We start from the raw sequence: 115343 nt of genomic DNA on the forward strand, positions 1-115343 counted from the left end.
CAATTCGGTTAAGGCTGACAAACCTTTACACCACGATTGTCCTGCGTCGGGTGTTTTCCATGTCATTGAAGCCGGTCCGTTATCAAAGGGATGGTGCTCAGAGTCCCCTGATCCCGTTTGGTTCGATTCCGGCCAAGTGCGCGGCAATCTACCGGTAACCTTCACGGGTTTGCAGCGAAGGTTATCGACAGGATGTTGCACAAATGTGGACACAATACACCGGATGGTGTCGAAACAGTGGTGATCTCTTTTGATCTCGCCTATCAGCGAGAACGATGGCTTCAGGGGCTCGCTGAGCCGATAACTACATTATTATCGTCACTCTCAATGTCTTCGTGGATCGCGCCCATGACCGATTTGTCTGCATTCCCCATCACCCGCAAATGGCCTGCCCAGTACCCGGAGTGGATTCAGCTGTACTCCTTGCCGACCCCCAACGGCGTCAAGGTCTCGATCATGCTTGAAGAGATCGGCCTGCCGTATGAGCCTCACCGGGTAGGCTTCGACACCAACGACCAGATGTCCCCGGAATTTCTTTCCCTCAATCCCAACAACAAGATCCCGGCGATCCTCGACCCCCATGGTCCGGACGACCAGCCGCTGGCGCTGTTCGAATCGGGAGCGATTCTGATCTACCTGGCCGACAAGAGCGGGCAACTGCTGGCCCAGGAGTCGGCAGCGCGCTACGAAACGATCCAGTGGCTGATGTTCCAGATGGGCGGCATTGGTCCGATGTTCGGCCAGCTCGGGTTTTTCAACAAATTCGCCGGCAAGGACTATGAAGACAAGCGTCCCCGTGACCGCTACGTCGAGGAAAGCAGGCGCCTGCTCAAGGTGCTGGACGGCCGTCTGCAAGGGCGCGACTGGATCATGGGCGAGCGCTACACCATCGCCGACATCGCCACTTTCCCGTGGGTGCGCAACCTGATCGGCTTCTATGAAGCTGGTGATCTGGTGGGCATCCAGAACTTCCCTAACGTAACGCGGGTGCTGGAACGTTTCCTGGCGCGGCCGGCGGTGGTGCGCGGGTTGCAGATTCCGAGCCCGGTCGCTGGTTGAAATCATTCCCCTGCAGGAGCTGGCAAGCCAGCTCCTGCATCTCGTCCTCTGAAATCCAGGAATACCCATGTCCAGTCAGTTCCCCGAAGCACGCCCCCGCCGTCTGCGCCGCAATGCGAGCCTGCGCAGCCTGTTCCAGGAGACCGAGTTCAGCCTGAACGATCTGGTGCTGCCGATTTTCGTCGAGGAAGAAATCGACGACTTCGTGCCGATCAAAAGCATGCCGGGGGTGATGCGCATTCCCGAGTCGAAGCTGGCCGGCGAGATCGAGCGCTACGCCCGTGCCGGGATCAAGTCGGTGATGACCTTTGGCGTGTCCCACCACCTGGACAGCAGCGGCAGCGACACCTGGCGCGAGGACGGCCTGGTCTCACGCATGTCGCGCATCGCCAAGGACGCAGTGCCGGAAATGATCGTGATGTCCGACACCTGCTTTTGCGAGTACACCGACCACGGCCATTGCGGGGTGCTGCACAACCATGAGGTCGACAACGACCAGACCCTGATCAACCTCGGCAGGCAAGCCGTCGCGGCAGCCCGTGCCGGTGCCGACGTGATCGCCCCCTCGGCGGCCATGGACGGGCAAGTCCAGGCGATTCGCCGGGCGCTCGATGACGCCGGGTTTACCCAGACGGCGATCATGGCCTATTCGACCAAGTTCGCCTCGGCGCTCTATGGCCCGTTCCGCGAGGCGGGCGGCAGTGCGCTCAAGGGCGACCGTAAAAGCTACCAGATGAACCCGATGAACCGCCGCGAAGCGATACGCGAGTCGTTGCTCGACGAGCAGGAAGGCGCCGATGCGCTGATGGTCAAGCCGGCCGGTGCGTATCTGGACATCATCCGTGACATCCGCGAAGCCTCGCGCCTGCCGCTGTCGGCGTATCAGGTGAGCGGTGAGTACGCGATGATCAAATTTGCCGCCCAGGCCGGGGCCATCGATGAAGACCGCGTGGTGCGCGAAAGCCTGGGGGCGATCAAGCGCGCCGGGGCAGACTTGATCTTTACGTACTTTGCGATGGATCTGGCCTTGGCCGGGATATAAGGACCACCGCTCCCACATTTTCATCTGTGTCGCATCAGGTCCCGCCAAAAAACGGCCGGATCCCGTGATCGCGGAAGTACCGTTCGATCACTTTCGGGTCCGAGCAGGTTTCGGCAATCGCCACATAGGTATCGGGCCGCAACAGATAAAAGCCGTTGCGCCCCAGGCCCGCCGCTTCGAACGCCGGTCGCCAGTCGAACACATGCAGCGGCAGGTGGTGCTCGTGGCACCAGGCGATCATCTCGTCGCTGGTATCGCCATAGATATGCACCTGCCAGGTCAGGCACTTGAGCGACTCGAAATTATCTCCCTCACCGTCATGGGCCCAGGGCAGGCGATCACCGCCATGCACACGCCCGGCAACGCCCGTGCTCAGCGGCATTCCACGATAATTCAGGGTTATCTGCGACACCGTGCGAAACAGGAACTGACGGGAGGCTTCGAACGAGGTCATTTTCGGTAACAAGAACGGAGCCAGGCGCGTACGCAGCAAATCGGCAATCGGTCCGTCGGCGGTGACGAACGTGAAGACCCGGTCGGTGGTCGCCACCAGTTTGCGCGCAAACGCAATGCGCTCGGTTTCATAGGTGTCGAGCAGCCTGGCCTCGGCAGCGCCGCTCAACACGGCCGCCAGTTTCCAGGCCAGGTTGATCGCATCGCCAATCCCGGTGTTCATGCCCTGGCCGCCCGCCGGGCTGTGCACATGGGCGGCATCACCGAGCAAAAACGCCCGGTCCTTACGGAAATGATCCGCCACCCGATGATGCACGCGGTAGGTCGAGAACCAATTCAGTTGCTCGATCTTCACCTTCATGTGCTCGATGGCCCGGCTGCTGACGTCCTCGAAGCGCAGGGTTTCGGCGTGTTCGGCGCGCTCGTCGCGTACCGTGCCGATCAGACGAGCACGACCACTGTCTCCCAGCGGGAACACGGCGAGGAAGTCCGCCTCGTCGAGATCCACATGCAGTTCGCCGTTGAATGTCGGGCCGCTGGCCTGCACGTCGGCGACGTAGAAAATCTGCTGGTAGGTCCCGCCGGGAAACCCGGTATCCAGGGTCTTGCGCACAATCGACCGGGCACCGTCGCACCCGGCCAGGTAACAGGCCTGGCAGGTTTCCTGCTGGCCGTCGGGCAGGTGCAGCGTGGCCGTGATGCCGTCTGCGGTTTGCTCGAAGCCTGCCAGTTCGGTGTTGCGCTCCACTGTAATGCCGAAGGCTTGCAGGCGCTCGATCAGCAGCCGTTCGTGTTCGTCCTGGGGGAAAATTTCGAGAAACGAGTAGGGGGTCAGGCCTTCACCGATCTGGGACAGGGGCAGGCGCGCCACGGGTTCACCCTTGACCCAGAAGTTGCCGGCCTTTACTTGATGGCCGCGTTGCACCACAGCCTCGTCCAGTCCGAGCTGGCGATACAGCTCCAGTGTCCGAGCCTGGACGGCCAGCGCCCGGGACGTGGTGCCGGGGGCCGAGGTTTTGTCGACGATTCGCACGCGCACGCCCAGTTTGCTCAGCCACAACGCCAGGACCAACCCGGTCGGGCCGGCGCCGATGATCAACACGTCGCTGCGGTGCATGACCTGTCCTCCTCGCTGTGTGAATCAAGTATGGTCCAGTCGGGGAGGGCGGCAACCGTCGGACTGCCACGGACGTAGCCGCTGACCTGCCATTGGTCGTATGGTTGGCCCGGACCAACGGAGTTAGATGGAACGACATGCAAATCAGATTGATCACAAGCGTCGCCGTGTTGCTGGTATTGGCCGGTTGCGGCAGCCAACGGACCCAGGAACCAACGGCGCGCAGCCCGGCCGAAGTGAAGGCCGAGATTGTGCGTTTGCTGCCCGCCAAGGCTGCCGATCCCCAGGGTTGGGCCACGGATATCCAGGTGGCGTTTACCGCGCAGGACATCTCGCCGACCACGCAAAACCTGTGCTCGGTGCTGGCGGTGACTGAACAGGAGTCGACCTTTCAGGTCGATCCGAGCGTACCGGGCCTGGGCAAGATCGCCCGCGACGAGATCGACCGCCGTGCCGCCAAGGCACATATTCCCGGCCTGTTGGTGAGCGGTGCGTTAATGCTCGATTCGCCCAACGGCAAAAGCTACAGCAACCGCCTGAATGCCGCGCGCAGTGAAAAGGAACTGAGCGCTATTTTCGACGACTTCATCGGCATGGTGCCGATGGGCAAGAAGCTGTTCGGCGGCTTCAACCCGGTGCATACCGGCGGGCCGATGCAGGTCAGCATTGATTTTGCCGAGCAGCAGGCCAAAGGCTATCCATACCCGGTGAAGGGATCGATTCGCCATGAAGTGTTCACCCGGCGCGGTGGCATGTATTTCGGCATCGCGCATTTGCTCGGGTATCCGGTGAGCTATCCACAGCCGTTGTATCGCTTTGCGGACTTCAACGCGGGTTGGTACGCCAGCCGTAACGCCGCGTTCCAGAACGCGGTGAGCCGGGCTTCCGGTATCCCGTTGGCGCTGGATGGCGACCTGGTGAACTACGGTTCGATCATGCCCGGCACCACGGAACTGGCCGTGCGCAGCCTCGGCAAGCAACTGGACATGCGCAATCCGACGATCCGCGAACAACTGGAAGAGGGCAAAACCCTGGCGTTCGAAGACAGCAAACTCTATCGGCGGGTTTTCGAACTGGCCGAACGGGCCGAGGGACGGCCGTTGCCCCGTGAAGTGTTACCGGGGATCGTGCTGCAAAGCCCGAAAATCACCCGTAAACTCACCACCGCCTGGTTCGCCAAGCGAGTCGATGAGCGCTACCAGCGCTGCATGGCGCGGGCAGGGCAGTAATCGCGGCGCAAAAAAAGCATAAAAAACCCGGCGGGTGAGGCCGGGTTTTCATTGAGTCCTGCGGTAAAACACTGCATTCAGACAGCGCGGCTTTCGATCAGACGGTCCGAACCGCCTTCAGCGACGCGGTTTTGCAGGAGTTTGTCGGAACCGCCTTCGGCAACACGGTTCTGCAGGAGCTTGTCGGAACCGCCTTCGGCAACACGTTTTTCCAGCAGGCGATCCGAACCACCTTCAGCCACACGGCTTTCAATCAGACGATCCGAGCCGCCTTCAGCGACCACAGTTTGAGCAGGGTTTGCGGCGAAAGCGTTAACTGCGAAAACCGAGAAAGCGATGCTGAGGAGAGTCTGGCGTTTCATGATGGTGTGCTCCGGGGTGCTTATGGGTTGGTATGGAGCAGATGTTACGCCGGGGATTTTTTAAGAGAACTTCATTGAAGTGATGGTAAACATCGACGGCAATGATAGGACTTGCGCCACACCCCTTGTGAGCGTGATGGTGCGATCGTCGGATGGCCACGGTGTGGTGGGCGGCGCCTTCTACACTGGATAGCTGGCGCGTTCCTCTGCCGCGACGGTCGATGTGGCCCGGCGGAGGGCGAGGTATGCAAGGAGATATTTATGCACCAGCTCTACGGCCATCTGAACTCCGGAGCGGCGGTTATCGAAGCAGCCCTTGAACTCTGTGATGTTCCTTATCGCTTCATCGATGTCGAGACGTCCGCGGAGGCGGCCCAGGCGCTGGAGAAACTCAACCCGCTCAAACAGATTCCGACCTTGCAGCTACCCGATGGCAGTGTCTTGACCGAGAGCGCGGCGATCCTGATCCACCTCGGGCTGACCTTTCCCGCATCGGGATTGTTGCCGCAGGATCCGGCCGAGCGGGACCAGGCCGTTCGCGGCATGGCATACATCGTCAGCAATTGCTACGCGGCCATCGGCATCATTGATTACCCCGAACGCTGGCTGGCCGAGGCGGATGAGTCGTCCAGGCAGAACCTCATGGAGGGCGCCCGCCGGCGCCTGCACTGGAGCTGGGAGGTGTTTGCCGATCAGTTCTCGGGCGAGTTGTACCTGGGCAGCGAGAAACCAGGGGCCCTGGATGTGCTGGCGGCGGTGATCTCGCGATGGGCGGGCAGCCGGGAATATTTGCGCAACGCCCGGCCGGGGTTTTTCGCCTGGCTGGAACGCATCGACCGCCACCCGGCGCTGGCACCGGTGTTCGCCCGGCATTGGCCGGCCTGAACACCCAAAACCCAATGTGGGAGCGGCGTGTCGACTTACTCCCCGCGAATGTACTGTTCCAGTTGCTTGATCAGTTCCGCCTGTTCGGCAATGGCTTCCTTGACCAGGTCACCGATCGACAGCAGGCCGATCAATTTGCCGTTTTCGACCACCGGCAAGTGACGCAGACGCCTATCGGACATGATGCCCAGGCAGGTATCCACGGTTTGATGGGTGTCGACGGTAATCACCGGTGACACCATGATGTCGCGCACCGGCGTGCCCACCGAAGAGCGGCCGTGCAGCACCAGTTTGCGCGCATAGTCCCGTTCGCTGATGATGCCCAGCACTTCATCATTGTCCACCACCAGCAAGGCGCCGACGTTTTTCTCGGCCATCTTCATCAGCGCTTCGAGCACCATGTGGTCGGGTTTGATCTGATGCACTTCCTGATTCTTCTGATCTTTGAGCTTGAGCAGTTGGGCGACGGTTTTCATGGTGGTTACTCGGGTGTTGTCGTTGTTCTTGAAGAATCGTAGACGCGAGCGTTTCGGGCAAGGGCGAAAGCGGCAGTTAACACGTAAAAAACGTCATTCGGCAGTTTTTCTTTGGCAAACCTCACATTTCAGGCCAATAGATTACCTGTGGGCCAGAGATACCGGGGCCATACGCGCTATCCCGACTGATGCCGGGTAGAATCACCCTCTGAATCAGTTTTGAGGTTTGCAGTGGTGGATCTACAGCAGGGCTTCGTCCTGACCCGGCATTGGCGCGACACCCCGGCCGGTACGGAAGTCGAATTCTGGCTGGCGACCGACAGCGGTCCCCGGCGTATCCGCCTGCCTCATCAGCCGTCGGTGGCGTTCATCCCCGCTGCGCACCGTCAGCCCGCCGAAAGCGTTTTGCATGACGAGAAGAATGTCGAGCTCAGGCCCCTGGCCCTGCAGGACTTCGAACATCGCCCGGTCCTCGGGCTTTACTGCCAGCAACATGGCCAGTTGATGCGCCTGGAAACCGCGCTGCGCCGGGCCGGTGTCGAGGTGTTCGAAGCCGACGTGCGCCCGCCGGAACGCTACATGATGGAACGTTTCATCACCGCGCCGGTGCGTTTCAGTGGCACGCCGAATGCCGAGGGCCTGCTGCTGGACGCGCAGATGAAACCCGATCCCGATTACCGGCCGAGCCTGAAACTGGTGTCCCTGGACATCGAGACCACCGCCCAGGGCGAGTTGTACTCCATCGCCCTGGAAGGCTGCGGCGAGCGTCAGGTGTACATGCTCGGTCCGCCCAATGGCGATGCCAACCAGGTGGATTTCCAGCTCGAATACTGCGATTCGCGAACCCTGTTGCTGAAAAAGCTCAACGACTGGTTTGCCCGGTTCGACCCCGACGCGATCATCGGCTGGAATGTCGTGCAGTTCGACTTGCGGGTGCTCCACGAACACGCCCGGCGCCTGGCGGTGCCGTTGAAACTGGGGCGTGGCGGCGAGGAAATGCAGTGGCGCGAACACGGCAGCGGCAACCATTACTTCGCTTCAGCCGCTGGCCGCTTGATCATCGACGGTATCGAGGCCCTGCGTTCGGCGACCTGGAGTCTCCCCTCGTTCAGCCTGGAAAACGTCGCGCAAACCCTGCTCGGCGAGGGCAAGTCCATCGACAACCCGTACCAGCGCATGGACGAAATCAATCGTATGTTCGCCGAGGACAAGCCGGCGCTGGCTACATACAACCTCAAGGACTGCGAACTGGTCACGCGGATTTTCGCCAGGACCGAGTTGCTCACCTTCCTGCTGGAACGGGCCAGCGTCACCGGTTTGCCGGCCGATCGCATGGGCGGTTCGGTGGCGGCGTTCACGCACCTGTACATGCCGCTGATGCACCGTCAGGGTTTCGTTGCGCCAAACCTCGGCGGCAAGCCGCCGCAAGCCAGCCCCGGCGGTTTTGTCATGGATTCGCAACCGGGGCTGTACGAATCGGTGCTGGTGCTCGACTACAAAAGCCTTTATCCGTCGATCATCCGCACCTTCCTGATTGACCCCGTGGGGCTGATTGAAGGGCTCGAGCACCCGGACGACAGCCAGTCGGTGCCGGGATTTCGTGGCGCGCGCTTTTCCCGCACCCGACATTGCCTGCCGTCCATCGTCGCCCGGGTGGCCGAAGGCCGGGAAACCGCCAAGCGCGAACACAACGCACCACTGTCCCAGGCGCTGAAAATCATCATGAACGCCTTCTACGGTGTGCTCGGTTCCAGCGGTTGTCGCTTCTTCGATACGCGTCTGGCGTCGTCCATCACCTTGCGCGGGCACGAAATCATGCTGCGCACCCGCCAGTTGATCGAAGCCCAGGGGCATGCGGTGATTTACGGCGACACCGACTCGACCTTCGTCTGGCTGCGTCGCGCCCATGGCCAGCAGGAGGCGGCGCAGATCGGCCACGCGCTGGTGGCGCACGTCAATCAGTGGTGGCGCGAGCACGTGCAGCAGGAATACGGCTTGCAAAGCGTTCTCGAATTGCAGTTCGAAACCCACTACAAACGTTTTTTGATGCCGACCATTCGCGGCGCCGAAGAAGGCAGCAAGAAACGCTACGCCGGGCTGGTTACCCGAGACGATGGCCGCGACGAAATGGTCTACAAAGGCCTGGAAACCGTGCGCACCGACTGGTCGCTGCTGGCCCGGCAATTCCAGCAGGAGCTGTATTCACGGATCTTCCTGCGCAAGCCTTATCAGGATTATGTGCGTGACTACGTGCGCCAGACCCTGGCGGGTGAATTCGATGACCGGCTGATCTACCGCAAACGCCTGCGTCGCACCCTTGATGACTATCAGCGCAACGTACCGCCCCATGTGCGCGCGGCGCGCCTGGCCGACGAGTACAACGACCGGCAGGGGCGCTCGCGCCAGTACCAGAACGGCGGCTGGATCAGCTACGTGATCACCGTCGCCGGCCCCGAACCGCTGGAAGTGCGCAACGCGCCCATCGATTACGACCACTACATCACTAAACAGCTGCAACCGGTGGCGGACGCGATACTGCCGTTTGTCGACGACGACTTCTCAACCCTGATTGGTGGGCAACTGGGCCTGTTTTGAGTCCATCAGCGACAGGGTCCAGTCATCCAGGATGCCATGGAAGTACTGGTTCAAGGCTTGCTGGAAAAGGCTGTCGGCGTCGGCGACCTGGGCAAACAGAGTCATCGAGGAATGAAACTTCAGGTCGTCGGGATGGCCGAAAATTCCCGCTACCGAGCGCTCCCGGATGTTCAGCACTTCCTGGGTGCAGGTGCGTAGCCGGGCGCCCAGCAACGGATGCTCAAGGTAGGCCAGGGCTTCCTCCCGCGAGCGGATGGCAAAGCGGCGCGACATCTCGCTGCCGCCGAGCCCGGCAAACTGGGGGAAAATGAACCACATCCAGTGACTGCGCTTGTGTCCGTTGTTCAGCTCGTTTTGCACCCGGTCGAATACCGGGTCCTGAGCCTGGAGAAAGCGTTGCAGATTGAACGGGTCCAGGTGGTCGGTGCTTCTCATGGCGAAGCTCTCTGACTGCGGTGGTTCAGACCATGGCCAGCCGCTGTTTGCGTTGTGGCGCGTGAAACGCTTGGTCCAGCGCCTCCAGATCCCCGGGCTCAAGCTGCAACGTGGCGGCTTGGGCGTTGAGGCGTACATGTTCGAGTCGGACCGCCTTGGGGATGGCGATCACTCCTTCCTGACGCAGTATCCAGGCCAGTGCGACCTGTGCCGTTGTGGCGCCGTGCTGGGCTGCCACCTGCTTGAGCGTGGTCTCGAAGAGCATTTTACCGCCCTGGCCGATCGGGCAGTAAGCCATGACCGGCAACTGCCGTTGCTGGCTCCAGGGCAGTAAATCAAATTCTATGCCCCGTTGTTCCAGGTTGTAGAGCACCTGATTGGTGGCGCAGGCCGGGGTGTCCAGTTCCAGCAGGTCGTCGAGGTCGAAGTTGGACACACCCCAACGGCCGATCTTGCCGGCTTCGCGCAGGCGCTCGAAGGCGTCGACGGTTTCCTCCAAGGGGTACTGGCCGCGCCAATGCAGCAGATACAGATCGATGTAATCGGTGCCAAGCCTGCGCAGGCTTCGCTCGCAAGCCAGTGGAATGCCCTGGCGACCGGCATTGTGCGGGTACACCTTGCTGACCAGAAAGACGCTGTCGCGCTGGCCGGCAATGGCATCGCGCACCACTTCCTCGGCGCCGCCTTCGGCGTACATTTCCGCCGTGTCGATCAGGGTCATGCCCAGTTCGATGCCCAGGCGCAGTGCCGCGACTTCTTCCGTGTGCCGTGAACGGTCTTCGCCCATCTGCCAGGTCCCCTGGCCGATGACCGGGACCCTGGTGCCAGCCAGTTCAAGCGTGCGCATGCAAATCCTCCTGTGTGTATTCGGTGAATAGTGTAGGAGCGTGTACCGTCCTCACGATTTTCTGATCCGTTTTTTCTTTGAATATTCCCCTGCCGGTGATCGATTGGTACCGCCCGATACTGCACTTTTTTGAAATGTCCGGCTCTATCCATGGCAGCCAGCGGCGATCCCCACCGTCGGCCCATGCCCAAGTCCAAGAACCCATGGCTCGAGTTTCACCCGCGTTCACCACGAAAATCTGCCGTCTTTGCCTGCTGCTGGCAGGTCTGTCGATGTTCTTCGTCACCGGTTGCAGCCAGCAGCAGGGCGGCGACATCATCGACCAGATGCGCGAAGGCAAACCCCAGGAGTTCCTGCAGACCAGCGTCGACCGCATGGCCACCCTGACCATGCGCGACAACCTCGACAGCCTTTACCTGCTGATGAGCAAGCTCTATCTGCGTAACCCCGATGAGCTGAAAAAGTCCGGCTTCCTTGATGCCCGCACCGCCGGCAAGCAAGTGCGCATGGCCATTGAGTTGCAGCAGCCATTACCGACCCTGGGTGGCAAAAAGGACCTCGCGGCCCTGCGTTTTGCCATGAGCCCGGAGTTTCTCGGCGACCGGGTCGGGGCGTTCATCTATGCCATCGGCAGCATGCTGGTGACCGCCCATGGCAATCGCCTCGAGTTCTACATGACCGATACGATCAATCCGGTATTCGTCAGCAATGCCGCGCGCAATATCGAGATCGCCACCTGGATCCTCAGCCAGAGACAGAACAAAGAGGGCCAGCCCTTGCTGTTCTCCAACGAAATCTCGGAGGAGGGCAGCAACCTGAGCTTTGCCGTCGAGTTCGGCAAGATCGTCGCCCGGCTGGACCTGCTGACCCGGATGCTCGACGAACGCTACCGGCGCATCGGCCTGAACTATGCCCAGAGCCTGCTGTTCCTGAATTTCCTTCCCGTGCAGTGAGTCCGACACGGAACCCTGTGGGAGCAAGCTCTCTCCCACAGGGTGACATGATGCATCTGGCATAAAGATAGATCGCATCGATATAGCTGGTTATAAGAAATGCCGCTATGCTGCGGGCCGGATTTCCCCTGCGATCGTTGTGGACGTATTCATGGATTTACTGAACATCGGGTTGGTCGTTGCCGGGCTGGTCGTCGGCTTCATCGTCGGCATGACTGGCGTAGGTGGCGGGTCGCTCATGACCCCGATCCTGCTAGGGTTCGGCATCAATCCGGCGACGGCGGTCGGTACCGATCTGCTGTACGCTGCCATCACCAAATCCAGCGGTGTACTGGTTCACCGCAAGAACAACAACATCGACTGGGCGATCACCGGCTGGCTGACCTTGGGCAGCGTGCCAGCGGTGGCGTTGACGCTGTGGTTCCTCAGTACCCTGCACAGCGCCCCCGAGGCGATGAACGCGATCATCAAGCAGGCCCTCGGGTTTGTGTTGTTCGCCACGGCACTGGCGATCCTGTTCAAGAAGCGCCTGCTCGACTTCGCCCACAAACGTGCGGGCGGCAACTACAACCCCAGCGGATTGCGCTTGAACGTGATGACGGTCATCACCGGGCTGGTCCTTGGCTCCGTGGTCGCGCTGACGTCCATCGGTGCCGGTGCACTGGGCACCGTGGCACTGTTCATTCTCTATCCGATGCTGCCGACCCGCCGCCTGGTGGGCACTGAAATCGCCCACGCCGTGCCGCTGACCCTGGTCGCAGGCCTTGGCCATGCCAGCATGGGCAACATGGACTGGCATGTCCTGGGTTACTTGCTGGTGGGCTCTTTGCCGGGGATTTACCTGGGTAGCCACCTGACGGGGCGTATCTCCGACGAAGTACTGCGCCCTTGCCTGGCGACCATGCTGTTGATGATCGGCTACAAACTGGCGTTCTGATCCAAGCCGCCACGCCAGCCTCATTCGCGGGTGAATATTTCCAGCAGATGCCCGTCCGGGTCATCGAAATACACCCGCCGTCCTCCCGCGTAATCATTGATCTCCCTAAGTCGCTGCTTGCCCGGGTCGGCCCACCATGGCTGACCGTTGGCTTGCAGGCGTGCGAAGGCCGCATCGAAATCCTCGTCGTCCATCAAGAATGCGTAGTGCTGAGACGCAATCGGCGGGTCGTTGTCGTAGAAGTCCAGTGACACGCCGTTATCCAGCTTGACGATCAGCATGGGCCCGAAGGGCTGCGGGGCAGGCAGGCCAAGGAGGCGGGCCAGGAAATTCGCCGAAACCTGCTTGTCCCGGCACCAGACGATGGTGTGGTTCAACTGAGTGCTCATGGGCCAGTCCTCACGGCGGATCAGGCGGGTTGTCATGAGTCTTCAGATTAGCCCAGCCTGTTGCGCAATGACCGCCCTGACCTAAGCTTGGGACAAGGCGAAAAATATTTGCGGCACGTCACCCGGAACGATCGCCGCGATGCGCAATCATTAGAGCGTGGATATCAAAAGGAGATGCGCATGCTCATCAGGTCACTGACCCTGGCTACTTTACTGGCGATTGCCGGCACCTCGTTCGCCGCCGATGGCGACTCACCACTGGACATGGACAAGGGCAGGGCGCGGCCACTGATTGTCATCGCTCCAAGCACCGTTGATCCGAACTGGGTCAGCCTGAAAAAGTCGCTGGATGAGCCGGCCAATCGCAAGGGGTTCACCGACCGCAACATGGTGCTCTACACCGTACTCAACCTGATGGGCCAGCGCGACGGCAAGGACTTGGGGCCACAGGACACGGCGGCGCTGATCCGCTCGCTCAAGCTGGGTGCAGGCGCCAAGACCAAGGTGATTCTGGTCGGCAAGGACGGCGAAAAGAAACTTGAGCAATCGGATGCCTTCAAGCTGGACGAGATTTTCAGCACTGTCGATCAGTTGCCGGCGGCCGAGAAAGAATTTACCGCGACCGTGGCCGCTCCCGTCGCTGAAGCGGAACCAGCGGTCAAAGGCGCCAAGCCCGGGAAAAACAGCAAGCCGGCCAAGCCCTCCAAGCCGCCTGAAATGCCGGATGATTGAGCCTCAATCTTGTGGCGATGGAAGGTTTCTCTGTGGGAGCGAGCTCACTCCCACAGATGGATCAGTCGCTATTGGGAAAGGCCACTCAGAATCCGATGAGCAATCCTGACCCGCTCCGCATTGGGATAATTTTTGTTGGCCAGCATCACGATGCCGATGTCCTTTGATGGCACGTACGCCACGTAAGCACCAAAACCACCGGTTGAACCTGTCTTATTGATCAGCACGTTCTCTGGCTGCGCTTGTGGCGGATTCAGCCACTGGACTTCATGGGCCTGCATGGCCATCGGCGTGGAGTTGCCGTCCAGCAGGCGATCCAGTGTGATCGGGTATCGATACATTTCCCAACCGAGGCCCTGGGTCATATCGCCAACGGTGTAGTAACCGCTATGGGTCAAGGCGATGGCTTGCTGCAATGGCTTTTCCAGGGACGCCGGTTTTATGTTTGCGCCGACGTAGGCCAGCAAGTCCGCAGCGCTGGTTTTCACCCCGTACGCCTCGGAATCCAGCGCACCCGGAGTGACCCGCACCGGTTTGCCTTCCTTGTTGTAGCCCTGGGCATACAGCGCCATCTGATTCTGCGGCACATGCACATAGGTGTGCTTGAGGCCCAGTTTCGGCAGCAGGGTTTTCTCCATCAGGTCATCGAACGGCTGGCCCATGCTTTGCGCGGCGAGGTAGCCGAACAGTCCGAGGCTGGGGTTCGAATATAGTCGGTGGCTGCCGGGGGCGTAGAGTGGTTTCCATTGTTTGTAGTAGCCGAGCATCTTGTCGGCCGAATCATATTCGGCAGGAAATTGCAGCGGCAGGCCGCCAGCGCTGTAGGTGCCCAGTTGCAGCACGCTGATGTGGTCGAACGCACTGCCGCGCAAGGCCGGCAGGACCTGGCTGGCCTTGTCCGATAGCGACAGCTTGCCCGTGGCCTGGGCGTAGGCGGCGAGGGTGGCGGTGAAGGTTTTGCTGACGGAGCCGATTTCGAACAGGGTGTCTTGAGTGACGGGAGTGCCGGTTTCTTTCGACGCAACACCATAGTTGAAGTAATGCGCCTGGCCGTTGACGGTGACCGCCACGGCCATGCCGTTGATACCCTCGGCTTGCATCACCGGTTGTACAGCGGCGTTCACCACTGTCTCGATTTGATCCTGTGCCACGCACTGGCCCGCGGCGAATATCGCCATGCAAGCGGCGATGGTTTTCAGCCTGTCCATGTTGGTTTCATCCGTCGTTGATTCAGTTGCGCGTCATTTTAGGGGCTTAAGCGCCATGCTCCGAGCGCTTTTTAAAATCGGCCGCCAACAGGCGGCCACGCGCAACCTTCGACTCAACGCACTTGGCGATTCAACGCACCAGGCACGGCCGCTTGTTATCGAACTTCCAGTCGGGAATCAGGAACTGCATCGCCACGCTGTCATCTCGGGCCCCCAGGCCCATGCCTTTGTAAAGTTCATGAGCTTTGGCGACCTGATCCATGTCCAGTTCCACCCCCAGCCCCGGTTTCTGCGGTACCTGCACGCAGCCGTCGACGATTTGCAGCGGGGCCTTGGTCAGGCGCTGGCCGTCCTGCCAGATCCAGTGGGTGTCGATGGCGGTGATCTGGCCCGGCGCGGCTGCCGCGACATGGGTGAACATCGCCAGGGAGATGTCGAAGTGGTTGTTGGAGTGCGAGCCCCAGGTCAGGCCCCATTCATGGCACATCTGCGCCACGCGCACCGAGCCTTGCATGGTCCAGAAGTGTGGGTCGGCCAAGGGAATGTCGACTGACTGCAACTGGATCGCGTGGCCCATCTCCCGCCAGTCGGTGGCGATCATGTTGGTCGCGGTCTTCAGGCCCGTGGCCCGGCGGAATTCAGCCATGACTTCGCGCCCTGAGTAACCGTTTTCCGCCCCGCACGGGTCTTCGGCGTAGGCCAGCACGTGGTGCTGATCGCGGCACAGGCGGATGGCTTCTTTCAGTGACCAGGCGCCATTCGGGTCGAGGGTGATGCGCGCATCGGGGAAGCGTTCGGCCAGGGCCGTGACCGCTTCGATTTCCGCGTCGCCGCTGAGCACGCCGCCCTTGAGCTTGAAGTCCTTGAAGCCATATTTGGCGTGTGCCGCCTCGGCCAGGCGCACCACCGCATCGGCGGTCATGGCTTTCTCGTGACGCACGCGGAACCAGTCGTTGTCGGCGTCCGGTTCGCTGCGGTAGGCGAGGTCGGTTTCGTTGCGATCACCGACATAAAACAGATAGCCGAGCATCTTCACTTCATCGCGCTGCTGGCCTTCGCCGAGCAGGGCGGCCACCGGCACGTCCAGGTGCTGGCCGAGCAAATCGAGCAATGCGGCTTCCAGGCCGGTGACGGCGTGAATGGTGATGCGCAGGTCGAAGGTCTGCAAGCCGCGGCCACCGGCATCGCGGTCGGCGAAGGTCTGGCGCACCTGATTGAGAATCTTCTGGTAGGTGCCAATCGGGCTGCCGACCACCAGGCTTCGCGCGTCTTCGAGGGTCTGGCGAATGCGCTCGCCCCCCGGTACTTCGCCAACGCCGGTGTGGCCGGCGTTGTCCTTGAGGATCACGATGTTGCGGGTGAAAAACGGGCCGTGGGCGCCGCTCAGATTGAGCAGCATGCCATCGTGGCCGGCCACCGGAACAATCTGCATGCTGGTGATGATCGGGGCCTTGGCGATTTCTTGTGCAGTCATTTTTTTATCCTTTCAGGCGTGACGTGGCGCAGCTTTGGCCGATTCGACGGCAGGCGCGGGTTTCGGTGTGTTGCGGGCGGCAAACACGATGATGGCGGCGATGATCGAGGTCGCGGCCAGGCCGTACAGCCCGCCCTGAATCGAACCGGTGCGTTCTTCGAGCAGGCCGAAAGTGGTCGGCGCAACGAAGCCGCCGAGGTTGCCCACCGAGTTGATCAGCGCGATGACGCCGGCCGCGATGCGTGCATCCAGATAGGCCTGGGGAATCGGCCAGAACAGCGACGAGGCCGATTTGAAGCCCAGTGCAGCAAAGCAGATCGCAACGAAGGCGAAGACCGGCCCACCGGTGGTGGACATGAACATTCCGGCCGCGGCGATCAGCAGGGCGGTGGCGACCCAGGCTTGCTGGTGTTTCCATTTGCCCGACAAAGAAGCGAAGGCGTACATGCCGACAATCGACAGCAACCACGGAATCGAGTTGAACAGCCCGACCTGGACATCGCTCAGGTCGCCCATCTTCTTGATGATGCTCGGCAGCCAGAAGGTCGCGGCGTAGATGGTCAACTGGATAAAGAAGTAGATCAGGCAGAACAGGATGATCTGGCGATCCTTGAGCAATTTGCCCAGCGACGGCTTGATGGGCGAGGCGGCTTCCCGGGCCAGTTGTTCGTCGTCGATGGCCTTCACCAGCGCGTCCTGCTCTTCGCGGGTCAGCCATTTGGCGTCGTGGGGCCTGGAGTCCAGCCAGAACCAGACGAACACGCACAACCCGACCGAGAACATGCCTTCGATGAAGTACATCCATTGCCAGCCGTGCATGCCCAGGCCGCTGATTTGCAGGAGTAGCCCGGACAGCGGGCCGGAGATCAGCGAGGCAATCGCCGAGCCGCTGAGGAAAATCGCAATCGCCTTGCCGCGCTCCACACCCGGTAACCAGCGGGTGAAGTAGTAGATCACCCCGGGAAAGAACCCTGCTTCGGCCACGCCCAGCAGAAAACGCAGGATGTAGAAGTGGGTTTCGTTCTGGATGAACGCCATGCTTGCGGCGACCAGGCCCCAGGTCAGCATGATGCGGGTCAGCCAGATGCGTGCGCCGACTTTATGCAGAAGGATGTTGGAGGGCACCTCGAACAGTGCATAACCGATGAAGAACAGACCGGCACCCAGGCCATAGGCGGCCGCGCCAATGCCCAGGTCGTGTTCCATGTGGGCACGGACGAAACCGATGTTCACGCGATCAATGTAATTGACGATGAACATGATGACGAACAGCGGCAAGACGTGACGTTTGACTTTGGCGATGGCGGACTTCAGCGCTGAATTGGCGTCGTCGTGCATCCCGGAGATGGATGTATTCACTGCGTTTTCTCCCACTCGTTATTTTTATGCGGGGTGAAGCTGGGTGTTGCGTTGTTGATAGACATCATACAACTAGATTTTTTGATCTTGCAACTACGTTTATTCAATGAAATGGCGCGTTGTCAGAGGGTTTTTATTCTTTTGGTGGTGTCGGATGGCCCTTGAAACGAATCAATATGGGCTTGTTGTTGAGTGTTGTCATACAAGTTAAGCGAGAATTTTCAAGATTCCCGCCCAGCGCGATGCTACGATTCGATAGCCCTGATTTCCGGACACCCCGATGCAAGAAGACCTCGAAGTACCCGCCCGCAAGCGCAGCCACAATCTGGCCCATGACCTGGTGGAGAAACTGACCCAGCGCATCCTGCTCGGCCAGATGTTGCCCGGCGACAAGCTGCCGTCGGAGAACACCATCGTTCAGGAACACGGGGTCAGTCGCACGGTGGTGCGTGAGGCGATCTCGAAGCTGCAGGCCTCGGGGCTGGTGGAGACCCGGCACGGCATTGGCACGTTCGTGATCGAGCGTGCGCCGGAGCAGGGGCTGCGGCTGAATGTCGATACCGCGTTGGGGGTGCGCAGCATCCTGGAGTTGCGCATGGGCCTGGAAACCCAGGCGGCGGCGCTGGCGGCAACTCGCCGCACCGATCTGCTACTGGTGCAGATGCGTGAAGCGCTGGATGACTATCAAAGCCTGCTGGCCAACAACGACAGCTGTGTCGAAGCGGACCGGCGTTTTCACCTGCTGATCGCCGAAGCCACCGGCAACCTGTGCTTCACCGAAATCATGCAGCACCTGGGCAATGCGATGATCCCGCGCACCCGGGTCAATGCCGCCGAGCGTGGCGCGGTGGATTTGAGCAAGCTCGGCCAGTTGGCCAACCTGGAGCACGAGGCGATCCTCAATGCCATCAAACGCCAGGACCCGGACGCGGCGCGGGCGGCGATGTGGCTGCACCTGACCAACAGCCGCGACCGGTTTTCGGCTAGTTGAGGTTGGCTGTTTTTCAGTGGCACCGAGTGATCGTTCTTCGCGAGCAAGCCCGCTCCCACACCAATTGTGTGAGCACTGCAATTCCCCTGTAGGAGCGAGCCTGCTCGCGATAGCGCCAGACCTGACAGCGAAAAGCCTGAATCAGACCCTGACAGCCTGAACAACCACAGCCCGCCGCTCCAGATTCAACGCCAGCACACTCACCAACACCACCAGCCCGCCGACCACGATCATCAATGTCGGTCGTTCGCCGAGCGCATAGGACGCAATGACCATCGCCGTCGGCGGCGTCAGATACAGCGTCATCGTTGCCCGGCTCAAATCGACATGCGCCAGCACATAAGCCCAGACCAGGTACGCCAGGGCACTGGGGAATATCCCCAGGGCAATCACCGCAAACTGCACACGCATTGGCGCCAGGGCGACTTGATCCGCCAGGCCGGGCAAGAAAACCAGCAACAGCGCCGTCCCGGACCACACCGTGTAACACACCAGCGTCAGCCCGTCGTAACGCCCGGTGTGATGCTTTTGCAGGGCAAAGTAGAGACTCCAGGACACCGCCGCCAGCAGGATCAGCAAGCCGTGGGCGTCAATGCTGCCCAGGCCATGATCGCCCGCCACCACAATCACCACGCCCAACAACCCGAGCAGCACACAACCCCAGCGCCACAGGCTCACCTGATCCTTGAACACGAAGCGCGCGATCAGCGTGCTGAACAGCGGCGTGGTCTGGGCCAGGACGCTCGAAGCACCAGCGCTGACACCTTGCTGCCCGAAGTTGATCGCCACGTGGTGCAGGCTCACGGCAAAGAAACCCAGGCCGAACATCAGTGGCAAGTCGCGAAGGCTCGGCAGGCGAATGCCCTTGATTATCGCGACCACGGCCATGAACACAGAGGCCAGCAGAAAGCGCAGGAGCGCCAGGTGCACCGGGTCGTAGGCCTGCAAACCGATGTGGATGCCGGTCGGGGAATAGCCCCAGCACGCCACGACAAACGCCATGGCCAGGATGATTTTCCAGGGTGAAACGGGGGAGGGTATGAGCGGCGTCATGGTCGTGCACCTATGGGCGGATGCACCGAGTATCAGAAAGCGGATCGTTCGCCACAACTGACTTATAATGCTGAAACCGTTCACTGTGGGTGATGTATGGAGCTGGCACAGATTCGCATGTTCAAGACCGTGGCCGATGTCGGCAGCATCGCCCGCGCGGCCGAGCTGTTGCACTGCGTGCCGTCGAACATCACAGTCCGGATCAAGGCCCTGGAGGCCGAACTGGGTGTTGCGCTGTTTCTGCGCGAGGGGCGAGGGCTGCGCATCAGTCCGTCGGGGCAAACCTTCCTGGCCTACGCCTCGAAAATTCTTGCTCTCACCGCCGAGGCCAAGCGCGCGGTCGATCCTTCGGCCGAACCCTCGGGGCCGCTGCGCATCGGCGCCATCGAGTCGTCGGCCACCGGGCGATTGCCGCGCCTGCTGGCGAAATTCCACAAGCGTTTCCCGCAGGTGGCGCTGGAGCTGACCACCGGCACCTGGGCCCAGTTGCTCGACGACACGCTCAATCACAAGCTCGACGGTGCAATCGTCGCGGTCGACGTCGAGCGTGCGCACCTCAAGCGCACGCCGATGTACCGCGAAGAGTTGCTGTTGATCGCCTCAACCTCCCTCGGGCCGCTGCGCGACGTGGCGGACCTGCACGACAAGACGATGTTCCTTTGGCCTCAGGGCTGTCCTTACCGGGCGGCGATGGAGCATTGGTTATTGCGCAATGGGTTGGCGCTGCCGATTGTCAGCCTGGCCAGCTATGGCGCGATTGTCGGTTGCGTCAGCGCCGGGGCCGGCGTGGCGCTGGTGACTAAAGGGGTTTTCGATCAATACGCCAAGGGCGCCGGGTGCGTGGCGTTCGAGTTTCCCGAACTGACGGCAATCGAGAGCCTGTTCTACTGGCACGAAAACGCCGGGGTGCACCCGGCGCGTGAGGCGTTTGTGGCGATGCTGCGCGAGGAGTTTGCCTAGGTTCAGGATCAGCCAATGTAGGAGCTGCCGAAGGCTGCGATCTTTTGATCTTGAAAGGCAACGTCAAAAGATCGCAGCCTTCGGCAGCTCCTACAGGGGGGTTACGGCGTGCCGATATCCCGCATTAGCAGGCCAAAACCTAAATCCACCGCATCCGGTATCGGCAAATACACCGTATGCCCATCCCCCGGTGCAACCTCGATCGCTTCACCCTTGGCGTTTTGCAACTGATGCAGATCAAAGTGGAAGTTGCCCTTGGGCGTCATCAGCTCCATGTGATCACCCAGACCGAAGCGGTTCTTCACCTTGACCTCGGCCAGGCGGTCCCGCCGCTGTCCGGTCAACTCTCCGACAAACTGCTGGCGCTCCGAGACCGAGCTGCCGTTCTGGTAGTTCTGGTATTCGTCATGCACATGCCGGCGCAGAAAGCCTTCGGTGTAGCCGCGCTGGGCGAGGGATTCCAGGTCGGTCATCAGGCCGCGGTCGAAGGCTCGGCCCGCCACTGCGTCGTCGATGGCCCGGCGATACACCTGGGTGGTGCGCGCGCAATAAAAGTGCGATTTGGTCCGGCCTTCGATTTTCAGGGAGTGCACGCCCATGTGGGTCAGGCGTTCGACATGCTGCACGGCGCGCAGGTCCTTGGCGTTCATGATGTAGGTGCCGTGTTCGTCTTCGAAGGCCGGCATCTGTTCCCCGGGACGATTGGCTTCCTGCAACAGGAACACCTGCCCGGTGGGCGCGCCGATGCCCAGTGCGGGTTCCGGCTGATACTGCTGCACGATCTCGCCGAGCTGGTTTTCCGTGGCTGGTTGCGCCGAATATTTCCAGCGACAGGCGTTGGTGCAGCTGCCCTGATTGGCATCACGCTTGTTCATGTAGCCCGACAGCAGGCAGCGTCCGGAATAGGCCATGCACAACGCGCCGTGCACGAACACCTCCAGCTCCATGGCCGGCACTTGCTCGCGGATCTCGGCGATTTCTTCCAGGGACAGCTCCCGGGACAGGATGATCCGGCTCAAGCCTTGCTGCTGCCAGAACTCGACGCTCGCCCAGTTCACCGTATTGGCCTGCACCGAAAGGTGGATCGGCATCTGCGGGTAGTGTCGGCGCACCAGCATGATCAGGCCGGGGTCGGACATGATCAGCGCATCCGGGGCCATGGCGATCACCGGTTCAAGGTCCTTGAGGAAGGTCTTGAGCTTGGCGTTGTGCGGCGCGATGTTCACCACCACGTAGAAGCGCTTGCCCTGAGCCTGTGCCTCGCGAATGCCGAGGGCCAGGTTGGCGTGGTCGAATTCGTTGTTGCGCACCCGCAGGCTGTAGCGCGGCTGGCCGGCGTACACGGCATCGGCGCCGTAGGCGAAGGCGTAACGCATGTTTTTCAGGGTGCCGGCGGGGGCGAGCAGTTCTGGCGCGGTGAGGTTCATGGCGGTGTCGGTCGCAAAAGCCGCACAGGGTAAATGCCCTGTGCCAAGGGTTTATTGACCTGGATCTATGCTTGATCAACAAACCGATGGCACTCGCGCGAGCCGTGGTTGACTAAACATCAAGGCGAACGTTTTTCGTCCTGACTGGCTGGCACGGATCCGACATGAACGAAACGACCCTGCAAGACAAATCACTGACGGTTTTGCTGGTGCTGGTGAGTGCTGCCTTCATCTGGATCCTGCTGCCGTTTTATGGCGCGGTGTTCTGGGCGGTGATCCTCGGCATCGTCTTTGCGCCACTGCAGCGCCGGCTGCAAGAGAAGTTCGGCTGGCAACGTAACCTCACGTCGCTGTGCACATTGAGCATTTGCCTGGTGATCGCGATTCTTCCGGTGATCATCGTCAGCGCCTTGCTGGTTCAAGAGGGGGCGTCGCTCTACAAAAGCGTCGAGAGCGGCGAACTCGATATTGCCGGGTACGTGTCGCAGTTCAAGCACAGCCTGCCGCCGTATTTCCAGCATCTGCTGGATCGCTTCGGCATGGGCGAGTTGAGCGGGCTGCGAGAGAAAATCATCAAGAGCGCAATGACCGGAGGCCAGGTGCTGGCCTCTCAGGCGTTCAGTTTCGGCCAGGGCACGTTCGAGTTCATCGTCAGTTTCTTCATCATGCTGTACCTGCTGTTCTTCTTCCTGCGCGACGGGGCGGAACTGGCGCGCAAGGTGCGTGCGGCGGTGCCGTTGCAGGAACAGCAGAAACGCCGTTTGCAGCTCAAGTTCAATCGTGTGGTGCGGGCTACGGTGAAAGGCAACCTGTTGGTGGCCATCACCCAAGGCGCGCTGGGCGGTGTGATCTTCTGGATTCTGGACATTCCCAGCGTATTGCTCTGGGCGGTGTTGATGGCGTTTCTGTCGCTGTTGCCGGCGGTGGGGGCGGGAATCGTCTGGGTGCCGGTGGCGGCGTTTTTCCTGCTCACCGGGGCGATCTGGCAGGGCGTGGTGCTGGGATTGTTCGGGGTCTTGGTGATCGGGCTGGTGGACAACCTGCTCAGGCCGTTACTGGTGGGCAAGGACACCAGAATGCCGGACTACATGATCCTGATCTCGACCCTCGGCGGCCTGGCGATTTTCGGGCTGAACGGCTTTGTCATCGGCCCGTTGATCGCGGCCCTGTTCATGTCGAGCTGGGCCATTTTCATTGAAACCAAACCGCGGGTGCAGCTGCCTTAGGCGCTGAGCCTGCCGGACTGGCCAGTGCCGATGCGTTGCGACAGTTCTTGGGCTGCGGGCAATGAAGTGAGCGGGCCGCTGATCTGCACGCCGTCCTGCACAAGATACCAGCAGGCGAGCATGCCCAGCTCCCTGAGCTGTGCGGGGACGGCGCTGCCGATAACGGACATGATCTGAACCTTGGACATGACAAGTACCTCCATCAATCTGTGGAGTTACTTTAAGGTCCGGGTGTCTTGAGGAGTAATCAACGCTTTCGATAGTGGTCATTGATGCCAGAGGGGGTAAACGACCGTTGGCAGGTCAGCTGACCACCTGATCGAGCAAATGAACCACTTCCTGCTCGTTGAGCAGGCCCTTGCGCACCAGGCTTTGCGTCAGCAGCGAGAGAAACTTGGCGCTGCGATGACCTTCCAGGTGCTTGAGTTCGGTCAGTGCGTTGTACACCTTGCTGGAGGTGCACAGACCGACGATGCGGTGCGGGTTTTGCGTTGGCATGTGGTCGTCCTTGTTGTTTTCAACTGTTATTGACGGACAGCACCGAGCTTGCGGAACTGTCATGACAAAAATATGACCGTTTTTTGCCGCACGGCAGAAAACGGGTCGAGTCCATCTTGCCAATTTCCGCCACGCGCACTGTCCCGATAGCGACCTTGGCGAGATTTATCCAGACCTGCACCGACAAACGGGCATAAAAAATCTATGGTCGCCCCCATTTTTGCAATACTGATTAACGGGTGGTGTGGTTGGCCTGCTTAAATCTATCCGGCGTCTGTTTGGGGCATGCCCCAGCGCCACGATGAGAATCGCGCCTGACGATCCTAAAAAGCCCATCGGCTTCTAAAGCCGATTTTTATGCCAGGATCTTCGCCAGGCCGGTAGGCCGTTCACGTCATCTGTTGTTCAGCTATCGCAAAACCTGAAGGGTGAGTCGTGGTACTGCAACAACCTCAGGGTCAGGCGTTCAAGGCGTCTGGCCCTGCTTCATATTGCGTATGGTGAGTTGCGATCGCCCAGGCGATACGCGCCAGTTTGTTAGCGAGGGCACAGGCCACGACATTCGAATGTCGTCGACTGAGCAAGGCTCGTACCCAGTCAGCCAAGGCCCCTTTCTGGTGCTCCAGCCTCTGCATATAGACCCTGGAGCATTGCACCAACAGTTGTCGCAGGTGCTTGTCACCCCGCTTGCTGATCCCCAGCAAATTTGCCTTACCGCCTGTGCTGTACTGCCTGGGCACCAGTCCCACTGAGGCGGCAAAATCGCGACTGCGCCGGTACTGCTTGGCATCGCCCATTTCCACAGCCAGCAGGCTGGCGGTGATCGGGCCGACACATGGCATGCTCAGTAAGCGACTACCCAGATCATCGTCGGCCAGTTGGCTCGCCAGCTCTTTATCCAGCGCCCTGATTTGCTCATCCAGGTAAACGAAGTGATCGTGCAGACGTTGCAGCAACACCGTCAAACGAATGGGCAATTCGTGCTCGGCCAAGACATTTGTCAAACGCTTCATGATTGCCAGGCCTCTGGGCAGGCTGACGCCAAATTCCAGTAGAAAACCGTGCATCTGATTAGCCGTTTTTGTGCGGTCATGCACCAACGATTCGCGCATCCGATGCAGAACAGACAGGGTTTGCTGGGACTCGGTTTTAGGCGTCACAAAGCGCATAGATGGACGGGAAGCCGCTTCACAGATCGCTTCAGCATCAACGAAATCATTTTTGTTGCCCTTGACGAAGGGCTTAACGAACTGCGGGGAAATCAGCTTGGCCGTGTGTCCCATTGCCGCTAGCTGACGAGCAACAAAATGCGCCCCCGCACAGGCTTCCATCACCACGATACAACTCGGCACGTTGCCGAAAAGCTGCATCATCTGCGTCCGAGAGAGCTTCTTGCGAAACACCTCGTGGCCTGATTTATCCTGGCCGTGAAGGTGGAAATTATGTTTACCGAGATCGATACCGATCAGTGCTGACTGGATCATGATGATGGCCTCCGAAAACAAAACACCCTGCGAAAGCGTAGCCCTCGCAGGGTGTGGGGGTGACCATCTCATTAGCCCCGCTTTATCAGCGGGGCTGGATGAATTCGTTACCAGCGGCCGTGATGGCCGTAGTAGCCGCGTGGCGGGCCGTAGTAACCACCGGGTGGTCCGTAGTACACCGGGGCCGGGCGGTAGTAGATCGGTTGTTGCACGTAGACCGGGGCCGGCTGGTAGTAAACAGGAGGCGGTGGTGCGTAATAAGCCGGCGCGGGCTGGTAGTAGACCGGTTGCGGTGCGACATAGACCGGGCGGTTGGCGTTGATCAGAGCCGAGCCGACAATGGCAGTACCGACGATCGCGCCAAACACCGCTGGGCCCTGCCAGTAATTACCACCACCACCATGGGCTTGCGCCTGTCCTGCGATAGCGAGGGCGCCGATCAGTAAGGCAACTGTGGAGACTTTACGGATCATGATAGTTCCTCGGTTCTTCAGCCCGGCGCTTGTGTCTGCAATAGACCCAAGGATTGTCGCGGGGATACTTCTAAGACAGCGTTTTTCTGAAAAACAGCACGGCCGCGAGGTAAATTTTGTGTAAGGTCTGTACCGACTTTCTTACCGACCCGTGTAAGCCCGTGCGAACACACTTATATGATCGATCAGAACCCGATGGAGGGCTAATCCCGTCCATCCGAAAAGTGCATTTGAAGGAGCTTCCCCATGCAGATGAACCCCAACAAAGACACCCAGCTGTGCATGTCCCTTTCAGGACGCCCCGGGAACTTTGGTCTGCGTTTTCACAATCATCTGTATGAACAGCTGGGCCTGAATTTCTACTACAAAGCTTTTGCCAGCCAGGACCTGACGGGTGCCGTCGCCGGCATTCGCGCACTGCGGATTCGCGGCTGTGGCGTGTCGATGCCGTTCAAGGAAGCCTGCATTGCCCTGGTGGATGAACTCGACGCATCGGCCGCCGCCATTCAATCGATCAACACCATCGTCAACACCGACGGTCATCTCAAGGCCTACAACACCGACTACATCGCCGTGGCCCAATTGCTGGAAAAACACCAGGTGCCCAAGGACTCGACCTTTGCCTTGCGCGGCAGCGGCGGCATGGCCAAGGCTGTGGCGAGCGCCTTGCGCGATGGTGGCTATGAAAACGGCCTGATCGTGGCCCGCAACGAGCGCGCCGGGCAGGCGCTGGCGCAGTCGTTGGGGTATGAGTGGCAGGCAGAGTTGGGGAGTCGTTGCCCGCAAATGCTGGTCAACGTCACCCCGATCGGCATGACGGGAGGACCGGAGGCCGATCAACTGGCCTTTGAGCCTGATGTGATCGAAAAAGCGGACACTGTCTTCGATGTGGTGGCGATTCCCTCGGAAACGCCGTTGATCGTGCATGCTCGTGCCGAAGGCAAGCGGGTCATCACCGGGCTGGAAGTGATCGCGATCCAGGCGTTGGAGCAGTTTGTGCTCTATACCGGCGTGCGGCCAACGGATGAGCAATTCCAGAAGGCCGTGGCGTTTGCCCGCACCTAGGAGGTGTCCATGCATCCCCCCATTCTCAATCTGGATTCAGTCGAACTTGAACCACTGCCCGAAGCGTTTGCGCCGAGCGGTGAAACCGCCGGTCGCTATCAACAGCGCCTGGCCCGCGTCGGTCAGCAACTGGGGGCGCAAAAGCTGGGTTATCGCCTGTATGTGCTGGAGCCAGGCATGCGCGGCAGCCCGTTTCACAGTCATCGGGTCAATGAGGAAATGTTCTACGTTGTGGCCGGGGAAGGGCAAGTCCGCCTGGGAACCGAACGATTTCCAATCCGTGCCGGTGATGTGATCGCGTGTCCGCCGGGTGGGCCTGAAAAAGCGCATCAGATCATCAATACCAGCCACGGCGAGTTGCGGTACCTGGCTATCAGCACCCAGCAATCGCCGGAAATCTGTGAATACCCGGATTCCGGCAAATACGCCGTGATGGATGACTTCAAGGTCGATGCCGAGGGTAATGCTTCGGGTTTTGTTGCAGTGGCCCGGCAAGCCGATGGGGTGGATTACTGGGACGGCGAGTAAGCGCAGCCCCCAAAACCACTGTAGGGACGAGCCTGCTCGCGATAGTGTCGGCCCATCCGGCATTGATGTGACTGACAGTCCGCCATCGCGAGCAGGCTCGCTCCTACAGGTTTTGTGTCGGGCAATCATCCAGGCTATTCGAGCCGAGACAGCCTTTCTTCCAGCGCCGCAATCCGCGCTTCCAGTTCTTCGATCCGTTCAACCGAAACCCCGCTGCTGCCACGCTCGGCCGGGTTGTTTCGTGCCGCCATGATCGCTTCGATATCCGCCGGATCGCCCAGTGCGTGGGTGTAACGGTCTTCTCGCTGGCCGGCCTGACGTGGAATCAGCACGGCCAGACCCCGGGCAATCAGGCGTTCGAGTTGATGCACCACCTGTTCGGCATCTTCGAATTCATGCATGCGGCCGCTGCGGGTCAGCAGTTCATTGACGGTCTGCGGGCCGCGCAGAAACATCAGCCCGGTCAGGATGACCTGCGCCGGCACCAGTTCCAGGGCCTTGTCGACCTTGTGTTCCCAGCGGTCGGCGCGACTGCCCATCACCAACCTGGTGAAACCGCGTCCTTCGAGGACGCGCAGGCTATGGCCGACCTGGCCTGGTGTGAGGTTCATCACCGGCTCGCGGCTGGTTTTCTGGTTGCAGGCAATCACCAGGGCATTGAGGGTCAGGGGATAGGTTTCCGGGCTGGTGGCCTGTTTCTCGATCAACGAGCCCAGAATGCGGATTTCCGTACTGTCGAGCCGCTGCTCGTCTAAAGTCGTCTCTTGCTCAGTGCTCATGGTTCTGCATCCTTACCCGATTCATGTTTTTCACTTGCGTGAGTGCACTTTAGATGGGCAAGCGCCAATGGCAACCGAATTCGTTGCGTCATCAAGTGAATGATGACAAAAAGTGTATGAAATATTAACGCCGTTTTTACAATTGGCCGGGCACCGTATGCGGGGTCGCGCGCGAGTGCGTCCACAGGGTGGGGTAGTGTTGGGTCATCGCCCAAAATAGCTGAACCCTGCATCGAGTCGGCCGGTGTACGACACCTTCATTCGCCTCTGATAAAAGAAATCCAATAAAGGCGAGAGTGACTCTATGAGCCAAGACATTTTTGTATCCGTACTGATCCCCGCCAAGAACGAAGCGAACAACCTCAAGCCATTGCTTGAGGAAATCCGCGTGGCACTGGCCGACGAGGCTTACGAAATCATCGTGGTCGACGATGGCAGCACCGATGCGACCCTGCAGGAACTGCGGCAGATCCGCCAAAACGGTTTGAACACCTTGCGCATCCTGCATCACGAGCGTTCGCTGGGGCAGAGCACCTCGCTGTACCACGCGGCCCGCGAGGCCCGCGGGCAGTGGCTGGCGACCCTCGATGGCGACGGCCAGAACGACCCGGCGGACATCCCTGGCATGCTCGCGCTGGTGCGCGGCGAACCGGGCAAGGTCGATGTGCAACTGGTGGCCGGGCACCGGGTCAATCGCCGTGACACCGCGAGCAAACGCTACGCCTCGCGGTTCGCCAACAACCTGCGTCGGCGCCTGCTCAAGGACGCCACCCCGGACACCGGGTGCGGCCTGAAGCTGATCGAGCGCGCGGCGTTCTTGCGCCTGCCGTACTTCGACCACATGCATCGCTACATTCCGGCGCTGATCCAGCGTCATAACGGGCGCATGATCGTGCACCCGGTCAACCACCGGCCGCGCACGGCCGGGGTGTCGAAATACGGCAACATCGACCGCGCACTGGTCGGCATTCTCGATTTGTTCGGTGTCTGGTGGCTGATCAAGCGCACGCGGTTGAACACCATTGCCCAGGAGATTGAAGGATGAATCTCACCCGCGAAGCCTTGTGGCTGATCGTCGGTTTTGCCGGCCAGATCGCCTTTACCGGGCGGTTTGTCCTGCAGTGGCTGTACAGCGAGTACAAGAAACGCAGCGTGATCCCCGTGAGCTTCTGGTACCTGAGTATCGTCGGCAGCACCTTGCTGCTCGCCTACGCCATTTACCGCCAGGACCCGGTGTTCATCGCCGGGCAGGCGTTTGGCTCCATCGTCTACTTTCGCAACCTGCAATTGATCAAAAAAAGCAAACACCTAAAGGAGTAGGTCATGCGCGGATCGTTATCGACCCGAAATATTACGTTGCTCGTGGCCATCGCGGTGGCGTTGCTGTTTTTCTGGGGGCTGGGCAGCGTGCCGTTCCTCAGTGTCAACGAGGCCCGCCGCGCCGTAACCGTGCGCGAAATGCGTGAAGCGGGAAGTTGGTTGCTGCCTTATATGAACGGCGACTTGTATCTCTCCAAGCCGCCGTTTTTCTATTGGGCCGGTCTGGTTTCAACGGCGGTGCTGGGCAGCTTGTCCGAGTGGAGCGTGCGCCTGCCTTCGGCGCTGGCTGCCGCCTTGTGCTGTTTTGGCACTTATCTGTACGGCGTTCGGCAGGCGGGGCGGCAGGTTGGTCTGTTCGCCGTGGTGTTCCTGGCCGCGAACGGTGCCTTCAGCCTGTTCGCACGACGCTCGGAAATCGAGATGCTGCTGACCCTGCTGTGCTTCGGCGCACTGCTGGCGGCCTGGCAGTTCATCTTCCTGCAAGGTCGGGCCTTGTGGAGTCGACTCAGCTACGTGCTGCTGGGTTGCGCGCTGCTGACCAAGGGGCCGGTTTGCCTGTTGTGGGTGACGGCACCGATCCTGGCTTACGCCTTGATCTACCGCGATGCCCGGGCCAAGGCTTATCTGAGCGACGGTTGGGGCTGGCTGATTGCTCTGGTGCTGGGCAGTTCCTGGTACATGGCGGTGTCTGTGAGTCAGGGCTGGGGCATCTGGGCCTCGATCATCAGCGAAGACATCGTGAAGAAGATCGACGGGCAGGGCGCCGAGGCCTGGTACGCGTATCTGTTGTACCTGGCCGGGGATTTCTTCCCGTTCTGGCTGATCGTGTTCGTGCAGCCGCGCAAGTTCTGGGCAATGATCCGCGCGCGCCGCGAGGCGGGCATGTTGCTGATTTGCAGCCTGTTGCCGCTGCTGGTGTTTTCCCTGTTCACCGAAAAACATGGCAAGTACCTGTTGCCGGTCTATCCGTCCATGGCGTTGCTGCTGGCGATGCACTGGTCGGCGTTGCTCGATGACCTGAAGGGGCGCTGGCGCACGGTCCTGGCCGTTGTGCCCTACGTGATGCTGGCCGGGTTCGTGGTGTTCTACATGTTCGTCGAAGCGCGGGTGCTGTCGCACCGGTTCGGTGGTCTTGAGCAGGTTGCCACGCTGGCTAATGGGCAACCGGGTCAGAAGGCTTATACCCTCGGTGAGCCGGATATCCGTCTGGTCTACTACATGGGCCGGCCAGTGGCGCCGCTGACGGTGGCGCAGTTGCAGTCCGAGTCGCGTCCGGCGGGGTTGCTGTTTGTGCAAGAACCCCTCGCACCGGAACTGCAGAACCTGGCGTCGTGCCAGGTCGGTGAAGTCAACCCGTACCTCAAACCGCACCGTGCGGCGCTGCTGGTACGCATGGGTGGCGATTGCCGCTGAGTCACCGCAGCACATCACCCGTTCGGACTAGGCAAGGCTAACGATTCTGCCGCGTCCGGGCGGCGCCAAACTTCATGCTCAAAGGGGTGTTGCGCCACGCGCGCCCCGCCAAACGAGCAGAAGGCGCCGCGATGGAGTTTGCATTCAGCGACGAACAGGAAATGATCCGCGCATCGGCCGAGGGTTTCCTCGCCGATGTCTCGGATTCTGCCGCCGTGCGCGCGGCAATGGTCAGTGAACGGGGTTTCGACGAAGCCCTCTGGCAGCGTCTGTGCCAGGAAATGTACTGGCCAGCCATTCATATCCCCGAAACCTATGGCGGCCTGGGCCTCGGCTTTGTCGAGCTGACGATCCTGCTGGAACAAATGGGCCGGCGTTTACTGTGCTCGCCGTTTTTCGCCACCGCCTGCATGGCCACGCCTGCGCTGTTGCTGGCGGCCAATGAAGAACAGAAGCAGCGTTGGTTGCCGTCGATTGCCGACGGCAGCGTGACTGCGACCCTGGCGTTCAGCAGTGCCAATGGCTGGTCGGCCGACGATGTCCAGGCAACGGTGGCGGCCGAAGGCGACGGGTTCGTCCTCGACGGCACCCTCAAGCATGTGCTCGATGGCCATGGCGCCGACCTGTTGATCATTGCCGCACGACAACCCGGAACCACTGGGAAAAAGGGCATCAGCCTGTTTGCCGTGAGCGCCGTACGCGCAGGCATCGAACGACAAATGCTGCCGACCATGGACCAGACCCGGCGCCAGGCGCGGATCCAGCTCAAGGGCCTGTACCTTGAAGCCGACTGCCTGCTGGGTGAGTTCGGCAACGGCTGGCCGCACCTTGAGCGCGTCCTGCAACTGGCCTGCATCGGCCTGGCTGCCGAGCAGACCGGCGGCGCGCAGCAGGTGCTCGACCTCAGCGTGGCCTACATGCAGGAGCGCCAGCAGTTCGGTCGCCCGATCGCCAGTTTTCAGGCCCTCAAACACCGCGCCGCCGACATGATGCTGCAAGTCGAATGCGCGCGGTCGGCCAGTTATTACGCCGCGTGCGTGGCCCAGGAAGTCCTCGATCCCCAGGGTGATCCGCAGGTCGCGGCCGAACTGCCGCTGGCGGCGGCGCTGGCCAAGGCGCAGTGCTCTGAAACCTATTTCCATTGCGCGTCCGAATCGATCCAGTTGCATGGTGGCGTCGGTTTCACCTGGGAATATGACCCGCACCTCTACTTCAAGCGCGCCCGCGCCAGTGAGAGTTTCCTCGGGCTACCGGCCTGGCATCGCGAGCGCATTGCTTCGGTGATTCTGGGAGAGCAGCCATGAAAATCAGTTTCAGCGAGCAGGACGAATGCTTCCGCCGGGAAGTGGCCGACTGGATGAGCGCCAACCTCTGCGGCGAATTCGAAGCCCTGCGTTTTCGCGGCGGCCCGGGCGACGAGCACATGTTTCCCGAAGAGCGCAAAGCCTGGGAGCGCAAACTCGCCGAAGGCGGCTGGACCTGCGTCGGCTGGGCACTGGAGCATGGCGGACGCGGCCTGTCGATCACCCAGCAGGTGATCTTCAACGAAGAGTACGCCCGCGCTGGCGGCCCAGGTCGCATGGGCCACATCGGCGAGGGCCTGGCCGGGCCGACCATTGCCGCGTTCGGCACGGTAGAGCAGCAACAACGGTTTTTGCCGGGAATCGTCAGCGGTACGTCGTTCTGGTGCCAGGGCTATTCAGAGCCGGGCGCCGGTTCCGACCTGGCCAACGTCAAGACCCGCGCAACGCTGGATGAAGCCACCGGCAGTTGGATCATCAATGGCCAGAAAGTCTGGACCTCCCTGGCCCACGAGTCGGACTGGTGCTTTGTCATCGCCCGCACCGAACCGGGCAGTGTCGGCCATCGCGGTCTGTCGTTCCTGCTGGTACCGATGGCCCAGACAGAAATCACCGTACGACCCATCGAGCAACTCACCGGCACCTCGGAATTCAACGAAGTGTTCTTCGACGATGCCCGCACCGACGCCACCAACATCATCGGTGCACCGGGCGAAGGCTGGAAGATCGCCATGGCGCTGCTCGGCTTCGAGCGTGGTGTGTCGACGCTCGGCCAGCAGATGCAGTTTCAGAACGAACTCAACGAAATCATCGCCATCGCCAAGGCCAATGGCGCCGACCGCGACCCGATCCTGCGTCAACGCTTGGCCGAAGCCTGGAGCGGGTTGCGGATCATGCGCTACAACTCGTTGCGCATGCTCTCGGGTAGCCAGGACGGTTCGCTGCGCAAGGAGGCGACCATCTACAAGCTGTTCTGGTCGACCTGGCACGCCAGCCTCGGCAAGTTGGCGATGGACGTCCTCGGCGCCGAGGCGGAATTGCTCGAAGCCGCGCCTTACCAACTGACCCGTTTGCAGTCGCTGTACCTGTTCAGCCGCGCCGACACCCTCTACGGCGGCAGCAACGAAATCCAGCGCAACATCATCGCCGAGCGTGCCTTGGGCATGCCCAAAGAGCCGCGTCCGCGCGCCTGAAAGGAGAGAGTTCATGTCTGTACCTCAATATGTTGAAGGTCGCGGTTTGCTGCGCGGCAAGTCGGTGCTGATCACCGCCGCCGCAGGCGCCGGGATCGGATTTTCCGCCGCCGTGCGTGCCGCCGAAGAAGGCTGCCGCGCGCTGATGATCAGCGATATCCATGAAGGCCGGTTGGCCGAAGCCGTGCTGAAAATCCGTGAAACCACCGGGCTGCAACACGTGTTCGGCCAGGTCTGCAACGTTGCCGACGAAGCCCAGGTGCAGCAGCTGATCGCCTGCGCCGAGCGTGACCTGCAAGGCGTCGATGTGTTGATCAACAACGCCGGGCTTGGCGGCTCGCGGTTGCTGGTGGACATGGCCGACGAAGAGTGGAATCGGGTCATCGATGTGACGCTCACCGGCACCATGCGCATGACCCGCGCCATGTTGCCGAAAATGATGGAGCGGCGTGCCGGGGTGATCGTCAACAACGCCTCGGTGCTGGGCTGGCGCGCGCAGAAAGAACAGGCGCACTACGCCGCCGCCAAGGCTGGCGTGATGGCGCTGACCCGATGCGCAGCGGTCGAAGCCGCTGACTACGGCATCCGCATCAACGCGGTCAGCCCGAGCATTGCGCTGCACGATTTCCTGCGCAAATCCGCACCCCAGGCGGTGCTTGATCAACTGGCCGCCAACGAAGCCTTCGGTCGTGCCGCCGAAGTCTGGGAAGTGGCCAACGTGATGATGTTCCTGGCCAGCGACTACAGCTCCTACATGACCGGCGAAGTGTTGTCGGTGTCCAGCCAGAGGGCGTGACCATGCCACGTATTTTCGACACGCCGATGGCCTTGTTCGACGCGGTAGGCGAATCACTCGGCGCCAGCGACTGGCTGTTGCTGGAGCAGGACCGCATCGACCGCTTCGCCGACGCCACGGGCGATCACCAGTGGATTCACGTCGATCCGGTCAAGGCCGCCAGCGGCCCGTTTGGCACCTGCATTGCCCACGGCTACCTGAGCCTGTCGCTGGTCAATCTGTTCTTGCCGCAGATCGTCGAGGTCCGTGGCCTGTCTATGGGCGTCAATTACGGCTGTGAGCGGGTGCGTTTCCCTTCGGTGGTGCGCGTCGGCTCGCGGGTGCGCGGCAGTGCGCAATTGATCGCGGTCGAGGAAGTGAAAGGCGGCGTGCAGGCGACCATCCGCGTCAGCGTCGAAATCGACGGTGAGGAACGTCCCGGCTGCGTGGTCGACACCATCAGTCGTTATTACCCGGCCTGACCTTCAACAGCATTTTCGAGGAATCCAGCATGAAAGAAGCCGTCATCGTTTCCACCGCCCGCACTCCGATCGGCAAGGCCTTTCGCGGTGCGTTCAATGACACAGAAGCGCCGCAACTGGGTGGCCACGTGGTGCGCGAAGCCGTGCGTCGTGCCGGCATCGAGCCGGGTGAAGTGGACGACGTGATCATCGGCGCCGCCGCGCAGCAGGGCACGCAGTCCTATAACCTGGGCCGCCTGTGCGCGATTGCCGGCGGCCTGCCGACTTCCGTCGCCGGGATGGCCGTCGAGCGCCAGTGCTCGTCGGGCCTGATGAGCATCGCCATGGCCGCCAAAGGCATCATGTGCGACGAAATCGACATCGCCGTGGCCGGTGGCCTGGAGTCGATTTCCCTGGTGCAGAACAAGCACAAGAACCTGTATCGCAACCAGTCGGGCTCGGTGATCGAACTGGACCCGCACGCCTATATCCCGATGATCGAAACCGCCGAGATCGTCTCCGCGCGCTATGGTATCTCCCGCGACGAGCAGGACGAATACAGCTACCAGAGCCAGCTGCGTACCGCACAGGCCCAGAGCGCCGGGCGCTTCGACCGCGAGCTCGCGCCGCTGGCCAGCCGTAAGGCACTGTTCGACAAGGCCACCGGCGAAACCAGTTATGAAACCGTCACCTTGCTGCGCGACGAGTGCAACCGCATCGACACCACCCTCCAGAGCCTGAAGGCGCTGGAGCCGGTGTGGCCGGGTGGTCAGTGGAGCGAAAAGGGTCGTTTCATCACCGCCGGCAATGCCTCGCAGTTGTCCGATGGTGCGTCGGCCTCGGTGCTGATGAGCGCGAAAATGGCCGAGAAACGTGGCCTGGAACCGCTGGGGATCTATCGCGGCATGGCTGTCGCCGGTTGCAATTCCGACGAGATGGGCATCGGCCCGGTGTACGCCATACCCAAGCTGCTCAAGCGCCACGGCCTGACCATGGACCACATCGGCCTCTGGGAGTTGAACGAAGCGTTCGCCTGTCAGGTGCTGTACTGCCGCGACACCTTGGGCATTCCGGCCGAGCGCCTGAACGTCAACGGCGGGGCGATCTCCATCGGCCATCCGTTCGGTATGTCCGGTGCGCGGATGGTCGGCCACGCGTTGGTCGAAGGCCAGCGTCGCGGTTTGCGTTACGTGGTGGTGAGCATGTGCATCGGTGGCGGCATGGGCGCTGCTGCTCTGTTCGAGGTGGTCTGAATGATCAGCGCACAACATATCCAGGCGACCATGGCCCGCTACGTGGAGTTGGTGGATGCCAGCGACATCGACGGCATCCTCGCGCTCTACGCCAAGGACGCCACCGTTGAAGACCCGGTCGGCCACGCGCCTTTGCAAGGCATCGACGCCATCGCGCGCTTTTACCGTGAGGGGCTGGGGGCGATGAAAGTCTCCGCAACCCGGACCGGTCCTGTGCGCGCGACGCTCAACGGTTGCGGCGCGATGCCGTTCCGGGTCGACATGGAGTGGGGCGGGCAGCCGTGCTCGCTGCATGTGATCGACGTGATGGAGTTCGACGCTGACGGCAAGATCCGCTCGATGAAAGCCTACTGGAGTGAAGTTAACGTAACCGCGCGAGGTGAAGCATGAATCTGGAACAGCGGATCGCCCGACTGGAAGCGCTGGAGGACATCCGCCAGCTCAAGCATCGCTACCTCAATGCCTGCGACCTCAAGCAGGTCGAGGTGATTGCCGACTGCTTTGCCGAAGGTGAAGTGCTGATCGATTACGGTCCGTTGGGGATCTTTCGCGAGCGCGACAGTTTTGTCGCGCTGTACCGCGAACTGGCCTGCCATGAACGGGTGATCGACCTGCATCACGGCGCCAACCCGGAAATCGAGGTGCTGAATGAGGATCAGGCCCAGGGCCGTTGGGCCCTGTGGTACTTCAACCTGGATGGCGAGAGCGGGGCGACGCGGCAGTTGGGTGGGTTCTATGAGGACCGTTACCAGCGTATCGCCGGCCAATGGAAGATCGTCGCCACCCGTTTTACCGCTCACTCGGAAGTGGCGCGTTCCTGAAGGCGGGTTTCGATCCGGTCGGGGTTCTGTGTCCGACCGGTTTCGTAGAAGGCCTTGAGGTTCTCGGCAATCTGCTGCACGACCTTGTTGAAAGCCTTGGCCAGCAAACCTTCAAACAGCCTGCCGCCGCGCAGGCTGTATCTCATTTGCAGGGTGATGCGGGTCGCGTTGCCTTCGGCTTGCAAGGCATAACTGAAACTCGCTTCGCGAAACGGAAAGGGCGAGTCATTGCCGCCCTTGTGCAACCGCAGCACGAACCCCGTGCCTTCCTGCCATTGCACCACGCTTTCATCCAGATACTGACCGCCCTTGCGCAACACCCGGCGACTGGCGCCGAGGCCTTCCTTAGCGCCTGGATGAAACTGGCAACCGGTCAGGCCCGGTACGTAATACGGAGCGAGGCTCAGGTCGCGCAGTTTGGCCCAGGCGGCTTGTGGTGGGAGATCGAGCAAAACACTGTGGCTGGCGATTGCGGGCATGTCGGAATTCCTCTTGTTATTTGAATGCTTGAAAGATCGCAGCCTCGTTTTCAGGATTGGGCCGCGTCGAGAAACGCCGGGCGTTCGCCCGCGCCATGCACCGCGATGTCCGCGCCGCTGACGTAATGGGCCAGCTTCGAGGCCAGGTACAGGCAGGTGTCGCCAATGTCTTCCGGGGTCGCCAGGCGTTGCAGCGGGATGGTCGCCGCCACCCGGGCAATGCCCGCGTCGTCACCATAATGCATGGCCGCCTGCTCGGTGAGAATCAGCCCGGCGGTGACGGCGTTGACCCGCACCTTCGGCGCCCATTCCACCGCCAGCGAAGTGGTCAGGTTCAGCAGACCGGCCTTGGCCGCGCCATAAGCGGCGGTGCCGGGGGAAGGGCGGGTGGCGCTGACGCTGCAGATGTTGATGATCGCGCCGCCGTCGACCTGGGCCTGCATCACCTGGTTGGCCTGCTGGCACAGGTTCAGTGGCGCAATCAGGTTCAAACGGATGATTGCCTCGCTGAAACGCGGCGAGGCGGTGGCCGCGTCGGCATTCGGCGAACCGCCGGCGTTGTTGACCAACACGTCCAGACGACCGAATCGCTCGACGATTTGCGCGATCAAGCGCCCGGATTGCTCGACATCCCGCAGGTCACAGGGCAGGAACAGCGCCTCGCGCCCGGCGCTGGCCGGCAGGGTTGGCGGGGCTTCGCGACCGCAGATCACCACTTCGGCGCCACAGTCGAGGAAGCGCTGGCTGATGCCGCGCCCGACACCTTTGCCACCGCCGGTGACCAGTACCACTTTGCCGCGAAAGTCCATCGGATCAAGCATGGGAATTCTCTTTTTGTCGCTCGGGAATGCCGTCGATGCTAGGTCCGCAGCCTTGCGCCGGCCAACGTCCAAAGGGACTAGGTAGTCTTGTCGGACGATGTTGCGCACCCGGCCCCTCGGAATAATCCGACTACAACAACAGGCCGGGAGGACACCTTATGGGCGCTTCAGCGCAAGGGCACTTCGTTACGCTGCCGGATGGTTTGCAGCTGCACTACAAAGACATCGGCGGGCAAGACACCGGTAACGGCGAACCGGTGATTTTCATCCATGGCAGCGGGCCGGGCGCCAGCGGTCACAGCAACTTCAAGCAGAACTACCCTGTGTTCGCCGAGGCCGGTTATCGGGTGATCGTCCCGGATTTGCCGGGCTACGGCGCTTCGGACAAACCCGACACCCTCTACACCCTGGACTTCTTTGTCGCAGCGCTGAGCGGTTTGCTCGACGCCCTCGACATCCAGCGCTGCGTGCTGGTCGGCAACTCCCTGGGCGGCGCGATCGCGATCAAACTCGCCCTCGACCAACCGCAGCGTGTCAGCCGTCTGGTGCTGATGGCCCCCGGTGGCCTGATGGAAAAGGAACAGTATTACCTGCAGATGGAAGGCATCCAGAAAATGGGCGCGGCTTTCGCCAAGGGCGAGCTGAATGACGCGGCGGGCATGCGTCGTTTGCTGGCGTTGCAACTGTTCGATGAAAGCCTGATCAGCGATGAAACGGTCAACGAGCGCGTGGCGGTGGTGCAACAGCAACCGGTGTGTGTGCTGTCGACCATGCAGGTACCGAACATGACGTCGCGCCTAGGCGAATTGCAGTGTCCGATCCTCGGTTTTTGGGGCATGAACGACAAGTTCTGCCCGTCCTCCGGTGCCCAGACCATGCTTGAAAACTGCTCCGGCATCCGTTTTGTGATGCTCAGCGAGTGCGGGCATTGGGTCCAGGTCGAGCACCGTGACTTTTTCAACCGCCAGTGCCTGGCGTTTCTTCAGGAGGCCCGCGGATGAGCGTGCAATTGCGCCGTGAGTTCGGCGAAGAGCTTTATCAGGCGCTGCTCAACGGCTCCACCCTGGCGCCGCTGACCGAGCGCTGGCCGTCGATCAGTATCGAAGATGCTTACCACATTTCCCTGTACGCCATTGAGCGGCGGGTGGCGGCCGGTGACCAGATCGTCGGCAAGAAAATCGGTGTGACCTCGGCGGCGGTGCAGCAGATGCTCAACGTGCATCAGCCGGATTTCGGCTTCATCACGCGGCAGATGTCGTTCGATGACGATGCGCAAATTTCCCTGTCCGCCAACAAACTGATCCAGCCCCGTGCCGAAGGCGAGATCGCCTTCAAGCTCAAGCATGACCTGGTCGGCCCCGGCATCACCGAGGCCGACGTGCTGGCCGCCACCGAATACGTGATGCCGTGCTTCGAGATCGTCGACTCACGGATTCACGACTGGCGCATCCGCATCCAGGACACCGTGGCCGACAACGCCTCTTGCGGCGTGTTCGTGCTGGGCGACAGCCAGGTCGACCCGCGCGAGCTGGACCTGCCGAACTTGCGCATGCGTGTGTTCAAGAACGGTGAACCCCTGAGCGAAGGCCTGGGTTCGGCGGTGCAGGGCAACCCGCTGACCGCCGTGGCCTGGCTGGCCAACACCCTGGGCGCCTTCGGCATTCCCTTCAAAGCCGGGGAAATCATCCTGTCCGGCTCGCTGGTGCCGCTGGAACCGGCCCGTGCCGGCGACCGTTTTGAATTGACCATTGATGGCCTGGGCAGTGCCCGGGTGTCTTTCTGCGCCTGACTTTTGGAGTTTGACCCAATGAGCAAAAAACTCAGAGCGGCCATTATCGGCCCGGGCAACATCGGCACCGATCTGCTGATGAAAATGTGCCGATCGGAATGGATCGAGCCGGTGTGGATGGTGGGCGTCGACCCTGAATCCGAGGGCCTGAAACGTGCTCGGGAAATGGGCATCAAAACCACCGCCGGTGGTGTCGACGGCTTGCTGCCTCACGTCCTCGACGATGACATTCGCATTGCCTTCGATGCCACCTCGGCCTACGTGCATGCGGAAAACAGCCGCAAGCTCAACGAGCTGGGTGTGATCATGATCGACCTCACGCCGGCGGCCATCGGCCCGTTCTGCGTGCCGCCGGTCAACCTCAAGGAGCACGCGTCGAGCCTGGCGATGAACGTCAACATGGTCACCTGCGGTGGCCAGGCGACCATCCCGATGGTGGCGGCAGTGTCGCGGGTGCAGCCGGTGAGCTACGGTGAAATCGTGGCCACGGTGTCCTCCGGTTCGGTAGGCCCCGGTACGCGGCAGAACATCGACGAATTCACCCGCACCACCGCCGGGGCGGTGGAGAAGATCGGCGGTGCCCGACGCGGCAAGGCGATCATCGTGATCAACCCGGCCGAGCCGCCGTTGATGATGCGCGACACCATCCACTGCCTGACCGATGACGAGCCGAACCAGGACGCGATCCGCACTTCGGTGCTGGAGATGGTCCGCGAAGTGCAGCGCTATGTGCCCGGCTACAAGCTGATCAACGGGCCGGTGTTCGACGGGCGCAAGGTGTCGATTTTCATCGAGGTCGAAGGCCTCGGCGATTTCCTGCCAAAGTCCGCCGGCAACCTCGACATCATGACCGCCGCCGGATTGCGCACGGCCGAGATGTTCGCCGAAGAAGCCCACAAGGGCACCCTGCAACTGCCTGCCCGTTGAGTGGAGAATCTCTATGAATTTGCAAGGTAAGAGCATCCGTCTGCATGACATGAGCCTGCGCGACGGCATGCACGCCAAACAGCACCAGATCAGTATCGAACAAATGGTCTCGGTGGCCACCGGCCTCGATGCGGCCGGTGTGCCGCTGATCGAAATCACCCACGGCGATGGCCTGGGCGGCGCGTCGCTGAACTACGGCTTTCCGGCCCACAGTGACGAGGAATACTTCGCTGCGGTGATTCCGCAGATGAAACAGGCCAAGGTTTCGGCCCTGTTGTTGCCGGGGATCGGTACCCTCGATCACCTGAAAATGGCCCATGAACACGGTGTGTCGACGATTCGCGTTGCCACTCACTGCACCGAAGCGGACGTGTCCGGCCAGCACATCGGCATGTCGGCGAAGATGGGCCTGGACACCGTCGGCTTCCTGATGATGGCGCATATGGTCAGCCCGGAGAAGCTGCTGGAGCAGGCGCGCCTGATGGAAAGCTACGGCGCCAATTGCATCTACTGCACCGACTCGGCCGGCTACATGCTGCCCGATGAAGTGACGCAAAAGATCGGGGCCCTGCGTGCCGGGCTGAACGCCGGGACCGAGGTCGGTTTCCACGGCCACCACAACATGGGCATGGCCATCGCCAACTCCCTGGCCGCCATCGAGGCCGGCGCTGCACGGATCGACGGCTCGGTTGCGGGCCTTGGCGCGGGGGCGGGCAATACGCCGCTGGAAGTGTTCGTCGCGGTGCTGGAGCGCATGGGCGTCAACAGTGGCGTGGATCTGTACAAGATCATGGACGTGGCCGAAGACCTGGTGGTGCCGATGATGGACCAGCCGATCCGCCTCGACCGCGATGCGCTGACACTCGGTTACGCCGGGGTCTACAGTTCGTTCCTGTTGTTCGCCAAGCGCGCCGAGCAGAAGTACGGCATCGCTGCTCGCGAGTTGCTGGTGGAGCTGGGCCGACGCGGAACCGTGGGTGGTCAGGAAGACATGATCGAAGACCTGGCGCTGACCCTGTCGCGGGCCAGGGGTGTACTGCCTACCTGATTATTGCGGCCACGAAAAAACCACCGGAACCGGTGGTTTTTTTATGGCCGGTGGAAACCGTGCTCAAGGCAGCAGGTTGCGTACCACGGGCGGATAGCAATTGATCGCCGTGCTCGAACAGCTGAAGTAGGCGGTGGTCGGTCGGTAGGCTTCGTTCTTGAACAGCTGGCACAGACTGGTGGAAGCACCCGCACAGAGGATGATGAACAGAGCACAAGTAGATTTGCGCATGATGAGTCTCGACACGGTTTTATTGTTGTAGAGACAGGTTATGGCGGCGGTTCGCCAGTGGCTTCGTCCGAATGGACTAGATGATCGATTTGAAGCAGTCCCGTCGCCTGTGGGAGCGAGCTTGCTCGCGATGGCGGTGTGTCAGGCGAAGCAGATGCTGGATGTGCCGGCCTCATCGCGAGCAGGCTCGCTCCTACAGGTTTTGTGTGGTGTCAGGTGCGTCGGGCGAGGGCGCCCATGGCCATGAACAAGGCCGCAATCGCCCGGGCTTCATGCAGTTCGCCACGGGCCACCAGTTCGGGGATCTGCGCCAGAGGTACGCGCAGGCATTCCAGGGGTTCGGGTTCGTCGCCTTCAAGTTGGCAGGGGCTCAGTTGTTCGGCCAGCACCACCCGGTAGCGATGGCACAGGTGCCCTGGTGCCAGTGTCAGCTCGCCCAGTTCGGTGAGGCGGGCGGCGCGCATGCCGACTTCTTCGCTCAGCTCGCGCTGCGCCGCCTGCAAATAGTCTTCATCGGGCTCGGCGCCGCCTTTGGGCAGGCCGAGAATGGTTTTTTCCACACCGACCGCGTATTCGCGCACCAGCAGTACATGCTCTGGATCGGGCATCGCCACCAGCATCACCGAGCGATAACCGGTGCCGCGCAGGCGTTCGTAGACCCGCTGCTGGCCGTTGCTGAATTGCAGGTGCAGGGCTTCGATCTGAAAGTGGCCGCTTTGTGCCAGCAGTTCAGTCTTGAGGATGGTTGGGCAGTTGCGCATGGGGCAGTCCCCTGTTTGGGATAAAGACACTGTGCGCTGTACAACGGGGGCCGCCATCGTCCGAGCGGACGAGGGCGGCAATGACGGTTAACCGAGGGTCGCCACGCTGCGCAGGATCAGGCGCACCAGCATGGTCTGGCGGGTCACGCCGGTCTTGGAGAAGGTCGAGCGCAGGTGTGCCCGCGAGGTGTTGCGGCTGATGCCCAGCTCTTCCGACGCTTCGTCGAGGGTCAAGCCGTTGGCCAGCAGCATCGCCAGCTGGGTTTCCGCCGGGGTGAAGTCGAACAGCGCGCGAACGATTTCCTGCGGTGCGGTGGACTGTTGTTCCGGGTCGCTGATGAAAATCACCACGGTCGGGCACTGCTTGCCTTCGCTCCAGTCGGTCAAAGGCACCGAGCGTACGATGATCCCCAGGTCCGCTTTCCCGGACGGCCTCTGCACGCGCAGGGCTTCGACCACCGACGGGTTGCTGCTCTTTTGCGACAGCAGCGACTGCTTGACCAGGCGGCGGAACTCCTGGGTGTCCCTGGCCGTACCGACCTGCAGGCCATCGTTGACCAGTTTGATGCCGTCCTTTTCCTGGATCAGCCGGTCGGCGACCTGGTTGGTCTGCAGCACCTTGCCGGACTCGTCGAGGATGATCGTGCCGACCGCCATCTGGTTCACCGCGCCGGCGTACAGGTTGCGCTCGGCTTCGATGCGGTTGAGTTGCATGTGGATCTTGATCGAACGTTCCAGGTGCGCAATGAAATGCGTGAGCATGGCCTTTTCTTCATTGCCGAAAGGCTTGTCGTCACGCCCACGGCTGATGCGAATGCGGCACTGGGCGCCGTCGACGGTGTTGATGTCGGCACCGAGGATGTGGAACACGTCCACCGGTTCAAGGAAGTTCTTGTAGAACTCGGAATTCTGCCAGTCGTCGTTGGAGACAAACTCGGCGAGGGTCACGACCTGGCGGTTGGGCAGATCGACAAATGGATCCAGGCTGAAAAAGTGTTTGTTGTACGACGCGGTCGCCTCGGTCGAGGTGCCGGTGGTGTTGACCATCAGGCCGTCCACGTGGGCGCTGGGCGGACGCAGGATGAAGGTCACGTACTTGCTGTTCAGATGCACATTGAGCTGATTGAGAAAAGTCGCCCAGGGAATGGTTTCCAGCGGCCCCTGATAGAGGTTGCCGATCAAATCACTGAACGTATCGAGGCTGAGGCTCTGCTGCATAGGGAAAAACCGTTTTTATTATTAGCGTTGGCGGTGGCCGAGAATAAGCGCCGGTATCGACTCCTTGCAACGCTTGGGCTCAGGGCCTGACAGGCGGCTGCCGGTCAGGCCCGGGGCGGGCGAAAAGCCGCTGGCGTCAGACCCGTTCGCTGGCGCGCACGACAAACTTCTTGTGTTCGGCAACGTCCGCCGACAGCGCCTCGACGTCGGTGTAGAACTGCTCGTACCAGCGGCGCAACTGGTAGACCGGACCGTCGCCGTCACACAGCAGCGGGTTGTCGACGCGGGTCTTGCTGTGCCAGATGGCCACGTCTTCGTAGAAGGCTGCCTGGGCCTGCGCGACGTAGGCCTTGGCCATCGCCTGGTTCTGCTCTTCGCTGAGCCCCGGGATCTTCTTCACCAGCACGCCATAGCGCAGGGTGAAACTGTCCAGATCGATCGGCACATGGCAGTTGAGCAGGATCGAGTGGATCGGCTGGCCGTTCATGGCGCCGTTCATTTCGGTGATCTGATAGGCCGGGCCGAAGTAGGTGGCTTCGGTGGTCAGCACGCTGTCACCGGACAGGCGCTCACTGCGGGCACACATGATCTGGGTGGCCAGATGGCCCTGGAAAATGTTGATGAACTCTTCGACCGGCGCGCCGTGAACGGTGCCGAAGTGCGCCATATCGGCGATGTTGTCGATCAATTCGCGGCAGTTGGTGCCAATCTGCAGCTCGGCGACTTCCCACGCCGCCCATTCGTCGTTGTAGCAGGCGTCGATGCGTGGAATGCGTTGTTCCGGCAGCGGCGGGTTGCCTTCGGGGTCGTTCCAGACGAACAGCAGCTGGTTTTCTTCCATGATCGGCCAGCTCTTGATCCTGGCCCGTGGCGGGATGCGCTTGGCATAAGGGATGTCATCGCACACGCCATCGGCGCCCCAGCGCCAGGCGTGGAACGGGCAGCGGATCGAGTTGCCTTCGACGCAACCGGTGCTCAGGTCGGCGCCCATGTGCGGGCAGTAGCCATCAAGAATATGCAGATCGCCGTCTTCACCCTGGAACGCCACCAGACGGGTGCCGAACACCTCCAGGCGGTGGGCCTTGCCGTCGCGGTATTGGGCGGCCAGGCCCAGGCAATGCCAGCCACGGGCGTAGCGGTCTTCCAGCAGTTTGGCTTCGATGCGGTGCAGGGTACTCATCTTATTATTCTCCCAAGGGATCACGGGTTTGGCGCATGTAAGGGATTCTGCCGCCCCTGTAAAAGCGGGCATCGTCTGAATGGACGATGGCTGCTTCAAGTAGGCCCGCTCTACTGGCGCCATTGGACCCATGGCAGGAGTTGGCGATGAGTAATGAACAAGGGCCGGTAGCGGTGATTACCGGGGCCGCCAGTGGTATAGGCCGTGGCCTGGCCGAACACGCGGCGACACTGGGCATGCGCCTGGTGCTGGCGGATCGGGATGCAGCGGGCCTGCAAGCCCTGTGCGACGAATTGAACGCCCACGGTGCGCAAGCGATTGCCTGCGTCACCGATGTCGGTGATGTAACGCAGGTCGAGCGCTTGCGTGACCGGGCTGTCGAGCACTTTGGCGGGGTCGACCTGCTGTTCAACAACGCCGGCGTGATGCAAACCGGCTTCAGCTGGGAAATCACCGAGGCGCAATGGCAGCGCATGCTGGACGTCAACCTCAACGGGGTGATCAACGGCATTCGCAGTTTCGTGCCGCTATTGCTCAGCCAGGGCCGGGCCGCCCATGTGATCAACACGGCGTCCCTTGCCGGATTGGTCAGCAGTCCGCTGATGGCACCGTACAACGTGACCAAGCAGGCCGTGGTCGCGCTCTCGGAAACCCTGCATTACGAACTCGCCATGATCGGTGCGCCGGTATCGGTTTCGGTGCTGTGCCCGGGGCCGGTGGCCAGTGAAATCATGGCGTCGAACCAGGTGGTGGACACCGCCGGATCGGATTTCAGCCAACTGCTCGACAGCACCATTCGCCAGGGCATGACCCCGGCGGAGCTGGCCGCGCAAGTGTTCGCCGCCATCGCGCAAAAACGCTTCTGGATCCTGCCTCACAAGGGCTTCAAACCGGCCCTTGAGCGCCGGGTACAAAGCATCCTGGGCGAGACCAATCCGCAGTTTCAAATGGCCGACGTAGAGGACGATGCCCATGCCGCTCGATAAGCAGATCGCTGGGGTTCTCCAGCAGTTTCGCGACATCCCGGAGCCCGATTTCAGCCAGGTCGATGCCGCTCAGTACCGGCAGTTCTCCGACAACCTGCTGCCGGCCATCCCCGGCGAACCGATGAGCGAGGTGCGTGACCTGCGGGTGGCCGGCGCGGCAGGTGAACTGGACGCACGGCTGTACCGGCCATCGGAAGAACCCGACCTGCCGTTGCTGGTGTTTTTCCATGGCGGCGGATTTGTCATGGGCAATCTCGATACCCACGACAATCTCTGCCGCTCGCTGGCCCGTCAGACCGAGGCGGTGGTAGTGTCGGTCGCCTACCGACTGGCCCCGGAACACCCGTTCCCGGCGGCACCCCTCGATTGTTACGCGGCCACCTGCTGGCTGGTCGAGCACGCGACTGAGCTGCGCGTCGATGGCAGCCGGCTGGCCGTGGCCGGGGACAGCGCCGGGGGCAATCTGGCGCTGGCGGTCAGTCAGTTGGCGGCACGACACCAGGGGCCGAAGATCAGTTATCAGTGCCTGTTTTACCCGGTCACCGATGCAGGTTGCGACTCTCAGTCCTTCGAAGACTTCGCCGAGAGCTATCTGCTTTCCGCCGGGATGATGCGCTGGTTCTGGCAGCAGTACCTGCAAGACGTCGGACAGGCGAAGGATCCATTGGCCTCGCCCCTGCGCGCCGAGAGCCTGGCGGGATTGCCGCCAACGACCCTGATTACCGCCGAATATGACCCGTTACGTGATGAGGGTGAGGCAATGGCCGAGTGCTTGCGCGAGGCCGGTGTGCCTGTGCGCGCACAGCGTTGTGACGGCATGATCCACGGCTTTATCAGCATGGCGGCATTTGTCGAAGGGGCGGCACAGGCCTTGTCCGATGCGGCGGCCGACCTGCGCGGGGCACTCAAATGAACGGCCTGGTTTTCAACACGGTGCCGCAACTGATCGAGGCCATCGGCGCCGGTCGGATGGTGGTGATCACCGACGACGAACACAACGGCGAAGGCTCGCTGCTGATGGCCGCCGAACAGGCCGGGGCCGAGGCCGTCACCTTCATGGCGGTGCAGGCGCGCGGGCTGATTTGCCTGGCCCTGACCGAGCAGCGCTGCCGCGCGCTGGGCCTGGACCTGATGGTGCCCAACTCCCGGGCGCAACATGGCGTGGGTTTTACCCGCTCGATCGAAGCCGCCACCGGGGTGTCCACCGGTATCTCGGCGGCGGACCGGGCGCGGTCGATCCAGGTGGCGGTCGACCCGGCCAGCGTTCCGACGGATCTGGTGCAGCCGGGGCATATCTTCCCGGTGCAAGCCTTGCCCGGTGGCGTAATGCAGCGGGCCGGTCATGTCGAGGCCGCTTGCGACCTGACGCGACTGGCGGGGCTGCAACCGGCGGCAACCCTGGTGGGCATTCTCAACGAAGACGGCGAACTGGCCCGTGGTGCCGAGTTGCATGACTTCGCCCAGCGCCATGGCCTGCGGATCGGCACCATTGCCGACCTGATTCACTACCGGATCCTGCATGAAGGCACGATCGAGCGCGGTGGCGAATACCCGTTGCAAACCCGCCACGGCGAGTTCCAGGTGACCACCTATCAGGACACCTACCAGGGCTCGTTGCACCTGGCGCTGGTCAAAGGCCGGATCGACAGCACGCAACCGGCGCTGGTGCGGGTGCAAAGCATCGAGACGTTGCGTGACGTTCTTGGGTGTGAAAATGAAGGCGGGCCGCAGCAGTGGACCCTGGAGCGTTCGCTGGCCAGTATCGCGGCGGCCGGTAGCGGTGTGCTGGTGCTGCTGGCGCAAAAGGAATCCGCCGAGGGCGTGCTTGAACAACTGCGTCAGCGCAGCGGAGGCAAGCACCGGGCGCCACAGTTTCCGCAACGGACCCTGGGCATCGGTGCGCAGATCCTGCGGGACCAGAACGTGCGCAAAATGCGCCTGATGAGTTCACCGGTGCCGTACACCGCCGTGTCCGGGTTTGACCTGGAAGTGACGGAGTTTGTGCCGTTCCAGCCGGTAGTCTGAAGCCAACACCTAAACCTGTGGGAGCGAGCCTGCTCGCGATGGCGGTCGGTTAGTCAACATCAATGTTGAATGTGCCGGCCTCATCGCGAGCAAGCTCGCTCCCACAGTAATTTCGGTTGGTTGCATATTTTGTGTACACCCACGAACCCTGTGGGAGCGAGCTTGCTCGCGATGGCGGAGTGTCGGTCGACATCTATTTTGAATGTGCCGGCCTCATCGCGAGCAAGCTCCCACAATGATTTTTGGATACCCGTAGATGTTGCGTACACCTGCGAGGGCTGCATTGGCTTAAGGCTTGATGCCTCGCAACATCTTCTTCGCCTGGTCCTGCACCGCCTGCGGCGCGGTCATGTTGCCGTCGATCACGGTGATCACCGCGTGGCCTTGCCATAGTTGGTAGGCATCGGCCTTTTGCTGGGTTTGGGTCGGTGTCGAAGGGGCGACCAGGTTGACGTGGACCACGCCGTCGGCGCCGCGCTGTGAGGTGAAGTTCACGCGATCCCAGTTACCGATCGGGGCAAAGCTCACACCTTTGACTTCTTCGGGTTTCAGGGGTGGGTAGTTGAGGTTCAGGCCGCTGACACCCGGCAGGCCGAGCACGTTCAAATCACACTGCTGTTTGTTTTTCGCGCAAGCCTGTCTGGCTTCTGTGCCGGCGAGGCTCGCCTGCTCGATCACCTTCACGGCAAACCGCGCCGTGTCGTCCATCGCACCCAGGGTCTTTAGATAGCCCGCCTGCTGATCGCGAATGATCAGGTCCATGTCGATGCCCGTGGACACCGCCACTGCCGGAATCCCCTTGAACATCGCGCGCACGGCGGCGTTGAGGGTGCCGGACATCTGCGTCAGCGGGCCGACGTTTTCGCCGAAGTTGTTGCCGGACACCACCAGGTCTGGCGGCGAATCCTTGAGGATCACGTCGAGGCCGACGTTAACCGCATCCACCGGCGTGCCGATGGCTGAGGTCTTGCCGGCAGGCGGGGTGTAGCCCTCCGGTGGTCCGACGCAATACCGCCCCGGCGCCAGTTCGGTCACCGCCAGGGCCTGCCCAGGTACGACCACGCTAGCTGCACTGATGCCGCTGCTGTCATTCAACGGGCCGACCAGGGTGACTTTATGCCCGGCAGCGGTCAGGGCGCGGTACATCGCATCGATGCCGGGTGCGCGGCAGCCATCGTCGTTGGTCAGCAGGATGTTCGGGGCGTTGGCTTGCATCGACAGGCCAACGCTGGCCATGGCGATGAGGCCGGTGAGGAGTTTGTTCATGGGGAGTCTTCCGTGGAAGGAGCGGATTTTACAAAGCACAACGCCCCGACCGAATGATTCGGTCGAGGCGCGGCGGGTTTAGCGGGTGCCGAGTTTGCGCAGGTTGCCAGGGGTGAATTCGTCTTCGGTGAAGGCGGTGGCGTTGAGCTTGGCCGGTTTCTGATCGATCAACATGCGGTCAACCAGGTAGGAGCCGGCGATCAGGTCGTGGTAGATCCCGAGGCGAGCGTGGTAGCGCTGCATCTCGTAGGCGTAGATCGAGGTCTGCATGTTGGTGCGCCACAACTGGCCACGGCTGTCGTAGTTGTCGGCCATGGTCGCCGACCAGGTGTCCTCGTCGAGGTACAGCACGCGCTTGGCGTACACGTGGCGGGCGCCTTCCTTGAGGTTGGCCTGCAACACCCAGACACGGTGTTTCTCGTAGCGCATGTACTGCGGATCGACGTGGCCGGTGGTGGCCAGGATCTGGTCGGAGGTCACGCTCGGGTCGTCGATCTTGTAGTTGTGGTACGGAATGTAGATCTCTTTCTTGCCGACGATGGTCCAGTTGTAGCGGTCCGGCGCACCGTTGAACAAACGGTCTTCGTCGTACACACGAAAACCTCCCGCACCGGTCGGCGAGTCGTAACCCACGGTCGGCGCGCGACGTACCCGGCGTTGACCGGGGCTGTACTGCCAGGCCTGACGCGGGGAGGCGGTCGGGTTGATGAACTCGTGACCGACCACGATCTCGCCTTTCTTGCGCACCGGTTCCAGGGTGGTGAGCAGGAAGTGGGTGAATACACCGTTCGCGGCCTCCGGGGTTTTGTCCGGGCTCGACCAGATCGAGAAGATCTTGTAGTTGACCTCTTCCAGTACCTTTTCCTTGTTGGAGTACACCACCGCCTGGCCGTAGTTGGCCTCTTCAGTGCTGGCGCGCCCCTGCAAGGTATGGTTGAACATCAGCTCGCTGCCGTTCTTCGGGATCGGGAACGGCGAGGCACCCCAGGCGTTTTTCGTGTCGTTGTTGTCATTGTCGAGTTCGGCAGTGACGGCGTTTTTCTTGATCAGGTCTTCCAGCTTCTGATCAAGGCGGAAGTCGCGGTGGCTAGGGTACACCGGGATCTTGAACGTGTCCGGGTAACGCTTGAGCAGCGCTTTCTGGCCATCGGTCAGGTTGTCGGCGTACTTGTCCATGTTCTTTGAATCGATCACGAACAGCGGTTTTTCCGCGGCGTACGGATCCGGGTACGGCGTGCCAGGACCGGCGTATTTGAGACCAGGTGGCAGACCGCGCCATTTGCCGGACCAGGCCGGGATGCTGCCGTCGGCGTTGCCGGCTTTTTCGGCGCCCATCGGGGTCAGGTCCTGGCCCAGGCGGGCGGCTTCTTCCGGGCTGACCTTGGCGTAGGCCAGGCCACTGCCGAGCAGGCCAACGGTCAATGCCGTGCTCAATAAGGTTTGGGTGAATCTGGACATGCTGTGCTCCTCCGACAGGGGAATCAGAACCGGTACTTGAAGTTGAGCGCGACGTTGTCGCGGTCGGCCAACGGGCTGTTGTTGGCGTTACCGAGGTAGGCGTTGTAGCGGGCCTCGACGGTGAAGTTGCCCAGGTAGCGCCACGAACTGCCGATGCTGGCGCGGTTATCGTTCTGGCCGGCGTTGATCGAGCCGACCATCGAGCTGTCGCCATGAGCGGCGGCGCTGAAGGTGACAGGCACCGACATGTCCCATCCGCTGAACACGTCGTTGTAGTCAAAGTTCGCCTGCACCGTGTAGCCCCAGGCATCGCGGTCATAAACCAGGCTGTCGGTTCCCGGCAGCGTGAAGCCCGGCGCCAGGGTCACCGGCTGCGACTTGTCGTTGCTGACCACGGTGTTGTAGACCACCTCGCCGGTCAGGGAGGTGTTGTCGGCGAAGGAGGTCGGGCCGAGCACGTAGATCATCGACGTTTGCGCTTGCACGGTCTTGCCACGCACGGGGCTGGAGAAACCGTTGTCGACCATCACCGGCGTGCCGTCGCGGTAGCTGACTTCACCGGCCCAACTGACGTCGCCCAGCACGGTGGCGAAGCTCGCGCCGAACAGGTCGATGTTGTCGAAGTAGCGCACCTGGTAGCGGCCCAGGTTCGACGCGAAATCCAGCGACGGCGTCTTGTCGTGATAGCGCGAGTAGAAGAGGCCGAACTCGGTGTTGTTCAACGACTCGGCGGCGTAGGTGAAGGCCACACCGTACTGGCCGCTGTCGCTCGGCTTGTCGTCCTTCATGCGGGTGACGAAACCGGAGGCGTCGTTGAAGCCGCCCTCGTCGATGAAGTCGGTGGTGGAGAAGTAGCTACCCACGCCGAACAGCTCGGTCTTTTCCCACTTGTATTGGTAGTAGGCCTGGATGCCCAGGCTTTCGGTCAGGGCGAACTGGGTGAACAGTTGGCCGACCGGCAGCAGGATTTCCTTGACCTCGACGCCCGGGGTGGTCGCCTTGGTTGCGTCCACCGGGCTCTGGGCCGCGGAAATACCCGGGTAGAACAGACTTTCACCCCAGCTCACCACCTGGTTACCCAGGCGCGCGTTGAAGGCATGGCCGCTCAGGTCCCAGGTGCCATAGGCGTAGTAATCGAGCATGCGCAGTTCATTGCGGTGCTGGTCGATGGTGTCCTGGGAGAAGCGGTCAGGCTTGCTGCAATGGCCGCCGGCGAAGCAGTTGGAAGTGCCGGTGGTGTTGTCGTTGTCCTGATCGTAGACGTTGTCGTAGAAGCCCGTCGCCCGGACGAACACGCCGTAGTCGTCTTGCCACTTGATGTTGGCTTCGGTGAGAAAGCCGCTGCGGTTGTTGATCAGGCTGCCTTTGTCGAACGCGTTGTCGCCGTCGTTGCCGTTGGCATTGGCGGTCAGTTTGTGATCGCGAGACTCGGTCCGCCAGGCGAGGCTGTACGTCAGTGTGGTGTCCCAGTCGATGCTCAAGTCTTCGCTTGGCTGAAAGCTCATGGCGTTAACGTGAGCGCTAAGTCCGCCCGCCAGCAACAGCCAAGCCAGTTGAACGCGAGGGTGCTGTGTTGGTGGGGCGATTATTGTTTTTATCATGTCGTCCTCATGGCCCAGGTCAGACCTGCCCGACCTGCATTTCAGGGGGGTGATTGGTGCTGTGGGCGACTATGGAGTCACGACTTGCGCGCAACATCGTCCAAGCGGACTAAGCGATTTGTACGGGGTGGCGGCAGGCCTGGCCTTAGTCTTATCGGACGATGAACACCCGGCGCGCGCGGCGAACAATCCCGAGACCGACTGCACCGGGCGAAGATCCGGCGGTGGCGGTTTCTGCCTGATGGGCGCTGAACAAGGGTGATCGCATGAACGCTGCCGGGATCAAATGGGACGAGTGCTGTGATGTGTTGGTGATTGGCTCTGGAGCCGGGGGCATGACCGCTGTGCTGCGCGCCCACGACCTGGGCCTCAATGCGCTGCTGATCGAAAAGAGTGGCGAGTACGGCGGCACCTCGGCGGTGTCCGGCGGCGGCATCTGGATCCCCAACAACCACCGGATCAACGCGATCGGCGGCAGTGACTCGGCGGCCGAAGCGATTGCCTACATCCGCGCGGTGACCCACGGCGAGATCGACGACGGGCGCATCGAAGCCTATGTCGAACATGGCCGGGAGATGGTCGAGTACCTGGAACAACACACCCGCGTGCGCTTCGAAGCGCAACCACGCTACGCCGATTACTACCCGGAGGTCGAGGGCGGAAAACCGGGCTATCGCTCGATGGATCCGCAACCGTTCGATGCCGCCGAACTCGGCGAAGAATTTTTGCGCATGCGCGCTCCGTCCCCCGGCACCCTGATGATGGGGCGCATGGCGATGACCATGAAAGAGGCGCAGGTGCTGCTGTGCCGTGGCCCCGGCTGGTTGCGCCTGACCCTGCGGGTGATGTGGCGCTACTGGCGTGATCGCGAAGGGCGACGCTTGTCCCGCCGCGACCGTTTCCTGACCCTGGGCAATGCCTTGATCGGTGCCTTGCGCTGTTCGTTGCAGGATCGCGGCAAGTCGCTGTGGCTCAACTGTGCGCTGGAAGAACTGCTGCTGGTCGGCGACCGGGTCGGCGGGGCGCGAGTCAATCGCAACGGTCAGTTGCTCAACGTCAAGGCGCGCTACGGGGTGATCATCGCCGCCGGTGGTTTCGAGCGTAACCAGGCGATGCGTGAGCAGTATTTGCCGCAGCCGTCCAAAGCGGATTGGAGCGCCACACCGCCGAACAATACCGGCGACGGCATCCGCGCTGGCCAGGCCATTGGTGCGCGGACCGCGTTGATGGATCACAGCTGGTGGGCGCCGACCACTTACGTCAAGGGCGAAGAAAAACAGCGTGCGCTGTTCGTTGAACGCACCCTGCCGGGGTGCGTGATGGTCAATGCGGCGGGTGAGCGTTTCGTCAACGAAGCCGCGCCCTATACCGATATCGTTTACGCGATGTACGCCAACAACCGCGAAGGCGCCGCGAGCGTGCCGTGCTGGATGGTGTTCGACGCCGAGTTCCGCCGCAAATACCCGTGCGGCGCCTTGCTGCCGGGCTATGCCCAGCGTGATTGGCAATTGCCCGAGCATTTGCGTGATTACTTCCACAAGGCGTCGAGTCTTGAAGAGCTGGCGACGAAAATCGGTGTCGACGCTGGCGGGCTGGTGCGCACCGTGCAGCGCTTCAACGGCATGGCCGTGCAGGGTGTCGACGAGGATTTCCACAAGGGCGAATCGCTGTTCGACCGCTACTACGGCGACCCGAACGTGCAACCCAATCCGTGCCTGGCGCCGCTGCTCAAGGGGCCGTTCTACGCCGTGCGCATCGACGCCGGCGACATCGGCACCAAGGGTGGCCTGCTGACCGACGTGCATGCCCGCGTGTTGCACGAAGACGGTGAACCGATCAACGGCCTGTACGCCATCGGCAACAGCGCCGCCTCGATGATGGGCCGCACCTATCCGGGCGCCGGTTCGACCATCGGCCCGGCCATGACCTTCGGTTACCTGGCGGCCAATCACATCAAGCGCCAGAGCGAAACCGCTTCGGCGAAAACCTTGTTCGGGAGTGTCGAATGAACAACCAGCATCCGCAGATCGCCGTAGTGACCGGTGCCAGTCGCGGAGTCGGGCAGGGCATTGCCCTGGCCCTCGGGGCGGCGGGAATGACGGTGTATGTCACCGGTCGTGCCCCGGCGCAGGGCGGATCGAGCTTGTACGGGCATGCCTTGCGCGGCTCGCTGGAGGACACCGCCGCTGCGATCACCGCTGCTGGTGGGCGCGGTATCGCGGTGGTCTGTGATCACGCCGATGACGCGCAGGTTCAGGCGCTGTTTAGCCGTGTGGAAGAAGAGTGTGGGCATCTGGATCTGCTGGTGAACAACGCCGCGTTCATCCATGACCAGTTGATCGAGCCGGGGCCGTTCTGGGCTAAACCGCTGGACCTGGTGCGCATTCTCGACGTCGGTCTGCGCTCGGCCTACATCGCCAGCTTCTACGCCGCGCCGCTGTTGCTGAAAAGTGCCCAGGGGCTGATCTGCTTTACCTCGTCGTTCGGTGCCGGCTGCTACATGCATGGTCCGGCGTACGGCGCGCAAAAAGCCGGTGTCGACAAGCTGGCGGCGGACATGGCGATCGATTTCGAGGAGCAGGGCGTGGCGGCGTTGTCGCTTTGGCTCGGCCCGCAACTGACCGAACGCACGAAGATTGCCGGCGAGCAGCATGGCGAGCAGTACCAGGCGTTCCTGGCCCACGCCGAAACCCCGCAATTCAACGGGCGGGTGATTCATGCCTTGCTCAATGATCCGCAGCTGATGGCGTTGTCCGGGCAGACCCTGATCACCGCCGAAATCGCTCCTGGTTACGGCATCAGCGAAGCCGAAGGCCGCCAGCCGCCATCCCATCGTGCCATGCTCGGCGACCCGCGCCAGCAGCATCCGGCGCGGGTGGTCTGATCCGTCCAGACATACACAAAAACCTGTAGGAGCGAGCCTGCTCGCGATGGTCTATCAGTTGCATTGATGTCGACTGACACACCATCGCGAGCAGGCTCGCTCCTACAAGGATTGCGTTTAGTCGGCGGGCTGCAATGCCCACTCGCGCAACACATTCTTGGTCACTTTGCCCGCGGCATTGATCGGCATCTTCTGCAGCACCTGCACCCGGCGCGGCACCTTGTAGTTGGCCATCTGCTCACGGCACCAGGCGAGGAACCGTGCCTGTTCGATTTCCATACCCGGCGCTGGCAACAGGAACGCCATCGCCACTTCACCCATGCGCTCATCGGGAATGCCGATCACCGCCGCCTGAGCCACACCCGGATAGGTCAGCAAGCACTGTTCGATCTCCGCCGGGTACACATTGAAGCCGCCGGTGATGAACATGTCCTTGAGGCGGTCGGTGATGCGCAGGTAACCCTGTTCGTCGAGCATGCCGATGTCGCCGGTGTGCAGCCAGCCGTCGGCGTCGAGAATCTCCTGGCTGGCTTCGGGGTTGTTGAGGTAACCCTGCATCAGGTTGTAGCCGCGAATCTGCACTTCACCGGGAATGTTCGCCGGCTGGCTGCGGCCGCTGTTGCCGACACAACGTACTTCTACCCCCGGCATCGCCCGGCCGCTGGTGTTGGCGACCAGCTCCGCAGAGTCGCCGGCGCGGCAGATCGTGGCGAAACCGCAGACCTCCGTCAGGCCATAGGCGGTGACGATGGTGGCGAAGCCCAGTTCGTCGCGCATGCGGTGGATCATCTCCACCGGGATCGCCGCCGCCCCGGTCACCGCCACGCGCAGGGAGCTCAGGTCGAACTCACTGCGTTGCGGATGGGCAAGCAACGATTGATACAGCGTCGGCGGCCCTGGCAGCACGGTGATGCGTTCGCGCTGCACGCATTCAAGCACAGCCTGCACGTCGAACACTTGCTGGGGCAGGAGGGTGCAGCCACGCATCAAGGCGGCCAGCCAGCCGGCCTTGTAGCCGAAGGAGTGGAAGAAGGGGTTGACGATCAGGTAGCGATCGCTCTCGCGCAAGCCAACGATATCGCTCCAGTCCCGCACGATTCGCAGGTTCTGGCCGTGGCTGGTCATCACGCCTTTGGGCTTGCCGGTGGTGCCCGAAGTAAACAGCACGTCGGACAAGGCCTGCGGGCCAACGCTCTGTTCGCGGGTGCGCAGGGCCAGGTGCGGCACGTCGACCCCCAGGTCCATGAACCGATCCCACGCCAGGGTGCCCGCATTGGCGCCGCGCACGCTGACGATGTGGCGCAGGGCAGGCAGGTCTTCGGACGCCAGCATGCCGGGATAGTCCGCACCAAGAAACTCACCGATGGCAAACAACACGCAGGTGCCGCTCTCGCGCAGGATGTAGCCGGCCTCGCTGCCCTTCATCCGGGTATTGAGCGGCACCAGGGCGGCGCCGACACTTTGCAGGGCACCGGCGGCGACAATCCACTCCCACACATTGGGCGCCCAGATCGCCACGCGGTCCCCGACCTGTACGTCGAGGGCCAGCAGTGCGCGGGCAGCCTGGCGGCGCAGTTGGTCCAGTTGTCGGTAGCTGATGACGTGGCCCGCGTCCTCGATGGCCGGGCGGTCGCCGTAGGCCTGGGCAGCGTTGGCGAACAGTTGAGCGATGGTCAGTGCGGTGGCGACAGGCGGCATGGGGCCTCCCCGGTTAGAAGACAGTTGCGAAAAAGGGAGTAGGCCGGGCAGGGCGCCCGGCCGGATAACGAATTACTGGGCGGGCGGGGCGAAACGGCGACCGGCGGAGAAACCACCGTCCACGGCGATCATCTGGCCGCTGACAAAGGACGCTTCGTCCGAGGCCAGGAACAGAGCGACGTTGGCCACTTCCTCCGGTTGCCCGGAGCGGCTGAGCATGTGCTGCGAGGCGAAGAAGGCGTGGAACGCGTCATTGTCACGGACCATGCTGGTCATCGGCGTTTCGATCAGGCCCGGGCACAGGCCGTTGACGCGAACGTTGGCGTAGCCGTAGTCGATGGCCATCGAGCGGGTCAGCTGGTTGATGCCACCCTTGGACACGTTGTAGGCCACGTTGCCGTCGCAGCCTTGCAGGCCGAAGATCGAACCGACGTTGATGATCGAGCCATTGCGTTGTTCAACCATCGACGCCAGCGCGTATTTGCTGGTGAGCATGCTGCCGGTCAGGTTGATGTCCATCACCCGTTGCCAGTTGGCGGTGGTGGTCTGGGTCACGCTGCCCTGGTCGGCGACTCCGGCGGCGTTGACCAGCACGTCGATGCGCCCGAGGCGACTGATGACTTCTTGCATGACTTGCTGCACCTGCGCTTCGTCCCGCACGTCCAGGGTCATGAACAGGCCGGGAAAGTCTGCCGGTGCACTGCCGATGTCCAGCCCGACCACTTGCGCGCCTTCTTCAGCGAAACGGCGCACGCAGGCCAGACCGATACCCGAAGCGCCGCCGGTGACCACCGCAACCTTATTCTGCAAACGAGCCATAACTGCACCTCTTTATTGTTGTGGGCTAATGCTGTGGCCGAGTCTAACCGCAGACCGGACCCGAGTGATCGTCCGTTGAGACTAAGGCGAAATGTTGGTCGGTCAGAAGCAACCTGTGGCGAGGGGGCAAGCCCCCTCGCCACAGGTACGGTGTTGGTCCTGAATATCAATCCGGGAATTTCAGGCGTACTTTCGCCCCGGTCGGTCGGCTCTGGCAGGCCAGTGTCCAACCGTCGGCGAGTTCCTTGGGTGTCAGTACATCGTTGCGTGCCAACTGAACCTCACCTTCCTTGACCACGCACATGCACGCGCCGCAGAAACCTTCTTCACAGGACGACGGCACATCCAGACCGGCAGCCTTGCAACTTTGCAGCAGGGTGTCGCCGGGCTGGCAGGCGATTTCGTGTTGCACACCATCGAGCTCAACGATCAGCGCTTCGCACTGCGAAGCCATCGCGGCCTCGCGGGCGAGGGCTTCTTCGGCCAACAGTTCGTCGGGGTCCGGTGGCGAAACGAAACGTTCGACATGGATCCGCTCGGCCGCTTCGCCCAGTGCCAGCAGCGTGCGCTCCACGGTGTCCATGAAGGGGCCCGGCCCGCAGATGAAGTAGTCGCCACCGGCCGATCCGCGCAGCAGATGACGGACCTGATGGTCCGTCAGGAAACCCTGCACCGAATCGAGGACGTGCACCACGTGCAGTTGATCAGGATGCGCCTTGATCAACTGGCACAGCTCGTCCTTGAATATCACCGACGCTTCATCGCGGTTGGCGTAGATCAACTTGATCGGCCGCCGACTGCTATGCAGCACCGACTTGAGAATGGAAAACACCGGGGTGATGCCCGAACCGCCCCCGAACAGGACCAGGGGCTTTTCGGTGTCCGCCTGCGGGTCCAGGCAGAAATGCCCGGCCGGTGGCAGCACTTCCAGCCAGTCGCCGACCTGGACTTCGTTCATCCAGTTCGACACCCGGCCGCCGTCGACCCGTTTCACCGTGACCTTGGGCAGCGCGTCCGCAAGGGGCGAGCTGGCCATGGAATAGCAGCGGGTCAACAGTTTGCCGGCGAAGGGCACGCGAAAACTCAGGAACTGGCCCGGTTTGTAGCGAAACCGTTCACGCAGGGTTGGCGGTACGTCCAGCACCAGCGAGCGCGCGTCAGCGGTCTCGTCGATCACCGCGCACACTTGCAATGAGACGCTTGCCGTCGTGTGTTCGGCCGGGGTCAGGTTCTGTTGTTGCGTGCCCATGTTCACCTCGGCCTCAGAGCCCGCTGATCAGTTGGGCGTTGTCGACGCGGATCTCTGCACCGTTGACGAATCGCGACTCGTCGGCGGCGAGGAACAGCACCACGTTGGCAATGTCCCGTGGCGCGGCCATGCGGTTCATCGGGTCCTGGTCCAGCGCTTCCTGCGGGATCGGCTGACCACCGGCCAGGGCCTGGGTCATCGGCGTGTTCACGCCATCGGGGTGTACGCTGTTGCAGCGGATGCGGTAACCCTGCTGCTTGCAGTGCAAGGCAATGGAACGGGTCATCGCCGCCACCGCGCCTTTGGACGCCGAGTAAGCGCAGAACATCGGCATCGCGCCCAGCGCGGCCACCGACGACATGTTGATGATCGAGCCGCCGCCGGTTTCCTTCATCGCCTGGATGGCGTACTTGCAGCCGAGGAAGTAGCCTTCGCCGTTGATCTTCTGCACCTTCTGCCACAGCTCCAGCGTGGTGTCTTCGATGCTGCCCAGGGCCAGGATCGCGGCGTTGTTGACCAGCACGTCGAGGCGGCCGAAGTGTTCAACAGTAGTTTTCACCACGTTCTGCCAATCGCTTTCGCTGGCGATGTCGTGGCGGATGAACAGTGCGTTGCTGCCGATCTCGGCGGCAACCTGACGGCCAGCCTCTTCGTTGAGGTCGGTCAGTACCACTTTGGCGCCTTCGCGGGCCAGCAGCAGGGCGTCTTCGCGTCCGATGCCGCTGGCGGCGCCGGTGATGATGCAGACTTTGCCTTCTACACGTTGCATTGTTGTTCTCCTGATCGTGCGGTTTGAAGTGCGAATTGGTCGGCCACGTGGGCGGCAGCCCGGCGACCGGAATAAATGCAGTCGGCCAGGGACAGGCCGGAGACATACAGGTTGGAAGCGACCCCGACCGCATTGCGGCCGGCGCTGTAGAGACCGTTTATTGGCTGGCCGGCGTGGTCCAGCACCCGACCGCTGTCCTCGCAGACCTTCAGCCCGCCCAGGGTGATGACCGGGCAGGGGAAGAGTTTGCTGTCGAAAGACAGGTCGAGGGCGTACCACGGGCCTTGGTCGAGGTTGGCGAGCATCGCGGCGGACTTGCCGAACTCGTCGGCGACCTCACCCCGTGCAGCGCGGGAATAGCGTTCGACGCTCTGGCGCAGCAGCTCCGGTGGCAGGTTGCAGCGTTTGGCCAACCCGGCCAGGCTGTTGCTGCGCTTGGCGTTGAACAGCAAGTTGAGCAGCACCGGCAGGCGCTGGAAATTCCACACCTTGCCGGGGCCGACCTGACTGATTGCTTCTCGAACCAGCGCCCGATTGAGAATCAGAATGGCGCGGCCGTCCTGTTCTTCGACCATGGCGTGGCCGAGGGTCGCGCCGTAGATTTCTTCGTTGGCGTAACGTTGCCCGCGAGCATTGACGATCAGTCCGCGAGCCCAGGCCAGTGGCGGGTTGATGAAACGCCAGGCGCTGACCTTGTCCATCCGCGCCACGCTGCCACCGGCGCTCTGGCCCAGGGCGATGCCGCTGCCATTGCACCCGGTGGCGCCCAGCGGCAGACCGGCCAGGTACTGCGGCGCGTGTTGGTGCACCAGATCGCGATTGAAGATAAAACCGCCACTGCTCAACAGCACCGCCTGTTCGGCGCGAATCAATTGCCGAATGGCGCTGGTCTGTTCGATGCGGCGCTGACGGGCGCGCAAGCGATCGGCCAGCGCCGGGGCGTACATATGAATGGCGGCGGCCCAGCGCGACAGACGGGCATGTTGTTTTGCGGCGCGACTGCCCGACGGCAACTGCCAGGCTTCGACGCCGATGACCTTGTCGTCGAGGTCGAGTACCAGACGCCGCACTTCGCACTGGCTGCGCAGGCGTGCGCCATGGCGCAAGGCGCTGGCCTTGAGCGGGGCGAACAGACTGGCGCCGGACATGCCCGGACCTTTGGTGCGGTGGCCACGGGGCGCCGGCCTGGCGCTGGCGGCATAGGCTGGCACGGCTTCGTTACCGGAGTAATAGAGGTAGTACTGGTCGCTCGGGTACGAGGTTTTGTGCGGTGGCACACTGGCCTCGAAGGCCGCGCCCTGTTGCTCCAGCCAGGCCAGTTGCTCGCGGCTGCCGTCGCAGAAGTTGCGCAACGTCTCGTGGCTGACGGCTTCGCCGACTTCATGACGCAGGTAATTGAACATGGCCTCGCTGGTGTCTTCATAGCCAGCCTGATGCTGATACGGCGTGCCCCCGCCGGCATACACCACGCCACCGCTGAGTGCCGTGGCGCCGCCGCCTTCGAAGCGATCCAGTGCGAGCACTGAAAGGCCGCGAGTACTGGCTTCGATGGCGGCACAGGCGCCGGCTCCGCCAAACCCGACGATCAGCAAATCGCAACGGTCATCCCATGGCAACTGGTCGGCGCTGTTCACTCGCAACGCCGTCAACCGGTTCAGGCTGTCCATGTTCGGGCCTCAGCCAGCAGCTGCGAGAGAAGGTGCGGGTTTGGCGGTGGTGGTGTAGCTGCCGTCGAGGTAGACCAGCGGGGTGATTTCGGTGGTGGTGTGGATCTGCAGGATGCGGCCGATGAACACCGTGTGAGTGCCGTAGCTGAAGTGCCCGTCCTGGCGGCAGAGGATCGCCGACTGTGCGTCACCCAGGTAAGGAATGCCGCCGGGGCTGGTCAGCCAGTTGCCGCGGTCGAAGCGTGCTTCGCCTTTGATCGCGCCGCTGCACAGGTTGGCCAGGTCTTGTTGTTCGACGCCGAGGATGTTGACGCAGAAGTCGGCGCCGGTCGCCAGTGCGGCGTGGGGCGAGGCGGTCTTGTTGACGCAGATCAGCAGCGATGGCGGCTCGGTGCTCAGCGAGTCGACGGCCGTGGCGGCCATGGCGAAGCGTTCGGTGCCGTTGCTGGTGCTGATAATGGTGACTGACTTGGCCAGGCGGCGCATGGCCTGGAGCATGTCGGCTTTGAGATTGACGTCGTTCATCGCACTGGGCCTTTTTGTTGGTTGGGGAGTGCGATGGATTCTTGCTCTGGCGTCCAGTCGTCACATCGTCCGAGGGGACTAGGCCTTGGCGGCCTCTGGGCCGACCAGGCTGCTGGGTTGACTGAGTACATATCCGTTGCTGCGGTAACGGCGGCTTATGGTTTCGCCCTTACGGCGAGTCCCTTTTGTCAAACGCCCCGACACAAAAGGAACCAAAAAGTCTCGCCCCTTACGTACGGCCCCTCGCTGAGGCTCGGGGTTCCTTCGCTACGGTATTCATCCGGGGGCATTGCCCTCCGGTCGGCTTCGCTTCGACCTACATGCAATGAGTTCGACTGCGTCGAACGGCGCTGCGCGCCAGTCCCCGGATAAACACCTCCGCTCAGCCTTCCGAGGGGGCGGGTGGATCAAGATCAAAAGCTGCAGGCGAGCTAACGCTCGGCCTGATGAGTGGTGAGAAGCGACGGGGTGGTCTGTTCTGCTGTGCTTTTGCTTTTCTGTGGGAGCGAGCTTGCTCGCGAAGGCGGCCTGCCAGCCGACCTGATTTTTGCAGATGTACTCAGCACCTGTGGGAGCGGGCTTGCCCGCGAAGGCGGCCTGCCAGCCGACCAATCTCTTGCAGGCAAACCCGGATCAACTGTGGGAGCGAGCTTGCTCGGGTGGTATTCGCCCTGCTGAAGCAGCAGAGCGAATACCAATCAAAAGCGAGATGAGGGCTTCACCTCAACCATAGAATCTCCCACAGTGATCTTCAGTGGCCACAAGTCTCGAGTAAAACAGGGGGCTCAATGTGGGCCTGCCCGCGAAGACGGCCTGCCAGCCAACACATCACTTTCTGATTCACCCCCCACCCAGATACCTGTTCCCCAATCCCACATGGTCCGTTTGAGGGATGTCCACTCTGTTGCGCATTGTTTGAATGCCAGTGTAGGGGCGCTACACCCGCCCCGTTGCACGCGCGCCCCGGCGGATGGGGTGAACAAAGGAGAACAATAAAAATGCTCAACCAAGACCTGATTCGCCAGCGTCTGAGCCAACGTGCCCGCGAGTTGGTGCCGATCCTGCGTGAACGCGCCCTGAATGCCGCGCAAGCAGGCCAGTTGCCCGAAGAAACCCTGAAGGATTTCCACGACGCCGGGTTCTTTCGCATCCTGCAACCGTCCCGTTGGGAAGGCTATGAGCTGGAGCCCAAGGACTTCTTCGACGTGCAGATGACCCTTGCCGAGGGCTGCATGTCCTCAGCCTGGGTGCTTGGCGTGGTAGCGATCCACAACTGGCAACTGGCGCTGTTCGACGACCGCGCGGCCCAGGATGTCTGGGGTAGCGACTCCAGCGTGCTGATCTCCTCTTCCTATATGCCGGTGGGCAAGGTCGAGCGGGTCGAGGGTGGCTTCAAGTTGAGCGGCCGCTGGGGTTTTTCTTCCGGCAGCAAGCATTGCGACTGGGTGTTCCTCGGTGCGCTGGTGCCGCCGGCAGAGGCGGGCGGGGCGCCGGATTACCGGACCTTCCTGGTGCCGCGCAGCGACTACCAGATTCTCGACAACTGGAACGTCATGGGCCTGGAAGCCACCGGTTCCCACGACATTCTGGTGGAAAACGCCTTCGTTCCCGAGTATCGCACCCATCGCGCGTTCGATGGTTTCATGCAGAACAGTCCGGGCAATGAGGTGAACACAGCGCCGTTGTTCCGCCTGCCGTTCGGGCAGATTTTCGTGCGCGCGGTTTCGTCCTCGGCCATCGGTGCCCTGCAAGGCGCGGTGGATCAGTTTGTCGAGCACAACCGTGCCCGGGTCGGGGTCAATGACGGTCGCAAAATGGTCCAGGACCCGGCCGCGCAAGCGGCGCTGGCCAATGCCATGGTCTGCGTCGACGAGTGCAAGACTGTGCTGCATCGCAACTTCGCCCTGATGTTGGAGCGCGCACAAAAAGGCGAGCCGCTGAGCATGCCCGAGCGGGTGAAGATGCGTTACGACTCGGCGCTGGTGGCCGACAAGTGCGCCAAGGCCGTTGGCGACCTGATGTTCAACAGCGGTGCTTCGACAATCTTCCGCAGCCACGCGATCAACCGTGCGTTCCGCGACATTCACACCGGTCGCGCCCACGTCGCCAACAGTCCGGCCAAGTACGCCTGGAACCTTGGTGGCGTCAGCATGGGCCAGGACAGCAACGACTTTTTCCTCTGACTTTTTAATCGGCTCTTTTTCTATGAAGCGGGCTAGTCCGTTTGCGTGATTCGAGCGCCCCGTCGATGCACGAGCATTGGCGGTAAGGCGAAGGTCTACGGCGCCGACTGCGCATCCAAATAAGCACAAGGATCAACCATGAAATTTTCCCTGATTTACGAAGCCCAGACGGTGGACTCCAGCCGCGAAGGCGACCGCAAGATTTTCGAAGACACTGTTGAACAGGCCGTGCTGGCCGACAAGCTCGGCTTCGACACCTTCTGGTGCGTGGAACACACTGCGCTGAGCAACTACTCGCACATGTCCGCGCCGGAAACCATGCTGGCTTTCGTTGCCGGTAAAACCGAGCGCATCGGCATCGGCCACGGCGTGGTCTGCCTGCCGCCGGCGATGAACCACCCGGTGAAAGTCGCCGAGCGCATCGCCACCCTCGACCTGCTGTCCAAGGGCCGTGTGCACTTCGGCGTGGGCAAGGGCGGCACCCAGCAGGAAGCCGGCACCTTCGGCTACGACCTCGCGACCTTGCAGCCGCAGATCGACGAGATGATGTACCTGATCCCGAAAATGTTCGTGCAGGACGAGATCGAGCACAACGGCGACTTCGTACAGATCCCGAAACGCCCGATCCATCCAAAGCCGTACCAGGATCCGCACCCGCCGATGTACCTGGCGTGCACCAACACCGAATCGCTGAAAAATGCCGGCGGTCGCGGCATGGGCGCATTGGTGCTGGGCTTCGGTGGCCCGGAAGAAATCGCCAAGAAGGTCGAGGTGTATCACACGGCCTACGACAATCGCGATGAGAAGAAGCAGGTCGGTTTCCGCCCTAACCGCCACATCGCCGCACTGTGCCCGGCCATCGTGCTGGAGGACAACGCAGAAGCACGCCGCATCGGTATCCGTGGCCAGCGTTACTTCCTGGAATCCCTGGGCTACTGGTACGGCGGTGGCGAGCGTCCGGACCCGGAGAAGTGGAAAGACGACACCTTCGTCGACGGCAATGGTCAGGCTGTGATCAAGTCGCGCTTTGCCTCCGAAGAAGTCAGCGTCGACTTCTCCGACCCGACCATGGCGATGATGAACCCCAACCACGCCTACGGCACCGTCGAGGATTGCATCAACTATGTGCAACGCCTGATCGATGCCGGCGCCGACGAAATCCTGTTCATCTGCCAGATGGGCACCGTACCGCAGTGGGCGCAGCTGGAGACCTTGAAGAACATTGGCGAGAAGGTGATTCCGCACTTCCGCAAAGCGTGAACACCACATCGCCCCTGTAGGAGTGAGCCTGCTCGCGATGAGGCCATAACATTCAACATCAATATTGAATGTGAGACCGCTATCGCGAGCAGGCTCGCTCCTACTGTTGATTGCATTTCAGGCCTGGCATGGACGTCAGGCCAACTTTCCAACGGGTCCCCAAGGCCCGTTTTTTTATGCCTGTCGGACCACCGCCTATCCCTTGTAGGAGTGAACTGCTCGCGAAGAGGGCGGCACATTCAATATTCATGTTGCCTGACACGCCGCCATCGCGAGCAGGCTCGCTCCTACAGGTTATTGTGCAAGTTCGTGCCACCGATTTGGCCTTTGAACAGCGCTTGTTTAACGCCTGTCAGCGTTACTTGATGAAAGCTACAACGCCTTGCGTCGTTGCCTACAGGTACGCCAGAATCCGCCGGCTTGTGCGCCTTGGACCCCCTCGGTAACTTGATTCGCATCACTGACTCCCAGTGATCGGGTTTAGTAGCCCGTGGCTTAATCCGAGACGTACGACGCATCAATCAGGTTATGTGCCTGTATTTTGATGGCGGCTTTACGTAGGGCGCCCTTGGGCGCGCCGGCTTCTTGGATTCCCCGGTCTACTAACCTGCGTACAGCTGCCACCCCTTCTTTTAGTAGAGAAGTGGTTTCCAGCCAGCATCAGGAATCCACACTATGTTCAAGGTCACACCCAACCCGCCGGACACCGATCCGGCATCCCCATACGAACCCGATTCCAAAAAACTCAACGAGGCCGCCGAGCGCGCCCTCGCTTACCACTTCCCCTCGACAGCCGACATCAAAGCCACCCCTCGAAAAATCAGCACGCTGTTCAGCGTCGACCCAGAGGCCACGACCGAAACCCTGGTGGTCTATCTGGTCGAGACCCTGGCCTCGGTGGATGTGATGGTGCATCAACTGGTGGATCATCTGGAGGGCGGTGATCGCAATGCCCTGCTGGGTATTTCCAATAGCGTCATGCTGGCCGAAATCACCGCGAACCGCGTGCTCGATCAAATCGACCCACCCGCATAAATCCGCAGCACCACTGACCCCTGTGGGAGCAACCTCAATCCCACAGGTACTGCGGCACGGTCAAAATTGCGTAATCACAGCGACTCTTCCTACAGGGATTTCTGCACCTTGACTGAGTGGTCTATAGGCTGTTTATTCTGCGACCCTCAACAAGGAAATCGGCGCCCACCAATGTTGTTGGAGTGCGTCGTTATTAAGGAGGATGGTTTATGTGGATGCGCCTTATTCATCAGCGAGACCGCGAGCGTCAAGGTATTGGTTTCAATCAAATCGAATCGCCATTCTTTGCCGTGTCCAGAGTGCGAGAGGCGCTTCTGAGCCGCTGTGACGAGTTCTTGGGGCTGAATGATTTTTTACTGGCTCATGGACGTTCGCGTGGTCAGCTGACGTACGACGTTATTGAACGAATACTGACTACGGTGAAAGACGGTGATTGGCTGTTGGTTTGCAGTGACCCTTTCAGCCCGCTGAGTGAAGACACAACAGGCAACTATTCACGCATTGGAGTGCGCTGTCGTGTGGAGTCGTGGGATTATCCTCTTGTCGCTTCTGCCGACCAACGCAAGCCACCGTTGCCAAAAACCGAACTGGTCGCAAGCCCGCTACCTCAAGAACGCTCAAACATGGCTCAACAATTTGCTATCAAGGCGAAGGCGAGCGATGTCCTCTCCGACGAGCCAGCAACCCTTACTGCCATTACTGTCAACGATAGAGCTGCGATGAGAGAAGCAATCATTAGGCTCGCCCGAAAAAATGGTCATGAATTTGTAGAAAGATCGTCCTGGGGAGCTCAAGAAGTAAAAGGCGAAATGGTCGACGACTGGGACTACTCGATGATCGCACTTCACCATGCGGGTAGAAGTGTGGGCTGTGGTTTCGGCGCAGGACAAATGCTTGCGATTCAGAGCGAGCATCAGGCCAAATTTGATGACATCGGTTACCACTACGGCATCGACTGTATGGGTAAAGTCTTTGAGGGACGGGACATCCGGTTCAAAGGCTCAAGCGTACATAACTACAACACAGGTGTTATTGGCATCGTATTGCTGGAAAACCTGACAACCGCGGAGGAAGGCGGCGATATGGTTGCTCTTTCCCGTCAGGCTCTTGAAACCATGAATGGCAATATGGACCAGAAAATCCCTGCCATACAAATCGATACCCTACTGAACCTGGTTCAAGCTCTGACCAGTGTTTTCAGGGTGACCACTTTGGGTGGGCACCGTGAGTTCCCCATGCAAGCCGGCGAAGGAAAAATATGCCCTGGCAACATTGGGATGAAACTGGTGAGAGACCTTCGAATCAAAACCAACCTGCAACCACCTTCATTATGAAGCCGCTACTTATCATTTTCCCGATCGCACTCCTCGCTTTCCTCTACATCGGCTTTTACGAAAAGATGGAAGACGCGTACCCGGAAAAAGTTTTTTTCATCAAGAAAAGTCCGACACTTCAGATGAAGTTTGAAAATATTTTCGCGTACGAATCAGATGACAAAAAATTGAGTGAGCTAAGCGATACGGAGCGGCAGTTGGTCATCCAGTACTGCAAGTATCGGTTAGGCGTAATTACGACTTTGAAAAGCCAAAACGAGCTTGAAGAATGTAAAAAAAGGTAGGTTTCATACCTCAGAACCCTCCTCAAACGGGCCTTTATGGCCCGTTTTTGATGCCTGCACCAATCAAATCCGCTAGTCCCATTGGACGATGTTGCCCCTCCCCGAACCCGTTTGAATAGCTCCTACATATAGCCCCTACATAAAGTCTCCCCCGGCACCAGCCGAAGGGCGGCACGGCCTGAGAAAAACGAGGAGTGCATCCATGGATATCCGTGGTCTGGGTTACGTCACCCTGCTGTCCAGCGATCTGGCGCAATGGCGCCACTACGCAAGCCAGGTGTTGGGCATGATGGTCAGCGGCGACGATGAACTGCTGTACCTGAAAATGGACGAGCGCCACTACCGCATCCTGGTGCAGAAGAACGCCGAGAACGGCTTCGGTGCCTGCGGCTGGGAATTGGCCGGCAAGGCGGCGCTGGAACAGGCGGTCAGCGAGCTGCAACAGGCCGACGTGCAAGTGACCCGTGGCACCACCGCCGAGGCCGAGCTGCGCAAGGTCCAGGAGCTGGTGCACTTCAGCGACCCGGATGGCAACCGCCACGAACTGTTTTGGGGCCCGTTGCAGGACTTCGCCCGTTTCGTTTCGCCGGTGGGCGTCAAAGGTTTTGTCACCAACGACCTCGGCATGGGCCACGTCGTATTGCCGGCCCCAGCCTTCGAACGCTGCCGCGACTTCTACGAACAGGTGATGGGTTTCGGCCTGTCGGACCTGATGAAAGTCCGCTTCACCCCGGACCCGGCCGAGCCGCAAAAACGCATTCACTTCCTGCACTGCAACAACGGCCGCCACCACTCGCTGGCGATTTTCGAGTGCCCGATGCCCCACGGTTGCGTGCACATGATGGTCGAAGTTAACGCGCTGGACGAAGTCGGCCGCGCCCTGGACCGCGTTCACGCCAACGGCGTGAAGCTGTCGGCCACCCTCGGCCAGCACACCAACGACCAGATGATTTCTTTCTATATCAAGACCCCGTCCGGGTTTGACCTGGAGTACGGCTGCGATGGCCTGGTGGTCGACTGGGACCGCCACACGCCGTTCGAAAGCACCGTGGTCAGCCACTGGGGCCACGACTTCAGTGTCGGTCGCCAATGAGGAACAAGACGATGGACAAGCAAATGACCACCGCCGAGATCGTCGGCCAACTGCGTGACGGCATGACCATCGGTATCGGTGGCTGGGGCCCGCGTCGCAAGCCGATGGCGCTGGTGCGCGAGATTCTGCGCTCGGACCTCAAGGACCTGACCGTGGTCGCCTACGGTGGTGCCGATGTCGGCATGCTCTGCGCGGCGGGCAAGATCAAGAAGCTGGTGTTCGCCTTCGTTTCGCTGGATTTCATTCCGCTGGAGCCGTACTTCCGCAAGGCGCGCCAGGAAGCGGCGCTGGAAGTGATGGAGATCGACGAAGGTATGTTGCTGCTCGGCCTGCGGGCGGCGGCGATGAATGTGCCGTTCATTCCAACGGCGGTGGGCCTGGGCACTGACGTGCTGCGCCACAACCGCCAGATCAAGTTGATTACCTCGCCCTATGCCGATGGCAAGGACTGGGTCGCAATGCCTGCGCTCAAGCTCGACGCTGCGCTGGTCCACGTTGACCGTGCCGACAAACGCGGCGTGTGCCAGATCAGCGGTCCGGATCACTACATGGACGACCTGTTCGTGCGGGCCGCGACCCACAGCTACGTGACCTGCGATGAGCTGGTCGACAGCGAGTATTTCCATCAAGACGCCGCTCAGGCACATCAAGTGTTCTGGGAGCGCAACCTGACCACCGCCGTGGCTCACGTGCCGGGCGGGGCGCATCCGTCTTCCTGTGCGCCGCTGTACGGTTTCGATGTTGCGCACTTCAAGGCCTACAACGCCACGGTCCAGGCGGCCGATGGCTGGCAGGGCTACGTGCGTGACTACGTCGACTGCACCCACGAACAGTATCTGGAAAAGGTCGGCGGCCTGGCTGCGATCCGTGAACTGCCGTTGCCGATTTTCTAAGGAGCCTTTCGATGAGCACTACTGATTTCAGCCTCGCTGAGTTGATGATCTGCGCGGCCTCTGAAGCCTGGCGCGAAGACGGCGAAGTATTGGCCTCCGGCATCGGCGTGATCCCGCGTCTGGCGGCATCGCTGGCCATGTTGACCAGCAACCCGCAACTGCTGATGACCGACTCCGAAGCCTACATGGTCGCCGAGCCGGTGCCGTTGGGCGCGCGCAAAGGCTATGAACCCAAGCGCGACAGCTGGATGGGTTTCTCGCGGATTTTCGACAACGTCTGGGGCGGCAAGCGCCATGCGCTGGTCGGCCCGACCCAGATCGACCGTTACGGTCAGGCGAACATTTCCTGCATCGGCGACTACGCCAAACCCAAGGCGCAGATGCTCGGTGTGCGCGGTTTCCCCGGCAACTCGATCAGCCACGCCAACTCGTTTTGCGTGCCGAGCCACAACCGTCGGGTGTTCGTCGAAGGCGAGGTCGATATGGTCGCCTCGGTCGGCTACAACCCGGCTCGCCTGGCGCGGGGCTGGTCGCTGGACGACATCGACATCCGCCTGATCATCACCGACCTCTGCGTCCTGGATTTCCAGGGTCCGCAGCGGCAGATGCGCATCCGTTCGCTGCACCCCGGTGTGACGGCAGCGCAAGTCCAGGACAACACCGGCTTCGAGCTGCATGTGCCGGATGACTGCCCGACCACGGCGGCACCGACGGCCGAGCAGTTGCAGCTGATCCAGCGCCTGGACCCGCACAACCTGCGCGCCCTGCAACTCAAAGACAACCCGCCAGGCCAACGCTGAGCAACGCGTTGCGGAGAAAAGTGATGGCTGAACATAACGATAACAATCAGGCCGAGGTGGTGCTGTACGAGGTGCGTGGTGCGGTGGCTCTGGTCACCATGAACCGCCCCGAGTTCCACAACGCGCAGAACTCGCAGATGACCTATGCGCTGGACGCGGCGTTTCGCCGGGCCTGCGATGACGATGAAGTGAAGGTCATCGTGCTGCGTGGCGCCGGCAAGCATTTCTCCGCCGGGCATGACATCGGTACCCCGGGCCGCGACGTCGACAAGACCTTCGACCGCGCCAGCCTGTGGTACGACCATGTGAACAAACCGGGCGGCGAGTTTCTCTATGCCCGCGAACAGGAAGTCTATCTGGGCATGTGCCGCCGCTGGCGCGAGATGCCCAAGCCGACCATCGCCATGGTCCAGGGCGCGTGCATTGCCGGTGGGCTGATGCTGGCCTGGGTCTGCGACCTGATCGTTGCCAGCGAGGATGCGTATTTCGCCGATCCGGTGGTGCGCATGGGCATTCCCGGTGTGGAGTATTTCGCCCACGTGCATGAACTCAATCCGCGCATCGCCAAGGAGTTCCTGTTCCTCGGCGAGCGCATGCCGGCACCGCGTGCCTATCAGATGGGCATGCTCAATCGGGTGGTTGCTCGCGACGAACTGGAACAACAGAGCCTCGACATCGCCGGGCGCATCGCCCAGATGCCGCGCCTGGGCCTGCAACTGAGCAAGCAAGCGGTGAACAACGCCGAAGACCTGATGGGCAAGCGCGCGACCATGGACATGGTGTTCGGCCTGCATCACTTCGCCCATGCCCACAATGAACTGGTGTCCGGCGACCGTCTCGGCGGTTACGACGCCAAGGCCATGGCCAGTTCCCAGCGCAAAACGGGCGAGGCGTGAGCATGGCGATCTCGTTGAATACCCGTTTAACACAGCTGCTCGGTTGCCGTTATCCGATCATCCAGACCGCCATGGGCTGGGTCGCCGACCCGAAACTGGTGGCGGCCACGGGCAATGCCGGTGGTTTCGGTTTTCTCGCCGGTGCGACCATCGAACCGCAGCAGATGGAAGCGGCGATCCTCGAAACCAAGCGCCTGACCGATCAGCCGTTTGGCGTGAACTTCCACATGTACCAGGCCAATGCCGGCGAGATCGTCGAGCTGGTGTTGCGCCACAAAGTCCGGGCGGTCAGCTACAGCCGTTCGCCGGGCAAGCAAATGATCAGCCGCCTGAAGGACGCCGGCGTGGTGTGCATTCCCACGGTGGGCGCGCTCAAGCATGCGCAGAAAGCCGTGGAAATGGGCGCCGATGCGGTGACCGTGCAGGGCGGCGAGGGTGGGGGACACACCGGTTCCGTGCCGACCTTGATGCTGCTTGATCAAGTGGTCAATGCCGTGTCGGTGCCCGTGGTGGCGGCCGGTGGTTTCAAGGACGGCAAGGGGCTGGTTTCGGCCCTGGCCTACGGCGCCGAAGGCATCGCCATGGGCACACGCTTTTTGATGTGCGCCGACAGCCCGGTGCCCCAGGCGACCCTGGCCCGTTACCTGGCGGTCAAGGACCCGGCGGCGATCATCATCAGCCGCGCCATCGACGGCATGCCGCAACGAATGATCCGCAACGAATTGCTCAACCAGCTGGAAAACAGCGGCGGCCTCAAGCGCCTGTTGCTGGCCTTGCAGAGTGGCCTGGCCTACCGCCGTCATACCGGCATGAGCCTGACGCAACTGCTGACCAGTGCCTTGAAAATGCGCGGCGCCGGAGAGCTGACCGCCGCGCAAAGCATCATGGCCGCCAACGCACCGATGGTGATCCAGAAAGCCATGGTCGACGGGCGTCCGGCCGAGGGCGTATTGCCAGCCGGACAAATCGCTGCATCCATCGACAGCTTGCCCAGCTGCGCCCAATTGATTGAACAGATCGTCCGCGACGCCGAAGCGCGCCTGGGCGAGCTGTGCCGCCGTGTGTCGTGAAGGGGAAAGGCATGAAACCATTTAGCGTGAGTATTGATAGCGGCATCGCGGAACTGGTGTTCGACCGACCACCGGTCAACGCCTTCAACTGCCAGGGCTGGGCCGATATCGCCAGTGAGATCGAAGGCCTGGGCCGCAACAGCGACGTGCGGGTGATCGTGATCCGTGCCGAAGGTCGCGGCTTCTGCGCCGGGGTCGATATCAAGGAACTGGCCGCCGCCGGCAACCTGATCGTCGCGGTGAACAAGGGCAACTACGACAGCTTCAAGGCCATCCACCGCAACCCGAAACCGGTGATCGTGGCCGTGCACGGCTTTGTGTTGGGCGGCGGCATCGGCATCTGCGGCGCTGCCGACATCATCGTCGCGTCCGAGTGCGCCACGTTCGGCGTGCCGGAAGTGGATCGCGGCGCCATGGGCGGCGGTGCGCATTTGCAGCGGCTGTTCCCGGTGCAGAAAGTCCGTCACATGTACTTCACCGGCGAGGCCATCGACGCCGCCGAGGCTTACCGCCTGGGCGCGGTGGAGCGGGTGGTCAAGCGTGAAGACTTGCGCGAAGCCGCGTTGCAGATCGCCCGCACCATCGCCGCCAAGAGCCCCGGCATGATCAGCCTGGCCAAGGAAGCGCTGAGCGGCATCGAAGACGGCAATCTGGAAGACAAATACCGCTGGGAGCAGGGCTTCACCCTCGAAGCCTACCGCTCACTGGACTCTCAGGAAGCACGCGACTCGTTCGTCGAGAAACGCGATGCCCGATTCAACGGCTGAAGGCATATCCATGGACCTGACCTATACCCCGGCCCAACAGGCCTTTCGCGCCGAAGCGCGGACCTGGCTGGCCGCCAATGTACCGAGTAAACCGCTGCAATCGTTCGACACCGAACAGGGCTTTGCCGAGCACCGCGCCTGGGAAGCCAAGCTCAATGAAGGCCGTTGGGGCATGGTCACTTGGCCGACCGAGCTCGGCGGCCGTGGTTGCGACCTGATCGAGTGGCTGATTTTCGAAGAGGAATACTACCGCTCTGGCGCCCCGGCACGGGTCAACCAGAACGGCATCTTCCTGCTCGGCCCGACCCTGATGGAGTACGGCAGCGAAGAACAAAAGGCACGCTTTCTGCCGCGCATGGCCACTGGCGAAGACATCTGGGCCCAGGCCTGGTCCGAGCCGGGTGCCGGTTCCGACATGGCGGCGATCCGCTCCAAGGCTGAACGGGTGGGCGACCACTACGTGATCAATGGCCAGAAAACCTGGTCGACCCGCGCGGTGTGGGCTGACTGGGCGTTCGGTATTTTCCGTACCGACTCGCAGTCCCAGCGTCATCACGGCCTGACCTTCATCCTGCTGCCGCTGGACACGCCGGGCATCACGGTACGGCCGATTCCGCAGCTCAATGGCTTGCCGGGTTTCGCCGAGATCTTCTTCGACGACGTCAAGGTGCCGGTGGAGAACGCCCTCGGTGGCGAAGGCATGGGCTGGCACGTGGCGATGTCCACCGCCGGGTTCGAGCGCGGTTTGCTGCTGCGTTCACCGGCGCGCTTCCAGGAAACCGCCAAGCGCCTGGTGCAGTTGTACCTGGCCAACCGCGAGCAGGCCGACCGCGACCCGGCGATCGGTGAAGCGGTGATGCGCGCCTGGCTGGATGCCGAGGCCTACACCCTGAGCACCTACATGACCGCCTCGCAACTGGTGCAGGGCGGCAAGATCGGGCCGGAATCGTCGACCAACAAGATCTTCTGGTCGGAACTCGACCAGCGCATGCACGACACCGCCATGAGCATTCTCGGCCTGCGCGGCGAGCTGCTGCCCGAAGCCCCGGCCGCCGGTGACGTCGGCCATTGGCTGGAAGGCTTCCTGTTTGCCCAGGCCGGGCCGATCTACGCCGGCACCAACGAGATCCAGCGCAACATCATTGCCGAACGCATGCTCGGCATGCCGCGTGCCTGAGGAATAGACCATGGACTTTAGTTTCAGCCGCGACCAACTGCTGTTTCAGGACAACGTCCGCAGTTTCCTGATCAACGAAGTCACCCCGGAACGCATCCGCGAACTGTGGCAGAGCGACAGCGGGCGCAGTGAACAACTCTGGGCGCAATTGGTGGAGTTGGGCCTGACCGCCCTGACCGTGCCCGAGGCGCAGGACGGCATGGGCATGAATGAGCTGGACTTCGTGCTGATCGCTCAGGAGTGCGGTTACGCCGGGCTGCCCGAGCCGCTGGTGGACACCATGCTGGTCGGCGTGCCATTGCTCGCCGCCCTCGATGAGCAACACGCGCCGCTTAAACAAAAATGGCTGTCGCGAGTGGCCGAGGGCCGTGCACGCCTCGCGGTTTCCGAGCCAGGTAATCCGCTGGTCAGCGATGCCCATGTCGCCGATCTGCTGTTGCTGGCCAATGGCGACGAAGTGCACGCCCTGGAGCGTGATGCCGTGCGCCTGACCCGCAACGAGTCGGTCGACCCGAGTCGTCAGCTGTTCCAGGTCGAATGGACGCCAACACCTGCCACCTGCGTGGCCAGCGGTGAACAAGGACGGCAACTGTGGGCGGCCGCCTTCAACCGTGGCGCTCTCGCCAGTGCCGCGCAATTGCTCGGGCTGGCCAAGCGCATGGTCGACCTGGCGGTGGACTACACCTTCGAGCGCAAGCAGTTCGGCAAGCCGGTGGGTTCGTTCCAGGCGGTCAAGCATTTGATGGCCAACGTCGCGGTGCAGATCGAGTTCGCCAAGGGCCCGCTGTATCGCGCCGCTTATGCGCTGGCCGAGCAACAACCGGAGCAGGACGTATTCGTGTCCCACGCCAAATTGGCGACGGCGGAAGCGGCGATGCTCGCGGCGAAGAACACCATCCAGGCTCACGGTGCCATGGGGTACACCTGGGAAGTCGATTTGCACCTGTTCATGAAACGCGCCTGGGCGCTGGACAAGGTCTGGGGTGATCGCGGCCATCACAAAGGGCGGATTCGCGCGGCGCTGTTTGACGGCACACCTGCGCTGGGTGCCGGCGAGACTTTTTGACTTCAACTTCTATTGCGGGATACACCATGCCTGAAGCCTACATCGTCGACGCCCTGCGTACGCCCACCGGGCGGCGCAAGGGTGGTCTGAGCCAGATCCACGCCGCCGACCTGGGCGCCCATGTGTTGCGCGCGCTGGTCGAGCGCAACGCCATTCCCGACGAGGATTACGACGACGTGATCTTCGGCTGTGTCGACACCATCGGCCCGCTGGCCGGGGATATCGCCCGCACCAGTTGGCTGGCGGCCGGCCTGTCGCAATCGGTGCCGGGCACCACCATCGATCGCCAGTGCGGTTCGTCCCAGCAAGCGGTGCACTTCGCGGCGCAAGCGGTGATGAGCGGCACTCAGGACGTGGTCATCGCCGGTGGCGTGCAGACCATGACTCAGATCCCGATTTCCTCGGCAATGATCGCCGCCGAACCCTTGGGCTTCACCGATCCGTTCAGCGGTTCCGAAGGCTGGGTGCGGCGCTACGGCGCGCAACCCCCGACGCAGTTCCGTTCGGCGCAGATGATCGCGGAAAAGTGGGACCTGTCCCGGGCGCAGCTTGAAGCCTATTCGCTTGAGTCCCATCGACGTGCCTTGCAGGCCATCGAGCAAGGCCGCTTCAATCGCGAGATCGTGCCACTGGCCGGTGTGATGCATGACGAAACGCCGCGCCAGACCAGCCTGGAAAAAATGGCCGAGCTGGAATTCCTGTTCGGCTGCGACCGGGTGACCGCCGCGGTGTCGAGCCAGACCTGCGACGCGGCCAGCGCGATGCTGATCGTCTCGGAAGCGGCGCTCAAGCGTTACGGCCTGACGCCACGGGCTCGCATCCATCACCTGAGCGTGCGCGCCGAAGACCCGATCTGGATGCTCACCGCGCCGATCCCGGCCACCGCCTACGCACTCAAGCGTGCCGGCATGAAGCTCGAAGACATCGACCGGGTGGAGATCAACGAGGCCTTCGCCTCGGTGGCCATGGCCTGGTTGAAAGAGACCGGCTATCCCCATGAACAGACCAACGTCAACGGCGGCGCGATTGCCCTCGGTCATCCATTGGGCGCCACCGGCACCCGGTTGATGTGCACCTTGCTGCATGAACTGGAACGCAGCGGTGGTCGCTACGGCATGCAGACCATGTGCGAAGGCGGCGGCCAGGCCAACGTGACGATCATCGAACGCTTGTAACCCAGGATGCACACCGCTCCTACAGGGGATTGTGTTGACCCGTGATGAATTTGAAGGATGTAGAACATGAAAATCTGTGAAAACCGCGTCGTGATCATCACCGGTGCCGGCGGTGGTCTGGGCCGCGCCTACGCGCTGGCCTTCGCCGCCGAAGGCGCGAAAGTGGTGGTCAACGACATCAACCGCGAAGCGGCGCTGGCCGTGGTCGGCGAAATTCTCGGCCAGGGCGGCAGCGCCGTGGCCAACAGCGACGACATCACCCGCTATGACTCGGCGGGGCTGATCGTGCGCCAGGCCATCGAAACCTTCGGCGACCTGAACGTGGTGGTCAACAACGCCGGCATCTGCCGCGACCGCATGTTCGCCAGCCTCAGCGAGGCCGACTGGGACGCCGTGGTGGCCGTGCACCTCAAGGGCCATTTCTGTATTTCCAGCCACGCCGTGAAGTACTGGCGCGAGCAGGCCAAGGGCGGTGCCAAGGTCGATGCGCGGATCATCAACACCAGTTCCGGCGCCGGTTTGCAGGGCTCCATCGGTCAGTCCAACTACGCGGCGGCCAAGGGCGGTATCGCATCGCTGACGCTGGTGCAGGCGGCTGAACTGCGCCGCTACGGGATCACCGCCAACGCCCTGGCGCCGGCCGCGCGCACCGGCATGACTGAGCAAGTGTTCGCCGACACCATGAAAAAGCCGGAAGAGGGCTTCGATTACTTCGCCCCGGAAAACGTCGCGCCGCTGGTGGTGTGGCTGGGCTCCGAGGCTTCCGCCGAGGTGACCGGGCAGATGTTCGAAGTCGAGGGCGGTAAGTTGTCCATCGCCGACGGATGGCGCCGTGGTCCGCAACTGGATCGCCAGGGCCGTTGGGCGGTCGGTGAGATGGGCGATGCCGTCGCACAGTTGGTGGCTCAGGCCGTTCCCGCGGCCAAAGTGTACGGCAGCTGAAAAAGTCCGGTCTCGGGAGGGCGGCGCGCGGCTATAATCGGCCGACGTTTCCCTCTGTCACCACACGAGACCTGCCATGACCATTTCCCTGTACGACGCTTCCGTGCCTGTTTTCCAGCAAATGCTCAACGCCCTGAGCGATGTACTGAAAAAGGCCGAAGCCCACGCTACCGAAAAAAACATCGACCCTAACGCCTTCCTGCAAGCGCGCCTGTTCCCGGACATGTTCCCGCTGGTGCGTCAGGTGCAGATCGCCGTTGATTTCAGCAAGGGCGTTACCGGTCGCCTGGCCGAAGTCGAACTGCCGAAGTACGACGACACAGAAACCACCTTCGCGGATCTGCAAGCGCTGATCGCCAAGGCCCTGGCCTTCATCGGCAGCATTACGCCTGCGCAGATCAACGGCAAGGAAGGCATCGAGATCGTCACCCGTCCGGGCACGCCTAAAGAGAAGCGCTTCAGCGGCCAGTCTTACCTGCTGACCTACGGCCTGCCGCAGTTCTTCTTCCACGTCACCACCACTTACGCACTGCTGCGCCACAACGGCGTGGAAGTGGGCAAGCGCGACTACATGGGCGCGTTCTAAACCGTCCGGGTACAAAAAAGCCCCCGGAGCCTTTGGCTGCGGGGGCTTTTTCATTTGTACGCATTTATCCGCTACATCACGGTTCCTGTAGGAGTGAGCCTGCTCGCGAAGGCGGTATAACTGTCAACATTGAAGTTGACTGATCCACCGCTATCGCGAGCAGGCTCACTCCTACAAGGATTTGTGTCAGGCCAGACGCTCGGCTTTCTGCTCTTCACCCATACAAGCCGCCGCGGTGAACAGCACATCGGTGGACGAATTCAGCGCAGTCTCCGCCGAATCCTGCAACACGCCGATGATGAAACCGACCGCCACCACCTGCATGGCGATTTCGCTCGGGATGCCGAACAGGCTGCACGCTAGTGGAATCAGCAACAGCGAACCACCGGCCACGCCCGAAGCACCACAGGCGCAGATCGCTGCGACGACGCTCAGCAGGATCGCGGTGGGAACGTCCACGGCGATGCCCAGGGTATGCACGGCCGCCAGGGTCAGCACGGTGATGGTGATTGCCGCGCCGGCCATGTTGATGGTCGCGCCCAGCGGGATCGATACCGAATAGGTGTCTTCGTGCAGGCCCAGACGCTTGCTCAATTCCAGGTTGACCGGAATGTTCGCCGCCGAGCTACGGGTGAAGAACGCCGTGATGCCGCTTTCGCGCAGGCAGGTCAGCACCAGCGGGTACGGGTTGCGGCGCAGTTTCCAGAACACGATGAGCGGGTTCATCACCAGTGCCACGAACAGCATGCAGCCCAGCAGCACGGCCAGCAGGTGGGCGTAGCCGATCAAGGCGCCGAAGCCGGAAGTGGCCAGGGTCGAGGCCACCAGGCCGAAGATGCCCAGCGGGGCGAAGCTGATCACCAGACGCACGATCACCGTCACGCCGTTGGACAGGTCGCCCAGCACTTCACGGGTGGTGTCGCCGGCATGACGGATGGCAACGCCCATACCGATGGCCCACGCCAGAATACCGATGAAGTTGGCGTTCATCAGGGCGCTGACCGGATTATCGACCACGCTCAGCAACAGGCTTTGCAACACTTCGCCAATCCCGCCCGGCGCTGTGACCGCGACGTCCTGGGTCGATAGCACCAGGCTCGACGGGAACGTCATGCTGGCAACCACCGCCACCACGGCAGCGGCGAAAGTACCCAGCAGATACAGAAACAGAATCGGCCGAATGTGGGTTTCCTGACCGTGCTTGTGGTTGGCAATCGACGCCATGACCAGCACGAACACCAGAATCGGCGCGACGGCTTTCAGTGCCGAGACAAACACTTTGCCGATGAACGCCGTGGACTTCGCCATGTCGGGGGCAATCAGCGCCAGGGCAATACCGGCGATCAGGCCGATCACGATCTGTGTGACCAGGCTCAAGCGTTTAAGGCGTTGCAATAGAGAAGGGGATGAAGCAGTCATAAAACGGCATCTCTGGTTTTTTATAAGTGCGAGGTTTCACCGCGCGTGCAGCCCGCAGGAAACCGAAGAGGATCGTGTCATCGACGCCAAAAATGGCCGATAAACACAGGGTGTACGTTTTTCAGGGCGCGGACTTTATCACAGCGCAGGAGCGATCTTTCAGACCTGTGACGAACTGCCACCCTGGCATTCAACGCGAATTGCAGGTTCGTGCAACCGCATCCGAAAACACTCTGTTAAGATTCACCATCCTCATTTTCATGTCTGCCAGTGGGCCTTCGGGCTATCGCTGGTGTTTTCGTTTTCTGGAGTTTTGCATGCTGTTGCCCATTCTTCTGTTGTCCGCCGCCGGCTTCACGGTGCTGACCACGGAATTCATCATCGTTGGCCTATTGCCGGCTATCGCCAGGGACCTGGAGGTCAGCATCCCGCAAGCCGGTTTGCTGGTAACCCTGTTCGCTTTCACCGTGGCCGCTTTCGGGCCGTTCCTGACGGCGTATTTCGCCCGCTTCGAGCGTCGCAAGCTGTTCATCTCGGTACTGGTCATGTTTGGCCTGGCCAACACGCTCGCGGCGCTGGCGCCTAACATCTGGGTGATGGCGTTTGCCCGCTTGATCCCGGCGCTGGGGCTGCCGGTGTTCTGGGCCTTGGCCAGCGAAACGGCGGTGGACATCGTCGGGCCGGATTACGCCGGTCGCGCCATCGCCAAGATCGGCTTCGGCATTGTCTGCGCCACGGTGTTCGGCATTCCCGTGGGCACGCTGATTTCCGATGCGTTCGGCTGGCGCAGTGCCTTCGCGATTCTGGCGGTCATCGCCTTTGCCAAGGCGTTGCTGCTGTTTATCTATCTGCCCAGGACCAACCTGCACCAGCATCAGGTGAGCTTTCGTTCGCAGTTCAAGATCCTGCGCAGCCCGCTGATGCTCGGTCATGTGCTGCTGTCAGTGATTGTGTTCAGCGGTATGTTCACCGCGTACACCTATCTGGCGGACATCCTTGAGCGCTTGGCCGGTTTCAACGGCACCGTGGTCGGCTGGTGCCTGATGGGCTTCGGCGCGGTCGGGCTGATCGGCAACTCCCTCGGCGGCCGGGCGGTGGATCGTCACCCGCTGATGGCGTCGATGATGTTCTGTGCGTTCATGATTGCCGGCCTGGTGGCGCTGGTGCCGAACATCCATTCGCCGCTCGGTCTGGCGGCAGCGATGGGCATCTGGGGCGTGACCCAGGCGGCGTTGTTCCTGGTCAGCCATGTGCGCCTGATGAAGGCCGCGCCCGAAGCGCCGGCCTTTGCCGCGTCGCTGAACATCGCCGGGGCCAACCTCGGAATCGGTCTGGGCGCGATGATCGGTGGTCGGGTGATCGATAGTGTCGGCCTGCAAGGCCTTGGCTTTGCGGCAGCCGCTTTCATTCTGGCTTCGATCCTGCTCGCCATCGCGCTGATGACCTTCAAGCCCCGGGAAGAAATCACAGCGCTGTAAACAGCTCGCGTCGGGCACCTTCGGTAATGGCGACAATGCCGGGGTGCTTGACCTTGCGTTCCACTGAGATGGCATAGAACGACTCGCTCACCGCGTCGGTCTGGCCAATCACCTCCACGCCGCATTGGCGTTTCACCTCATCGGCAATCACGCTCGGGCCGATGAAGATTCCGCTGCCGGATTGGCCGAAGGCCTGCATCAGGGCGCTGTCGTCGAACTCACCGACAATTTGCGGCTGGATCTGCTGCTCGGCGAACCAGCGCTGCAAACGGCTGCGCACCACGGTTTCCGGGCCGGGAATCAGCAGCGGCGCACCGTGCAGATTGCGCGGAAAGTCGTGTCCATAACGTGCCGCCAGTTCCGGGGTGGCGAAGAAGCTGATCCCGCACTCACCGAGTTTCTGGCTGTAGCCCTTGATGTCCAGGTGCGACGGCATCGGGCTGTCGGAGATCACCAGGTCCAGGCGCTGGATCGCCAGGTCGGCCAACAAACGCTCAAGCTTGTCTTCGCGGCACGTGATGCGCAGCGGTTCGCTCAGCTCCATGGTCGGTGCAATCAGTCGATAGACGATGGACTTGGGCACCACGTCGGCCACGCCGACGCGAAACAGGATCTGTTGTTCATTGGGTTGTGCCCGCAGCATCAGTTCCAGTTCGCCACCCAGTTGAAACATTTGTTCGGCGTAGGGCAGGGCCTGGCGGCCGGCCTCGGTCAGTTCGAGTTGCCGTCCAACGCGCCGAAACAACTCGATACCAAAGGTCTGTTCCAGTAATGAAATCTGCCCGCTGATGGTTTGTGGCGTGAGATTGAGCTGCTCGCAGGCGCGCACGATGCTGCCGGTCTTGGCCACCACCCAGAAGTAATGCAATTGCCGATAGTTGAGCATGGCGTCTAACACTTCGTAAAAATCGAAGTATAACCGCTGAAAATACGAATTTTCCTGAAGTATTCACTTCTCTAGAATGCATCGCTATCAGCGGGCCATCGTTTAGGTCCCGTTTGTTCTATCGAGGGAAGCATCATGAAGCTTAAAGCCACGGCACTGTTGATCACGTCTTTACTGGTACTGGCCGGTTGCGACCAGGCCGAGAAAAGCGCGCAACAATTGATGGGCAAGGCTGCTGAAAGCGCCAAACAGGCGATTGACGATACCCACAAGGCCGCCGAGCAAGCACTCAGTGACGCCACCAGCGGGTTGATCAGCAAAAAAGAATCATCGGAAAAAGAATCGGAAAAAACCGAATCTTCCTCCCAGGAAATCTAAACCGCATTACAACGAGTCAGGACTGACCCATGGACTACCTTTTACAACTTGCCGCCAGCCCCACCGCCTGGGTCGCCCTTGCCACCCTGATCGTGATGGAGATCGTGCTCGGCATCGATAACCTGATCTTCATCTCGATCCTGACCAACAAGCTGCCCTTGCACAATCGCCAGCGGGCACGGCGCATTGGTATCGGCATGGCGTTGATCCTGCGCTTGGGCTTGCTGAGCACCATCGCGTTCATCGTGCAGTTGACTGCGCCGGTGATCGAGATTCTCGGCCACGCGTTTTCCTGGAAAGACATGATCCTGATTGCCGGTGGCCTGTTCCTGTTGTGGAAGGCGACCACCGAGATCCATCACAGCATGGACCCGGCCCCGGAAGATCCGAAGTCGGCGACCTCGACCGTGACCTTGGGCTTCGCTGCCGCGATCGGTCAGATCCTGATGCTGGACATGGTGTTCTCCATCGACAGCATCATTACCGCTGTCGGCATGACCGAGCATTTGCCGATCATGGTCATTGCGGTGGTGGTGTCGGTACTGGTGATGTTGCTGGCGGCTGATCCCCTGGCCAAGTTCATCAACGACAACCCGACGGTGGTGATGCTTGCCCTGGGCTTCCTGATCATGATCGGCATGACGTTGATCGCCGAAGGCTTCGGCGCCCATGTCCCGAAAGGCTACGTCTATGCGGCCATGGCATTCTCGGCTTCGATCGAGGTGTTGAACATGATGTCCCGCCGGGTCAGGCAGAAGCGGGTAGCCACTGAGGTTTAACCTACGCTAGAAGAAACGGCCGCCTGAACTCCAAGGAGTGCAGGCGGCCGTTTTTGTTGGTATCGGGTAAAGGTGTGGTCAGTGAGCGTTGGCGTGCTGGTTCGACGTCTCGTCCGCTTCCGGCGCAGCAGCCGGCTGGACAGGGTGATGGTGGCGGCGAGTGATGCGCAGCACGCCCCACAGCATGGCAGCGGCTACCGCCAGCCAGCTGCAAATCAATATTGCAATGATCATGGCCAGACTCATCTGTGCCTCCTCTTTGCCCTTACATGGGCACTCACGCTTCGCTGTCGTCTCTTCAGGGAACAGTCTAGCCGTTGCTGTATTTCAGGCTATTGACCGAAAGTCGCCTGTCACCAACCAGTTCGCTCTATCGAATGCACTCCACTACCGTTTAGAGCTATACCGTAGAGGCGCGGCGACCTATGATCGACGACCAAGCCGGGAATGGGATTGCCTGGCGTCTGAACTTGAACAAGAGAGAAATGATGGTGCGGGTATTTTCTCGAATTTTGTCGACCATGCTGATCGCCGGTTGCGTGGCAAGCCTGGCAAGCCTGGCGGGCTGTGCCGGGAGTGTTGCGCCTGAGATCAAGCGCTTGCCGGAGCGGGTCGAGCTCAGTGGCCGCTTCTACCGGGGCGATGCGTATCAAAGCGGGCCGCAGGTGCTGGCCAGCATGCTGTCCCAGCAGGGCATCGTGATTACCCCGGGGCTACTCGACAAACCCTTGCATTTGCCGGGGGGCGAAGCCCAGTTGCAACAGAACATGCAGAACCTTGCGCGCGAGTACGGGATGGTCGTTTACCCCCTCGATAGCAACCTTGCGGCCTTGTTGACCCAAGTCGCCGCCGGTTATCCGGTGATGGTGCGCTTTACCGAAGGCTCGGCCATGTGGGCCGAACCGCGTTACGCCATTCTGGCCGGCTACAACCGCCAGAAGCAGACGGTATTGCTTCGGGCCGGGATGAATCACCGCGAACTGATGAGCTTCAGCTCCTTCGAGTCGGCGTTCAAGGACGCCGGTGGTTGGGCCGTGCTGATCCAGAATCCGACGCAAATACCGGCTCAGGTCGATCAGCAGCGTTGGCTCAAGGCCGCCAACGATCTGGCCCAGGCCGGTCAGGAGCAGGCCGCCGCCAGGGCGAAGAAAGCCCTGGTCAGCCAGTAAGTCCGTTGGTCACCCGCCGGGCACCATCGCCCATCGCCAGCCTCTGATCTTAAGGGCCCGGAACATTGCTTCGGGCCGAGATCAGGAGGCACCCAAGGCTCCGGCCAAGCCCTATGATCCACTGGGTAACCTGAAGCCTTAGGTTCAATGGAGGTGTGTATGTCTACCGATTCCAGTTTCGACGACAAACGTCCGGAAACTGTCCCCACAACCCCTGAACAAAGCACCGATCCGGTGATGGATCCCGACAGCCCGTTGAGGGATCCCTTGGCGCGGCCAACGGTGGTGCCCACTGAAAAGCCGAAGGGATGGAGAGATCCGAGTACCGGCGACGGCATCCCGGATGACGACCAGATGCCGCTGCCCAATGACTAACTTTGCGACGATAAAAAGCCCCGAATGTTCGGGGCTAATGAGATGGTCACCCCCACACCCTGCGAGGGCTACGCTTTCGCAGGGTGTTTTGTTTTCGGAGGCCATCATCATGATCCAGTCAGCACTGATCGGTATCGATCTCGGTAAACATAATTTCCACCTTCACGGCCAGGATAAATCAGGCCACGAGGTGTTTCGCAAGAAGCTCTCTCGGACGCAGATGATGCAGCTTTTCGGCAACGTGCCGAGTTGTATCGTGGTGATGGAAGCCTGTGCGGGGGCGCATTTTGTTGCTCGTCAGCTAGCGGCAATGGGACACACGGCCAAGCTGATTTCCCCGCAGTTCGTTAAGCCCTTCGTCAAGGGCAACAAAAATGATTTCGTTGATGCTGAAGCGATCTGTGAAGCGGCTTCCCGTCCATCTATGCGCTTTGTGACGCCTAAAACCGAGTCCCAGCAAACCCTGTCTGTTCTGCATCGGATGCGCGAATCGTTGGTGCATGACCGCACAAAAACGGCTAATCAGATGCACGGTTTTCTACTGGAATTTGGCGTCAGCCTGCCCAGAGGCCTGGCAATCATGAAGCGTTTGACAAATGTCTTGGCCGAGCACGAATTGCCCATTCGTTTGACGGTGTTGCTGCAACGTCTGCACGATCACTTCGTTTACCTGGATGAGCAAATCAGGGCGCTGGATAAAGAGCTGGCGAGCCAACTGGCCGACGATGATCTGGGTAGTCGCTTACTGAGCATGCCATGTGTCGGCCCGATCACCGCCAGCCTGCTGGCTGTGGAAATGGGCGATGCCAAGCAGTACCGGCGCAGTCGCGATTTTGCCGCCTCAGTGGGACTGGTGCCCAGGCAGTACAGCACAGGCGGTAAGGCAAATTTGCTGGGGATCAGCAAGCGGGGTGACAAGCACCTGCGACAACTGTTGGTGCAATGCTCCAGGGTCTATATGCAGAGGCTGGAGCACCAGAAAGGGGCCTTGGCTGACTGGGTACGAGCCTTGCTCAGTCGACGACATTCGAATGTCGTGGCCTGTGCCCTCGCTAACAAACTGGCGCGTATCGCCTGGGCGATCGCAACTCACCATACGCAATATGAAGCAGGGCCAGACGCCTTGAACGCCTGACCCTGAGGTTGTTGCAGTACCACGACTCACCCTTCAGGTTTTGCGATAGCTGAACAACAGATGACGTGAACGGCCTACCGGCCTGGCGAAGATCCTGGCATAAAAATCGGCTTTAGAAGCCGATGGGCTTTTTAGGATCGTCAGGCGCGATTCTCATCGTGGCGCTGGGGCATGCCCCAAACAGACGCCGGATAGATTTAAGCAAGCCAACCACACCACCCGTTAATCAGTATTGCAAAAATGGGGGCGACCATAGATTTTTATGCGTGCAGCAAGATTACTTCGAAGCTTCAATCACGCCGCTTTGGCGTTGCTTGAGGTTTTTTTCCGATTTGTACTGCAGGGCCACCGACGGCACGTCAGCACCGTGCCCGGTTTCGACCCAGTTGCGAATCCGCGTGGCGTCGGCAAAGTGGGTGTACTTGCCATAGGCGTCGAGGATTACCAGCGTAACCGGGCGATTGGCCATATGTGTCACCAGCACCAGGCAGTGGCCGGCCTCGTTGGTAAACCCGGTTTTGGTCAGCTCGATGTTCCAGTTCGGCTTGCCGACCAAATGGTCGGTGTTGCGAAAGCCCAGGCTGTAATTGGGTTTACGGAACGAGACGGTTTTTTCCTTGGTGGTACTCAATTCGGTCAGCAGCGGATACTTGTGTGCGGCGACCAGCAGTTTGCTCAGGTCGCGGGCGGTGGATACGTTGCGCGGCGACAGGCCGGTTGGCTCGACGAAGTGGGTGTTGGTCATGCCCAGCGCCTTGGCCTTGGCGTTCATTGCGGCAATAAACGCGGCGTAGCCACCCGGGTAGTGGTGCGCCAGGCTCGCGGCGGCGCGGTTTTCCGAAGACATCAAGGCGATCAGCAGCATTTCCCGGCGCGGCATTTCGCTGTTGAGCTTGACCCGGGAGTACACACCTTTCATTTCTGGCGTGTCGCTGATGTTGATGTTGATGTATTCGTCCATGTTCTGGCGGGCTTCAACCACCACCAGCCCCGTCATCAGTTTGCTGACCGAAGCGATGGGGACGACCACGTCAGGGTTGCTGGCGTAGATGACTTTATTGGTCTGCAGATCCATGAGCAGGGCGCTGCCGGAAGCGAGCTTGAGATGTGTAGTATCTCGCGGTGCGGCGGTGGTTTCGTCAGCGTTGGCGATTGGCGTGATGAAAGTCCCTGTAACTGCAAAAAATAGGCTCAGGATGGAAAGACGGATTTTCACGCTGGCAGACTCATAAAGTGTTGATAAGCCGTTTGTAACGGGCTATTTCGTAAAAAGCGCGACATTCTGGAGTATGGCTGAATAACTGTCGATGGTTGTTCAAGTAACAGGTGAAAGTCCTGAGAAACATGAAAAAAAAGTCATTTTCCGTCGGGTGGTCGAGGTCGTTTCGCAGGCAAAAAAAACCCCGCCAGGGGGCGGGGTTCTTCATCACGCTGTCAGCGTCCGCGGTGAAACTCAGCTATGCAGGGTTTCAGCGGCGTACAGGGTGTTTTCCAGCAGGCAGGCACGGGTCATCGGGCCTACGCCGCCCGGTACCGGAGTGATCCAGCCGGCGCGGGGCAGGGCGGTTTCGTAGATCACGTCACCGACCAGCTTGCCGTCGTCCTGACGGTTGATGCCGACATCGATCACGATCGCGCCTTCCTTGATCCATTCGCCCTTGACCAGGCCCGGTTTGCCGGCGGCGACGACGACCAGGTCCGCACGGCCGACATGGCCGGCCAGGTCCTTGGTAAAGCGGTGGGTGACCGTCACGGTGCAACCGGCCAGCAGCAATTCCATGGCCATCGGGCGGCCTACGATATTGGACGCGCCGACAACCACGGCATTCATCCCGTAAAGGTCGACACCGGTGCTTTCCAGCAGGGTCATGATGCCTTTGGGGGTGCATGGGCGCAGCAGCGGGATACGCTGGGCCAGGCGGCCGACGTTATAAGGATGGAAGCCGTCGACGTCTTTATCCGGACGGATGCGTTCCAGCAGCCTGGAGGCGTCCAGATGTTCGGGAAGCGGAAGCTGAAGCAGGACGCCGTCGATTGCAGGATCGTCGTTCAGGCGATCGATCAGCTCGGTCAGCGCTTCTTGAGTGGTTTCCGAAGGCAGGTCATAGGCTTGGGATAGAAAGCCGACCTCTTCACAGTCTTTACGCTTGTGCGAGACATAAACCTGAGAGGCAGGATCGCTGCCGACCAGGATCACCGCAAGGCCGGGCGTGCGCAGGCCTTGCAGGCGACGCTCGGTGACACGTTGGGCGATCTGCTGGCGCAGGCTGGCGGCGATCGATTTGCCGTCGATAAGTTGTGCAGTCATTGCGCGTGATTAACCATCGAGAGGGGAAAAAAAGAGAACGCATTCTCGCATGTCGTGCGGTGAGGGCAAAGGCGCTTGGTCTGCAAATTCCCCTAACTCCTTTAATTAAATGAATTTTTTTTAAAAAGGATTTGACGACCTTCGGGGGGCTCTATACTATTCGTCGCACTTGTCGGGCACAGCCTAGCACTGGTTAGGAAGGTTGAGCGGAATTACGATTCTGCGAGACCGGAAAGCACTTAGTTTGTAGTCCTCCAAGGTTACAGCTAACAAGGCGCCCGTAGCTCAGCTGGATAGAGCATCCGCCTTCTAAGCGGATGGTCGCAGGTTCGAGTCCTGCCGGGTGCGCCATTAGGCAGCTTTGGCACAAGTAGCGCGATATGGTGGGCGTAGCTCAGTTGGTAGAGCACGGGATTGTGACTCCCGTTGTCGTGGGTTCGATCCCCATCGTCCACCCCATATTTCGAAAGGCGCCAGATTAACAGTCTGGCGCCTTTGCTTTAAAGGCTTCACCCGCGGATGTGGTGGAATTGGTAGACACACTGGATTTAGGTTCCAGCGCCGCGAGGCGTAAGAGTTCGAGTCTCTTCATCCGCACCAATTAAAGCTTCACTCAGGCACTTGGCTTGGCTGGAGCTTGATAAAGAAGTTTGTTTGGCTTCTTTAACAGGCAATATGGTGGGCGTAGCTCAGTTGGTAGAGCACGGGATTGTGACTCCCGTTGTCGTGGGTTCGATCCCCATCGTCCACCCCATATTTCGAAAGGCGCCAGATTGAAAAGTCTGGCGCCTTTTTTGTTTCAGCGGCCGCAGGTTCCGGGTCGCAGGGGCAGGGCGTTTCGTCGTATTTATGTTTCTCGATGATGCAGCCCTGCTCGCCGGCCTTGCTTGCGAGATCGGCTGTCAGGGAGATGATTGGCTGCCTTCTCTATATATGGAAAGGCTGGCGCAGAGCCCTGGCGTGATTGGTTGTATTTGCCATCGGGGCGAGGTGCATTCGTGCATTCGCACCTATAAATTGCCTGCTGCGTTTTTACCCGTTTTCAGTAGGGTGACTTCTTGAGTTTGACCCACTAGAATGCATGCCCTTGATTCTGGGGTCGGAAACGGCCGGCTAACGTCTGTGCAACGAGGAATATCCATGCAAGTTTCTGTTGAAAATACTACTGCTCTTGAGCGCCGCATGAGCGTCACCGTGCCGGCTGAGCGCATCGAGAGCCAGGTCAACAAGCGTCTGCAGCAGACCGCCCAAAAGGCCAAGATTGCTGGCTTCCGTCCAGGCAAAGTGCCAATGAGCGAAATCAAGCGCCGTTTCGGTGCTGACGCTCGCCAGGAAGCTGTAGGCGACGTGATCCAGTCTTCCTTCTACGAAGCTGTGGTTGAGCAGAAGCTGAACCCGGCTGGTCAGCCTTCGATCGAGCCAAAATCCCTGGAAGCGGGCAAGGACCTGGAATACGTAGCCGTATTCGAAGTGTTCCCTGAGTTCACCGTTGCCGGTTTCGAAGGTATCGCCGTAGAGCGCCTGAGCGCTGACGTGTCTGATGCCGATCTGGACAAGATGCTGGACATCCTGCGCAAGCAGAACACCCGTTTCGAAGTGGCCGATCGCGCCGCTCAAAACGAAGACCAGCTGAACATTGACTTCGTCGGCAAGGTTGACGGTGAAGTGTTCGCTGGCGGTTCCGCCAAGGGTACTCAGCTGGTTCTGGGTTCCGGCCGCATGATCCCTGGTTTCGAAGATGGCCTGGTTGGCGCAAAAGCCGGTGAAGAACGCGTTCTGAACCTGACTTTCCCAGAGGACTATCAGAACCTGGACCTGGCTGGCAAAACCGCCGAGTTCACCGTGACCGTCAACACCGTTTCCGAGCCAAAACTGCCAGAACTGACCGAAGAATTCTTCGCTCAATTCGGCATCAAGGAAACCGGTCTGGAAGGCTTCCGCGCCGAAGTTCGCAAGAACATGGAGCGTGAGCTGCGTCAGGCGATCAAATCCAAGGTCAAGAATCAGGTAATGGACGGTCTGCTGACCACCAACCCGATCGAAGTGCCAAAGGCCCTGCTGTCCAACGAAGTTGACCGTCTGCGCGTGCAGGCTGTTCAGCAGTTCGGTGGCAACATCAAGCCTGACCAACTGCCGGCCGAGCTGTTCGAAGAGCAAGCCAAGCGCCGTGTAGTGCTGGGCCTGATCGTGGCTGAAGTGGTCAAGCAGTTCGACCTGAAGCCTGACGAAACCCGCGTACGCGAGATGATTCAGGAAATGGCTTCGGCCTACCAGGAGCCTGAGCAAGTTGTGTCCTGGTACTACAAGAACGACCAGCAACTGAACGAAGTTCGCTCGGTTGTGCTGGAAGAGCAAGTTGTGGATACTGTTCTGCAGAAAGCTAGCGTGACCGACAAATCGGTCTCTTACGAAGAAGCGGTCAAGCCGGTAGAAGCACCACAAGCCGACTGATCACTTTTGCGGTAAGAAGCAAACACCATAAGCCAGCTTTCGAGCTGGCTTATGCGTATTCAAGACATAACTATTTGGGAGTGACTGCAGAGCATGTTCCGTAATTCGTATATTCAGCAGAACTCTGATATCCAGGCCGCAGGCGGCCTGGTCCCGATGGTTGTCGAGCAGTCCGCTCGTGGCGAGCGCGCCTACGACATCTACTCGCGTCTCCTCAAGGAGCGGGTGATCTTTCTGGTTGGTCCGGTAGAGGACTACATGGCCAACCTGATCTGTGCGCAATTGCTGTTCCTTGAAGCGGAAAACCCGGACAAGGACATCCATCTCTATATCAACTCCCCGGGCGGTTCGGTGACGGCTGGCATGTCGATCTACGACACCATGCAGTTCATCAAACCCAACGTGTCGACCACCTGTATCGGTCAGGCGTGCAGCATGGGCGCATTCCTGCTGACGGCCGGTGCACAAGGCAAGCGTTACTGCCTGCCGAACTCGCGTGTGATGATTCACCAACCACTGGGCGGTTTCCAGGGCCAGGCATCGGATATCGAAATCCATGCCAAGGAAATCCTCTTCATTCGTGAGCGTCTCAACACGCTGATGGCCAAGCACAGCGGGCGCACTCTCGAAGAAATCGAGCGCGATACCAACCGCGACAACTTCATGAGTGCAGATGCCGCGCGTGAGTACGGGTTGATCGATGAAGTGATCAGCCAGCGTCCTGCTTAAACCAGGCAGCTCAAAATAAGGTTGGTCGGCGGGTCCGATCACCAGCGGGCTTGAAAAAGCCCGCAATAGCCTTCATCTTGTGTTGCAAGCCTATCGGATTTGGATCGAACGAATGACTGACACCCGCAACGGCGAGGACAACGGCAAGCTGCTCTATTGCTCCTTCTGTGGCAAAAGCCAGCATGAAGTACGCAAATTGATTGCCGGCCCCTCGGTCTTTATCTGCGACGAGTGCGTCGACCTGTGCAACGACATCATCCGCGAGGAGGTGCAGGAAGCACAGGCCGAAAGCAGCGCGCATAAATTGCCTTCGCCTAAAGAAATCAGCGGCATCCTTGATCAGTATGTGATTGGTCAGGAGCGTGCGAAAAAGGTTCTGGCCGTAGCGGTGTACAACCACTACAAGCGCCTGAACCAGCGTGACAAAAAGAATGACGACGTCGAACTCGGCAAGAGCAACATCCTGCTGATCGGCCCGACAGGCTCGGGTAAGACCCTGCTGGCCGAAACACTGGCCCGCTTGCTGAACGTTCCGTTCACCATCGCCGACGCAACCACCCTCACCGAGGCGGGTTACGTGGGTGAAGATGTCGAGAACATCATTCAGAAGCTGCTGCAGAAATGCGATTACGACGTGGAAAAAGCCCAGATGGGCATTGTCTACATCGATGAAATCGACAAGATTTCGCGCAAGTCTGATAACCCGTCGATCACCCGGGACGTTTCCGGTGAAGGTGTGCAGCAGGCCCTGCTCAAGTTGATCGAAGGCACGGTCGCTTCCGTTCCGCCACAAGGTGGTCGCAAGCATCCGCAGCAGGAATTCCTGCAGGTCGACACCCGTAACATCCTGTTCATCTGCGGTGGCGCGTTCTCTGGTCTTGAGAAAGTCATTCAAAACCGTTCCACCAAGGGTGGCATCGGTTTCAACGCGGAAGTGCGCAGCAAGGAAGAAGGCAAGAAAGTCGGTGAGTCCCTGCGTGAAGTCGAGCCTGACGATCTGGTCAAGTTCGGTCTGATCCCGGAATTCGTCGGTCGTCTGCCGGTACTTGCCACGCTGGACGAGCTTGACGAGGCTGCGTTGATGCAGATCCTCACCGAGCCGAAAAATGCCCTGACCAAGCAGTATGCCAAGCTGTTCGAGATGGAAGGCGTGGATCTGGAATTCCGGACCGACGCTCTGAAATCGGTCGCCAAGCGTGCCCTGGAGCGTAAAACCGGTGCCCGTGGCCTGCGTTCGATTCTCGAAGGTGTATTGCTCGACACTATGTATGAAATCCCCTCGCAATCGGAGGTGAGCAAAGTAGTGATCGATGAAAGCGTGATAGAAGGCAAGTCCAAGCCACTGTATATCTACGAAAACAGTGAGCCGACCGCCAAGGCCGCGCCAGACGCTTAAGCGTCACGCAGCTTGATTAAAGAAGGGGCCTTCGGGCCCCTTTGCTTTTTGCGCGTTTTACACAGTCTTTGTGCTTGTTTTTTTTGAAGGCTGCCCCCATCTTGGTTTCAAGCTTACTTCCATCTGTTTACGGCCTTATGGCCGCCGTAGAGGCGAAATCATGAAGACAACCATCGAATTGCCTCTCCTGCCATTGCGTGATGTCGTGGTTTATCCGCACATGGTTATCCCGCTGTTCGTGGGGCGCGAGAAATCCATCGAAGCCCTCGAAGCTGCGATGACGGGTGACAAGCAGATTCTTCTGCTGGCCCAGAGAAACCCGGCTGACGACGATCCCGGTGAAGAGGCCCTGTACCGCGTTGGTACGATTGCTACCGTTCTGCAGTTGCTGAAGCTACCTGACGGAACGGTCAAGGTTCTGGTCGAAGGCGAGCAGCGGGGCGCCGTTGAGCGCTTCAGCGAAGTGGACGGCCACTGCCGCGCCGAAGTCTCCCTGATCGACGAAGTTGAAGCACCTGAGCGCGAGTCGGAAGTGTTCGTTCGCAGCTTGCTGTCCCAGTTCGAGCAATATGTGCAGTTGGGCAAGAAAGTCCCGGCTGAGGTCCTGTCGTCGCTCAACAGCATCGATGAGCCAGGTCGCCTGGTGGACACCATGGCCGCGCACATGGCCCTGAAGATCGAACAGAAACAGGAAATTCTCGAAATCATCGATTTGTCGGCCCGGGTCGAGCACGTTCTCGCCTTGCTGGATGCCGAGATCGACCTGCTGCAAGTCGAAAAACGCATTCGTGGTCGCGTCAAAAAGCAAATGGAGCGCAGTCAGCGCGAGTACTACCTGAATGAGCAGATGAAGGCCATTCAGAAAGAGCTCGGCGACAGCGACGAAGGTCACAACGAAGTCGAAGAGCTGAAAAAGCGTATCGATGCCGCCGGCCTGCCGAAAGACGCGCTGGCCAAGGCGACGGCCGAGCTGAACAAGCTCAAGCAGATGTCGCCGATGTCCGCGGAAGCAACCGTGGTGCGCTCGTACATCGACTGGCTGGTTCAGGTGCCGTGGAAGGCCCAGAGCAAGGTACGGCTGGACCTGGCGCGTGCAGAAGACATTCTGGATGCCGACCACTACGGCCTCGAAGAGGTCAAGGAACGCATCCTCGAATACCTCGCCGTGCAAAAGCGCGTGAAAAAAATTCGTGGTCCGGTGTTGTGCCTGGTCGGACCTCCAGGGGTGGGTAAAACATCCCTGGCGGAGTCGATTGCTCACGCCACCAACCGCAAATTCGTGCGCATGGCCCTCGGCGGTGTGCGTGACGAGGCGGAAATTCGTGGTCATCGCCGTACTTACATCGGTTCGATGCCAGGAAGATTGATTCAAAAGATGACAAAAGTGGGTGTCCGCAACCCGCTGTTCCTGCTCGATGAAATCGACAAGATGGGCAGCGACATGCGTGGCGATCCGGCATCGGCGTTGCTGGAAGTGCTCGATCCGGAGCAGAACCACAACTTCAACGATCACTATCTTGAAGTCGATTACGACCTGTCCGATGTGATGTTCCTGTGCACCTCGAACTCGATGAACATCCCGCCGGCGTTGCTGGACCGGATGGAAGTGATCCGTCTGCCGGGCTACACCGAAGACGAGAAGATCAACATCGCCGTCAAATACCTTTCGCCAAAGCAGATTACGGCCAACGGCCTGAAGAAAGGCGAGCTGGAGTTTGACGCAGACGCGATCCGCGACATCATCCGCTATTACACCCGTGAAGCCGGTGTGCGTGGGCTGGAGCGCCAGATTGCCAAGGTCTGCCGCAAGGCGGTCAAGGAGCATGCGCTGGAAAAACGCTTCTCGGTGAAGGTCACCGCAGAAATGCTGGAGCACTTTCTGGGCGTGCGCAAATTCCGCTACGGCCTGGCCGAGCAGCAGGATCAGATCGGTCAGGTGACCGGGTTGGCGTGGACTCAGGTGGGCGGCGAACTGCTGACCATCGAAGCGGCCGTCGTACCGGGCAAGGGCCAGTTGATCAAGACCGGCTCCCTGGGTGACGTGATGGTCGAATCGATCACTGCGGCCTTGACCGTTGTCCGCAGCCGGGCGAAGAGCCTGGGGATCCCTCTGGACTTCCATGAGAAGCGTGACACGCACATCCATATGCCAGAAGGGGCGACTCCCAAAGACGGCCCTAGCGCCGGTGTAGGCATGTGCACGGCCCTGGTATCGGCATTGACCGGCATTCCGGTACGCGCGGATGTCGCCATGACCGGCGAAATCACGTTGCGTGGCCAGGTCCTGGCCATTGGCGGCTTGAAAGAAAAACTGCTGGCTGCACACCGTGGCGGAATCAAGACAGTGATCATTCCTGAAGAGAATGTGCGCGATCTCAAAGAGATTCCGGACAATATCAAGCAGGATCTACAGATTAAACCGGTTAAATGGATTGACGAGGTCCTGCAAATTGCGCTGCAATACGCGCCGGAGCCCTTGCCGGATGTGGCTCCGGAGATAGTCGCGAAGGATGAGAAACGCGACGCAGATTCTAAGGAAAGAATTAGCACGCATTAAGTACGTATTTGCCTGGGGGGCTTTCTTGACAGCTTTTTAGAGCCCTTGTTATAAAGCGGCTCTTAAGTGTCTGTAGGCCATTCAGCACTCGTTTTTGCTTTCACCAAAAAAACTTAGAATCATACTCAAATAGATATAAGGGGACTTAGAGTGAACAAGTCGGAACTGATTGATGCTATCGCTGCATCCGCTGATATCCCGAAAGCTGCTGCTGGCCGTGCGCTGGACGCTGTAATCGAATCCGTCACTGGCGCTCTCAAGGCTGGCGACTCTGTTGTTCTGGTTGGTTTCGGTACTTTCTCCGTAACTGATCGTCCGGCTCGCATTGGTCGTAACCCACAGACCGGTAAGACGCTGGAAATCGCAGCAGCCAAAAAACCAGGTTTCAAAGCCGGTAAAGCACTGAAAGAAGCTGTCAACTAAGTTCGATTCAGGTTTTTACCCATCCGGGTCGGGGTCATGCCTGACTTGGCAGCGGAGCGGCAGTCCTGACAGCAGGTCGCCGGTTCAAGACACCGAGGGTCGCCAGTTCGAGCCCTCGATCCGCTCCGCCAGTTACGAGAAGGCGCATCCTCGGATGCGCCTTTCTTCTATCCGGACTCTACCCACGCTCCACGGTTGCCTAATTTTGAAGTTCAACCGTTTCTGGGGGACGCATGCTGCAGAATATCAGGGACAATTCACAAGGCTGGATTGCCAAGACTATTATCGGGGTCATCGTTGTTCTGATGGCTTTGACCGGTTTCGATGCCATCTTCAAGGCCACGTCGCACAGTAATGATGCGGCCAAGGTCAATGGCGAAGAAATCAGCCAGAACGAGCTGAGCCAGGCGGTCGATATGCAACGCCGCCAGCTCATGCAACAGCTGGGCAAGGATTTCGATGCTTCCTTGCTGGATGAAAAAATGCTGCGCGAATCGGCTCTCAAGGGCCTGATCGATCGCAAACTGCTGCTGCAAGGCGCAGAAAGCTCGAAATTCGCTTTTTCCGAAGCGGCTCTGGATCAGGTCATCCTGCAAACGCCTGACTTTCAGGTAGATGGCAAGTTCAGCTCCGAGCGTTTCGACCAGGTGATTCGTCAACTCGGCTACAGCCGCATGCAATTCCGCCAGCTGATGGCTCAGGAAATGCTGATTGGTCAGCTGCGTGCCGGTCTGGCCGGTAGCGGTTTCGTGACCGATGCACAGGTGCTGGCGTTTGCCCGTCTGGAAAAACAGACCCGCGATTTCGCCTCCCTGAACATCAAGGCCGACCCGGCAGCGGTGAAGCTGACCGACGATGAGGTCAAGGCTTACTACGACGAGCACGCCAAGGAATTCATGACGCCGGATCAGGTGGTCATCGATTACCTCGAGCTGAAGAAGGCTTCCTTCTTCGATCAGGTCAGCGTCAGTGACGAAGACCTGCAGGCGGCCTATCAGAAAGAAATCGCGAACCTGTCCGAGCAACGCCAGGCGGCGCACATTCTGATTGAAGTGAACGACAAGACCACCGAGGCGCAAGCCAAGGCGAAGATCGAAGAGATCCAGGCCCGTCTGGCCAAGGGTGAGAAATTCGAGGCGCTGGCCAAGGAGTTCTCCCAGGATCCGGGTTCGGCGAACAACGGCGGTGACCTGGGTTATGCCGGTCCTGGCGTCTACGACCCGGCGTTCGAGAAAGCCCTGTATTCGTTGGCCAAGGATCAGGTCTCGGGTCCGGTTCGCACCGACTTCGGTTTCCACCTGATCAAGCTGTTGGGTGTTGAAGCGCCAGAAGTACCGACGTTCGCCAGCCTGAAAGACAAGCTGACCCATGGTCTGAAAACCCAGCAGGTCGAGCAGCGTTTCGTCGAGGCGAGCAAGCAACTGGAAGATGCCTCGTTCGAAGCCTCCGATCTGGCTCAGCCGGCGCAGGACCTGAAACTGACCGTCCACACGTCCAAGCCGTTCGGCCGTGAAGGCGGTGAGGGTATTGCGGCCAATCGTGCCGTGATCACGGCCGCGTTCAGCCCGGAAGTCCTGGATGAGGGTGCGAACAGCACCGCCATCGAGCTCGATCCGGAAACTGTGGTCGTGTTGCGTGCCAAGGAGCACCTGAAGCCTTCGCAATTGCCGCTGGAAAGCGTCTCTGCCGCAATCCGTGTGCAATTGGCCAAGGAACACGCCAGCGCCGATGCCAAGACCAAGGCTGACGCCCTGATTGCCAGCCTGCGCGACGGCAAGACCCCGCTGGATCAGGCGGTCGACGGCCAGGCCTGGAAAGTCACCGAGGCGGCTACTCGCGCTCAGGAAGGTGTCGACCCTGCGGTGCTGCAAGCACTGTTCCGCATGGCCAAGCCAGCGGCCAAGGACAAGCCGACCTTCAGCAGCGTGACGCTGGCGGATGGCAGCCTGATGATCGTGCGCCTCAATGGCGTGAACGAAGCTGCGGCGCCGACCGAAGAAGAGAAAGCGCAGTATCGTCGCTACCTCGCTTCGCGCATCGGCCAGCAAGACTTTGCGGCTTATCGCAAGCAGTTGGAAAGCCAGGCAGACATCAAGCGTTACTGATGCCTGACCAGGTTTGACGCTGCACAAAAAGACCCCGGCCGAAAGGCCGGGGTCTTTTTGTTTGGCCGTACGTCATTTGCTGCGGTGACTTTTGCGCAAAACCGGGGTCAATCAGCCTGTAACCGTTTTAAGACACGATCGATGCTCCGCTAAGCATCGATCTGTTGCACAATACGCCCCGAACCGTTTTCCTCAGGATGTTCAATGTTTAAATCACTTCCCATGCGGGTTGTCGGGCTGGCAGCCGTGCTTGTCACCGCGGCCGGTTGTTCATCGAACAAGGCCGCCATCTATGAGCATGAGAATTTCGACGACTCCGGTACCTTTTCCCGAAACTATCCGGTCAGCGATACCCAAAGCTGTGAAGCCGCCCGTCGCGCCTTGCTCAGCCAGGGTTACATCATCACCAGCAACGATCCGAAGCTGGTCAGCGGTCACAAGAGCTTCCAGCAGACCGGCGAGAATCACATGGAGATCAGCTTCAGTGTGGTCTGCGCCGATGACGGCAGCGAAGGGCACCACGCCACCGTATTCGCCAATGCCCTGCAGGATCGTTATGCGCTGAAGAAGACCAACAACTCCGCCAGTCTCGGTGTGGGTGTGTTGGGCTCGGTGTCGATGCCGATCGGCTCCTCCGATGACTCGATGGTCAAGGTCGCCAGCGAAACCGTATCGTCTGCCAAGTTCTATGAGCGTTTCTTCGCACTGGTCGAACTGTTCCTGCCGCCGGAAGCGAAAAAGGCTGCGCATATCCCCGAAAAGCCGAAAACGGACCTGGGCATGCCTGAAGCCACGGTGGCACCGGCACCGCTGGCACCTGCCCCGGCAGCGGCTCCCGCTGCACAGCCTGCTGCGCCTGCACCCGTGGAAGCGGTTCCAGCGGCCTCCGAGCCGGTTGCCCCGCCGCCTGAAGCAGCACCGATTACCCCGGTTCAGAACTCAGAACCGGCACCTTCGGCAGGAACCATCACGCCACCGACAAACCCGACGGACATACCACCGCCGAGCGAGCCGATTCAGGCGATTCCTGTCTCTGGCCAGTGATCGATCGCGCTACGGGATCGGCCAACGATCAACGATCCCGTAGCGGGCGCAAAGATTGACCCTCATCAACAAGGTCCGCTGTTCTGCGGCCTTGCGCGAAAAAAACCAATGATAAATTCCTGACCAACTGCTACGTTTTATTCAGTAGCGACAGAGTGTCGTGTCCGCGTCATTTTTCTTTCACGCGGGCACTTTAAGCTCAGGGTGTTGGTCATTTATTCAGATGTTTTTTTAGTGCGGATTGGGGGATTCAAAAATGGACGATTATCAAGAAGAACTGCTCGAGTACCAAGCTTTCGAACTGGACCCAGTGGAGCCGGCGGAAGACGCTACCGAGTTGTAGGTATCAGGCGGATTGGCGATGGCTGCGGCGAAATTCGCCGGGTGTCTGTCCGTTCCAGCGTTTGAATGCGCGTTGAAACGCTTCGGCTGAGGCAAAGCCCAGCAGGTAGGCGATCTCGCCGAACGCCAGTTCGGTGTCGCGTATGTAAGTCATGGCCAGGTCGCGACGGGTGTCGTTGAGAATCGCACGAAATTGTGTGCCCTCATCGGCGAGTTTGCGGCGCAAAGTCCAGGTGGGCAGCTTCAGGCGTGCCGCCACCTCCTGCAGGTCGGGCTCCCGGCCACCATTGAGCAAGGGTCCCAGCAGCGCGATGATGCGTTCACGCAGGCTGCGGGTGCGTGTCAGTTGTTCCAGTTCCCGCTCACACAGTTGCAGCAAATGCCGCCAGGTGCTCGGGCAATGCTCGGGGTTGCGCTGGGCGAGACTTGCCAGGCTCAAGCGCAGCTGATTGCGCTCGCCGCCAAACAGAATCGGACAATCACCCAACACGTCATAGGCCGTGCGGTAATCGGGCTCCTCGAATTCGATCTCGATGCGTTCGGCGCGAAGCGGGGCAGGGCTGACACTGGATAATTGCTGCAACCAGCCGGCGATGATCGAATCCACCACAAAGCGGTTGTAGGCGTTATAGGGGCTGATCGAATAGAAGCGCAGCCACGCGCCCTGGGCGTCTTCGTGAAAGCTTGATTGACCCCGATAATTGGAGCCGTACAAGGCTTCGAATCGAATCAGGCAGCGCGCGGCTTCTCGTACCGTCGGCGCCTGGGCGGCGGTGACCCCTGCGAGGCCGGCCTGGCTCAGGCGACTGAGCTGACCCATGCGCAAGCCAAGGGCCGGGTTTTCGGTCAGTTGAATGGCGCTGTGGCCCAGGCGCATGTAGCGCGGTATCGACAACCGGGCACCGGCTTCGCTCAGGCGCGCGGCATCGAGGCCGTATTGATCGAGCAGCGGCTGCGGATCGACCCCATGACTGCGCACGGCATCGGCCAGGCTATGAACAAAGCCCACCGACAGATCGCCCAGGCGCATCGGCTGTGGATTCATGGCTTACAACCAGAGGTTCAGCAAGCGCGCGCCATGGGCGTTGCCATCGGCAAATTGCTGGCCGTTGCTGCTGAGGAAACTGTGTCCGGCGCTGCCCTGATCCCAGAACTGACCCCGCAGGAACACGCTCATGCCAGCGACTGCCTGACTGGCCGGCGTCCGGGTCGTGAGGGTCAGGCGCTGCCAGGCCTGGCCTTCACTGACTTCTCCAGGCTTCAGGTTGACCGATGCCGGCACCGACGAACCCCTGTAGCCGCGCCAAGGTTGATCCCAAGTGCCACGGCCGGCAACAAAGGCCGGTACCGCAACCAGCTGTACGCTTTGGTCGTTGAGCTTGAGGTAGTTTTCCGGGTACCAGCTGTCGTGGCCGATCAATACGCCCAGTCTTCCTGCGGGGGTATCAACGACGTTGAGCGAGTGTTCACCGTTCGCCTTGATCCCGTTCTGTTCTGCGAAGAACGGGTGTATCTGGCGCTGGGGCTGGCCGATCGGCAGGCCTTCGCTGTTGAACACCACGCTGCTGTTGTACAGCGCGCCGCGGCCGATTCTCAAGGTGCCGTCGATGATGCTCGGTTCGGGCAACACGATGGAACCCGCCACCAGCGTCACGTGGAATTCCCTGGCCAACCCTCCGAACAATGCCTGGTAATCCCTGGCCATTGCCTTGGCTTTCATGCGCAGGTGGGCATCGTCCAGACGGTTGCCGCCCTCGGCGCCGATCAACGCCTTGGCGAACTTCAGGGGATTGCTCACCGCCAGCCAGTTCATGGCCTCCTTGAGGGTGCTGGCCTGATACAGCTCATCCTTTTCGCCGCTGACCATCAGCCAGGTACCGACGTGCTCCGGCAATACGACGACGGTCTTGCCATTCAGCAAACCCTGGTCCCGGGCTGCTTGCAGATAGGCCGCGAGCTTACGGTGCAAGCGCTCGGGGCTTTGATAGTCGGTAGGAAACAGTTCGGGCTGGATGCCCAACAGGTTGCCACGGTCCGCAGGCGTGCCCTGGTCGACAGCCAGGCTGATCCGCAGGTCCGAAAGGTAATGACCCACCGGCCGGTCGGCGGCCCACATCGCGTAGGTCGTGAGGGCGGCGAGCAACGCCATGGAAAATGTCAGGTACAAAAGTTTGCGCATGGGGAAACAGTTTACAGCCTGGAGCCGGGCGTGGCTTTTGATTTGGAACCGGATCGAGCATAAAGGGAATCAAGGACTTAGTGGGCTAATTTCAACGGTGACTGTTCATTTCTCTGGCGGTTGCCATTCTGCGCCGAAACGCGGCAATGAATGGCGGGGTGGAGATCATGGGGGAGGGGCGCCGGTCAGCCAACATTTTGCGCGACCGGCCGGCAAGTGAGCGTTATTTGGTGACCAGCAGTTCCGGGCCGAGGTAGTTGTTGATCTGGTCGATATCGTCGTCGCCCAGGCTGCCCACCGAGGAGGCCAGGCGCAGGCGCGACATCAAATAGCGCAACTTGGCATCGAACAGGTCGTGGCGTGCAACGAAGAGCAGTTCTTCTGCATTGAGGACATCCGAGTTGGTGCTGGTGCCGCCTTCCTTGAAACCCTTGCGTGACGATGCCAGCGAGCGTTCGTTGGACGCCACGGCCTTCTCCAGTGCGCGAATGCGTTTGGCGCCGCTCAGGATGCCTTGATACTCACGGGTGGTTCCAGTGATGACTTCCTGTCGTGCTGCGTCGAGTTCATCCGCGGCCTTGTCGCTATTGGCACTGGCCTGGCGAGTCAATGCGCTGACACCCCCACCGGAGAATATCGGGATATTGACTTCCAGCCCGAACGAGCCGTAATGGTTGCGTTGATTCAGCTCGGAGAGTGATTGGCTCTCGCCCGCGGTATAGCCGGCGATGAAGTCCAGTGTTGGCCAGTGGCCGGCGCTGGCGCGCTTCACTTCTTCTTCGGCGAGGTCGCGGCTGTACCGGCGCGCATGGATCAGCGGGCTATCGACCTGGGCTTTGACCAACCAGTCCTGCAGGTTGCCTGGTACCAGCGGTGGTGTATCGAAACTCGGACGCAAGGTGGTCAGCGATTCGGGGGTTTCACCGATGTATTCCTCGAGCTTGCGGTTCGCGTTGACCAGGTTGTCTTGCGCTTCGATCAGTTCGGCTTCGGCGAGGTCGCGGCGAGCGGTCGATTCGTCGATGTCGGTGATGGTGCCGGCTCCCAGTTCCTGGCGCCGTTTCGCCGAGGCGAGTTGTTCTTCGAAGGCGCTCAGCTTGGACTTGGCCAGGGTGATGGTTTCGCTGGCCAGGAGCACATCGAAATAGCTTTCGGCCAGGCGCACCGCGGCGTCCTGGCTCTTGGCATCGAATACCGCGTTGCTGTAGTCGGCGCGTTGTTGACCCTGGCGGTATTCGGCCATTTTCTGTTTGTTGAACAGCGGTTGGCGCAGGCGCACGTTAGCGCCCTTGGAGTCGTAGTGGAGATCTCTGTCGATGCCGTTCTGGCTTTGGGAGCCATTGACCTTGTTGTCGTAGCCCGAGGCATTGATCTGCGGTAGCAGGCCGGCCTTGCCGATGGCGCGGTTTTCCTGGCCGGCCTCTTTTTCATGCACGGAGGCCTGGTAGATAGGGCCCTGGAACTGCAACAGATCCCAGGCTTGCTTGAGGTCCATGGCGTCGGCCGGCAAGGCCAACCCCAGCAGGCAGAAGAGCAGGCAATGACGGTCCATTTCATTGTTCCTTGAATGAGCTGTCCACACGTTCGAGCATTGGTTTAAGAAGATAGCTCAACATATTGCGTTCGCCTGTCTTTATGGTGACGCTGGCGGGCATACCAGGGCGAATATGATTGCTGCCAAGTAGGCTCATGCCATCGGGGGTGACCTCCACCTGGGCCAGATAGAACGGCTGCTTGTTTTCCTCGTCCATCAGGCGGTCGGCGGAAATGGTCTTCACTCGGCCGGGGATATTGGGTGTCCTGGCATGGTTGAAGGCCGGGAAGGAAATATCCACAGGCAGGCCGGGGACCATCTTGTCGATAGCCTGCACGGGAATCATTGCGTCGACCTGCAACGGTTCGTTGACCGGAACGATTTCCATGATCTTGAAGCCGGGCTGAATGATCCCGCCGACGGTGGCGATGCTCAGGGCCTGGACCATGCCATCGATCGGTGACCGAATCACCGTGTGGGTCACTTCATAGTCGAGTGCGCGCAGGCGGTCGGCCAGGGTGGTGTTTTCCTTGGCGGTTTCCGTCAGCTGCGATTCGACTTCCTTCAGGTAGTCGTGCTGGCGCTGCAGGATGCGCAGCTTGATTTCGGTGGTCTGGCTACGCACCCGGGCGATGTTGTTGAGGTTCTCGGCCTGGCCGGCCGAGAGGTCGGCATTGCTGCGTTCCAGTTCAAGCAGGCGGTTGCGCGGCACATAGCCTTCGGCCGTCAGCACGCGGGTGCCTTGCAGCTCCTGGTTGAGGAAACTGATCTGTGAGGCACGGGCGCTATAGACCTGCTGCAGGCCCTTGAGCTGCACCGCCGACGCCGCCAGGTTCTCCTGCAGGATGCTGATTTCGCCAGCGAGACCGGCGCGCCGGGTATCGAGCAGGCGCTGTTGCAGGTCCATGGCGGCTTCCAGGCGGTGGTCATCCTTGAAGCGCTTGAGCAGTTCAGGATCGAAGTTCACCACATTGCGGTCGTCACGTTCCGCTTCCAGACGGTTTTCCACCGTCTTGCTGACGATGTACTGGGCGCTGATCGCCCCCTCCTCGGCAACGGCACGCAATGAGTCGAGGCGGACCACCTCCTGGCCTTTTGTCACCAGATCGCCTTCGCGAACGAGAATGGCCTCCACGGTACCGCCGCTCAAATGTTGCACGGCTTTGCGATTGCTGGTGACCTTGACCGTGCCTGTCGCTACCACGCCGGCATCCAGCGGCGCCAGCCAGGACCACAGGAGGAAGCCGCCGAAGCCGGCAAGCACCAGCCATACGCCCCACCGTGCGGGTTTGCCGACGTCCAGGTCTACCGCGGTCCTGGGATCGGCTGTAATCATCTCGGTATGTTGGCTCATTTGCATGATCGGTCACTCCCGTGCTTTGACAGAGGCCAGTGGAGTTGACGCGCCTGCAGGGATCACACTGGCCTTGCGCAGCGCTGCGAATACTTCATCACGCGTGCCGAGCATCTGCACGCCGCCGTCGCGCAGCATCAGCACCTTGTCGACGGCACAGAGTACGTTGGGACGGTGAGAAATCAGGATGACGGTGGCACCACGGCCCTTGAGTTCGGCCAAGGCGTCGACCAAGGCCTTCTCGCCGACGTCGTCGAGGTTGGCGTTCGGCTCGTCCAGCACGATCAGATTGGGCTCGCCATACAGCGCGCGGGCCAGGGCGATGCGCTGCTTCTGGCCACCGGATAGCGGGCTGCCATCGGTGCCCAGGCGGGTGTCATAACCCTGTGGAAAACGCAGGATCATCTCGTGCACGCCAGTGATCTTGGCGGCGCGGATGACCGCTTCGCTGTCCACTTCGCCAAAACGCGCAATGTTGTCGGCGATATTGCCCTCGAACAGCTCGACGTCCTGTGGCAGGTAGCCGAGCCAAGGGCCAAGTTCACCCTTGTTCCAGTTGAATATGTCCGCACCGTCCAGGCGCACCTTGCCGGCCTGCGCCGGCCAGACGCCAACCAGCAGGCGGGCGAGGGTGGATTTGCCCGAAGCGGATGGACCGATAATGCCAAGGCTTTCGCCGGGGACAAGGCTGAAGCTCACTCCGCGCAGAATCGTGTTGTTGGTACCTGGGGCACCGGCATACACATTCTCCACCGCCAGCATGCCCATTGGCCGCTGCAGGGACATGCTCGGTGGCCGGCGCGGATAGTCGTGCAGCATCTCGTTGAGCCGGCCCCAGGCCGTACGGCAACCGAGCAGTTGCTTCCACGACGCGATGACCTGTTCCACCGGACCCAGTGCGCGGCCGGTGAGGATCGAGCAGGCAATCATCATCCCCGGGGTGATCTTGCCTTCGATCGCCAGCAGTGCGCCGGCGCCGAGGATCAGCGACTGCAAAGTGATCCGCACGAAGCGCCCGGTGCTGCTGATCAAGGCGGCACGATCGGAGGCCATGGTCTGCATTTCCAGGATGCGCAAATGGCTCAGGTACCAGCGCTTGCTGATCGACGGCAGCATGCCCATGGCCTCGATGACCTCGGCGTTGCGCAGGTTGTTGTTGGCGAATTGGCCGGAGGAGATGGCGGCCTGGTTGGCTTCGGCGAGCGGCCTCTGTGTCGCCTTCTCGGTGAGCCAGGCCAGGGCCACCAGAATCACCGAGCCGATCAGCGTGAGCAGCCCGAGCAGTGGATGGATCAGATAGGCGACCAGCAGGTAGATCGGCGTCCACGGTGCATCGAAGAAAGCGAACAGGGAATTGCCGGTGACGAACTGACGGACCTGGGCGAGGTCTTGCAGGGCCTGGGCCGGGTTGCCTCCGGCGCGGCTCAGGTTGCGCTCGAATGCAGCAGTGAAAATGCGTCGATTGAGGTCCATGTCGAGGCAGTTGCCGACCCGGATCAGTACGCGGGTGCGGACCATTTCCAGCATGGACATCAGCAGGAACAGACCCACCACCAGGACCGTCAACATCGCCAGCGTCGTGACGTTGCGACTGACCAAGGCTCGATCATAGACCTGCAGCATATAAATAGCTGGCGTCAACATCATGACGTTTATGACGCCGCTGAATGCTCCCAGCGAATAAAAACTGCGACGCATGCGAAAGAGCGCGTCTGCCAGTTCGGAACGGATGCTCGACTGCTTGGGCATGTTGGTCCTCCCACTGCGAAAAGCCGATTGCCCCTGGGGCGCAACAGCTAACAGTAAATGTAGTCCCGTAAACAACTTATGGACACGCAGGCTGGTCGCTCTATGGATGGCGAGTCTTCCGAAATCGCTGCGTTGCTCCCTTATGCAGCAGCGTAGGTGGCGGTTAAACAGTCCGAAATAACATTTCGCTCTATACCAGCGCACAACTTTCTATATATCGTTTAAAAACAGCTAGTTGTGATGCCTACCACCAGTCGTCTGTTTTAACGACGTAATATTGACAAAGATTTGCTATGGAACTTTAGTCTTAGTTATCGGCGGGTCCACCCGCCTGAAGCCTGCCATTGCTTTGGCAGTGCAAGGCGCGGTGATTTTCCCGAGAGGAGCAGAAATATGTCGATCATTTCGTTCTTTTGCAGAGGGAAGGGGCTTTCCAGGACGTTTGCCTTCACTTCCAGATTCCATGGCCCGCCCAGGGCTCGAATCCGCTCTGCCTGATCGCCCGGCGAGCAATTCATATCGCGAATTCCAGGCGCGAATCCCGGGTCCCGGGTAACGCCAACTCTCGCAAAAAAACATAACCAACAAACTGCGCAAGCCAGCACTTGACTTGGCGCGGGAGGATTTTCTCGTCCCGCGCCTTTACCCAGACATATCGAGGGCAATCCAAAATGGCCAATTTCAACAAGTCGGACCTGGAGTTCATCCTCAAGCAAATCTTTATCGCTGAAGCCAATGCCAACGGCGCCAGCCTCATTGATTTGCTTCCCAACACTCAGGTGCCATTCGGCCTGCGTACCGTCGATGGCAGCTTTAATAACCTGGTCACCGGCCAGAGTGAATTTGGCGCCGCGGACAATGCCTTCCCGCGCCTGCTCGATCCTTCCTTTCTTTCGCCGCAATACGCCGGAACAGGGACGGTGATCGATCCGCAACCACGGATTATCAGTAACCTGGTCGTCGACCAGACCGCCAACAACCCGGCGGCCTATGCCTCAGCTTTCAATCCGGGCCTGGACGGTGTCCTCAACTTCGGCGCGGTGGGTAATGACGACGTACTCAAGGATGGCGTACAGATAGTCGCCAGCCCCGGGCTGGATGGCGTGTTCGGCACGGCCGATGACAAGGACGTGTTCTTCATGCCCAACGTGTCGCCGGATGTCGGCCTGACCGCCAGCTTCAACTCGTGGATGACCTTCTTCGGCCAGTTCTTCGACCACGGTCTCGACCTGGTCACCAAGAGCGCGACCGATGTCGTGTTCATTCCGCTGCAGGCGGACGATCCGTTGTTCGTACCGGGCAGCCCGACCAACTTCATGGTGCTGTCACGTGCAGTGCGTACCGCGGGCGCGGACGGAGTCATCGGCACGGCCGATGATGGCCAGCCCAACACCACCTCGCCGTTCGTGGACCAGAGCCAGACCTACAGCTCGCACCCGTCGCATCAGGTGTTCCTGCGTGAGTACGTGCTCAACGCGGCGGGCGATCCTGTTGCAACGGGACGCTTGATTACCAACCGCGACCTCGGTGCCGATGGCCTGTTCGGCACCGCCGATGATGGCCCCAGCGAAAATGGCGGCATGGCGACCTGGAAGGTGGTCAAGGCCCAGGCCCGTGACATTCTCGGCATTGAACTGACTGACGCCGATGTACACAACGTGCCATTACTGGCAACCGATGCGTACGGCAACTTCATCCGCGGGCCGAACGGCATGCCGCAGGTGGTGATTCGCATCAGTAACGGTGCCGACGGCATCGCCGGGACAGCTGATGACGTCACTCAACTGGTCGAAGGCAACCGGGCAGCGCCCATCAGCCTGGCAAATGCTGTGAGCACCGGACATGCCTTCCTTGACGACATCGCCCACAACGCCGCACCGGTCGTCGTCGGCGGGGTTCTGCAGGCGGATACCGACACCACTGTCGGCAATGCGCAGCCCGTTGGCCCTACCGGCAACAACCTGACCTATGACAACGAACTGCTCGACGCTCACTATATTGCCGGCGACGGCCGGGCGAACGAGAACATTGGCCTGACCACCGTGCACCATGTGTTCCACTCCGAGCACAACCGCCTGGTCCAGCAATCGAAGGACACCATCCTTGCCTCCGGCGACCTGGCCTTCCTCAATCAGTGGCTGGTGGACGATGTGGCCGCGATACCGACTACACCTGCCGGGATCGCGGCGTTGGTGTGGGACGGTGAACGCCTGTTCCAGGCGGCCAAGTTCGGCACCGAGATGCAGTACCAGCACCTGGTGTTCGAGGAGTTCGCGCGGACCGTCCAGCCCCAGATCGACGGATTCCTTGCACCCAACGGCTATGACACCTCGATCAACCCGGCCATCCTCGCCGAGTTCGCCCATGTGGTGTATCGCTTCGGTCACTCGATGTTGACCGAGACCGTCGATCGCTTCGACCCTGCGTTCAATCCGCTGCTCACTGACCCGGCCAATCCGGACTCGCAAATGGGTCTGATCGCAGCCTTCCTCAACCCGCTGGCGTTCGCCAGCAGCGGGGTGACTGCGGACCAGGCGGCAGGGGCGATCATTCGCGGTGTGACCCGCCAGGTCGGCAACGAGATCGATGAGTTCGTCACCGAAGCGTTGCGCAACAACCTGCTCGGTCTGCCGCTCGATTTGCCGGCCCTGAACCTGGCACGTGGTCGCGACACTGGCATCCCTACCTTGAATGAGGCGCGCCGCGAGTTTTACGCATCCACCGGCGACAGCCAGCTCAAGCCGTACATCAGCTGGGCTGACCTGGCGGACAGCCTCAAACACCCCGAGTCGCTGGTCAACTTCATCGCGGCCTATGGCACACATAGCTCGATCACGGCAGCGACCACGCTGGCAGACAAACGCGCTGCAGCCTCGGCGCTGGTATTCAATGGTGTGGGTTCGCCGGCTGACCGCCTGGACTTCCTCAACAGCACCGGTGCCTATGCCAACGTAACGACGGCCGGTAAAGATGGGGTACTGGGTACTGCCGATGACCAGGCAGGTGTGACGGTCACGGGTGTCGACGACATCGACTTCTGGGTCGGTGGCCTCGCCGAGCAGAAAATGCCGTTCGGCGGCATGCTCGGCTCGACGTTCAACTTCGTGTTTGAAACCCAATTGGAAGCATTGCAGAACGGCGACCGCTTCTATTACCTGTCGCGTACCGCGGGCCTGAACTTCGGCACCGAGTTGGAAAACAACTCCTTTGCCAAGCTGATCATGCTCAACACCGATGTCACCCACCTGTCGAACACCGTGTTCCTGACGCCGACATTCACCCTCGAAGTGAATCAGGCCACTCAGTTCACCGGCCTTGGCGTGGACGGCCGAGCCGATCCGACCGGCGGCATCATGATCAACGGCGTGGAAGTCGTCGCGCTGGTGATTCGCGACAACCCCGATACCGTGGGGCCGGACGCCAATTATCTGCAATACACCGGTGAAGACCATATCGTCATGGGCGGCACCGCCGGCAATGACATCATCATTTCCGGTGACGGCGATGACACTCTTTACGGCGATGCCGGCAATGACCGCCTCGAAGGCGGTGCCGGGAACGATGCGGTACTCGGCGGCGCAGGCGACGACATCATCACCGACTCGTTCGGCGACAACCGTCTGGAAGGCAATGCCGGTAACGATGTAATCGTGGCTGGCAGCATGCTTGTCGCAGGCAACCTGATCCTGGGCGGCGATGGCCAGGACTTCATCGTCACCACTGAAGACATCACCACCACCTTCGGTGGCCAGGGCGACGACTTCATCCTCGGTGCCAAGACCAACCTGCCACCTACCGGCAACGAAGGTGACGACTGGATCGAGAAGGGCATGCAGGACGGTGCGCCTGGCGATAACTTCTCACCACTGCTCGCTGACGATGTGATCGGTAACGACATCTTTGTTGGTGGTGGCGGTTTCGACGAAATGATCGGCGAGGGTGGCGATGACATCTTCGTCGGCAGCGATGCCCAGGACAAGATGGACGGCATGTCCGGTTTCGACTGGGTGACCTACAAGAATGACAAGGTCGGCGTGACCGTTGACCTGAGCCTGGCCGCGCTGGCGCAGCCACATGGCAATGCGCCAAACCAGAATGCCGGCGTGTTCAATCCGGTCGGTGCCTCGCCTGCCTCGATTCTTGACCGTTTTGCCGAGGTCGAAGGCTTGTCCGGTTCGAGTTTCGGCGATGTGCTCAAGGGCGATGATGTCGATGCGGTCACTATCGTCAACCACGGTGGTGCCACGGGCAGTGCGCTGACCAATGTGGCGTTGATCCGCGGACTGGATCAGTTCCTGGCCGATGCCGGATTACCGGTCACCGGTTTTGCCACGGGCAACATCATCCTCGGCGGTGATGGCAGTGACCTGATCGAAGGCCGCGGTGGCGATGACCTGATCGATGGCGACAAATGGATCAACGTCAGGATTGCCGTTTATGCCGCTGGTGATGTCAACCATACCGGCCCCGAGATCGCCTCCTTCGACAGCATGGTCGATATGATCCCGCTCATGCTGGATCGCACCTATAACCCGGGTCAGCTCAAGGCCGTGCGGGAAATCATGCCTGGCACCTCAACCGGTGGGGCGGCCTTCGACACCGCCATTTACTCCGGGGTTGAGGCCGACTATGCGGTAACTGTCGATGACCGTGGCACTGCCGATGTGACGGACGATGTCTGGACAGTGGCCGATAGCGTCGCAGGTCGCGACGGCACCGATACCCTGCTGCACATCGAACGCCTGCAATTCGCCGATGGCCAGCAAGTGCTGGTGCCCGGGCAGAATGCCCAACCGGTTGGCAGTCCTACCGTTTCGGATGGAAGCGGCGGGGCGATAACCGTGGGCGACACGCTGACGGTCAGCGTGGCCGGGGTGCGTGATGCGAACAACATCGCGGCGGGTAATCCACAGGGGTTCATTACCAACAGCTCGGTGTCCTACATCTGGCAGTTCGAGGCCAATCCGGGCACTGGCGTATTCGAGGACATCATCCTGTTGCCGGCTGGCGACCTGGCGTTCCAAAGCGCCGACGGCACCGCGTTCAAGGTCTCTCCGGACCTTGCCGGGCTGTCGTTGCGGGTCAAGGCGATCTATCAGGACGGTCACGGCACCACGGAGATCCTGTTCTCCACGCCGACGGCTACCATCGCCGCCGGTGCACCGGTCACGCCAACACCGCTGGTACCTGTAGTCGATGCCACCGCGGGTGGCGCGGGCCTGCACATGGTCCGCTCCGACCTCAACTTCATTCTTGACCAGATCAAGATTGCCGAGGCTGAGGCGGGCGGTCAGGACATCCTCTCGCTGATCCCGAACATCCGCGCGCCGCTGGGCCTGCGTGCGGTCGACGGGTCGAACAACAACCTGATGAACCTCAACGGCAATAACCACACCGAGTTTGGTGCCGCCGACAACGTCTTCCCGCGCTTGACCGATCCGGTCTTCAATCCGGCGGAACAGGGAACGTCGTATGCGCAGAACAGCGGCCTTGTGATTGACTCGCAGCCGCGCACCATCAGTAACCTGATCGTCGACCAGACGTCGAACAACCCGGCGGCCTATGCCACGGCTTTCGACCCGGGCTTGAACGGTCATCTCGACTTCGGCGTGGTGGGTCCGCTGAATGACGACGTACTCAAGGATGGCGTACAGATTGTCGCCAGCCCCGGGCTGGATGGTCAGTTCGGTACTGCCGACGACCATGATGTGTACCTGTTCGAGAACACTGCGGCGGATGCGGGATTGTCCGCGCCGTTCAACGCCTGGATGACCTTCTTCGGGCAGTTCTTCGATCATGGTCTGGACCTGGTGACCAAAGGCGGGTCGGGCACTGTCTTCATCCCGTTGCAACCGGATGATCCGCTGTTTGTGCCAGGTAGCCCGACGAACTTCATGGTGCTGACCCGCGCGACCAACTTGCCCGGAGCGGATGGCGTTCTCGGTACGGCCGACGACATCCATGAGCAAACCAACACCACCACGCCGTTCGTGGACCAGAACCAGACCTACAGCTCGCACCCGTCGCACCAGGTGTTCCTGCGCGGTTATGAGCTTACCGCCGGCGGCCCTGTAGCGACAGGCCGGTTGATCACTAACCGTGACCTGGGGGTGGATGGCACGTTTGGTACCGCGGACGATGTCGAAATCGGTGGCATGGCGACCTGGAAAGTGGTCAAGGCACAGGCCCGCGACATTCTGGGTATCAACCTTACCGATGCCGATGTCGATAATGCCCCGCTATTGGCGACGGACGCCTATGGCAACTTCATCAAGGGGCCGAATGGCTTCCCGATGGTGGTGATGACAGGGAATGACGGTATTGGTGGCACGGCTGATGACGTCCTTGTCGAAGGCAATCCGCTGGCTCCACTTAACCTGACCAATGCTGTGCGCACCGGTCACCAGTTCCTCGTCGATATCGCCCACAATGCAACGCCGGTAGTCGTCGGCGGGGTTCTGCTGGCGGACGCCGACACACTTGTCGGCAATGCGCAGCCCGTTGGCCCGGGGGGCAATAACCTCACCTATGACAACGAACTGCTCGACGCTCACTACATTGCTGGCGACGGCCGGGTCAACGAGAACATCGGCCTGACGACGGTGCATGCGATCTTCCACTCCGAGCACAACCGCCTGGTCCAGCAGACCAAGGATACCGTGCTCGATTCGGGTGACGTGGCCTTCCTCAATGAGTGGCTGCTCAATCCGGTGGTTGCATTGCCAGCCACTCAGGCTGAGTTCGATGCGCTGCAGTGGAATGGCGAGCGCTTGTTCCAGGCTGCCAAGTTCGGCACCGAAATGCAGTATCAGCACCTGGTGTTCGAGGAGTTTGCACGGACCATCCAGCCTAGAGTCGACCTGTTCTTCGCACCGACCCAGGTCTACGACGTCGACCTCGATGCCTCGATCGTCGCCGAGTTCGCCCACACCGTATACCGGTTTGGACACTCGATGCTGACCGAGACCGTCGATCGCTTCGACATCGACTTCAACGTGATAGGCGATCCGGCCAGCGCTAATCCCAATCAGCAAATGGGCTTGATCGCGGCGTTCCTCAACCCGCTGGCGTACGCCGCCAGTGGCGTATCACCTGAGGACGCAACCAGTGCGATCATACGTGGGGTGACTCGGCAAGCCGGTAACGAAATCGACGAGTTCGTCACCGAGGCGCTGCGCAACAACCTGCTCGGCCTGCCGCTCGACCTGCCGGCGCTCAATATCGCCCGTGGCCGCGACGTGGGGATTCCCTCACTCAATGCGATCCGCCGCGACATCTACAGCCAGACCGGTGATACCCAACTCAAGCCGTACACCAGCTGGGTCGATCTGGTGCAGTACCTCAAGCATCCGGAGTCGTTGATCAACTTCATCGCGGCCTATGGCACGCATGGCACGATCACGGGGGCGACCACACTTGATGGCAAGCGCGCTGCAGCTCTGGCGCTGGTCTTGGGTGGTGCGGGTGCACCGGCTGATCGCCTGGACTTCCTCAACAGCACTGGTGCCTATGCCAACGTAACGCAGGCCGGCAAGGATGGCGTGCTGGGCACTGCCGACGACCTGAGGAACGTGACGGTCTCGGGCGTCGATGCCATCGATCTCTGGATCGGCGGCCTGGCCGAAGCGAAAACCCCGTTCGGCGGCATGCTCGGCTCGACCTTCAACTTCGTGTTCGAGAACCAGTTGGAAAAACTGCAGGACGGCGACCGCTTCTACTACCTGGAGCGTACCTCTGGCCTGTCGATGAATGCCGAACTTGAAAGCAACTCGTTCGCCAAGCTGATCATGGCCAACACTTCGGCCACGCACTTGCCGGGCCTGGTGTTCTCGGACATGGGGTTCTATCTGGAAGTGGATCAGGGCAAGCAATTCAACGAAGGTCTGCTCTCCGTCGATCCGCTCGGCCCGAACGGCGAGCAGGTGGTGTTCCGCGACAACCCGCTGACCGTGGGGGCGGACACCAACTACATCCGGTACGGTGGTGAAGAGCACATCGTGCTGGGCGGCACCGACAACGCAGACATCCTCATCTCCAGTGACGGCGATGACACGGTCTGGGGTGATGGCGGCAACGATCGCATCGACGGCGGTAACGGCAACGACCAATTGCGCGGTGGTGCCGGCGACGACATCATCACCGACACCGGTGGCGACGATAACATCCAGGGTGGCGACGGCAACGACGTGCTGCACGGAGGCAATGGCGTCAACCTGATCATTGGCGGGTTCGGCAGCGACTTCATCATTACCGGTGAGGACGCCTCCGAGGCCATTGGTGGCCAGGGTAATGACTTCATCCTGGGCAGCAAAGCCAACGAACAGGACATGGGTAACGAAGGCGACGACTGGATCGAGAAGGGCACCTCGGACGGTGCGCCTGGCGACAACTTCGATCCGCTGGGCAACGACCCGGTCATTGGCCACGATGTATTCGTCGGTGGCAACGAGAACGATAAGTTCAACGGCGAAGGCGGCGACGACATCATGGTCGGCAGTCTCGGCATGGGTGACCGCTATATCGGCGGCTCCGGCTATGACTGGGCGACCTTCAAGGATCTCGCCCAGGGCGTGACCATCGATTACAGCGACCGCTTCTTCGATGTTCCACCTGTACCGGGTTCGGGCGCCTCGGCGCTGGTGCGCTTCGACATCATGGAAGGTCTGTCGGGTTCGTCCCACGGTGACTTCCTGCGCGGTGACAACGAAGATGCGACATCGCTACCCACCGCGGGTGCAACCGGCAGTGTGCTGACCAACATCAGCCTGATCAACGGTCTGGCGGGCCTGCTGCCAGTCGGAGCGACGTTCTTCGACGGCGGCAACATCATCCTCGGTGGCAGCGGCAGCGACCTCATTGAAGGGCGCGGTGGTGACGACATCATCGACGGTGACAAGTGGCTGAACGTACGCATCAGCGTACGGGCAAACGCTGATGGCACTGGCGCGGAAATCGCCACGTTCGACAGCATGGCACCGATGGTCCAGGCGATGTTGAACGGTACTTACAACCCGGGCC

The 115343-nt window shown here is 60.8% G+C and carries 102 protein-coding genes, 4 tRNA genes and 1 pseudogene (1 of these 107 only partly in view); 66 read left to right on the forward strand and 41 right to left on the reverse strand.

Annotated elements, in window-relative coordinates; all coding sequences use genetic code 11:
* The first annotated feature begins 348 nt into the window (after positions 1-348).
* Positions 349-1059: a glutathione binding-like protein gene (locus AABM52_RS09725; RefSeq protein WP_347911544.1), complete on the forward strand. Its 711-nt coding sequence runs from the start codon at positions 349-351 to the stop codon at positions 1057-1059.
* A gap of 67 nt (positions 1060-1126) precedes the next feature.
* A complete protein-coding gene (gene hemB, locus AABM52_RS09730) occupies positions 1127-2101 on the forward strand; it encodes a porphobilinogen synthase (protein ID WP_057714015.1) in 975 nt (324 codons plus the stop codon).
* A 34-nt stretch (positions 2102-2135) separates the two neighbouring features.
* On the opposite strand, the gene AABM52_RS09735 is transcribed toward hemB, so the two are convergent.
* Complete coding sequence (locus AABM52_RS09735) at positions 2136-3671, reverse strand: FAD-dependent oxidoreductase (RefSeq protein WP_347911546.1); 1536 nt, start codon at positions 3669-3671, stop codon at positions 2136-2138.
* 137 nt (positions 3672-3808) lie between these two features.
* Between AABM52_RS09735 and AABM52_RS09740 the strand changes: the two genes are divergently transcribed.
* A complete protein-coding gene (locus AABM52_RS09740) occupies positions 3809-4900 on the forward strand; it encodes a DUF1615 domain-containing protein (protein WP_347911547.1) in 1092 nt (363 codons plus the stop codon).
* Between the two features lie 86 nt (positions 4901-4986).
* On the opposite strand, the pseudogene AABM52_RS09745 reads toward AABM52_RS09740, so the two are convergent.
* Positions 4987-5262: pseudogene (locus AABM52_RS09745) on the reverse strand (hypothetical protein); the annotation flags it as partial.
* A 261-nt stretch (positions 5263-5523) separates the two neighbouring features.
* Here AABM52_RS09745 and AABM52_RS09750 point away from each other — a divergent pair.
* On the forward strand, positions 5524-6147 hold the full coding sequence (locus tag AABM52_RS09750) for a glutathione S-transferase family protein (RefSeq protein WP_347911548.1): 624 nt from the start codon (positions 5524-5526) through the stop codon (positions 6145-6147).
* Between the two features lie 35 nt (positions 6148-6182).
* Here the strand turns inward: AABM52_RS09750 and AABM52_RS09755 are convergent, their stop codons facing one another.
* Positions 6183-6623 carry a CBS domain-containing protein gene (locus tag AABM52_RS09755; RefSeq protein ID WP_347911549.1) on the reverse strand — a complete coding sequence of 147 codons (441 nt, stop codon included), beginning with the start codon at positions 6621-6623 and terminating at the stop codon, positions 6183-6185.
* Positions 6624-6857: 234 nt separating this feature from the next.
* Here AABM52_RS09755 and AABM52_RS09760 point away from each other — a divergent pair, with 234 nt between their 5' ends.
* On the forward strand, positions 6858-9218 hold the full coding sequence (locus tag AABM52_RS09760) for a DNA polymerase II (protein ID WP_347911550.1): 2361 nt from the start codon (positions 6858-6860) through the stop codon (positions 9216-9218).
* Here AABM52_RS09760 and AABM52_RS09765 read toward each other — a convergent pair.
* Complete coding sequence (locus AABM52_RS09765) at positions 9183-9653, reverse strand: DUF1810 domain-containing protein (RefSeq protein WP_347911551.1); 471 nt, start codon at positions 9651-9653, stop codon at positions 9183-9185. The genes AABM52_RS09760 and AABM52_RS09765 overlap by 36 nt on opposite strands.
* A 25-nt stretch (positions 9654-9678) precedes the next feature.
* The gene (locus AABM52_RS09770) at positions 9679-10500 is read right to left on the reverse strand and encodes an aldo/keto reductase (RefSeq protein WP_347911552.1); all 822 of its coding nucleotides are present in this window, start codon (positions 10498-10500) and stop codon (positions 9679-9681) included.
* Positions 10501-10703: 203 nt separating this feature from the next.
* On the opposite strand from AABM52_RS09770, the gene AABM52_RS09775 reads away from it, so the two are divergent.
* Positions 10704-11453: a hypothetical protein gene (locus AABM52_RS09775; protein ID WP_347911553.1), complete on the forward strand. Its 750-nt coding sequence runs from the start codon at positions 10704-10706 to the stop codon at positions 11451-11453.
* A gap of 151 nt (positions 11454-11604) precedes the next feature.
* A complete protein-coding gene (locus tag AABM52_RS09780) occupies positions 11605-12390 on the forward strand; it encodes a sulfite exporter TauE/SafE family protein (RefSeq protein WP_347911554.1) in 786 nt (261 codons plus the stop codon).
* Between the two features lie 20 nt (positions 12391-12410).
* On the opposite strand, the gene AABM52_RS09785 is transcribed toward AABM52_RS09780, so the two are convergent.
* On the reverse strand, positions 12411-12779 hold the full coding sequence (locus AABM52_RS09785; protein ID WP_347911555.1) for a VOC family protein: 369 nt from the start codon (positions 12777-12779) through the stop codon (positions 12411-12413).
* 180 nt (positions 12780-12959) lie between these two features.
* Between AABM52_RS09785 and AABM52_RS09790 the strand changes: the two genes are divergently transcribed.
* Positions 12960-13511, forward strand: coding sequence for a DUF4174 domain-containing protein (locus tag AABM52_RS09790; RefSeq protein WP_347911556.1), 552 nt, complete (start codon positions 12960-12962; stop codon positions 13509-13511).
* Positions 13512-13579: 68 nt separating this feature from the next.
* Here the strand turns inward: AABM52_RS09790 and ampC are convergent, their stop codons facing one another.
* The 3 genes from ampC to AABM52_RS09805 all read right to left on the reverse strand — a co-directional run bounded on the left by ampC (position 13580) and on the right by AABM52_RS09805 (position 17552).
* Positions 13580-14719 carry a class C beta-lactamase gene (ampC, locus tag AABM52_RS09795; RefSeq protein ID WP_347911557.1) on the reverse strand — a complete coding sequence of 380 codons (1140 nt, stop codon included), beginning with the start codon at positions 14717-14719 and terminating at the stop codon, positions 13580-13582.
* Positions 14720-14849: 130 nt separating this feature from the next.
* Positions 14850-16193 (reverse strand): glucarate dehydratase, encoded by a 1344-nt coding sequence (gene gudD, locus AABM52_RS09800; RefSeq protein ID WP_347911558.1) that lies wholly within the window; start codon positions 16191-16193, stop codon positions 14850-14852.
* Between the two features lie 12 nt (positions 16194-16205).
* Positions 16206-17552 carry an MFS transporter gene (locus tag AABM52_RS09805; RefSeq protein WP_347911559.1) on the reverse strand — a complete coding sequence of 449 codons (1347 nt, stop codon included), beginning with the start codon at positions 17550-17552 and terminating at the stop codon, positions 16206-16208.
* 280 nt (positions 17553-17832) lie between these two features.
* On the opposite strand from AABM52_RS09805, the gene AABM52_RS09810 reads away from it, so the two are divergent.
* Positions 17833-18543 (forward strand): FadR/GntR family transcriptional regulator, encoded by a 711-nt coding sequence (locus AABM52_RS09810; RefSeq protein ID WP_347911560.1) that lies wholly within the window; start codon positions 17833-17835, stop codon positions 18541-18543.
* Between the two features lie 141 nt (positions 18544-18684).
* On the opposite strand, the gene AABM52_RS09815 is transcribed toward AABM52_RS09810, so the two are convergent.
* Positions 18685-19596, reverse strand: coding sequence for a DMT family transporter (locus tag AABM52_RS09815; protein WP_347911561.1), 912 nt, complete (start codon positions 19594-19596; stop codon positions 18685-18687).
* A gap of 96 nt (positions 19597-19692) precedes the next feature.
* On the opposite strand from AABM52_RS09815, the gene AABM52_RS09820 reads away from it, so the two are divergent.
* A complete protein-coding gene (locus AABM52_RS09820) occupies positions 19693-20556 on the forward strand; it encodes a LysR substrate-binding domain-containing protein (protein WP_347911562.1) in 864 nt (287 codons plus the stop codon).
* Positions 20557-20657: 101 nt separating this feature from the next.
* Here AABM52_RS09820 and yegQ read toward each other — a convergent pair whose 3' ends face one another.
* Positions 20658-21983 (reverse strand): tRNA 5-hydroxyuridine modification protein YegQ, encoded by a 1326-nt coding sequence (yegQ, locus tag AABM52_RS09825; protein ID WP_347911563.1) that lies wholly within the window; start codon positions 21981-21983, stop codon positions 20658-20660.
* Positions 21984-22147: 164 nt separating this feature from the next.
* Here yegQ and AABM52_RS09830 point away from each other — a divergent pair, with 164 nt between their 5' ends.
* Positions 22148-23209, forward strand: a complete 1062-nt coding sequence (locus AABM52_RS09830; protein WP_347911564.1) for an AI-2E family transporter — start codon at positions 22148-22150, stop codon at positions 23207-23209.
* Here AABM52_RS09830 and AABM52_RS09835 read toward each other — a convergent pair.
* The 4 genes from AABM52_RS09835 to AABM52_RS09850 form a co-directional block, all read right to left on the reverse strand.
* Complete coding sequence (locus AABM52_RS09835; protein ID WP_008052998.1) at positions 23206-23397, reverse strand: hypothetical protein; 192 nt, start codon at positions 23395-23397, stop codon at positions 23206-23208. The genes AABM52_RS09830 and AABM52_RS09835 overlap by 4 nt on opposite strands.
* A 115-nt stretch (positions 23398-23512) precedes the next feature.
* Entirely contained in the window at positions 23513-23707 is a 195-nt protein-coding gene (locus AABM52_RS09840; RefSeq protein ID WP_347911565.1) for a hypothetical protein, read from the reverse strand.
* Between the two features lie 458 nt (positions 23708-24165).
* Complete coding sequence (locus AABM52_RS09845) at positions 24166-25191, reverse strand: IS110 family transposase (RefSeq protein ID WP_347906638.1); 1026 nt, start codon at positions 25189-25191, stop codon at positions 24166-24168.
* Positions 25192-25298: 107 nt separating this feature from the next.
* A complete protein-coding gene (locus AABM52_RS09850) occupies positions 25299-25664 on the reverse strand; it encodes a hypothetical protein (protein WP_347911566.1) in 366 nt (121 codons plus the stop codon).
* 246 nt (positions 25665-25910) lie between these two features.
* Between AABM52_RS09850 and AABM52_RS09855 the strand changes: the two genes are divergently transcribed.
* Together AABM52_RS09855 and AABM52_RS09860 are read left to right on the forward strand one after the other, a co-directional pair.
* Positions 25911-26729: a shikimate 5-dehydrogenase gene (locus tag AABM52_RS09855; protein ID WP_347911567.1), complete on the forward strand. Its 819-nt coding sequence runs from the start codon at positions 25911-25913 to the stop codon at positions 26727-26729.
* 9 nt (positions 26730-26738) lie between these two features.
* Positions 26739-27257, forward strand: a complete 519-nt coding sequence (locus tag AABM52_RS09860) for a cupin domain-containing protein (RefSeq protein ID WP_347911568.1) — start codon at positions 26739-26741, stop codon at positions 27255-27257.
* A gap of 134 nt (positions 27258-27391) precedes the next feature.
* On the opposite strand, the gene AABM52_RS09865 is transcribed toward AABM52_RS09860, so the two are convergent.
* Positions 27392-28036 (reverse strand): DUF480 domain-containing protein, encoded by a 645-nt coding sequence (locus AABM52_RS09865; protein WP_347911569.1) that lies wholly within the window; start codon positions 28034-28036, stop codon positions 27392-27394.
* Between the two features lie 304 nt (positions 28037-28340).
* Between AABM52_RS09865 and AABM52_RS09870 the strand changes: the two genes are divergently transcribed.
* The 10 genes from AABM52_RS09870 to AABM52_RS09915 all read left to right on the forward strand — a co-directional run bounded on the left by AABM52_RS09870 (position 28341) and on the right by AABM52_RS09915 (position 36573).
* The gene (locus AABM52_RS09870) at positions 28341-29081 is read left to right on the forward strand and encodes a glycosyltransferase family 2 protein (protein WP_347911570.1); all 741 of its coding nucleotides are present in this window, start codon (positions 28341-28343) and stop codon (positions 29079-29081) included.
* Positions 29078-29356: a lipid-A-disaccharide synthase N-terminal domain-containing protein gene (locus tag AABM52_RS09875; RefSeq protein WP_347911571.1), complete on the forward strand. Its 279-nt coding sequence runs from the start codon at positions 29078-29080 to the stop codon at positions 29354-29356. Before AABM52_RS09870 ends, AABM52_RS09875 begins: the two co-directional genes overlap by 4 nt.
* Positions 29357-29359: 3 nt before the next feature.
* Positions 29360-30769 carry a glycosyltransferase family 39 protein gene (locus AABM52_RS09880; protein ID WP_347911572.1) on the forward strand — a complete coding sequence of 470 codons (1410 nt, stop codon included), beginning with the start codon at positions 29360-29362 and terminating at the stop codon, positions 30767-30769.
* Between the two features lie 131 nt (positions 30770-30900).
* The gene (locus tag AABM52_RS09885) at positions 30901-32073 is read left to right on the forward strand and encodes an acyl-CoA dehydrogenase family protein (RefSeq protein ID WP_347911574.1); all 1173 of its coding nucleotides are present in this window, start codon (positions 30901-30903) and stop codon (positions 32071-32073) included.
* Positions 32070-33263, forward strand: a complete 1194-nt coding sequence (locus tag AABM52_RS09890) for an acyl-CoA dehydrogenase family protein (RefSeq protein WP_347911575.1) — start codon at positions 32070-32072, stop codon at positions 33261-33263. Before AABM52_RS09885 ends, AABM52_RS09890 begins: the two co-directional genes overlap by 4 nt.
* Before the next feature lie 13 nt (positions 33264-33276).
* A complete protein-coding gene (locus AABM52_RS09895) occupies positions 33277-34059 on the forward strand; it encodes an SDR family oxidoreductase (RefSeq protein ID WP_057714041.1) in 783 nt (260 codons plus the stop codon).
* Between the two features lie 2 nt (positions 34060-34061).
* The gene (locus AABM52_RS09900) at positions 34062-34520 is read left to right on the forward strand and encodes a MaoC family dehydratase (RefSeq protein ID WP_347911577.1); all 459 of its coding nucleotides are present in this window, start codon (positions 34062-34064) and stop codon (positions 34518-34520) included.
* 29 nt (positions 34521-34549) lie between these two features.
* Positions 34550-35752, forward strand: a complete 1203-nt coding sequence (locus AABM52_RS09905; protein WP_347911578.1) for an acetyl-CoA C-acyltransferase — start codon at positions 34550-34552, stop codon at positions 35750-35752.
* The gene (locus AABM52_RS09910) at positions 35753-36142 is read left to right on the forward strand and encodes a steroid Delta-isomerase (protein WP_347911579.1); all 390 of its coding nucleotides are present in this window, start codon (positions 35753-35755) and stop codon (positions 36140-36142) included.
* Complete coding sequence (locus AABM52_RS09915) at positions 36139-36573, forward strand: nuclear transport factor 2 family protein (protein WP_347911580.1); 435 nt, start codon at positions 36139-36141, stop codon at positions 36571-36573. The genes AABM52_RS09910 and AABM52_RS09915 overlap by 4 nt, the downstream gene beginning before the upstream one ends.
* Here the strand turns inward: AABM52_RS09915 and AABM52_RS09920 are convergent.
* Both AABM52_RS09920 and AABM52_RS09925 read right to left on the reverse strand, forming a co-directional pair.
* Positions 36549-37052, reverse strand: coding sequence for an SRPBCC family protein (locus tag AABM52_RS09920; protein ID WP_347911581.1), 504 nt, complete (start codon positions 37050-37052; stop codon positions 36549-36551). The two genes, AABM52_RS09915 and AABM52_RS09920, sit on opposite strands and share 25 nt — an antisense overlap.
* A gap of 50 nt (positions 37053-37102) precedes the next feature.
* Positions 37103-37873, reverse strand: a complete 771-nt coding sequence (locus AABM52_RS09925) for an SDR family oxidoreductase (RefSeq protein WP_347911583.1) — start codon at positions 37871-37873, stop codon at positions 37103-37105.
* Between the two features lie 158 nt (positions 37874-38031).
* Here AABM52_RS09925 and AABM52_RS09930 point away from each other — a divergent pair, with 158 nt between their 5' ends.
* Genes AABM52_RS09930 through dmpG form a run of 4 tightly spaced genes read left to right on the forward strand, consistent with a single transcriptional unit; the run spans position 38032 to position 41637 of the window.
* Complete coding sequence (locus tag AABM52_RS09930; protein ID WP_046042762.1) at positions 38032-38874, forward strand: alpha/beta fold hydrolase; 843 nt, start codon at positions 38032-38034, stop codon at positions 38872-38874.
* Positions 38871-39662: a fumarylacetoacetate hydrolase family protein gene (locus AABM52_RS09935; RefSeq protein ID WP_347911585.1), complete on the forward strand. Its 792-nt coding sequence runs from the start codon at positions 38871-38873 to the stop codon at positions 39660-39662. Before AABM52_RS09930 ends, AABM52_RS09935 begins: the two co-directional genes overlap by 4 nt.
* Before the next feature lie 18 nt (positions 39663-39680).
* On the forward strand, positions 39681-40589 hold the full coding sequence (locus AABM52_RS09940) for an acetaldehyde dehydrogenase (acetylating) (protein WP_046042760.1): 909 nt from the start codon (positions 39681-39683) through the stop codon (positions 40587-40589).
* A 13-nt stretch (positions 40590-40602) separates the two neighbouring features.
* Positions 40603-41637: a 4-hydroxy-2-oxovalerate aldolase gene (dmpG, locus tag AABM52_RS09945; RefSeq protein WP_347911586.1), complete on the forward strand. Its 1035-nt coding sequence runs from the start codon at positions 40603-40605 to the stop codon at positions 41635-41637.
* A 63-nt stretch (positions 41638-41700) separates the two neighbouring features.
* On the opposite strand, the gene AABM52_RS09950 is transcribed toward dmpG, so the two are convergent.
* From AABM52_RS09950 to AABM52_RS09965, 4 genes are all read right to left on the reverse strand, one after another.
* Positions 41701-41868: a hypothetical protein gene (locus AABM52_RS09950; protein ID WP_177336459.1), complete on the reverse strand. Its 168-nt coding sequence runs from the start codon at positions 41866-41868 to the stop codon at positions 41701-41703.
* Between the two features lie 212 nt (positions 41869-42080).
* Positions 42081-42629 carry an ADP compounds hydrolase NudE gene (nudE, locus tag AABM52_RS09955; protein WP_347911587.1) on the reverse strand — a complete coding sequence of 183 codons (549 nt, stop codon included), beginning with the start codon at positions 42627-42629 and terminating at the stop codon, positions 42081-42083.
* 87 nt (positions 42630-42716) lie between these two features.
* Positions 42717-43847, reverse strand: coding sequence for a helix-turn-helix transcriptional regulator (locus AABM52_RS09960; RefSeq protein ID WP_008048786.1), 1131 nt, complete (start codon positions 43845-43847; stop codon positions 42717-42719).
* A gap of 136 nt (positions 43848-43983) precedes the next feature.
* On the reverse strand, positions 43984-45027 hold the full coding sequence (locus AABM52_RS09965; RefSeq protein WP_347911588.1) for a Rieske 2Fe-2S domain-containing protein: 1044 nt from the start codon (positions 45025-45027) through the stop codon (positions 43984-43986).
* 146 nt (positions 45028-45173) lie between these two features.
* Here AABM52_RS09965 and AABM52_RS09970 point away from each other — a divergent pair, with 146 nt between their 5' ends.
* The 3 genes from AABM52_RS09970 to AABM52_RS09980 are packed head-to-tail and all read left to right on the forward strand — an operon-like array spanning position 45174 to position 48038.
* Complete coding sequence (locus AABM52_RS09970) at positions 45174-46013, forward strand: SDR family NAD(P)-dependent oxidoreductase (protein WP_347911590.1); 840 nt, start codon at positions 45174-45176, stop codon at positions 46011-46013.
* Complete coding sequence (locus AABM52_RS09975) at positions 46000-46926, forward strand: alpha/beta hydrolase (protein WP_347911592.1); 927 nt, start codon at positions 46000-46002, stop codon at positions 46924-46926. Before AABM52_RS09970 ends, AABM52_RS09975 begins: the two co-directional genes overlap by 14 nt.
* Positions 46923-48038 carry a 3,4-dihydroxy-2-butanone-4-phosphate synthase gene (locus AABM52_RS09980; protein WP_347911593.1) on the forward strand — a complete coding sequence of 372 codons (1116 nt, stop codon included), beginning with the start codon at positions 46923-46925 and terminating at the stop codon, positions 48036-48038. Before AABM52_RS09975 ends, AABM52_RS09980 begins: the two co-directional genes overlap by 4 nt.
* A 288-nt stretch (positions 48039-48326) precedes the next feature.
* Here AABM52_RS09980 and surE read toward each other — a convergent pair whose 3' ends face one another.
* The 3 genes from surE to AABM52_RS09995 all read right to left on the reverse strand — a co-directional run bounded on the left by surE (position 48327) and on the right by AABM52_RS09995 (position 52363).
* Positions 48327-49304, reverse strand: a complete 978-nt coding sequence (gene surE / locus AABM52_RS09985) for a 5'/3'-nucleotidase SurE (RefSeq protein WP_347911594.1) — start codon at positions 49302-49304, stop codon at positions 48327-48329.
* A 78-nt stretch (positions 49305-49382) separates the two neighbouring features.
* Positions 49383-50762 carry a DUF1329 domain-containing protein gene (locus tag AABM52_RS09990; protein WP_347911595.1) on the reverse strand — a complete coding sequence of 460 codons (1380 nt, stop codon included), beginning with the start codon at positions 50760-50762 and terminating at the stop codon, positions 49383-49385.
* Between the two features lie 23 nt (positions 50763-50785).
* Positions 50786-52363, reverse strand: a complete 1578-nt coding sequence (locus AABM52_RS09995; RefSeq protein WP_347911596.1) for a DUF1302 family protein — start codon at positions 52361-52363, stop codon at positions 50786-50788.
* A gap of 266 nt (positions 52364-52629) precedes the next feature.
* On the opposite strand from AABM52_RS09995, the gene AABM52_RS10000 reads away from it, so the two are divergent.
* Positions 52630-54372: an FAD-binding protein gene (locus AABM52_RS10000; protein WP_347911597.1), complete on the forward strand. Its 1743-nt coding sequence runs from the start codon at positions 52630-52632 to the stop codon at positions 54370-54372.
* Positions 54369-55247 carry an SDR family NAD(P)-dependent oxidoreductase gene (locus tag AABM52_RS10005; protein WP_347911598.1) on the forward strand — a complete coding sequence of 293 codons (879 nt, stop codon included), beginning with the start codon at positions 54369-54371 and terminating at the stop codon, positions 55245-55247. The genes AABM52_RS10000 and AABM52_RS10005 overlap by 4 nt, the downstream gene beginning before the upstream one ends.
* A gap of 117 nt (positions 55248-55364) precedes the next feature.
* On the opposite strand, the gene AABM52_RS10010 is transcribed toward AABM52_RS10005, so the two are convergent.
* The 6 genes from AABM52_RS10010 to AABM52_RS10035 form a co-directional block, all read right to left on the reverse strand.
* Positions 55365-56945, reverse strand: a complete 1581-nt coding sequence (locus AABM52_RS10010; RefSeq protein WP_347911599.1) for a FadD3 family acyl-CoA ligase — start codon at positions 56943-56945, stop codon at positions 55365-55367.
* A 72-nt stretch (positions 56946-57017) separates the two neighbouring features.
* Positions 57018-57764, reverse strand: a complete 747-nt coding sequence (locus AABM52_RS10015; protein ID WP_347911600.1) for an SDR family oxidoreductase — start codon at positions 57762-57764, stop codon at positions 57018-57020.
* 166 nt (positions 57765-57930) lie between these two features.
* Positions 57931-59013, reverse strand: coding sequence for a ferredoxin--NADP reductase (locus AABM52_RS10020; protein ID WP_347911601.1), 1083 nt, complete (start codon positions 59011-59013; stop codon positions 57931-57933).
* A 13-nt stretch (positions 59014-59026) separates the two neighbouring features.
* Positions 59027-59782: a glucose 1-dehydrogenase gene (locus AABM52_RS10025; protein ID WP_347911602.1), complete on the reverse strand. Its 756-nt coding sequence runs from the start codon at positions 59780-59782 to the stop codon at positions 59027-59029.
* Positions 59770-61449 carry an FAD-binding protein gene (locus AABM52_RS10030; RefSeq protein ID WP_347911603.1) on the reverse strand — a complete coding sequence of 560 codons (1680 nt, stop codon included), beginning with the start codon at positions 61447-61449 and terminating at the stop codon, positions 59770-59772. Before AABM52_RS10030 ends, AABM52_RS10025 begins: the two co-directional genes overlap by 13 nt.
* 9 nt (positions 61450-61458) lie before the next feature.
* The gene (locus AABM52_RS10035; protein WP_008048810.1) at positions 61459-61974 is read right to left on the reverse strand and encodes a flavin reductase family protein; all 516 of its coding nucleotides are present in this window, start codon (positions 61972-61974) and stop codon (positions 61459-61461) included.
* 998 nt (positions 61975-62972) lie between these two features.
* Between AABM52_RS10035 and AABM52_RS10040 the strand changes: the two genes are divergently transcribed.
* From AABM52_RS10040 to AABM52_RS10115, 16 genes are all read left to right on the forward strand, one after another.
* Positions 62973-64157 (forward strand): flavin-dependent monooxygenase, encoded by a 1185-nt coding sequence (locus AABM52_RS10040; RefSeq protein ID WP_347911604.1) that lies wholly within the window; start codon positions 62973-62975, stop codon positions 64155-64157.
* A gap of 138 nt (positions 64158-64295) precedes the next feature.
* Positions 64296-65417 (forward strand): LLM class flavin-dependent oxidoreductase, encoded by a 1122-nt coding sequence (locus AABM52_RS10045; protein WP_347911605.1) that lies wholly within the window; start codon positions 64296-64298, stop codon positions 65415-65417.
* Positions 65418-66092: 675 nt separating this feature from the next.
* Positions 66093-66452, forward strand: coding sequence for a hypothetical protein (locus tag AABM52_RS10050; RefSeq protein WP_347911606.1), 360 nt, complete (start codon positions 66093-66095; stop codon positions 66450-66452).
* A 209-nt stretch (positions 66453-66661) separates the two neighbouring features.
* Positions 66662-67786, forward strand: a complete 1125-nt coding sequence (locus AABM52_RS10055) for a peptidoglycan recognition family protein (protein ID WP_347911607.1) — start codon at positions 66662-66664, stop codon at positions 67784-67786.
* On the forward strand, positions 67783-68070 hold the full coding sequence (locus AABM52_RS10060) for a hypothetical protein (RefSeq protein ID WP_347911608.1): 288 nt from the start codon (positions 67783-67785) through the stop codon (positions 68068-68070). Before AABM52_RS10055 ends, AABM52_RS10060 begins: the two co-directional genes overlap by 4 nt.
* A 202-nt stretch (positions 68071-68272) precedes the next feature.
* Complete coding sequence (locus AABM52_RS10065; protein ID WP_347911609.1) at positions 68273-69163, forward strand: VOC family protein; 891 nt, start codon at positions 68273-68275, stop codon at positions 69161-69163.
* 11 nt (positions 69164-69174) lie between these two features.
* A complete protein-coding gene (locus AABM52_RS10070; RefSeq protein ID WP_347911610.1) occupies positions 69175-70056 on the forward strand; it encodes a CoA-transferase in 882 nt (293 codons plus the stop codon).
* Positions 70057-70067: 11 nt separating this feature from the next.
* Entirely contained in the window at positions 70068-70856 is a 789-nt protein-coding gene (locus AABM52_RS10075) for a ketoacid CoA transferase (RefSeq protein WP_347911611.1), read from the forward strand.
* A gap of 23 nt (positions 70857-70879) precedes the next feature.
* On the forward strand, positions 70880-71752 hold the full coding sequence (locus tag AABM52_RS10080; RefSeq protein WP_347911612.1) for an enoyl-CoA hydratase: 873 nt from the start codon (positions 70880-70882) through the stop codon (positions 71750-71752).
* A 2-nt stretch (positions 71753-71754) separates the two neighbouring features.
* Positions 71755-72822: a nitronate monooxygenase gene (locus AABM52_RS10085; RefSeq protein WP_347911614.1), complete on the forward strand. Its 1068-nt coding sequence runs from the start codon at positions 71755-71757 to the stop codon at positions 72820-72822.
* Between the two features lie 11 nt (positions 72823-72833).
* Entirely contained in the window at positions 72834-73589 is a 756-nt protein-coding gene (locus AABM52_RS10090; protein ID WP_347911615.1) for an enoyl-CoA hydratase family protein, read from the forward strand.
* Positions 73590-73599: 10 nt separating this feature from the next.
* The gene (locus AABM52_RS10095) at positions 73600-74766 is read left to right on the forward strand and encodes an acyl-CoA dehydrogenase family protein (protein ID WP_347912605.1); all 1167 of its coding nucleotides are present in this window, start codon (positions 73600-73602) and stop codon (positions 74764-74766) included.
* Between the two features lie 10 nt (positions 74767-74776).
* Positions 74777-75832 carry an acyl-CoA dehydrogenase family protein gene (locus AABM52_RS10100; RefSeq protein ID WP_347911616.1) on the forward strand — a complete coding sequence of 352 codons (1056 nt, stop codon included), beginning with the start codon at positions 74777-74779 and terminating at the stop codon, positions 75830-75832.
* A gap of 26 nt (positions 75833-75858) precedes the next feature.
* Positions 75859-77007 (forward strand): acetyl-CoA C-acetyltransferase, encoded by a 1149-nt coding sequence (locus tag AABM52_RS10105; protein ID WP_347911617.1) that lies wholly within the window; start codon positions 75859-75861, stop codon positions 77005-77007.
* A gap of 66 nt (positions 77008-77073) precedes the next feature.
* A complete protein-coding gene (locus AABM52_RS10110; protein ID WP_347911618.1) occupies positions 77074-77949 on the forward strand; it encodes an SDR family oxidoreductase in 876 nt (291 codons plus the stop codon).
* 76 nt (positions 77950-78025) lie between these two features.
* The gene (locus AABM52_RS10115) at positions 78026-78535 is read left to right on the forward strand and encodes a DUF1993 family protein (RefSeq protein ID WP_046043063.1); all 510 of its coding nucleotides are present in this window, start codon (positions 78026-78028) and stop codon (positions 78533-78535) included.
* 186 nt (positions 78536-78721) lie between these two features.
* Here AABM52_RS10115 and sstT read toward each other — a convergent pair whose 3' ends face one another.
* Complete coding sequence (gene sstT / locus AABM52_RS10120) at positions 78722-79954, reverse strand: serine/threonine transporter SstT (protein WP_347911619.1); 1233 nt, start codon at positions 79952-79954, stop codon at positions 78722-78724.
* A 317-nt stretch (positions 79955-80271) separates the two neighbouring features.
* Here sstT and AABM52_RS10125 point away from each other — a divergent pair, with 317 nt between their 5' ends.
* Positions 80272-81432, forward strand: a complete 1161-nt coding sequence (locus AABM52_RS10125; RefSeq protein ID WP_347911620.1) for an MFS transporter — start codon at positions 80272-80274, stop codon at positions 81430-81432.
* Here the strand turns inward: AABM52_RS10125 and nhaR are convergent.
* Positions 81419-82318: a transcriptional activator NhaR gene (nhaR, locus tag AABM52_RS10130; RefSeq protein WP_223589042.1), complete on the reverse strand. Its 900-nt coding sequence runs from the start codon at positions 82316-82318 to the stop codon at positions 81419-81421. The two genes, AABM52_RS10125 and nhaR, sit on opposite strands and share 14 nt — an antisense overlap.
* Positions 82319-82453: 135 nt before the next feature.
* On the opposite strand from nhaR, the gene AABM52_RS10135 reads away from it, so the two are divergent.
* Positions 82454-82696: a hypothetical protein gene (locus tag AABM52_RS10135; RefSeq protein WP_008048837.1), complete on the forward strand. Its 243-nt coding sequence runs from the start codon at positions 82454-82456 to the stop codon at positions 82694-82696.
* 29 nt (positions 82697-82725) lie between these two features.
* Positions 82726-83475, forward strand: coding sequence for a TerC family protein (locus AABM52_RS10140; protein WP_347911621.1), 750 nt, complete (start codon positions 82726-82728; stop codon positions 83473-83475).
* A gap of 78 nt (positions 83476-83553) precedes the next feature.
* Here AABM52_RS10140 and AABM52_RS10145 read toward each other — a convergent pair whose 3' ends face one another.
* The gene (locus AABM52_RS10145; RefSeq protein WP_347911622.1) at positions 83554-83721 is read right to left on the reverse strand and encodes a hypothetical protein; all 168 of its coding nucleotides are present in this window, start codon (positions 83719-83721) and stop codon (positions 83554-83556) included.
* 179 nt (positions 83722-83900) lie between these two features.
* Between AABM52_RS10145 and AABM52_RS10150 the strand changes: the two genes are divergently transcribed.
* The 3 genes from AABM52_RS10150 to AABM52_RS10160 all read left to right on the forward strand — a co-directional run bounded on the left by AABM52_RS10150 (position 83901) and on the right by AABM52_RS10160 (position 86154).
* Complete coding sequence (locus AABM52_RS10150; RefSeq protein ID WP_347911624.1) at positions 83901-84644, forward strand: peptidase C39 family protein; 744 nt, start codon at positions 83901-83903, stop codon at positions 84642-84644.
* A 159-nt stretch (positions 84645-84803) separates the two neighbouring features.
* Entirely contained in the window at positions 84804-85019 is a 216-nt protein-coding gene (locus AABM52_RS10155; protein WP_007977127.1) for a hypothetical protein, read from the forward strand.
* Positions 85020-85128: 109 nt separating this feature from the next.
* On the forward strand, positions 85129-86154 hold the full coding sequence (locus AABM52_RS10160; RefSeq protein ID WP_347906638.1) for an IS110 family transposase: 1026 nt from the start codon (positions 85129-85131) through the stop codon (positions 86152-86154).
* A 277-nt stretch (positions 86155-86431) separates the two neighbouring features.
* Here the strand turns inward: AABM52_RS10160 and pbpG are convergent, their stop codons facing one another.
* A complete protein-coding gene (gene pbpG, locus AABM52_RS10165; protein WP_347911626.1) occupies positions 86432-87370 on the reverse strand; it encodes a D-alanyl-D-alanine endopeptidase in 939 nt (312 codons plus the stop codon).
* Between the two features lie 237 nt (positions 87371-87607).
* Positions 87608-88462, reverse strand: coding sequence for a bifunctional methylenetetrahydrofolate dehydrogenase/methenyltetrahydrofolate cyclohydrolase FolD (gene folD, locus AABM52_RS10170; RefSeq protein ID WP_007977124.1), 855 nt, complete (start codon positions 88460-88462; stop codon positions 87608-87610).
* Between the two features lie 274 nt (positions 88463-88736).
* Here folD and AABM52_RS10175 point away from each other — a divergent pair.
* The 11 genes from AABM52_RS10175 (at position 88737) to AABM52_RS10225 (ending at position 99167) form a co-directional block, all read left to right on the forward strand.
* A tRNA-Arg gene (locus AABM52_RS10175) sits at positions 88737-88813 on the forward strand.
* Between the two features lie 32 nt (positions 88814-88845).
* Positions 88846-88921, forward strand: a tRNA-His gene (locus AABM52_RS10180).
* Between the two features lie 56 nt (positions 88922-88977).
* Positions 88978-89062: transfer RNA gene (locus AABM52_RS10185), tRNA-Leu, on the forward strand.
* A gap of 78 nt (positions 89063-89140) precedes the next feature.
* Positions 89141-89216 (forward strand) — tRNA-His (locus tag AABM52_RS10190).
* A 386-nt stretch (positions 89217-89602) separates the two neighbouring features.
* On the forward strand, positions 89603-90913 hold the full coding sequence (gene tig / locus AABM52_RS10195; protein WP_347911627.1) for a trigger factor: 1311 nt from the start codon (positions 89603-89605) through the stop codon (positions 90911-90913).
* Positions 90914-91006: 93 nt separating this feature from the next.
* Entirely contained in the window at positions 91007-91642 is a 636-nt protein-coding gene (gene clpP, locus AABM52_RS10200) for an ATP-dependent Clp endopeptidase proteolytic subunit ClpP (protein WP_015094302.1), read from the forward strand.
* A gap of 112 nt (positions 91643-91754) precedes the next feature.
* Complete coding sequence (gene clpX, locus AABM52_RS10205) at positions 91755-93038, forward strand: ATP-dependent Clp protease ATP-binding subunit ClpX (protein ID WP_008048848.1); 1284 nt, start codon at positions 91755-91757, stop codon at positions 93036-93038.
* Positions 93039-93198: 160 nt separating this feature from the next.
* Positions 93199-95595: an endopeptidase La gene (lon, locus tag AABM52_RS10210; RefSeq protein WP_347911628.1), complete on the forward strand. Its 2397-nt coding sequence runs from the start codon at positions 93199-93201 to the stop codon at positions 95593-95595.
* 150 nt (positions 95596-95745) lie between these two features.
* On the forward strand, positions 95746-96018 hold the full coding sequence (locus AABM52_RS10215; RefSeq protein WP_002552737.1) for an HU family DNA-binding protein: 273 nt from the start codon (positions 95746-95748) through the stop codon (positions 96016-96018).
* A 233-nt stretch (positions 96019-96251) separates the two neighbouring features.
* Positions 96252-98123: a SurA N-terminal domain-containing protein gene (locus tag AABM52_RS10220; RefSeq protein ID WP_347911629.1), complete on the forward strand. Its 1872-nt coding sequence runs from the start codon at positions 96252-96254 to the stop codon at positions 98121-98123.
* 204 nt (positions 98124-98327) lie between these two features.
* Positions 98328-99167, forward strand: coding sequence for a DUF2242 domain-containing protein (locus AABM52_RS10225; protein ID WP_347911630.1), 840 nt, complete (start codon positions 98328-98330; stop codon positions 99165-99167).
* A 346-nt stretch (positions 99168-99513) separates the two neighbouring features.
* On the opposite strand, the gene AABM52_RS10230 is transcribed toward AABM52_RS10225, so the two are convergent.
* From AABM52_RS10230 to AABM52_RS10250, 5 genes are all read right to left on the reverse strand, one after another.
* A complete protein-coding gene (locus AABM52_RS10230) occupies positions 99514-100554 on the reverse strand; it encodes an AraC family transcriptional regulator (protein ID WP_347911631.1) in 1041 nt (346 codons plus the stop codon).
* Between the two features lie 3 nt (positions 100555-100557).
* Positions 100558-101688 (reverse strand): carbon-nitrogen hydrolase family protein, encoded by a 1131-nt coding sequence (locus AABM52_RS10235; RefSeq protein ID WP_347911632.1) that lies wholly within the window; start codon positions 101686-101688, stop codon positions 100558-100560.
* 223 nt (positions 101689-101911) lie between these two features.
* Positions 101912-103240 (reverse strand): TolC family outer membrane protein, encoded by a 1329-nt coding sequence (locus tag AABM52_RS10240; protein ID WP_347911633.1) that lies wholly within the window; start codon positions 103238-103240, stop codon positions 101912-101914.
* 1 nt (position 103241) lies between these two features.
* Positions 103242-104582, reverse strand: coding sequence for an HlyD family type I secretion periplasmic adaptor subunit (locus AABM52_RS10245; protein WP_347911634.1), 1341 nt, complete (start codon positions 104580-104582; stop codon positions 103242-103244).
* Between the two features lie 6 nt (positions 104583-104588).
* A complete protein-coding gene (locus tag AABM52_RS10250) occupies positions 104589-106325 on the reverse strand; it encodes a type I secretion system permease/ATPase (RefSeq protein ID WP_347911635.1) in 1737 nt (578 codons plus the stop codon).
* A 671-nt stretch (positions 106326-106996) separates the two neighbouring features.
* Between AABM52_RS10250 and AABM52_RS10255 the strand changes: the two genes are divergently transcribed.
* On the forward strand, positions 106997-115343 hold the 5' portion of the coding sequence (locus AABM52_RS10255; RefSeq protein ID WP_347911637.1) for a peroxidase family protein. Its footprint extends 2294 nt past the window's final position; the window shows 8347 of its 10641 coding nt (coding positions 1-8347); its start codon is at positions 106997-106999; the stop codon falls past the right edge of the window.

Source organism: Pseudomonas grandcourensis (assembly GCF_039909015.1).
GTDB lineage: Bacteria > Pseudomonadota > Gammaproteobacteria > Pseudomonadales > Pseudomonadaceae > Aquipseudomonas > Aquipseudomonas grandcourensis.

Bases quoted from the DNA above. Each gene is read 5' to 3' on its own strand.
- AABM52_RS09725 (WP_347911544.1), top strand. From the start codon at position 349: ATGACCGATTTGTCTGCATTCCCCATCACCCGCAAATGGCCTGCCCAG.
- hemB (WP_057714015.1), top strand. From the start codon at position 1,127: ATGTCCAGTCAGTTCCCCGAAGCACGCCCCCGCCGTCTGCGCCGCAAT.
- AABM52_RS09735 (WP_347911546.1), bottom strand. From the start codon at position 3,671: ATGCACCGCAGCGACGTGTTGATCATCGGCGCCGGCCCGACCGGGTTG.
- AABM52_RS09740 (WP_347911547.1), top strand. From the start codon at position 3,809: ATGCAAATCAGATTGATCACAAGCGTCGCCGTGTTGCTGGTATTGGCC.
- AABM52_RS09750 (WP_347911548.1), top strand. From the start codon at position 5,524: ATGCACCAGCTCTACGGCCATCTGAACTCCGGAGCGGCGGTTATCGAA.
- AABM52_RS09755 (WP_347911549.1), bottom strand. From the start codon at position 6,623: ATGAAAACCGTCGCCCAACTGCTCAAGCTCAAAGATCAGAAGAATCAG.
- AABM52_RS09765 (WP_347911551.1), bottom strand. From the start codon at position 9,653: ATGAGAAGCACCGACCACCTGGACCCGTTCAATCTGCAACGCTTTCTC.
- AABM52_RS09770 (WP_347911552.1), bottom strand. From the start codon at position 10,500: ATGCGCACGCTTGAACTGGCTGGCACCAGGGTCCCGGTCATCGGCCAG.
- AABM52_RS09775 (WP_347911553.1), top strand. From the start codon at position 10,704: ATGGCTCGAGTTTCACCCGCGTTCACCACGAAAATCTGCCGTCTTTGC.
- AABM52_RS09780 (WP_347911554.1), top strand. From the start codon at position 11,605: ATGGATTTACTGAACATCGGGTTGGTCGTTGCCGGGCTGGTCGTCGGC.
- AABM52_RS09785 (WP_347911555.1), bottom strand. From the start codon at position 12,779: ATGAGCACTCAGTTGAACCACACCATCGTCTGGTGCCGGGACAAGCAG.
- AABM52_RS09790 (WP_347911556.1), top strand. From the start codon at position 12,960: ATGCTCATCAGGTCACTGACCCTGGCTACTTTACTGGCGATTGCCGGC.
- ampC (WP_347911557.1), bottom strand. From the start codon at position 14,719: ATGGACAGGCTGAAAACCATCGCCGCTTGCATGGCGATATTCGCCGCG.
- gudD (WP_347911558.1), bottom strand. From the start codon at position 16,193: ATGACTGCACAAGAAATCGCCAAGGCCCCGATCATCACCAGCATGCAG.
- AABM52_RS09810 (WP_347911560.1), top strand. From the start codon at position 17,833: ATGCAAGAAGACCTCGAAGTACCCGCCCGCAAGCGCAGCCACAATCTG.
- AABM52_RS09815 (WP_347911561.1), bottom strand. From the start codon at position 19,596: ATGACGCCGCTCATACCCTCCCCCGTTTCACCCTGGAAAATCATCCTG.
- AABM52_RS09820 (WP_347911562.1), top strand. From the start codon at position 19,693: ATGGAGCTGGCACAGATTCGCATGTTCAAGACCGTGGCCGATGTCGGC.
- yegQ (WP_347911563.1), bottom strand. From the start codon at position 21,983: ATGAACCTCACCGCGCCAGAACTGCTCGCCCCCGCCGGCACCCTGAAA.
- AABM52_RS09830 (WP_347911564.1), top strand. From the start codon at position 22,148: ATGAACGAAACGACCCTGCAAGACAAATCACTGACGGTTTTGCTGGTG.
- AABM52_RS09835 (WP_008052998.1), bottom strand. From the start codon at position 23,397: ATGTCCAAGGTTCAGATCATGTCCGTTATCGGCAGCGCCGTCCCCGCA.
- AABM52_RS09840 (WP_347911565.1), bottom strand. From the start codon at position 23,707: ATGCCAACGCAAAACCCGCACCGCATCGTCGGTCTGTGCACCTCCAGC.
- AABM52_RS09845 (WP_347906638.1), bottom strand. From the start codon at position 25,191: ATGATCCAGTCAGCACTGATCGGTATCGATCTCGGTAAACATAATTTC.
- AABM52_RS09850 (WP_347911566.1), bottom strand. From the start codon at position 25,664: ATGATCCGTAAAGTCTCCACAGTTGCCTTACTGATCGGCGCCCTCGCT.
- AABM52_RS09855 (WP_347911567.1), top strand. From the start codon at position 25,911: ATGCAGATGAACCCCAACAAAGACACCCAGCTGTGCATGTCCCTTTCA.
- AABM52_RS09860 (WP_347911568.1), top strand. From the start codon at position 26,739: ATGCATCCCCCCATTCTCAATCTGGATTCAGTCGAACTTGAACCACTG.
- AABM52_RS09865 (WP_347911569.1), bottom strand. From the start codon at position 28,036: ATGAGCACTGAGCAAGAGACGACTTTAGACGAGCAGCGGCTCGACAGT.
- AABM52_RS09870 (WP_347911570.1), top strand. From the start codon at position 28,341: ATGAGCCAAGACATTTTTGTATCCGTACTGATCCCCGCCAAGAACGAA.
- AABM52_RS09875 (WP_347911571.1), top strand. From the start codon at position 29,078: ATGAATCTCACCCGCGAAGCCTTGTGGCTGATCGTCGGTTTTGCCGGC.
- AABM52_RS09880 (WP_347911572.1), top strand. From the start codon at position 29,360: ATGCGCGGATCGTTATCGACCCGAAATATTACGTTGCTCGTGGCCATC.
- AABM52_RS09885 (WP_347911574.1), top strand. From the start codon at position 30,901: ATGGAGTTTGCATTCAGCGACGAACAGGAAATGATCCGCGCATCGGCC.
- AABM52_RS09890 (WP_347911575.1), top strand. From the start codon at position 32,070: ATGAAAATCAGTTTCAGCGAGCAGGACGAATGCTTCCGCCGGGAAGTG.
- AABM52_RS09895 (WP_057714041.1), top strand. From the start codon at position 33,277: ATGTCTGTACCTCAATATGTTGAAGGTCGCGGTTTGCTGCGCGGCAAG.
- AABM52_RS09900 (WP_347911577.1), top strand. From the start codon at position 34,062: ATGCCACGTATTTTCGACACGCCGATGGCCTTGTTCGACGCGGTAGGC.
- AABM52_RS09905 (WP_347911578.1), top strand. From the start codon at position 34,550: ATGAAAGAAGCCGTCATCGTTTCCACCGCCCGCACTCCGATCGGCAAG.
- AABM52_RS09910 (WP_347911579.1), top strand. From the start codon at position 35,753: ATGATCAGCGCACAACATATCCAGGCGACCATGGCCCGCTACGTGGAG.
- AABM52_RS09915 (WP_347911580.1), top strand. From the start codon at position 36,139: ATGAATCTGGAACAGCGGATCGCCCGACTGGAAGCGCTGGAGGACATC.
- AABM52_RS09920 (WP_347911581.1), bottom strand. From the start codon at position 37,052: ATGCCCGCAATCGCCAGCCACAGTGTTTTGCTCGATCTCCCACCACAA.
- AABM52_RS09925 (WP_347911583.1), bottom strand. From the start codon at position 37,873: ATGCTTGATCCGATGGACTTTCGCGGCAAAGTGGTACTGGTCACCGGC.
- AABM52_RS09930 (WP_046042762.1), top strand. From the start codon at position 38,032: ATGGGCGCTTCAGCGCAAGGGCACTTCGTTACGCTGCCGGATGGTTTG.
- AABM52_RS09935 (WP_347911585.1), top strand. From the start codon at position 38,871: ATGAGCGTGCAATTGCGCCGTGAGTTCGGCGAAGAGCTTTATCAGGCG.
- AABM52_RS09940 (WP_046042760.1), top strand. From the start codon at position 39,681: ATGAGCAAAAAACTCAGAGCGGCCATTATCGGCCCGGGCAACATCGGC.
- dmpG (WP_347911586.1), top strand. From the start codon at position 40,603: ATGAATTTGCAAGGTAAGAGCATCCGTCTGCATGACATGAGCCTGCGC.
- AABM52_RS09950 (WP_177336459.1), bottom strand. From the start codon at position 41,868: ATGCGCAAATCTACTTGTGCTCTGTTCATCATCCTCTGTGCGGGTGCT.
- nudE (WP_347911587.1), bottom strand. From the start codon at position 42,629: ATGCGCAACTGCCCAACCATCCTCAAGACTGAACTGCTGGCACAAAGC.
- AABM52_RS09960 (WP_008048786.1), bottom strand. From the start codon at position 43,847: ATGCAGCAGAGCCTCAGCCTCGATACGTTCAGTGATTTGATCGGCAAC.
- AABM52_RS09965 (WP_347911588.1), bottom strand. From the start codon at position 45,027: ATGAGTACCCTGCACCGCATCGAAGCCAAACTGCTGGAAGACCGCTAC.
- AABM52_RS09970 (WP_347911590.1), top strand. From the start codon at position 45,174: ATGAGTAATGAACAAGGGCCGGTAGCGGTGATTACCGGGGCCGCCAGT.
- AABM52_RS09975 (WP_347911592.1), top strand. From the start codon at position 46,000: ATGCCGCTCGATAAGCAGATCGCTGGGGTTCTCCAGCAGTTTCGCGAC.
- AABM52_RS09980 (WP_347911593.1), top strand. From the start codon at position 46,923: ATGAACGGCCTGGTTTTCAACACGGTGCCGCAACTGATCGAGGCCATC.
- surE (WP_347911594.1), bottom strand. From the start codon at position 49,304: ATGAACAAACTCCTCACCGGCCTCATCGCCATGGCCAGCGTTGGCCTG.
- AABM52_RS09990 (WP_347911595.1), bottom strand. From the start codon at position 50,762: ATGTCCAGATTCACCCAAACCTTATTGAGCACGGCATTGACCGTTGGC.
- AABM52_RS09995 (WP_347911596.1), bottom strand. From the start codon at position 52,363: ATGATAAAAACAATAATCGCCCCACCAACACAGCACCCTCGCGTTCAA.
- AABM52_RS10000 (WP_347911597.1), top strand. From the start codon at position 52,630: ATGAACGCTGCCGGGATCAAATGGGACGAGTGCTGTGATGTGTTGGTG.
- AABM52_RS10005 (WP_347911598.1), top strand. From the start codon at position 54,369: ATGAACAACCAGCATCCGCAGATCGCCGTAGTGACCGGTGCCAGTCGC.
- AABM52_RS10010 (WP_347911599.1), bottom strand. From the start codon at position 56,945: ATGCCGCCTGTCGCCACCGCACTGACCATCGCTCAACTGTTCGCCAAC.
- AABM52_RS10015 (WP_347911600.1), bottom strand. From the start codon at position 57,764: ATGGCTCGTTTGCAGAATAAGGTTGCGGTGGTCACCGGCGGCGCTTCG.
- AABM52_RS10020 (WP_347911601.1), bottom strand. From the start codon at position 59,013: ATGGGCACGCAACAACAGAACCTGACCCCGGCCGAACACACGACGGCA.
- AABM52_RS10025 (WP_347911602.1), bottom strand. From the start codon at position 59,782: ATGCAACGTGTAGAAGGCAAAGTCTGCATCATCACCGGCGCCGCCAGC.
- AABM52_RS10030 (WP_347911603.1), bottom strand. From the start codon at position 61,449: ATGGACAGCCTGAACCGGTTGACGGCGTTGCGAGTGAACAGCGCCGAC.
- AABM52_RS10035 (WP_008048810.1), bottom strand. From the start codon at position 61,974: ATGAACGACGTCAATCTCAAAGCCGACATGCTCCAGGCCATGCGCCGC.
- AABM52_RS10040 (WP_347911604.1), top strand. From the start codon at position 62,973: ATGCTCAACCAAGACCTGATTCGCCAGCGTCTGAGCCAACGTGCCCGC.
- AABM52_RS10045 (WP_347911605.1), top strand. From the start codon at position 64,296: ATGAAATTTTCCCTGATTTACGAAGCCCAGACGGTGGACTCCAGCCGC.
- AABM52_RS10050 (WP_347911606.1), top strand. From the start codon at position 66,093: ATGTTCAAGGTCACACCCAACCCGCCGGACACCGATCCGGCATCCCCA.
- AABM52_RS10055 (WP_347911607.1), top strand. From the start codon at position 66,662: ATGTGGATGCGCCTTATTCATCAGCGAGACCGCGAGCGTCAAGGTATT.
- AABM52_RS10060 (WP_347911608.1), top strand. From the start codon at position 67,783: ATGAAGCCGCTACTTATCATTTTCCCGATCGCACTCCTCGCTTTCCTC.
- AABM52_RS10065 (WP_347911609.1), top strand. From the start codon at position 68,273: ATGGATATCCGTGGTCTGGGTTACGTCACCCTGCTGTCCAGCGATCTG.
- AABM52_RS10070 (WP_347911610.1), top strand. From the start codon at position 69,175: ATGGACAAGCAAATGACCACCGCCGAGATCGTCGGCCAACTGCGTGAC.
- AABM52_RS10075 (WP_347911611.1), top strand. From the start codon at position 70,068: ATGAGCACTACTGATTTCAGCCTCGCTGAGTTGATGATCTGCGCGGCC.
- AABM52_RS10080 (WP_347911612.1), top strand. From the start codon at position 70,880: ATGGCTGAACATAACGATAACAATCAGGCCGAGGTGGTGCTGTACGAG.
- AABM52_RS10085 (WP_347911614.1), top strand. From the start codon at position 71,755: ATGGCGATCTCGTTGAATACCCGTTTAACACAGCTGCTCGGTTGCCGT.
- AABM52_RS10090 (WP_347911615.1), top strand. From the start codon at position 72,834: ATGAAACCATTTAGCGTGAGTATTGATAGCGGCATCGCGGAACTGGTG.
- AABM52_RS10095 (WP_347912605.1), top strand. From the start codon at position 73,600: ATGGACCTGACCTATACCCCGGCCCAACAGGCCTTTCGCGCCGAAGCG.
- AABM52_RS10100 (WP_347911616.1), top strand. From the start codon at position 74,777: ATGGACTTTAGTTTCAGCCGCGACCAACTGCTGTTTCAGGACAACGTC.
- AABM52_RS10105 (WP_347911617.1), top strand. From the start codon at position 75,859: ATGCCTGAAGCCTACATCGTCGACGCCCTGCGTACGCCCACCGGGCGG.
- AABM52_RS10110 (WP_347911618.1), top strand. From the start codon at position 77,074: ATGAAAATCTGTGAAAACCGCGTCGTGATCATCACCGGTGCCGGCGGT.
- AABM52_RS10115 (WP_046043063.1), top strand. From the start codon at position 78,026: ATGACCATTTCCCTGTACGACGCTTCCGTGCCTGTTTTCCAGCAAATG.
- sstT (WP_347911619.1), bottom strand. From the start codon at position 79,954: ATGACTGCTTCATCCCCTTCTCTATTGCAACGCCTTAAACGCTTGAGC.
- AABM52_RS10125 (WP_347911620.1), top strand. From the start codon at position 80,272: ATGCTGTTGCCCATTCTTCTGTTGTCCGCCGCCGGCTTCACGGTGCTG.
- nhaR (WP_223589042.1), bottom strand. From the start codon at position 82,318: ATGCTCAACTATCGGCAATTGCATTACTTCTGGGTGGTGGCCAAGACC.
- AABM52_RS10135 (WP_008048837.1), top strand. From the start codon at position 82,454: ATGAAGCTTAAAGCCACGGCACTGTTGATCACGTCTTTACTGGTACTG.
- AABM52_RS10140 (WP_347911621.1), top strand. From the start codon at position 82,726: ATGGACTACCTTTTACAACTTGCCGCCAGCCCCACCGCCTGGGTCGCC.
- AABM52_RS10145 (WP_347911622.1), bottom strand. From the start codon at position 83,721: ATGAGTCTGGCCATGATCATTGCAATATTGATTTGCAGCTGGCTGGCG.
- AABM52_RS10150 (WP_347911624.1), top strand. From the start codon at position 83,901: ATGATCGACGACCAAGCCGGGAATGGGATTGCCTGGCGTCTGAACTTG.
- AABM52_RS10155 (WP_007977127.1), top strand. From the start codon at position 84,804: ATGTCTACCGATTCCAGTTTCGACGACAAACGTCCGGAAACTGTCCCC.
- AABM52_RS10160 (WP_347906638.1), top strand. From the start codon at position 85,129: ATGATCCAGTCAGCACTGATCGGTATCGATCTCGGTAAACATAATTTC.
- folD (WP_007977124.1), bottom strand. From the start codon at position 88,462: ATGACTGCACAACTTATCGACGGCAAATCGATCGCCGCCAGCCTGCGC.
- tig (WP_347911627.1), top strand. From the start codon at position 89,603: ATGCAAGTTTCTGTTGAAAATACTACTGCTCTTGAGCGCCGCATGAGC.
- clpP (WP_015094302.1), top strand. From the start codon at position 91,007: ATGTTCCGTAATTCGTATATTCAGCAGAACTCTGATATCCAGGCCGCA.
- clpX (WP_008048848.1), top strand. From the start codon at position 91,755: ATGACTGACACCCGCAACGGCGAGGACAACGGCAAGCTGCTCTATTGC.
- lon (WP_347911628.1), top strand. From the start codon at position 93,199: ATGAAGACAACCATCGAATTGCCTCTCCTGCCATTGCGTGATGTCGTG.
- AABM52_RS10220 (WP_347911629.1), top strand. From the start codon at position 96,252: ATGCTGCAGAATATCAGGGACAATTCACAAGGCTGGATTGCCAAGACT.
- AABM52_RS10225 (WP_347911630.1), top strand. From the start codon at position 98,328: ATGTTTAAATCACTTCCCATGCGGGTTGTCGGGCTGGCAGCCGTGCTT.
- AABM52_RS10230 (WP_347911631.1), bottom strand. From the start codon at position 100,554: ATGAATCCACAGCCGATGCGCCTGGGCGATCTGTCGGTGGGCTTTGTT.
- AABM52_RS10235 (WP_347911632.1), bottom strand. From the start codon at position 101,688: ATGCGCAAACTTTTGTACCTGACATTTTCCATGGCGTTGCTCGCCGCC.
- AABM52_RS10240 (WP_347911633.1), bottom strand. From the start codon at position 103,240: ATGGACCGTCATTGCCTGCTCTTCTGCCTGCTGGGGTTGGCCTTGCCG.
- AABM52_RS10245 (WP_347911634.1), bottom strand. From the start codon at position 104,582: ATGCAAATGAGCCAACATACCGAGATGATTACAGCCGATCCCAGGACC.
- AABM52_RS10250 (WP_347911635.1), bottom strand. From the start codon at position 106,325: ATGCCCAAGCAGTCGAGCATCCGTTCCGAACTGGCAGACGCGCTCTTT.